The sequence below is a fragment of the Massilia orientalis genome (assembly GCF_030411975.2).
GTDB lineage: Bacteria > Pseudomonadota > Gammaproteobacteria > Burkholderiales > Burkholderiaceae_D > Telluria > Telluria orientalis.
The window spans coordinates 1-115343 of the sequence record NZ_JASNRB020000010.1 but is presented as its reverse complement, the minus strand read 5'-3'; the positions used below and the strand labels follow the sequence as shown (position 1 = coordinate 115343).

The window sequence follows — 115343 nt, the reverse complement described above, 5'->3', positions numbered from 1 at the left end:
CCGCATCGGTCCTCCTGAACCTGCAGCCGGGGCGCGCCCTCGACCAGGCGCAAGTCAGCGCCATCGTGCACCTGGTGGCGTCGTCGATCCCGGAACTGACGCCGGCCAACGTGACCGTCGTCGACCAGAACGGCACCTTGCTGTCGGACAGCGCGAACAAGAACGGCAAGCAGCTCGACCCGAACCAGCTGAAATACGTCGAAGCGCTGCAGCAGAACATCGTCAAGCAGGTCCAGTCGATCATCGCCCCGCTCGTCGGCCAGAACAACGTGCGCGCCGAAGCGACCGCCGAAGTCGACTTCGCCCAGACCGACACCGCGGCCGAGATGTACAAGCCGAATTCGCCGCCGGAACCGCAGGCGATCCGCAGCCAGCAGACGTCCGAGCAGAACGGTCCGGGCAGCACGAACCCGTCCGGCATCCCGGGCGCGCTGTCGAACCAGCCGCCGGGCGTGGCGACCGCACCGCTCGACGGCGGCGCCCAGCCCGCCCAGGCCCAGGCGTCCACCGGACCGAGCCGCAAGGATTCCACGACCAATTACGAGGTCGACAAGACCATCCGCTACGAGCAGAAACCGATGGGCGGCATCAAGCGCCTGACGGTCGGCGTGGTGGTGAACTACCGCCGCACCATCGATCCGAAGACGGGCAAGGTCGTCGTCAAGCCGCTCAGCGCCGCCGAAGTCGCGCAGATCAACGAACTGGTCAAGCAGGCGATGGGCTACAGCCAGGCGCGCGGCGACACGCTGAACGTGACGAACGCCCCGTTCGACGGCGTCGACAAGCCGGAAGAGCAGGCGCCGGACTGGTGGAAGGATCCCGCCAACCTGCCGCTGGCGAAGGACATCGCACGCTACGTCTTCATCGCCCTCGTGCTGGCTTTCCTGTGGTTCCGCTTCGTGCGGCCGCTGCTCAAGCCGGCGATCAAGAAGTTCGACGAAGCCGTGGCGATCCCGCCCGAACCGGAACCGGAAGAGCCGGAAGCGGAACCGGAGCCGGATCCGGACGAAGAAGCCCGCATCCAGCGTGAAGAGGAAGAACAGCAGAAGGTCCAGGTCTACAAGAGCAACCTGGAAATGGCAAAAGACATGGCCAAGAACGATCCGCGCATCGTGGCCAACGTGATCAAGGAATGGCTGGGGACCGAGTAATGAGCGACAAGGACAAGGACAAGGAAAGCACGACCAAGGCAGCCATCCTGATGCTGGCCCTGGGCGAATCGGAAGCGGCCGAAGTGATGAAATTCCTCGGCCCGCGCGAAGTGCTCAAGCTGGGCGCCGCCATGGCGCAGATGAAGGCCGTGCAGCACGAGGAAGTCCTGACGGTGCTGGGCGAATTCCGCGAGCGCGTCGACCTGCAGTCGACCGTCGGCCTCGATTCCGACGAATACATCCGCCAGGTGCTGACCAAGGCCCTCGGCGACGACAAGGCCGCCGTGCTGCTGAACCGCATCCTGGGCGGCAAGGACGCCTCCGGCATCGAGAGCCTGAAGTGGATGGACTCGCCGTCCGTCGCGGAACTGATCCGCAACGAGCACCCGCAGATCATCGCGACGATCCTCGTGCACCTCGAGCGCGACCAGGCCTGCGAAGTGCTGGCCCACTTCACGGACCGCCTGCGCAACGACGTCGTGCTCCGCATCGCCACGCTGGACGGCGTGCAGCCGGCCGCCCTGCGCGAGCTGAACGACGTGCTGACCAAGCTCCTGTCGGGTAACGAAAACATCAAGAAGTCGTCGCTGGGCGGCGTGCGTACCGCGGCCGAGATCCTGAACTTCATGAGCGGCGAGCAGGAAAGCTCGGTCATGGAGAACATCAAGAACTACGACAACGACATGGCGCAGAAGATCATGGACGAGATGTTCGTGTTCGACAACATCATCGATATCGACGACCGCGGCATCCAGCTGCTGTTGCGCGAAGTGCAGTCGGAAATGCTGATCATCGCGCTGAAAGGCGCGTCGCAGGACTTGCGCGATAAAATCTTCAAAAACATGTCGCAACGTGCGGCGGAAATGATGCGCGAAGACCTGGAATCGAAAGGTCCCGTGCGCCTGTCCGAAGTGGAAACCCAGCAGAAGCAGATCCTGCAAATCGTCCGGCGCCTCGCCGACGAAGGCCAGATCGTGCTGGGCGGCAAAGGTGAGGATTCGTTCGTCTGATGGCCATCTCAAAAGAGTTTCAGTCCGCATATCAACGCTGGGAAATGACGTCGTTCGGCGACGAGCGTCCCAGCGTCCGTGCCCAGCGCGAAGCGGAAGCCGCCGCTGCCGCGGCCGCCGCGCGCGCGTACGAGGCGCCGCCCCAGTCGGAGCCCATGATCCAGCTGCCGACCGCGCAAGAGCTCGAAGCGATCCGCGCCGCCGCGCGCGACGAAGGCTATGCGGAAGGTCTCGAAGCGGGCGAGGCCGAAGGCCACGCCGCCGGCTACGAGGAAGGCCTTGCGCTGGGCCGTGCCGAAGCGGCCGAGGAACTGGAACACCTGCGCCAGCTCGCCACGACGTTCGGCGATGCCGTCACGCAGGCCGACGAGGCCATCGCCAACGACGTGCTGGAACTCGCGCTGCACCTCGCGCGCGGCATGGTGCGCATGGCGTTCGACGTCAAGCCGGACCTGATCATCCCCATCGTGCGCGAAGCCATCGACTACCTGCCGAACCTGCAGCAACCGGCCCTGCTGATGCTGCATCCGGAAGACGCGCTGATTGTGCGCAGCGGCATCGGCCACGAGCTGGACAAGAACGGCTGGCGCATCGTCGAGGACGACAGCATCGCGCGTGGCGGTTGCCGCGTGGACACGGCCAGCAACCAGATCGACGCCCAGATCGGCGCGCGCTGGCAGCGCCTGACGCATGCGCTCGGCAAGGACCTGGACTGGCTGGAATGAATACGCACACGGGCCGCTGGAAGGCTTACCTGAACGACTGCGCCAACGTGGTCGATCTCGTCGAGCCGATGCAGGTGTCGGGCCGCGTCACGCGCGTGGCCGGCCTCGTGATGGAATGCGTGGGCCTGAAACTCGCGGTCGGCGCCGCCTGCATGATTCCGGTCGCGTCCGGTGCCCGCATCGAAGCGGAAGTCGTCGGCTTCGAAGGCGAACGCCTGTTCCTGATGCCGCAATCGGACGTCGAAGGCGTCGTGCCCGGCTCGCGCGTATTCCCGATCGAAGCGAGCATGCCCAGGCCCGGCACCGTGACGCATCCGCGCCGCCGTCCGATGGACCGCGCCCGCCACCTGCCCGTCGGCTGGGGCCTGCTGGGCCGCGTCGTCGACGGCGCCGGCCGCCCGCTGGACGGCAAGGGGCCCGTCTCCACGGAACACATGGGCCCGCTCAACGCGCGCCCCATCAACCCGCTCGACCGCGTACCGATCTCGGAAACGCTGGACGTGGGCGTACGCGCCATCAATTCGATGCTGACGGTGGGCCGGGGCCAGCGTCTCGGCCTGTTCGCCGGTACCGGCGTCGGTAAATCCGTGCTGCTGGGCATGATCGCGCGCTACACGACGGCGGACGTGATCGTCGTCGGCCTGATCGGCGAACGGGGCCGCGAGGTGAAGGAATTCATCGAGCAAATCCTGGGCGAGGAAGGCCTGGCCCGCTCGGCCGTCGTGGCCGCGCCGGCCGACTCGCCGCCGCTGATGCGCCTGCAGGGCGCCGCCTACGCGACCGCCATCGCCGAGCACTTCCGCGACGAGGGCCGCAACGTTCTCCTGATCATGGATTCGCTTACGCGCTACGCGATGGCGCAGCGCGAGATCGCCCTCGCCATCGGCGAACCGCCGGCGACGAAAGGCTATCCGCCGTCGGTGTTCGCGAAACTGCCCGTGCTGGTGGAGCGCGCGGGCAACGGCCAGGCGGGCGGCGGCTCGATCACGGCGTTCTATACCGTGCTGTCGGAAGGCGACGACCAGCAGGACCCGATCGCCGACGCGGCGCGCGGTATTCTCGACGGCCACATCGTGCTGAACCGCAAACTGGCCGAGGCGGGCCACTACCCCGCCATCGACATCGAACAATCGATCTCGCGCGCGATGCACGGCATCACGTCGCGCGAGCACCAGCAGGCCGCGCGCACGCTGAAGCAACTGTATTCGCGCTACGAGCGCTCGCGCGACCTGATCAGCGTGGGCGCCTACGCGCCGGGCACGGACCCCGTGCTGGACAAGGCCATCGCCTTGCACGAACGCATCGAGGCCTTCCTGTGCCAGGAAATCCACGACAACGTCGGCATGCTGCAGAGCTTGGGGGAATTGACCTCGCTGTTCGGCTGATTGGCCGGTAAAGCTCATCGGTATACTTGATCTACCATGGCCAACGCATCCGCACTCGACACCCTGATCGACCTCGCCCAGCGCGAGTCCGACGCCTGCGCGAAGCGCCTGGGCGCGGCGCTGAAGGCCGTCGACGAGGGCGAACAGAAGCTGCAGATGCTGCTCGGCTACCGCGACGACTATGCGAACCGGCTCGACGCGGCGCAAATGGCAGGCATCACGCCGTTCGCGTACCAGAATTTCGTCGCCTTCCTCGGCAAGCTGGAACAGGCGATCGACGGCCAGCGCGAAGTGCTGAAGCATGCGCATGTCAAGGCCGACATGGAAAAGAAGGGGTGGCAGGAAAGTGAGCGCAAGCGCCTGTCGTACCGGACCCTGAACGAGCGCGCGGCCGCCGAGGCTCTTGCGATCGAAAACAAGCGCGACCAGAAAATGATGGACGACCACGCGGCCCGGACAGTCCGCGCCAGGCGCTGACCGGCGCCTTTAACCTGAGCGACTAGCGACATGACCACGACTTCCTTTACCCCGCAGCTCAACACCGCCGGCGGCATCAACCAGCGCCCGCACAGCACGGGCAATGGCAATGGCGGCAGCGACGGCAGCCAGTTCAGCGCCATGCTCGCATTCGCGTCCACGCCGGCCCCGGCACCCGCGCCTGCGCCGGCCGCGAAGCAGGATGCCGCCAAGCCGGCGGAAGCCGAGAAACCCGAGCAACCCGACGACGCCGCGCCGCAGCAGGCCGCCAAGCCGGCGGACAGCAAGACGGACGCTGCCGATTCGAAGGACGATGCCGCCGCCAAGGCCGATGACGACAAGGCCGACGACGACAGCACGGCCAAGGCGGGCGACCCGGCCAGCGCCATGCTGGCGCTGATGGCCAGCCTGCACAAGCCGGGCGCGGACGCGGGCAAGACGACGACCGCGGCCCAGGCCTTCGATGCACTGTCCGGCAAGGGCAAGCGCACGGACGCCGGCCAGCTGGCCGCACTGCAGGCGGCGATGAAGTCGGTGGCCAAGGAAGCCGGCGTCGATGCGGCCGGCGCGAAGATCTTCTCGGCCACGTCGATCAAGAACCCGGCCCTCGCGGCCGCCGGTGCCGACCTCGGCGCGGACAAGGCGGCGGCCACGGCCGACCTGCGCGCCACGCTGGGCAACGTCAAGGCGGAGGTCAAGCCGCAGCTGGACGCGGCCGAATTCAGCCTGCAGCAGGCGCGCGACGCCGCGCTGCTCGCCCAGAAGGAACAGGCACCGGTGGCGACCGTCGCTGCCGCCCAGCTGCAGCCGGCCATGCTGGAAGCGGCCCAGGCCGCCGCGGCCGCCGGCGAAGAGCTGTCGGCCCACGTCGGCACGGATGCGTGGAACGACCAGGTCGGCCAGAAGGTCATCTACATGGTCGGCGTCGAGGACCAGACCGCGTCGCTGACCCTGAACCCGCCGGACCTGGGTCCGCTGCAGGTGGTGCTGTCCGTCTCCAACGGCCAGGCCGACGTGACGTTCTCGGCGAACCAGCTGGAAGTCCGCCAGGCGCTGGAAAACGCCCTGCCCCGCCTGCAGGAAATGATGAAGGAGAGCGGCATTGCGCTGGGCAATGCGACCGTCAACGCGGGCATGTCGAACGGCGGCCAGGCGCAGCAGGACCAGGCGATGGCATCGAGCGGTTTCGGCCGTGGCAACAATGGCCGTGGCAACGGCGGCAATGGCGAGAACGGCACGGCGGGCGAAGCGACCGTCCGGCCCGCCACGCGCACGGCACGGATCGGCGATCGCGGGATGGTCGATACCTTTGCGTAAATAGTTCTGGCGCCATTGACAACGCGGTGGGGCGGGCGGTGCGAGCGCATCGGTCGCCCCACGGTGCATTTGGATACAGCCTCGACAACAAATCCGTCAAGAAACAACGAGATACCCCAGGTTCCTCCCTCTTTTCGACCGTTGCCGCTGCTCACTTTTTCCCGATAATGACATAATGGCGGGACGATCCAACAGTGGGACCGAAGACTCTTGAAAGCGAATCCAAAAATCAAAGCCGATCCGAAAGCGGATGCGGCACCGGCAACCAGCGGCGGCAAAGGCAAGCTGTTCATCATGATCGGCGCGGCCGTGGTCGTGCTCGGCCTGGGCGGAGGTGCCGGCTGGTACTTCATGCACGGCAGCAGCGCGGAAGCGGCGGCCGGGCCGGCCCGGAAGGAACACTCGAGCAGCAAGAAAAGCAAAAGGGAAGAAGCGCCGCCCGAGTACGTGAACATCGACTCGTTCACGGTCAACCTGCAGCCGGAACACGGCGACCAGTATCTGCAGGTCGCGTTCACCCTGCAGGTCGAGGGACCGGAGCAGGTCGAGCTCATCAAGGCCAACATGGCCAAGGTGCGCAGCCGCGTGCTGCTGCTGTTGTCGGGCAAGAAGGCATCCGAGATCAGCACGGTGGAAGGCAAGCAGCAACTGGCCGGCGAGATCCTCGCGGCGGTCAACGAACCGTTCGTGCCGCACGGTGACGAACAGGAAGTGTCGGACGTTCTCTTCACTTCCTTTATCATCCAGTAAAGCAGAAGTCATTACGGTAAAAGCAGCAGCATCATGGCCGATAATTTTCTCTCACAGGAAGAAGTCGATGCCCTCCTAAAAGGGGTCAACGGCGATCAGGACGACGTAGCGGCGCCTGAAGACACCTCGGGAGTCCGCACCTATAACCTGGCAACGCAGGAGCGGATCGTCCGCGGCCGCATGCCGACGCTCGAGATCATCAACGAGCGTTTCGCCAGGTATCTGCGCGTCGGCCTGTTCAACTTTTTGCGCCGCTCCGCCGAAGTGTCGGTGGGGTCCGTGCGCGTGTCGAAGTACAGCGAGTTCATCCGTAACCTCGTCGTGCCGACCAACCTGAACCTCGTCCACATGAAGCCGCTGCGCGGCACGGCGCTGATGGTGTTCGATCCGGGCCTCGTGTTCCTGCTCGTGGACAACCTGTTCGGCGGCGACGGCCGCTTCCACACGCGCGTGGAAGGCCGCGATTTCACGCAGACCGAGCAGCGCATCATCATGCGCATCCTCGACATCGTGTTCGAGGCGTATGCCAAGTCGTGGGAACCGGTGTACCCGATCGAATTCGAGTACATCCGCTCGGAGATGAACACGCAGTTCGCGAACATCGCCACCCCGAATGAAGTCGTGGTATCGTGCACTTTCACCATCGAGCTCGGTTCGGTGTCGGGCCAGATCCACTTCTGCATGCCCTATTCGATGGTCGAACCGATCCGCGACGCGCTGACGTCGAGCATCCAGGGCGAGGCGCTGGAAGTCGACAAGCGCTGGATCCGCCTGCTGACGCAGCAGATCCAGGTGGCGGAAGTGGAACTGGTGGCCGTGCTGGGCCACGGCAAGGCCAATTTCGACGAAATCCTGAACATGAAGGTCGGCGACGTGATCCCGATCTCCGTTCCGGAAACGCTCCAGGCCACCGTGGACGGCGTGCCCGTCATGGACTGCAGCTACGGCGTGTTCAACGGACAATATGCACTGAAGGTCGAGAAATTGCTGGCAAACAGCGAAACCTTCAACAAGTAAGCAACACAGGAGAGAAACATGTCCGACACTCAAGACGACCAAAGCAGCCTCGACGACGATTGGGGCGCGGCGATCGCCGAACAGGCCGCCGCGGAAGCTGCCGCGCTGGCCAACCAGCAGCAGGCCGCCTCGGCCGCCGTGTTCAAGGATTTCTCGAACAAGGGTCCCCGTCCGGAGACGCCCAACGACATCGACTTCATCCTCGACATCCCCGTCCAGCTGACGGTGGAACTGGGCCGCACCAAGATCGCCATCAAGAACCTGCTGCAACTCGCGCAGGGTTCCGTGGTCGAACTGGATGGCCTGGCGGGTGAGCCGATGGACGTGCTCGTCAACGGCTGCCTGATCGCCCAGGGCGAGGTGGTGGTCGTGAACGACAAGTTCGGTATCCGCCTTACCGACATCATCACCCCGTCGGAGCGCATCCGCAAACTCAACAAATGACGGCACGCCTGCTGACCACCCTCGCCCTCGCCCTGCCGCTGGCCGCCTGCGCGGCGCCGCCGGGGCCTGGGCAGGCAGCGGGACGGTCGACCGATGCCGCGCCGGCGGCAGCTGCGCAGGCGCCTGCGCCCGTCGCGGCCGAACCTGCGGCGGCGCCGGCATCGGCACAACAGACGACCCAGCAAACGCCACCAACGACTGCGCCCACGGCCCGCGCGCAGGCACAACCGCGGGCCATGGCCGGCACCGGCGCGCCCTCCGCCGCGGCGCCCGCTTCCGTTCCTGCACAGACGCCTGCCGTCCAGCCGCAGACGCCTGCCGTCCAGCCCGACACCACCGCCCCGGCAGTGACCGCCACCCCCGACGTCGTCGCACCGCGCCCTGCCGCGCCAGGCGCCACCGTTCCGCCGGTCACGATGCCCGCCGGTTCATCGACGAACAGCCTGCTGCAGACGCTGTTCGCACTGATCCTCGTGCTGGCCGTGCTGGGCGCCCTCGCCTGGTTCCTCAAGCGCTACGGCCCGAAGGTCGGTGGCGGCAACGCGAACCTGCGCGTCGTCGGCTCGCTGAACCTCGGCGGCCGCGAGCGCATCATGGTCGTCGAAGTGGGCAATGAATGGATCGTGGTCGGTGCATCACCCGGCCGCATCAACGCGCTGGCGACAATGCCGCGCCAGGACGGGCAGAATGGCGACAACGGCGGTACGAACGCCGCGCTTGCTCCTCATGGGCCGGCCGCGCACAGCTTCGCCGACTGGCTCAAACAAACGATCGACAAACGCAAGTGATGCTCAATAAACGACTTCTGCTGGCGACGGGGCTCGTGGCCCTGCCGCTGGCGGCGGCGGTGGCGGCGCCCGCCATCCCCGCTTTCACGACGAGCCCGGCGCCGGGCGGCGGCACCGCCTATTCCCTGCCGGTGCAGACGCTGCTTTTGATGACGGCACTGACCTTCATCCCCGCGGCGCTGCTGATGATGACGAGCTTTACGCGCATCATCATCGTGCTCTCCCTGCTGCGCCAGGCGCTCGGCACGCAGACGGCGCCGCCGAACCAGGTAATGGTGGGCCTCGCCCTGTTCCTCACGCTGTTCGTGATGGGGCCCACGTTCGACCGCGTCTACACCGAAGCGTACGTGCCGCTGCAGGAAAACCGCATCCAGATGGGCGAGGCGATGGACAAGGCCGCGGCCCCGCTGAAGGGCTTCATGCTGAAGCAGACGCGCCAGTCCGACCTCGCCCTGTTCGTCAAGATCTCGCGCACGCCCGCGCTGCAGGGCCCGGAAGACGTGCCGCTGCGCGTCTTGATCCCCGCCTTCATCACGAGCGAGCTGAAGACCGCGTTCCAGATCGGCTTCGCCATTTTCATCCCGTTCCTCATCATCGACATGGTCGTCGCGTCCGTGCTGATGTCGATGGGTATGATGATGATGTCGCCGGCCGTGATCTCGCTGCCGTTCAAGCTGATGCTGTTCGTGCTCGTCGACGGCTGGCAGTTACTGCTGGGCTCGTTGTCCCAGAGTTTTTACTAGGGAGGACCATATGACTCCGGAAAGCGTCATCGCGATGGGCCGCACGGCCATGGAAGTCACGCTGATGGTGTCGGCGCCGCTGCTGCTCGTCGCGCTCGTCATCGGCCTCGTCGTCAGCATCTTCCAGGCCGCCACGCAGATCAACGAACAGACCCTGTCCTTCATCCCCAAGCTGATCGGCGTCTTCATCGCGCTCGTGCTCGCGGGGCCGTGGATGATCACGGTCATGACCGACTACATGCGCACCCTGTTCAGCGGCATCCCGCAGATGATCGGCTGACGTTGCGCGGGCGATGATATCGTTCACCACGACGGAGCTGTATGCGTGGATCGGCGGCCTCCTGTGGCCGCTGACGCGCATCCTCGGGCTCGTCGCGGTCGCGCCCGTGTTCGGCAACACGGCCGTCCCCATCCTCATCAAGACGACGCTCGGCGTGCTGCTGGCCGCGATCATCGGCCCCACGCTCCCGCCCGTTCCAGCCGTCGATCCGACGTCGTGGGCGGGCATCCTGATCGTCGCGCAGGAACTGCTCATCGGCGTGGCGATGGGTTTTGCGATGCGCCTCGTGTTCGCCGCCGTCGAATTCGCGGGCGAGGTCGCCAGCTCGACGATGGGCTTTTCGTTCGCCACGTTCTTCGATCCCAGCTCGGCCGGCCGCTCGTCGGCCATCAGCCAGTTCCTCGCCCTCGTCGCGACGATGGCGTTCCTCGCCATGAATGCGCACCTCGTGCTGATCGAGGCGCTGGCGGAGAGCTTTTTCACGCTGCCGATCTCGGCCACGCCGATGTCGCTGTCCGCGCCGCTGGAAATGGTGCGCTGGGGCAGCCGCGTGTTCTCGGCCGGCCTGCAGATCGCGATGCCGATCGTCGCCGCCATGCTCATCACCAACATCGCGCTGGCCATCCTGACGCGCGCGGCGCCGCAGCTGAACCTGTTCGGTATCGGCTTCCCGATCACGCTGGGCGCCGGCTTCCTCATCATCAGCCTCACGCTGCCGTACCTCGGCACGCCGCTGCAGAACCTGTTCAACCAGGGGATCGAGGCGGGCCGCAAGATCCCGCGCGTGGGCGGCCAACGGCCGGGGCAGCCGCCGCCACCACCCGCCCCGCGATAACAATTCGGAGTCAGAACAATTCGGGGTCAGAACAATTCGGGGTCAGAGCACACTTTTCGCGCAATTCGGGTCAGAGCACTTTTCTGTGCAATGGTTCCGAAGCTATTTGCATTCGTGGCTTCGCGTTCAATCCGTCATCGGCTTACAACATTCCGAAGAAAGCGGTCCCGCACGACGTCTGTGGTGACGACGAGCACTTACCCAAAAATGTGCTCTGACCCCGAAGTTTCCAAAAAACGGGCTCTGACCCCGAATCGGGGAAATTTACGAGATGTAGTTGAAGAGAGACAGGCCTGACATTGTCTTGAACGACACCTGGGCCGCCTGCAGCGTCTGCTGCTGCTGGGTGTACAGCGACACCGCCTTGACCATGTCCAGGTCCTGCAGGTCGCTCAGCGTGGTCTGGTACTGGATGTTGAGGTCGTCACCCGTGCTGTCCAGCGAGTCGACTTCCTTCAGGCGCGCGCCCACCGAGGCTTGCACGGTCAGCACGTTGTCCAGTGCGTTCTTCATGTTCAGGCTGGCCGTGTTCAGGTTGTTCGCCAGCGCAGCCTTGCCGTCCGAGCCGTTGGACGGGCTGCGCAGCGTCTGGATCAAATTCGTGATCGACGTGAACACCGACTGCTTCTGGCTCGGCTGCACGCTGAACTGGTCGCCGTTGGCCGGCGCGCCCTTGATGTCGAACGACATGCCGTCGAAGGCGATCGCCGCGCCCGCCGTGTAGGGCTGGTTGCTCAGCACGGCGCTCGCCGGCGACGTCGAGTTGTCCGTCACCGTGTACGTCGTCACGGCCGGCGTGCCCGCGACCTGGAAGGCGATCGCGTAATCGTGGCCCGTCAGCTTGGTCGCGTCCGTCACGGCGCCCGGGGAGATGATGCCCGCGCCCGTGTTCGTGCCGGCGGCCTGCGTGACGAAAGTGCCGTTGCCGGTGACGTTCGCTTCGAAGATGGCGCTGCCGCTTTCGCTGATCGCCATCTTGCGCGCCGACCCCACCTGCAGCATGCGCTGGCCCTGGTCACCCTGGTAAGTCGCGCCGGCCGGGGTCTGCGTGAACGGTTGCGTGGTCGTCTTGTAGCCGGAGAACAGATAGGTGCCCGTGCCGTCCGTCGTGTTGGCCGAGCCGAGCAGGTCGGCCATGCGCCCTTCCAGTTCGATGGCCAGCGCCTCGCGGTCGCTCTGCGTGTAGCCCCCGTTGCCGGCGGTGACGATCAGCGTCTGGATGTCCTGGATCTGGTTCGAGACGTCGGTGAGCGTCTTGTCGACCAGCGACAGCGACGACTTCGCGTTCGTGCGGTTGGTGCCGAACTGCGTGTTCATCGATTGCGACTGCGTCAGTTCGAGCGCCTTGGCCGAGCCGATCGGATCGTCGGCGGCCGTCAGCATGCGCTTGTTGGTCGACAGCTGCATCTGCGTCTTGGCCATCTGGCTCTGCAGCGTGTTGATCTGCGTGGTGCCGGCCTGGTAGATCGCGTTGGTGCTGATGCGTAAGGTCATGGCGTGGCTCCGTTAATCAATGGCCGATCTGCAACAGCGCGTTGAAGATCGTGTCGGCGATCTGCATCACCTTGCCCGACGCCTGGTAAGCCTGCTGGTACTTGAGCAGGTTGGCGGCCTCTTCGTCGAGATTGACGCCGGAAACGTTGTTGGCGGCAGCTTCCGCCTGTGTCAGCTGGGCCGCCGCGGCTTCCGCATTGGCCTGCACTTCGCGCGTCTTGTTGCCGATCGTGGACACCAGCGTGGCATAGGCCGACTGGTACGTGGCCTTGCCGCCGTCGAGGATGTTCTTCCCTTGCAGGTCGCCCATCAGGCCGGCATTGCGCGTGTCGCCCAGGCCCGTGTTCGGCGCGATGGTGAAGGTGTCGCCATTGCCCGGCGCACCGTTCATGGTGAAACTCATGCCGGCCACCGCGTAGCTGGCGCCGTCCTTGAAGGGCGGATTGGTACCGGCGGGATAGGTCGTCGTGGTGCCGTTCAGCGTCATGCTGACGCCTTGCCCCGCCGGGAAGCCGGACAGCGTGCCCGTCGTCTTGTCGAAGGCGAGCGTGACGCTGCTGGTCAGCGGCGAGCCCAGGTAGTTCTTGTCGACCGAACCCGCGCTGATCTTGCCCGTGCCGCTGTTGGTCAGCGGGACGCTCGTGGCGATCGGCGCGGCGGCCGCGATCTGCGCGCCGTCCGTCAGCGCCAGCTTGAAGTTGGCGGCGCCGTTCTGCGTCGGGCGCACGAGGAAGTTGTCGCCCGAATCGGCAGCGCCCTGGATGTCGAACGCGAGGCCGTCGATGACCTGCGGCTGGGTCTGCGGGTACGGCGAGATCACCGTCTTCTTGTTGTCCGACAGGCGATACACGTTGTAGTTCGTGCCGTCGTAATCGACCTTGTAGTTGCTCGTCGTGAGTTGCGTGGCGTCGACGACCGTCGCCTTGATGGCCGTCGTGCTTGTATTGTTGTTGTTGATGTTCTTGGTCACATCGGCCGGCGCGATGGTGAAGATGTCGCCGCCCGGCTTGCCGTTGCCGTCCAGGCCCAGCTTGTTCTGGTCGTTCATCGTCGTGGCCACCGCGATCGCGACGCGGCCCAGCGAGTTCTGCGCCAGGTCCAGCGACTGGCTGCGGAACTGCAGCACGGAGCCCAGTTCGCCACCCGTGAGCGCGCTCTCGGCCATCGGCATGGTCTTGCCGTGGGTGACGTAACCGATCGTCACGCGCGTCTGGTCGGTCGGCGAGTTCATGGCCGCCAGCTCGAAGGCGTTCACGCCGACGACGAGCGGCTGGCCGTTGCCGATCGACACGGTCAGGCTATAGTTATCGCCCGGCACGACGGTGGCCTTGACCTGCTTGTTCAGGTCCATGATCAGCTGGTCGCGCTTGTCCAGCAGGTCGTTCGGCGGGTTCAGGCCGCCGGCCTCCGTCAGCTGGCCGATCTTGTCGTTCAGCTGGGCGATCTGCTTGGCGTACGTGTTGATCGTCGTGACGCTCGCGGTCAGCTGGGTGTTGACGCCCTTGCGGATCTCGTCGAGGCGGCCGGTCATGCTCTGGAAGCGGGCGGCCAGCGTGTCGGCCGACGTCATGAACGAGCCGCGCGACGACACGCCCGCGCCGTCGCCCGTGAGGTTCTGCACGGCCGAAAAGAAGTCCTGCAGCGCCGGCGACAGGCCGGACGTCGTGTCGGCCAGCAGGTTGTCGATCTGCTGCACCTGGGCCTGGTAGGCGTCCAGCCCGCTGCTCGCCGCCTGGGCCGTGCGCACCTGGGCGTTGAGGAAATCGTCCGAATAGCGCTTGACCTGGGCGACCTGCGTGCCGGTGCCGATGTAACCGTTGGAGCCCCCCATCGAGATCGCGGTCGCCTGCACCACCACCTGGCGGCTGTAGCCGGCCACGTTGGCGTTGGTGATGTTGTTGCCGGTCGTCGCCAGGCCTGCCTGGGCGGCGTACAAACCGGTTTTGCCGATGCTGAGGAGGGACATGGTGGTTTTCTTTCTGCTATGTCATTGACGGCAAGTTCCGCCAAAACTTTATTCTTGTTCTTTTCTCATCACCCCATCACGCCAGCGAGTGCTTGATGATGCGCGACAGCTTGGCCGCGTATTGCGGATCGGTCGCATAGCCGGCGCGTTGCAGGCCGTGCGCGAACGCGGCCGCGTCGCCGCCGTGCGCCAGCACTTTTTCGTAGCGCGGGTTATTGCTCAGCAAGCGGGCGTAATCCTTGAACGCGTCCGCATGCGAATCGTAGGCGCGGAATTTTTCCACGCGCGTGTGCGGCTTGCCGTTGATGTATTCGGTCGTGACGGCCGTCGCCACCTTGCCCTTCCAGCCCGGGCCGGCCTTGATGCCGAACAGGTTGTTGCTCGAGGTGCCGTCCGCATTGCGGATCACGCGGCGGCCCCAGCCCGTTTCGAGCGCGGCCTGGCCCATCATGAATTTCGCGGGCACGCCCGTCGCCTGTTCCGCTTCCTCGGCGGCGTCGGCCAGTTTTTCTTGGAACGCGCGCACGTGCGCCGGCTTGTTGGCGTTGTCCGTGCCGCGCGCGGCGCCCGTCACGCCGGCCGCGCCCGTCTTGGCCACGCCGTCGGTCGGCATCGTATCCGGATCGGCCTGCATGCGCAGGGCGGCGGCGCCGCCGGCGGCACCGCCCTGTTGTCCGCCGCCGATGCCCAGCGCCTGCTTGTTCATGTCCTGCATCAGCTGCTGGCCCTTCTGCTGCACGGTCAGCTGGCGCACGAGCACGTCGGCCAGGCCGATGCCGCGCTTGGCCATCTTCTGGCTCATCTGCTGGTCCAGCATGCCGGTGAACGTCTTCGTTTCCTGGCTGTCGGTCATGCCGTCCTGAGGTGTCGCGTCACGCATGCTCTTCATCATCATGTTGACGAACATGGATTCGAACTGCGTGGCGGCCCCCTTCAGCGCTTCCGGCGAGCCGGCTTTCGCCGACTGCTTGAGGTCGCCGAGGCTGTTGGCGTCGAGCGCAAATTTACTGGACAGGTCGGAAGTGGAGCCGAGCATGATGGCCTCGCTGGTCAGATGATTTCGAGTTCGGCGCGCAGCGAACCGGCCGCCTTGAGCGCCTGCAGGATCGCGAGCAGGTCTTGCGGCGTGGCGCCGATGGCGTTCATCGCCTTGACGACTTCGGCCAGCGACGCGCCGCCGTTCAGCATGATGACCTTGCCGGCGTCCTTCTTGACGGACACCTGCGGCGTCTGCGTGACGACGGTGCGGCCCAGCGAACCCGGGTTCGGCTGGCTCACCTGCGTATCCGCGCCGATGCTGACGGACAGGTTACCGTGCGAAATCGCGCACGGGTCCAGCGTGACGGAGCGGTTCATGACGACGGAACCCGTGCGCGCGTTGACGATGATCTTGGCGGCCGCTTCGGCCGGCTTGACGTCCATGCCTTCCAGTATGCCGAGGAAGGTCACGCGCTGGTCGCTCGACGACGGCACGCGCACGCGGATCACGCGGCCGTCCAGCGCCGTGGCGATGCCCGGGCCGAACTTGTCGTTGATCGCTTCCACGACGCGGCTCGCGGTGGCGAAGTCCGTCGTGTTCAGTTCCAGCTTGACCTGGTTGTCGGCACCGAGGTTCGACGCGACGGCGCGCTCGACCGTGGCACCGCCCGAGATACGGCCGACGGCCAGTTGATTGACCTGCACCTGCGCACCGCCGCCCGACGCACCCGCGCCGCCGACGAGCACGTTGCCCTGGGCCATGCCGTACACCTGGCCGTCCGCGCCCTGCAGCGGGGTCATGAGGAGCGTGCCGCCGCGCAGGCTCTTCGCGTTACCCATCGACGAGACGGTCACGTCGATCGTCTGGCCCGGCTGCGCGAACGCGGGCAGCGAGGCGGTGACCATCACGGCCGCCACGTTCTTCAGCTGCAGCTGGGTGCCGGGCGGCAGGCTGATGCCCTTCTGCTGCAGCATCGCCGTGATCGACTGCACGGTGAACGGGGTCTGCGTCGTCTGGTCGCCGGTGCCGTCGAGACCGACGACGAGGCCGTAGCCGGACAACTGGTTCTGGCGCACGCCGCCGATGCTGGCGAGATCCTTGAGGCGCTCGGCGTGGGCGGTGGTGGCCATCAGGGGACCAAGCAGTGCGGCGCAGAGGGCGATGATTTTGAAGTTCATATTTAGTCAGTCGGGGTCAGAGCCCACCCGTGTAAACCGGGCTCTGACCCCGAATAGTTAAAATGGCAGCAACGACTGGAAAAAGCGCGACATCATCGACGTCATCTCGGCGCGGTCGATCTGGCTGTTGGTGCGGTATTCGACGCGGGCGTCGGCGACCAGGGTCGACTGCACGATATTGCCGGCCTGGATCGAATCCGGATTCACCATGCCCGAGAAGCGGATGAATTCGACGCCCTTGTTCATGGCGATCTGCTTCTCGCCCACCACGATCAGGTTACCGTTCGGCAGGACTTCGGACACCGTCACGCCGATCGTGCCCGTGAAGGCGTTCGACGCGGTCTGGGTGTCGCCGTCGGCATACTTGATGCCGCTGCTCGTGGCGAGGTTGCCGCCCAGGCGGCCCTGCAGCGGACCCGGCACGTTGAGCTCGGCGCTGCCCGACTTGTTGCCGGTGCTCGCGCCGCTCTTGTTGGCGGCCGTCTTCTCGACGATAGCGACCGTGAGCACGTCGCCGATGTGGCGCGCGCGGCGGTCTTCGAACATCGGACGGAAGGTATTGGCGTTGTAGATCGCGCCTTCCGTCGGCGTGCCGCCATCGGCCAGCATCGGGCGCACCGACGTCGGGCCCTTGACGATCGACGTCGGGGTGGCTGCGCAACCGACGAGCGCCATGGCGATCGTCGCCACGGCGGCGGTCGTCGTCCCCGCGAAGGCGGGGATCCAATTTTTAACCATTTTCATAACTGGGAAATCTTTGCCAGCATCTGGTCGGACGTGGTGATGGCCTTGCTGTTGATCTCGTACGCGCGCTGCGTCTGGATCATGTTGACCATCTCTTCGACGACGTTCACGTTGGACGTTTCGACATAGCCCTGCATCAGCACGCCGGCGCCGTTCGTGCCCGGGGTGCCGGCCTGCGCGGTGCCGGACGAGCCGGTCTCGGCATACAAGTTCTCGCCCAGCGATTCCAGGCCGGCCGGGTTGACGAAGTTCGCCACCTGGATCGAGCCGATCTGCGTGGGCGCCACGGTGCCCGGCGTCGTGACGGACACGGTGCCGTCGCGGCCGACGGTCATCGTCAGCGCGTTGCTGGGCACGGTGATGGGCGGCTGCAACACGTAGCCGCTGGAGGTGACGAGCTGGCCGTTGTTATCGGTCTGGAACGAGCCGTCGCGGGTGTAGGCCGTGGTACCGTCCGGCATCAGGACCTGGAAGAAGCCCGAGCCGTTGATCATCACGTCCTTCGAGTTGCCGGTCTGCTGGGGATTGCCCTGCGTGTGGATGCGCTCGGTGGCGACGGCGCGCACACCGGTACCGATCTGCAGGCCGGACGGCAGCTGCGTCTGCTGCGAGGATTGCGCGCCGGGCTGGCGCACGTTTTGATACAACAAATCCTCGAACACGGCACGCGACTTCTTGAAGCCGTTCGTGCTGACGTTGGCGAGGTTGTTGGTGACGACGTCGAGGTTGGTCTGCTGCGCTTCCAGGCCAGTTTTCGCGATGTAGAGCGAACGGATCATGGTGTTCTCCTTTGGCGACGGCAAACCCGTCACCCACCATGAAATTATGTCCCAGAAGAAATCAAGTCAAAGCGAGGATCTGCGTCGCTTTCGCCGCGTTATTCTCCGCGTTCTTCAACAGGCTCATTTGTGTCTCGAGAGAACGTGCCAAAGAGATCATGTTCACCATCGAGTCGACGGCGGAGACGTTACTGCCCTCCAGCGCGCCGCTCGTCACCGTCACGGCCGCGTCGGCCTGGGCCGGGGTGCCGTCCTGCTGGCGGAACAAGCCGTCGTCGCCGCGCACGAGCTGTTTCTGGTCCGGATTGACGAGTTTCAGACGGCCGACGATGGTGGACGTGGCCGGCACGGTGTCCGTCGTCAGCGACGCGATCGAGCCGTCCTTGCCGATGGAGACTGTCGTGTTCGGTGGAATCGCGATCGGACCGCCCTCGCCCATCACCGTCTGGCCGTTCGCCGTCTGCAGGATGCCGTTGGGGCTGACCTGCAGCGAGCCGTTGCGCGTATAGGCTTCGGTGCCGTCCTGCATCTGCACGGCGATCCAGCCCTGGCCCTTGATGGCCACGTCGAGATCGCGTCCCGTCACCTGCAGCGGACCCGCCGTGAAATCCGCGCCGACCGTGTTGTCGACGACGAACGCGCGCGTGGGCAAGCCTTCGCTGACGACGGGCACGGCGCGGAACGTATCGAGCTGGGCGCGGAAGCCCGTCGTGGACAGGTTGGCCAGGTTGTTCGACGTCGTGGCCTGCTGTTCCAGGATGTGCTTGGCGCCGGAGGCGGCGGTGTAGATCAGGCGGTCCATGATACCTATCCTTACCGGGGTCAGACCCCGATTTTTGGCAATTTCCTAAAACCGGGCTCTGACCCCGGTTTTGAGCTCTATCCTTAGCGCAGGTTCACCAGCGTCTGCAGCACCGAGTCCTGCGTCTTGATCGTCTGGGCATTGGCCTGGTAGACGCGCTGGGCCGTGATCATGTTGACCAGTTCGGCCGTCAGGTCCACGTTCGAGGCTTCCGTCGCCGACGATTGCAGCACGCCGAAGCCGCCCGTGCCCGCGGTGCCCAGCAGCGGCGTCCCCGAAGCCGACGTTTCGGCCCACGAATTGTTGCCGATCGGCTCCAGGCCGCCCGCGTTCGTGAAATTCGCGAGGACGACCTGGCCCAGCGCCTTGGTCTGGCCGTTGCTGTACTGGCCCAGCAAGGTGCCGTCGGCGGCGGCCGAGAAGCGCTGCAGGTGGCCCGGCTTGTAGCCGTCCTGCGTGGTCAGTTTTTCGCTGGTGTCGGAGCCGTACTGGGTGCTGCCGTTGAAGCCGAGCTTGATCGACAGGGTTTCCTTGGCGCCCGTCGCCGGATAGACCGGGAAGGTCACGGCCAGCGGCAGCGTCTGCGGCGACATCAGGGCGGCCGACAGCGCGCCATTCGAGTCGAACTTCAGCGTGCCGATCGGGACCGACGGCACGGACACGGCGGCGGCGATGTCCTTGTCGACCTGGTCAGGCGTGTAGCCGGCCGTGTTGCCCGCGTCGGTGGCGGCGGTCTGGATGGCGGTGACGGTGGCCGCGGTGGCACCGGCCGTGCCCGCGGCACCGCTGACGGCCGCGGACGCGGCGGCGGCATAGCCGGCCAGCGCGGCGGCGATGGCGGCCGGATCCTGCGGCGATGCCTTCGTGGCCGCGGTCCACGCGTCGCGCGCCGTCTGCGCCGCCGCGTTGCCCGTGGCGGCCTTGGCCACGTTGACGTTGGTGAGCTCGGTGCCGTCGGCGCCGGCATACACGTCCCAGGTGCCGGAACCCGTCTTCACGTAGAACATCGACATCGTGTGCTCGTTGCCCAGGGTGTCGTACACGCTGACCGGCACCTGCTTGTTGTACGTGGTCGCGTCGTTGGCGTTGAACGGGAAGTTGGTCGGGGCGGTCTCGCGCGAGTCCAGGTTGATCGACGTATCGACCTTGGTGGTCGCGACCGGCTTCATGTCGGCCGTGCTGATCTTCAGCGGGGCCGGCGTGCTGGCCAGGATCTGGCCGTTCGGGCTGACGCCGTAGCCCGTCACGTTGGCGCCCTGCGGCGTGACGATGTAGCCGTTCTTGTCCAGCGAGAACTGGCCGTTGCGGGTGTACTGGACGGTGCCGGAAATCTCGGTGCGGAAGAAACCGGCGCCGTTGATGGCGATGTCGAGCGGGTTGGCCGTCGTCTCGATATTACCCTGGGTGAACTGCTGGGCGATGGCCGCCACGCTCACGCCGATACCGGCCTGGGTCGCGCCCGCGCCGTTCAGCGAGCGGGCGTAGACGTCCGCGAATTGCGTGTTCGAGCCCTTGAAGCCGACGGTGCTCGAGTTGGCGATGTTGTTGCCGATGACGTCCAGCGATTTCGCTGCGCCGTTCAAGCCGCTCAGGCCTTGTTGGAAGGACATGTTGTGCTCCTGTTATTCGTTCGTTTCGCGGTACCGACCGCGCTTAGAGGACTTGCTTGATGTCGGCCAGCGTGAGCGCGCCCTTGCCGGACAGGTTCAGCTTGACGCCATCGGCGCTGTTGGTGGTGACGCTGGCGACGCTGTCGAAAGACAGGCCTTTCGCGTCGGTCAGGTCGGCGCCGCCGCGCGTCGCCACGACCTTGAACGTGTAATTGCCATCGGCCAGCGTGACCGGCTTGCCGTTGCTGTCCAGCTTTTTCGGATCGGGCACGCCGTCCCACGCGAGCGGCATGACGCCGGCCTTCTGCGCGCCCATGTCGATCGTGTCCACTTCGTTGCCCTTGGCATCGCTGATGACGATCTTGACATTGTCGGCATCGGTGGCCAGTTCGGCACCCAGGATCGCCTTGCCGCTCGACAGCGTGACACCGCTGCCTTCGACGAGCACGCCGCGGCCGATCAGCCCCGTCGCCTGCATCGCTTCCGAGCTCTTGTAGCTGGACTGCAGCGATTCCAGCGTCGTGTTCAGCTTGTTCACGCCCGTCACGGTCTGCAGCTGCGCGAGCTGGCTCGTCATCTGGGCGTTGTCCATCGGGTTCAGCGGATCCTGGTTCTGCAGCTGGGTCACCAGCAGGGTCATGAACTTGTCGGTGTCGGCGGAGACGCCGTCCGTGCTGGTCGGCTTCTTCGCGTTCATCGTCGACATCAGGTCGGTGATGGGGGTGCTGGTGGTATCGGTTACGGTCGCCATGGGAGCGTGTCAGAAAGAGTGGATCGGATTACTGGCCGATGGTCAGTGTCTTGAGCAGCATGGTCTTGGCCGCGTTCATGGTCTCGACGTTCGTCTGGTACGAGCGCGACGCCGACAGCATGTTGACCATCTCGTCGACCACGTTCACGTTGGGCATGGCCACATAGCCCTTGTCGTCGGCGAGGGGATTCTTGGGGTCGTACACCTGCTTCAGGGGCGAGGCATCCTCGACCACTTCGCGCACCTTGACGCCCGTGCCGCTGTCCATCGGGACGGCCTCGAACACGACCTGCTTGGCGCGGTAGGCTTCGCCCGTGGCGCTCGTCGCGCTGTCGGCGTTGGCGAGATTGCTGGCCGTCGTGTTCAGGCGCTGGGCCTGGGCGCTCATCGCCGAACCGGCCACGTTGAAGACATTAAACAAGGACATGATTACTGGCCTCCCTGGATGGCCGCGAGCATGTTGCGGATCTGCTGGTTGAGCATCGTGATGCCGGCTTCGTAGCGCAGCGCGTTGTCGGCGAACTGGGTGCGTTCCGTGTCCATGTCGACCGTGTTGCCGTCGACCGCGCCCTGCGTCACCGTGCGGTACAGCACGGGCGTGGCGCCGTCGCCCAGCGTCTTGCCGTCGGCGGCCGCCTGGCCGTTCGGATAATGGGCGGCGGCCGTCGTGTTCAGCGGCCCCGTGTTCGTCGCGCGGGCCAGCGCACCCTGCAGCGCGCTGGAGAAATCGATGTCGCGCGCCTTGAAGTTCGGCGTGTCCGCGTTGGCGATGTTCGAGGCGAGCAATTCCTGGCGCTGCGAGCGCAGGCTCAGCGCGGTTTCATTGAAACGCAGGTACTCGTCGAGTTTGCCGATCATGATTACTCCAGGCATGGGGTGGTGGACAGGATGGATCATACGGACCGGCGAACTCTTCCAATCGGGCAATAAAGCGACCCAAAACCCGGCTATTCGGCGATTCGATGGCGGCGTGCCGGACCTAAGATGGCACCGTCGCAAAAAACCGTATCGCTCACTTATTCATGAAACGCACGCTCATTACCGCCCTGCTCATCGGCGCCGCCGCGCTGGCGCACGCGCAGACGACGCCCGCTGGCGGCCGTCAGAACGTCAACACCCTGCGCACCGTCGTCGAGCAATTCCTGCGGACGCAGACGGCCGGCCTGCCCGGCACCGTGACGGTGAAAGTGGGCGCGATCGACGCCCGCACGGCGCTGGCCGCCTGCCCCGCGCCGGAAGCGTTCCTGCAGCCGGGCGCGCGCGCCTGGGGCAAGACGACCGTGGGCGTGCGCTGCACGGCGCCGTCGAACTGGACGCTCTTCGTGCAGGCGCAGGTGAACGTGCAGGCCGACTACGTGGCCGCCGCACTGCCGCTGGCCCAGGGCCAGCCGATCGAGCAGAGCCAGCTCGTGTTGATGAAAGGCGACATTGCCGCCATGCCGAACGGCATCATCACCGACATGGCCCAGGCGATCGGCCGCACCCCGACCGTGTCGCTGGTGGCCGGTACGCCGTTACGCCTGGACACGCTGCGCAGCCGGCCCGTCGTGCAGCAAGGCCAGGCGGTACGCTTGGTGACTAGTGGAAATGGATTTTCAGTATCAGCCGAAGGCAAGGCCATCGGCAACGCCAGCGACGGCCAGATCGTGCAGGTGCGCACGCCATCCGGCTCGGTCGTGAGCGGCACGGCGCGGAGCGGCGGGATGGTCGAAGTGGCGTTTTGATGGCAGCAAAGGAGCAGGATCGTTGAAAGTGCGGCTTGCGTCCGCACTTTCTTTGATGTCCCCTAAAGTTTTTGGCAAGGGCGCCGTTACTGAGGCAGATCCCGGGCTTTCTGCTCCGACCTGAGAAGGATGATGCTGTGAAAATCAACGATACACTCAAGAACAACGCGAGCGTCCAGGCCAACAACACGCCGGCCACGACTGCGAAGAGCAGCGACGCGGCCGCCGCGAAATCGGTCATGCCCGCAGCGACCGACACCGTGCGCCTGTCCTCGCAAGGCCAGGCCCTCGCGGCCGGCAGCACCAGTCAAGTGTTCGACAGCAAAAAGGTCGAACGCATCAAGGCGGCCATCGCGGATGGCCAGTTTCATGTGAATTCCGAGAAAGTGGCGGACGGCCTGTTGGATACGGTGCGCGATCTGCTGCATTCCCGCAAACAATAGATAACCAATGGCCATTGCATCCCCTGGCGCAACCCTGCGCGACGAACAGCAAGTGATCGGTTCCATCGTGGAGCTGATGAAAACCGAGCAACAGTTCCTGATCAGTGCGGATGCGGATGGCCTCTCGACCATCACCCCCAACAAGCTGCAGTTGGCGCAGCGTGCCGCGACCCTGTCGCGCGTGCGCCACAAGGCCCTCGGCGCCGCCGGCTTTCCCGCGGACGAATCCGGCATGGAGCCCTGGCTGGCCGTGGGCGGCAACGCCGAGTATCGCGACGCGTGGAACCGCCTGCTGGAACTCACCCGCGAAGCGAAGGAACTCAACCGCGTCAACGGCATGATCGTCAACCGCCAGCTGGGCCAGACCCAGGCGGCCTTGAGCGAATTGCGCGGTCCCGGCGGCGGCGCGGCCGGCGTCTACGGCCCGGCCGGCCAGACGATGTCGACGGGTCCGTCGCGGCGGTTCGTCGTCGGTTAATTCACCATCGCGCCGTTCGCCGTCTTCTCGGCGAACATCCGCTCGATCTGCTCCGGCCACACCGGCGGGCTGAAGTAATAGCCCTGGATTTCATCGCAGCCATTCTCGCGCAGGAACGCCGCCTGCTCGGCCGTCTCGACACCCTCCGCCACCGCTTCCAGGTTCAGCGTATGCGCCAGCGCGATGATGGCACACGCGATGGCCGCGTCGTTCGGGTCGGCCGTCACGTCGCTGACGAACGAGCGGTCGATCTTCAGCACGTCGATGGGGAAGCGCTTCAGGTAGCTGAGCGACGAATAGCCGGTGCCGAAGTCGTCGATCGACAACGCGACGCCGAGCGCCTTCAGCGAACGGAGCACGCTCGTCGCCTCGCCCGTGTCGCGCATGACCGTGGATTCCGTGATCTCGATTTCCAGGCAGGCCGGCGGCAAACTGCTGCGCTCCAGCGCGGCCTGGACGCGCTGGGCGAGACCGGCCTGCTGGAACTGACGTGCCGACAGGTTGACGGACACGCGCAGCGGCGGCAATCCCTGCGCGCGCCACGTGGCCGCGCGCGCGCAGGCTTCGTCCAGCACCCACATGTCGAGATCGTCGATCAGGCCCGTCTCCTCGGCGAGCGGAATGAAGCGTGCCGGCGGCACGAGGCCGAGTACGGGATGGCGCCAGCGCACGAGGGCTTCCACGCCGATCACGGTGCCGCTGGCCAGGTCGACGCGCGGTTGATACTGCAGCGCGAACTGGTTGCGTTCGATGCCATGGCGCAGCAGCGCTTCCAGGTCGACCCGCTCGCGGATCGCCTGCGCCATCGCGTCCGTGTGGAAGCGGTAGCGCGCGGGCCCTTCCGCGCGCGCGGCGGCCATCGCCACCTGCGCCATCTGCAGCAATCCGTGCGCGCCGCAGCCGTTTGCGGGCGGCAGTGCGATGCCGACGCTGGCGGCCAGGAACACGCGCTGGCCGTCGAGCAGGAACGGCTCGCGCATCGACTCCAGCAGCCGGGCGGCCAGCGCCGCGGCGGCGGTCTCGCCCGACTGTTTTTGCACGACGATGAATTCGTTGCCGCCCTGGCGCGCCAGCATGTCGCCGCCGGCCAGCAGGCCGGACAGGCGCACGACGCATTCGCGCAACACGTCGTCGCCGCCGCCATAGCCGTAGCCGCTGTTGATCTTGCGGAATTCGTGCAGGTCGAACACGAGCACGGCGAGCGTGCGTCCGTCCTGGCGCGCGGCGGCGATGGCCTCGTCCAGCGTCTCGAGGATGCGGTTGCGGTTCGGCAGGCCCGTCAGCGCGTCGTGGGTGAGCTGCTCGACGAGCGCGCGCTCGAGCCGGCGCCGCTCCGACAAGTCGCGCACGATCGCCACCTGCTGGCCGCTCGGCATGCCGGCGCGGCGCACCTCGGCCGGGAAGGCGGCGCCGTACAGGCGGCGGCAGTCCAGCTCGGCGTCGCCGGCGGCGGCGGGCACCAGCACGTCCAGCGGCAGGCCGGCGGCCGTCTCGCGCGCGACGCCGAACAGGCTTTCCGCGCGCGCATTCATCATCGTGATGCGCTCTTCCGCCCCGACGAGCAGGATCGCGTCCGGCGCGCATTCCATCAGGCTGCGGAAGCTGGCCTCGCTCTCGGCCAGCGACCGCTCCGACCGCTGCAGCCGCAGGTACGGCGCCTGCACGGCCGCCACCCAGATCGCGCGGTGCAGGCACAGGTAGGCGATCACCTTGTACACATGGCCGACAAAGTTCACGACGTCGTCCGGCCGGACATACAGCGTGAAACTGACGCCGCCCAGGGCCATCACGGCCGCCGTGGCGGCCAGGTAGCGGTCGGTGCGCAGGCGAGTGACGAGGGCGCGGCGCAGCAGGAACAGCGCGGCGACGGCATTCAGCACGATCAGCACCAGCTCGCAACCGATCTTGAACGTCGTCAGCCCCTGCCCCGCCACGTATGTAGCCGGCAACCCCAGCGGATCGGCCACGGCCAGCCAGAAGCCGAGCGCGACGATGCCCAGCGCCGCCAGCAGCGCCCAGCCGCGCACGCGCCGGCCGACCGTGCGCTCGCGCGGCGCGAACGCGGCGACGAGCAGCGCCGCGGCACTGACGACGCGCGCGAGCAGCCAGAATTCGATGCCGTGTCCGACCGACCCCGGCCCCGCCACGCCGGGCATGCCGTCGACCGACATCAGGTGGCCGATGTCGAGCAGGCCGACGGCCAGCGCACTCGGCGACAGCAGTGCCACGCGGATCGGCATGTCGCGGCCGATGCCGTGCCAGCCCGTGGCAAACACGAGCATCGCCACGACGACGGAAAACACTTCCATCGCCGTGTGCGCCGTCAGGTACCAGCGCGGATCCCACGGCAGCCGCGCCGCGTTGCCGAGCGCGAGCCAGGCCATGAACAGCGCCAGCAAGGTGGTGAGGATGGACAGCCGTACCGTGGACGGAATCTTGCGCGCGTGCCGCCTCATGCGGCCCTGCCCGCGGTTGGCCGGCGGTGCGTGCGAAGTCCGCTCATGCGGGATACCTGGCTGTCGTGCTCGATATTCATGTGCTGAAGCATTTGACGCCGCGGGCAAGGCCGCGCCGGCTTGGAAGGAAGATTCCCCAATGAAACTTTCATATCCAGGGAATCAATATATGATAACAGTTTAATAAATGTAGATCGAGCAATACTTACGCCAACGATCAATATGTTGCATCAATGTACCAAATTGAACGCTAACGGGACAATCTCGCGGCGATAAATACGGTGAGTTGCCGGCCAGGCCGCGCCGTAACGTACAGGGACGTCAAGGCGCGATGTGGCGAAACAGCACGGGTTCGGTGACGAGCGGCGTGGTCGCTTCGGGATGGTGGATGTCGGCCAGCGCCAGGCCGGCGTAGCGCAGTTCATACGTGTGATCGCCGGGCCGGAACGCGTAGTCGGACGTGATGTCGACCGTGTGCGTGTGGGCGGAGTGCGGCGGCAGTTCGAACCAGCCGGCGCCGCCGCGCGCGGCATTGGCGCCGACGTAGGCGATGGGCGCGCCGCCGGGATGCACGCGCACGTCGAACACGCGCCCGCCGGGCCGGGGATCATCGGTCAGCGCGCGCGGCAGCCAGACCCGGCGCTCGCCGCGGTTTTCCGCCTTGAAGGTGATCCATACCTTGTCGTGCCGCGCGTCGACGCTCAGGCTTGCGTGCAGGTTCATCCGCCCTCCTCCTTCGATCGACATTGCTGTCGCGTTGGAACGATTGTAACGCGCCCCCGTCAGGAATTGGCGCCGGACAGGATCGTGACGGCCACCCGCCGGTTGCGCGCGCGCCCGGCGGGGTCGTCGTTCGAGGCGATCGGCCGGTTCGCACCGCGTCCGACGGCGGCCAGGCGCTCCTCGGCGACGCCGTTCGCCGCGAACAGGCGCACGACGGTCGTGGCGCGCACGGCCGACAATTCCCAGTTCGACGCGAACGCCGGGCTGCCGATCGGCGTGTTGTCCGTAAAACCTTCCACTTCGATGCCGTGCGGATCGGCCTTCAGCAGGTCGGCGACGGTGCGCAGCGTCTCCTGCGCGGTGGGCGTCAGGGTGGCATCGCCCTCGTCGAACAGGGCACTCGCATTGATCTCGAGCGTGACGCCGCGCGCCGTCTGCGTGACGCGCATCTTGCCGGTGTTGACGAGGGGTTTGAGGATGCTGTCGAGTTTTTGCGCCAGCAGTTCGAGGCGCTCGCGGTCGCGCTTGGCCGCTTCCGCGCGCTTGTGGGCGAGGATCGCCGACAGCGGCAGTGCCTCGACCTCGACCATCGTGTTCGACTTGTTCGCCGCGCCGCGGCCGCCGAACGCGTCGCCCAGCGCTTCCGACAACACCGTGTACTTGCCGATATTGACCACGGACACCGCGTACATGACGACGAAGAACGCGAACAGCAAGGTGATGAAGTCGGCGTAGGAAATCAGCCAGCGTTCGTGGTTCTCGTTGTCCTGCTCGTACTTCTTGCGGCGCGCCATGGTGCCGGATCAGTGTTCGGACAGCAGGCACGCCACGCGCTCGTCGAGCACGCGCGTGTAGTCGCCGGTGGCGATGTCGTGGAAGACGTCGGCCAGGATTTCGTACTGGGCCACGCGCTCGCTGACGATGCCCTTGATCTTGTTGCCGACCGGGTAAAAGAACAGGTTCGCGAGACCCACGCCGTACACGGTCGACACGAACGCGACGGCGATGCCGGCGCCCAGCCTGGACGGGTCGGACAGGTTTTCCATCACGTGGATCAAGCCCAGCACGGCGCCGAGGATGCCGACGGTGGGTGCATAGCCGGCCGCCGATTCCCAGATGCGCGCGGCCTGGCGTTCGCGGAATTCGTAGTTGTTGATTTCCGTGTGCATCAGGCTGCGCAGCTTGTCGGGCTGGATGCCGTCGACGACGAGGCGCAGGCCTTTCTGGATGAACGGATCGGCCTTGGCCATGTACTGCTCGAGCGACAGCAGGCCGTCGCGCCGCGCGGACAGGCTCCACAAATGGATTTCGCGGGCCAGCGCATGGCGGCGGTCCGGCGGGGTGACGAACACCCAGCGCAACATGCGCACGCCGCGCACGAAGGCTTGCGACTTCGTCTGCAGCAGCACGGCGCCGAACGTGCCGACGACGACGATGGCGAAGGCGGCGGGCTGGAACAGCGAGGAAAACTTGCCGCCGTCGAGCGTGTGCCCGACGAAGATGCCGGCCAATGCCAGCAGGAGACCGAGCAGGCTGGTCAGGTCCACGAGCGCTCCCGCAGATACGTGCGCAGGCGCGCCACGGCCTGGGTGTGCAACTGCGAAACGCGCGATTCCGACACGCCCATCACGGCGCCGATTTCCTTGAGGTTGAGTTCTTCTTCGTAGTACAGGCCCATCAGCATCTTCTCGCGCGGCGGCAACGCGTCGATGGCGTCGATGACGGTCTGGCGGAAGTCCGTGTCGAGCAGGCTCTTCAGTGGATCGTCGTCGTCCACGGCATAGCGGTCGAGGAAGCCTTCGCTGCCGTCCTCGTCATGGAAGTCTTCGTAGTACACGAGCTGGTGGCCGCCGGAATCGCCCAGCAGATCCTGGTAATCGGGCAGCGACAACTTGAGCGACTTCGCGACCTCCGATTCGCTGGGCGGACGGCCCAGTTGTTGTTGCAGCGTGGCCATGGCCGACTCGACCTTGCGCATGTTGGCGCGCGTGGAGCGCGGCATCCAGTCGCTGCTGCGCAGCTCGTCCAGCATCGCGCCGCGGATGCGCAGCACCGCATAGGTCTCGAACTGCGCGCCGTGGTTCTCCTCGTAGCGGTTGATCGCATCGAGCAGGCCCATCATGCCGGCCTGTACCAGGTCATCGACTTCGACGGACGGCGGGAGCTTGGCCTTCATCTGGTGGGCGAGACGCTTCACCAACGGCATGTGCTCCGTCAGCAGAGAGTTTTTGTCCGCTTTCCCTTTGACCGTGTACATGGTTCCAGTAATTAATTATTCTTCACCGCTTCAGGCGGCCCGTCCCTGCTGCATGCCGGTGCGCGCAAAGCGCCCGGCCAGGCGGCGGAACGCCACCGAAGCGCCGGCCAGCGGGAATGCGTCGACCACGGCGCGCCCGAGGCGCGCGGCGCGGTGCAGGTACTCGTCCGCCGGTACGGAGCCCATCGAGGTCAGGGTTACCGCCAAGTAACGAGTTGCCGCAGATGACATATTATCGTATACCACCTTCGCCTCGGCTTCGGTAGCGCCCGTGACAAGGATACCGAACGGGCGGCGGCCGAGATGCTGCGACAAACGCTTGATCAGCGCATACGCGTTCGTGATCGACGCGGCGCTCGTCGACACCTGCACGACGATCTCGGACGAGGCCATGATCGGCACGGGGAACGTGCCGCCATCCGAAAATTCCGAAAATTCGCCGTCGACCATGATGATGCTGCCGGCCTGCTTGACGAGCACGTCGAACGTCTTGGCCAGGCGCCGCGCCTCGTCCGCGCTGGCGGGTGCCATACGCGCCAGCGTGGCGACCGAAAAGCCCTGCGGCACCGGGTGGATGACCTGGTTCAGCGCGCATTCCTGGCGCGCGACCTGCAGCAGGCTCGGGCCGCGGTCGACGCCGAGACGCTGGGCCACGCCGTAGTCGCGCGTGCAGGCGTCGACGATCATCACGTCATTGCCGGACTGGGCCAGCGAGGCGCCCAGGTTGACGAGCATGGCGCCCTTGTCGTCCTGGGGCGTCGCGGAGAGGAAGGTCACGATGCGCGGCTTGGGGCCGGCCAGCATCCGGCGCAGGCCCTCCGCCTGGTCGAAGTCGAAACTAGCCAACGTACACCTCGCGCAGCGAACGGTCGTTATTCAGGTTGCCCAGGCCGGCCATCATCAGCGGCAGGTCGGCGTCGGCGATCTGCGCGGCGGCATCGCGCCTGGTGCGGAAGGCGCGGTCGACCAGCATCGCACGGTCGGCCAGGTGCAGGTCTTCCGGCACGCGCTGGCCGTTGGAGATGTAGTGCAGGTTCAGCTTCTGGCGCACGAGCACGTCCAGCACGTTGCCGATCGACGCGGCTTCGTCCATCTTGGTCATGATGGCGCCCGCGAGGCCCGTGCCCTGGTAGGCACGCACGACTTCGTTCAGCGTCTCGTTGGTCGACGTCGCGTTCAGGCACAGCAGGCGCTTCACGTCGGCGCCCGACTCCGTCAGCATGGCGACCTGCTCCGTCACCATCTGGTCGCGCTGCGACATGCCGATCGTGTCGATCAGCACGGTGTGCTTGTTGCGCAGTTCCTTCAGGGCGATGCGGAGGTCGGCCTCGTCCTTCACCGAGTGCACCATCACGCCCAGGATCTTGCCGTAGATGCGCAGTTGCTCGTGGCCGCCGATACGGTAGGCGTCCGTCGTGATCAGCGCCAGCTTTTCCGGACCATGGCGCATCACGCAGCGGGCCGCCAGCTTGGCGGTCGTCGTCGTCTTGCCGACGCCGGTCGGGCCGACCAGCGCGAACACGCCGCCGCGGTCGAGGATCGCATCCTCGTCGGCCATCGTCGTGATGTTGCGCGCCAGGACCGTCTTGATCCAACGCATCGACTCGGCGGCATCCTTGCCGGCCGGCAGCTTGTCGACCAGGTAGCGCGACAGGCTCGCCGAAAAGCCGGCGGCCAGCATCTCGCGCAGCACGACGGCCTTCTGCGGCTCGCGCTGCTGGGTGGTGCCCCACGACAGCTCGGCCAGTTGCGATTCCATCATGCCGCGCATGGCGCGGATCTCGTTCATCATGCCGTGCATTTCGGCGGCGGCGGATTCTTTCGCCTGGGCGATCGCGGCCGACATCATCGCGGTCATCGCGGCCATGTCGAAGGCCGGAACGTCCGCCGCTTGCGGGGCGCGGCGGTTGGCGTAGGTCGGTGCGACGGCCGGTGCGGCGGGCTCGTCCATGTCGTACAGCGAATGCATCGGCTGGCGCGCGGCCGGGGCTTCCTGGAAAGCGCGCGGTGCCGGGCGGGCTGCCGGACGCGGTGCCGGGGCCGGCGCGGGAGCCGGCTCGAAGTCGTCGAACGTCGGTTCCTGGATGCGCAGGTTCGGGCGCGGCGCGGCCATTTCCGATTCCGGTGCCGGGGAAGCCAGCGACGCGACGTCGTCGTTGTCCAGTGCCAGGATTTCGACCACGCCATCGACCGGGCGGTTCGACAGGATGACCGCGTCCGGTCCCAGGGCCTCGCGCACTTTGCGCAGGGCTTCTCGGGAAGTCGCCGCTGTAAATTTCTTCACGTTCATCGTTGTTCTCCGCTCTTGCTGGCTTGGTTCGCTATCCGGTCATGCGGGCACAATCGCCCATTCACAGTGAGGATTATTGACGATGCCGGTAGGAAACCATCGCGGGAAAAAGACGGGGAAAGGCGCTTATTTCATTCATGCGGCGCGGCGGACACACCTGCACTGATCGCCAGAAAAGTTAATTGCCACGTAAATACAATGGTGAGAGAATTGGAACACAACAACAAGATCATCGGTACGGGCACATTCTGTCATCTATGAGACAATTCTCAAACAGTCAATTGTTCAACTTTTAATATTTGTGGCAACTTTGGCATGACAAGCGTAATAGAACAGAACGAATCAGTGTCTTGATCGCAAATTGTGTTCAAATGTAACAACGAATTTTATGGTCGTGCTAGACTGCGTAAACACCGTGTACTTGGCTTACATCGAAAGGCCAACAGATGAAACTGAGAATACCGAAGCGCCAACCCGGCACCCCCGGTGCTGAAGCCGCCCTCGTTCATGTATGCGAGATGCTGGACCGCTGTATTCCCATCTTGCGTACCGTATTTCTCATTGCAGGGGTGCTCGCCGCGGCCCTGAAGGTCGGGCGAACCGCCGACTTCCTCTTTGCCACGGGTCTGCTCTTCCAGTTTGCGATGTGGTTCAACGACTGGTGGATCCGGACACGGGCTCGCTGACACTGGTCAGGACATAAAAAAACCGCGGTCTCGATGCGAAACCGCGGTTCTTGTAATTTGGCAGCACCAAATTCTCAGCGCACTTCAATGCCAACGTCGAGGGCCTGCTCCGCCCTGTCACCGCGCCGCACCGTCCAGCGTCCACGCACGAGACGGCCATATACCGCGACATACAACACGACCTGGGCAACCACGATCGCCACGGCCGCCGGGGTCGACTGGCCGAACCAGACGCTGACTGCCACACAAGCCGCCACCGCCGGCGCCATAAAGCACGGCACCATCGCGTTGCGCTTCCAGGGACGAGCGGCGTCACGGCGCACATATTTGAAAACGAGACGGCGGAACACGAGCCCGTGCAGGTGCAATGCATCCGGCGCGCCCGGGCTGACCTTGCGGACGAACTTGCGGCGATAGATGCTGAACAGCACTTCGATGATCGGATAACCGCAGATAGCGAGAATTTGCCAGGCGCTCAGTTCCGGATGACGCACCAGCAGCAGGACCGCCATTTCCGACACCCAGAAACCGAGGAAATACGCCCCGCCATCGCCGAGGAACATTTTCCCGGATGGATAGTTCAACATCAGGAAGCCCAGCGTGGCGCCCGCGCACAGCGCACCGAGTACGGCGACGAAGCTGTCGCCGACCTGCAGTCCGACGGCGGCCAGGCCGATCGCCATGATGATGATCGTACTGCCCGACAGGCCGTTGAAGCCGTCGATGATGTTGATGGCGTTGGAACCGCCTGCCACGAACACTGCAGTGGCAACGATCGCCAGCGGCGCGATCGTCAGCAGCGCATCCAGGCCCCAGATGTCCAGTTCGCCGACAGTGGCCCCCAGTGCGAGGCTAGCCACCAATGCGCTCAGCGCGGTGGCGACAAGACGCACGCGGACCGACACGCGCTTGGTGAAGTCCTCGATCAGGCCTGCCAGGAAGGCCGGCAGGCTGGCGCCGAGCAGCAGATAAATGCGCGATGCGCGGCCGGCGCTCACCGGGCCTGGAAAGATCTGCTGGAAGAGCACGAGGCCGAGCAGGATGCCGCCTATCACGGCCAGGCCGCCGATACGCGGCACGGCAGTGGTATGAACCTTTTGCACGCCGCCCAGGTCGTGGTCGTGCGTCAGGCGTCCATGCCACTTTTGAGAACGGACGATGAGTTGGCTGATGACGAAACTCGCCACCCATGCGGTCAACCCAAGCAATACAAACTGGTATTCCGGCATCTTTTACTTCCTGTACATTCGCAGACTGTCTTTGCAGCGCGTTGGGCAAATGACGATTGAGGGGTACATGACCGATTCGGCTGGGAGAACCGGTCTACTCAGACTGATTTCTTGAGCGTGCTAAGCGTTAGAGCGCAAGGATGTTAGCATAAATCAACTCTACCAATCGACTTTCAGCACGATTGAAGATGTGATTGTTGCGCTGCGGCCTCGAAAGATTCCCAACAAATTTCTTTATCCCAATCAATTGGCGCCAACGAGGCTCGTGACACGAATTGTCTTGGATTCGGGAATTTCCGAGTGTGACAAGACCTTGAGCTGCGGCAACGCCCGACGCAGGAACCGCGACAACAGCGTGCGCAGCGGCCCCGGCACGAGGAGAACCGGGGTCAGTCCCATCGCTTCTTGTTGCTGCGCAGCATTGGCAGCCTGCTGGACGATCGTGTCGGCCAGGCCAGGCTCGATGCCCGTGCCGTCGCCGCCGGCGTTCAGGGCCTGCACGAGCAGGCGTTCGAGGCGGTTGTCCAGGGTCATCACGGACAGTTCGTTCGTGCCCGGGAACAATTGCTGCACGATGGCGCGGCCCAGCGACACACGCACCAGCGCGGTCAAGTCGTTCGGATCGTTCGTGCTGCCCGCATGCTCGGACAGCGTCTCGATGATCGTGCGCATGTCGCGGATGTGCACGCCTTCCTGCAACAGGTTCTGCAGCACTTTCTGCAACGTCGACAGCGACACGACCTTCGGCACCAGGTCTTCGACCAGTTTCGGCGCATCCTTGGCCAGGTGGTCGAGCAGCGCCTGCACTTCCATGCGGCCCAGCAGTTCCGACGCGTGCGTCGTGATCAGGTGGTTCAGGTGCGTCGCGACGACCGTGCCGGCGTCGACGACGGTATAGCCCATGCTCTGCGCGTCGTCCTTCAGCGCGGCGTCGATCCAGATGGCCGGCAGGCCGAATGCGGGGTCCGTCGTCACGAGGCCCGGCAGGGTACCGCTCGCCATGCCCGGGTTGATCGCCAGGTACTGGCCGTTCATCGCCTCGCCGCTGCCCACTTCGACGCCCTTCAGCGTGATGCGGTAGGCCGACGGTTTCAGCTCCAGGTTGTCGCGGATGTGCACCGGCGGCGCCAGGAAGCCGACTTCCTGCGCGAACTTCTTGCGGATGCCCTTGATGCGCTTCAGCAGTTCGCCGTTCTGCGTCTTGTCGACGAGCGGGATCAGGCGGTAGCCCACTTCCAGGCCGAGCGTGTCGACCGGCATGACGTCCTGCCAGGTCGCCTCTTCCTGCTCCGCGGGCGTGGTGGCCGCCGCGGCGGCGCCACCGCCGGGCGACCCTGCCGGGCCCGCACCGCCGCCCGCGCGCTGCAATTCTTCCGGCGGCATGTTCTTGCGGCGCTTTTCCAGCAGATAGGCGCCACCGAACAGCGTGCTGCCCAGCAGCAGGAACACGAGGTTCGGCATGCCCGGGATCAGGCCCATGCCGCCGATGATGCCGCCCGTGATGTACAGCACTTCCGGTTTCGCGAACAGCTGGCCGACGACTTGCGAACCCACGTCCTTGTCGCTGGCCACGCGCGACACGACCATACCGGCCGCGATCGAGATGATCAGCGACGGGATCTGCGCGACGAGGCCGTCACCGATCGCCAGCAGCGTGTAGTTCTTGACGGCGTCGCCAAAGGCCATGTCGTGCTGGACCATGCCGACGATCAGGCCGCCGACGACGTTGATCACGGTGACCAGGATGCCGGCCACGGCGTCGCCGCGCACGTATTTCGACGCACCGTCCATGGCGCCGTAGAACTCGGCTTCCATCGACACTTCGGAGCGGCGGCGCTTGGCGTCCTCTTCGCCGATCAGGCCGGCATTCAGGTCGGCGTCGATCGCCATCTGCTTGCCGGGCATCGCGTCAAGGGCAAAGCGTGCACCCACCTCGGCGATACGGCCCGCACCCTTGGTCACGACCGTGAAGTTGATGATGGTGAGAATGATGAAGACGACGAGACCGACCGTGTAGTTGCCGCCGATCAGGAAGTGGCCGAATGCCTCGATCACCTTGCCGGCCGCGGCGCCGCCCGTGTGGCCCTCGGTCAGCACGACGCGCGTGGACGCCACGTTCAGCGACAGGCGCAGCATGGTCGTCACGAGCAGCACGGCCGGGAATGCCATGAAATCGAGCGGCTTGACCGTATACAACGCGGTCAGCAGCACGATCACGGACATCGCGATGTTGAAGCTGAAGAACAGGTCGAGCGCGAATGCCGGCAACGGCAGGATCATCATTGCCAGCAGCAGGATGATCAGGATCGGCGCCGCCAGCGCGTTGCCGCGGGCACCGATCTTTTGCAGCCAGGCTGGCACTCTGAAACCGTTCATGCGTACTCCATCATTCAGGGATACGCCATTATTGCTGATGCCCCACGGAAACTATGCGGGAAGGAGACGGGGAATAACGTCGCAATTCGTGGGTGGGAGGCCCTCCACCCACGCGTGACGCACGCGATGTGCTGGCGTAATCAGTGCGGCGTACCGGGTCCGGCATCGGTACCCGGCTTCTGCGACGCGGGGTTGAACGGGTCCATTTCCGGCGGAACCGGCAGTTTCTTCGGACGGTCCGGATACTGGTCGAGCGTGCCCTTGCTGTAGGCGCGCAGCTGGAAGACATAGGCCAGCACTTCGGCCACGGCCGAGTACAGGGCTTCCGGGATCTCGTCGTCGATTTCCGTGTGCTTGTACAGCGCACGCGCCAGGGCCGGCGCCTCCAGCAGCGCGACCTTGTTTTCCTTCGCGATCTCGCGGATCTTCGCCGCGACCTCGTCGGTACCCTTGGCCACGACGCGCGGCGCGCCCCGCTGCCCGTCCGCGTACTTGAGCGCGACGGCGAAGTGGGTCGGGTTGGTCACGACCACGTCGGCGGTCGGGACGTTGGACATCATGCGCTTCTGCGCCATCTCGCGCTGCATCTGGCGGATCTTGCCCTTGATCTGCGGGTTGCCGTCCGATTCCTTCGATTCCTGGATGACTTCCTGGCGGGTCATCTTGAGCTTGTCGGCGTAATGCCACATCTGGTACGGACCGTCGAGGATGGCGATGGCGCCCAGCGCGCCGACCATGGTCAGGAATGCCTTGGCGAGGATGCTGCCCAGGTGCGGCGCGGCCGTACCGAACGGTTCGACGACGAGGCCGATCACGGCATCCTTCTGGCTCATCACGACGAACCACGCGACCGCGCCGACGAGCAGCGTCTTGGCGACGGCCTTCAGCAGCTCGACGAGCGCATTGGTCGACACCATATTGCCCAAGCCGCGCATCGGATTGAGCTTGCCGAAATTGGGCGTGAACGCCTTGGCGCTGAAATTCCAGCCGCCGATCAGCAGGGGCGCCGCCAGCATCATGAGCATGACGGCGCCCGCCAGCGGCAGGCAGGCCAGCAGCACGCGGACCACGTCGGCGAGAACGCGTTCGACCAGCACATTCGGGTTGTAGATCTGCTCGCGGTCGAGCGACAGCCCGCGCTCCAGCACGGACGACAGCGTGTTGACGAGCCCGCCGCCCAGCATCCACATGCCGGCGCCGGCCGTCATCAAAACGGTAAAAGTGGCAACTTCGCGCGAGCGGGGAATGTCGCCGTCTTCGCGCGCCTGCCTCAGTCGTTTCTCTGATGCTGGTTCGGTCCGTTCCGCGTCGCTGTCTTCCGCCATCCTGCACTCCGTTACCTTGGTTCAGGCTGGCATTATTCCAGATGTTGCCGCAGACCTAGAGAAAAAGAAGGACGGCAAACAGCCTGCATATCGTGTTTACGATGTGCATTTTTCTACGGGCATACCAATGTGAACACACAACACACTCGGTAAAAGTGATAGGAATGTGTTCCACTATCTGTCAAAATTGCAAATTGCTTATGTCGAAAAAAGATGACATTTTCGGCTGAGCTAGCCTTAAAACCGGCATTTGATGAATCAAAGCAATGTTGGCTTGCTATATAATGAGTCAAGCAACATTGCCATGCGCAGGTGCCCCGTTAATCGAACAAAGGATACGAAATGAAGAAATTTCTCGTCACGACCGCCATTCTGAGCCTGCTGTCGGCCCAGGTCCTGGCTCAAGAAGCCGCTACCGCCAACGCGGGTAACACTGCCGCTGCCGGCCAGACTGGCACCGCCTCGGGCTCCGCCGCAGGCACCGGCACCGCTGCCGGTACCGCGGGCACCGCCGCAACGGGTACGGGCTTCATGGGCACGACCGCGATCGCTGGTCTGTCGGTTGGCACCGTGGCCGCGATCGGCGCCGCTGTCGCCGCCGTGGCCGTCGCTTCGTCGGACAACGGTTCGACCACGAACCACTCGACCACGACGCACCACTGATCGCAAACGGGACGCCTGCGCGTTCCGTTGCAAACAGTCGAAAAGAAAACGGCCGCATCCGCGGCCGTTTTTTTTCCGAACATATTCCATTCACCTACACGTTATCCGCTAGCGGACCATTCGAAGCATCCAATAGCAGGCGAGAACGACATGTTATCCAAAGACTTAGAGGATCTGCTGCGTGCGGAGCACGCATCCAGCGACCTCGTCCACAATGCGGAAATCGACGACTATATCCGGAAACTCGGTGAGCGGGCGGAAATCCTGGCGCACTACGAAAACGGCTGTAACGGATTCGTTGCGTATTACTGTAACGATTACGAATCGAAGAAAGCGTTCATCACGATGGTCGTCGTCCGTCCGGCGATGCGCGGCAAAGGTATTGCGAGGGCCCTGCTGCAATCCGTGCTTGGTATCATGCGCCAACGCGGCTTTACGGCATGCTCGCTGGAAGTAGGAAAGCACAACACAGCGGCATACAGACTCTACGTCGACCTCGGCTTCCGGCCATCCCTCGAAAAGGACTCGTCGGCTATTCTTTCCATGGACCTGACGATTTGACGGCGCGGGCCCATTTCACACTCGCCCCGATCGCTTACTCAAACACGTCTACCTCGGCCAGCAACTTCGCAGCTTGGTCCTTGGCCGCCAGTTGCGGCGCAAAATCGATCGGCCAATCGATGCCGATGGACGGATCGTTCCATGCCAGGCTGCGTTCATGCTCGGGATACCAGTAATCCGTCGTCTTATACAGGAACTCGGCAGAGTGGCTCAATACCACGAAGCCATGGGCAAAACCTGGCGGTACCCATAGCTGCCGGTGATTTTCGGCGCTCAACACAGTACCCGTCCATTTTCCGAATGTCGGGGAGGCGCGGCGCAGATCGACCACGGCATCGAACACGCTGCCCTGTACAACCCGCACCAGCTTGCCCTGCGGATGCTGGATCTGATAATGCAGTCCGCGCAGAACACCCTTGGCCGACTTGCTATGGTTATCCTGCACGAACTGGGCGTCGACACCAGTAGCCTGCGCGAAATCGCGCGCATTGAAGCTTTCGAAAAAAAAGCCGCGCGCATCGCCGAACACTTTCGGCTGTAGCACCAGCACATCGGGAATAGCGGTCGGGGTAACGGTAAAGGGCATGGGCTCGATTATTTCAACAGGTTCAAGAGGTAATTGCCGTAGCCATTCTTGGCCAGTGGCGCCGCAAGCTGCTGCAGGGCGGCAGCGTCGATCCAGCCCTGGCGATAGGCGATCTCTTCCGGGCACGCCACCTGCAGGCCCTGCCGTTTCTGCAAGGTCGCGATGAAGCTGGCCGCCTCCAGCAGGCTGTCGTGCGTGCCGGTGTCGAGCCAGGCGAAGCCGCGTCCCATGATCTCGACATTCAGCTTGTCGCGTTCCAAGTACCAACGGTTCACGTCCGTGATCTCCAGTTCGCCGCGCGCGGACGGCTTGATGTCGGCAGCGACATTGCACACGTCGTTGTCGTAGAAGTAGAGGCCGGTCACGGCATACGACGACTTTGGCTGCTTCGGCTTTTCCTCGATGCTCAGGGCGCGCTGCTGCGCGTCGAACTCGACGACGCCGTAGCGCTCGGGATCCTGCACGTGATAGGCGAACACGGTGGCGCTGTCGATGCGTTCGTTGGCGCTGTACAACTGCCGGACCAGGTCATGGCCGTAGAAGATGTTGTCGCCGAGGACGAGCGCGCTCGGATCATTGCCCACGAAATCCTTGCCGATGATGAAGGCCTGGGCCAGGCCGTCCGGCGACGGCTGGACGGCGTACTGGATGTTCATGCCCCAGCGGCTGCCGTCGCCGAGAAGTTCGGCAAAACGGGGGGTGTCCTGCGGCGTGCTGATCACGAGCACGTCGCGGATGCCGCTCAGCATCAGCGTGCTGAGCGGGTAGTAGATCATCGGCTTGTCGTAGACGGGCATCAGCTGCTTGCTGACGGCCTGGGTCACCGGATACAGCCGCGTGCCGGAACCGCCGGCCAGGATGATGCCTTTACGCTGGATTTGGGACATGGCTGCCTCTCACAGGATTTGCCGGAGCACGTGGCGCACGCCTTCCTGCCACGGCGGCAGGCGCAGGTCGAACGTCGTGCGGAAGCGGGTCGTATCGAGCCGCGAATTGAGGGGACGTCTGGCCGGCGTCGGATACTGCTCGGTGGCCAGCCGCGCGACGGCATCCACACTTGCCTTGAGATGTTTACCGGCCGCCAGCGCCTCGCCGATCACGAATTGCGCATAGCCGTGCCAGCTCGTCTCGCCACCCGCCGCGACGTGATACGTGCCGTAGGGGAAGCCGGTGTCGCGCGCGCGCGCATGCTCGCGCACGAGGTGGGCGCTGAGGTCGGCCAGCAGTGCGGCCGGCGTCGGGGCGCCGAACTGGTCGGCGACGACGGTGAGCTTCTCGCGCTCGCCCGCCAGGCGCAGCATCGTCTTGGCAAAATTGCCGCCGTGCGCGCCCACGACCCAGCTCGTGCGCAGGATCAGGTGGCGCGGATTGGCGGCCGCCAGGCCCTGCTCGCCTTCCAGCTTCGTGCGGCCGTAGACGCTCTGCGGCGCCGGCACGTCGTTTTCCGTGTAGGCGCCCTGCTTCGTGCCGTCGAACACGTAGTCCGTCGAATAATGCAGCACGAGCGCGCCCAGCTTCGCGCCTTCCTCGCCCAGGATGGCCGGGGCGACGGCGTTGACGGCACGGGCCGTCGCTTCGTCGGACTCGGCCTTGTCGACGGCCGTGTACGCCGCCGGATTGACGATCACGTCCGGCGCGACGCGGCGCACCAGCGCGCGCAGCGCGTCGGCGTCGGCCAGGTTGCAATCCTGCGTGCCGACGGCGATGACTTCGCCGAGCGGCGCCAGCGCGCGCTGCAGTTCGAAGCCGAGCTGGCCGTTCTTGCCGGTCAGGAGAATCTTCATGCAGCACCGTATTGTTGGCCGACCCAGGCACGGTAGCTGCCGCTCGTCACGTGCTGCACCCATTCCTGGTTGTCGAGGTACCACTGCACCGTCTTGCGGATGCCCGTCTCGAACGTCTCGGCCGGCTTCCAGCCCAGCTCGCGCTCGAGTCTGGTGGCATCGATCGCGTAGCGGCGGTCATGGCCGGGGCGGTCCGTGACGAACGTGATCTGGGTCGCGTACGACTGGCCGTCCGCGCGCGGGCTCAGTTCGTCGAGGATCGCGCACAGCGTCTTCACGACGTCGAGGTTGGCCTTCTCGTTCCAGCCGCCGACGTTGTAGACCTCGCCCAGCTGGCCCCCGTCGAGCACGCGGCGGATGGCCGAGCAGTGGTCCTTCACGTATAGCCAGTCGCGGATCTGCTGGCCGTCGCCGTAGATCGGCAGCGGCTTGCCGGCCAGTGCATTGTGGATGCACAGCGGGATCAACTTTTCCGGGAAGTGGTAAGGACCATAGTTGTTAGAGCAATTGGTGGTCAGCACCGGCAAGCCATACGTGTGGTGATACGCGCGCACGAGGTGGTCGCTGGCCGCCTTGCTGGCGGAATACGGGCTGTTCGGTTCGTAGCGGTTCGTCTCGCGGAACGCGGGGTCGTCCTTGCCGAGCGAGCCGTAGACTTCGTCGGTCGACACGTGCAGGAAGCGGAACGCGGCCTTGCGGTCGTCCGGCAGCGCGCCCCAGTATTCGCGCACGGCTTCGAGCAGGTGGAACGTGCCGACGATGTTCGTCTGGATGAATTCGCCCGGGCCGTGGATGCTGCGGTCCACGTGGCTCTCGGCCGCGAAGTTCACGACGGCGCGCGGCTGGTGTTCCTGCAGCAGGCGCCGCACGAGGTCCACGTCGCCGATGTCGCCCTGCACGAAGATGTGCCTGGGGTTGTCGCGCAGGCTCGCCAGGTTCTCGAGGTTGCCGGCATACGTCAGCTTGTCGAGGTTGATGACCGGCTCGTCGGTCAAGGCGCACCAGTCCAGCACAAAATTACTGCCGATGAAGCCGGCGCCGCCTGTCGTCAAAATCATATAGTTACTCCCCGGTTGACAGATCCGCACGGGCCGGTCGAGCGCCAGGTTGGCCGGCCCGGATATCCGGTGCCACCGCGCGATCAAAGATTACATTTTATCAATAAGTCCCGAACCACGTCACGCTAACGGAATTCGTGCCCGGCGTCACGGCGAAGCTCGAACGCACATTGTCGCGCTGCGCCTGCCACAGCCAGCCGCCCACGGCCATGCCGAGCACGCTGCCGGCCACGACGTCGGATACCCAGTGCTGGCGTCCGGCCGTGCGGCCCAGCGAGCCGGCGGCGGCCAGGCCGTACAGCCACGGGGCATCGTATTCCTGGGCGAACGGCGTCACCGCCGCGAACGCCACGCTGGCGTGATTGGACGGGAACGATGCGTTCGACCGGTCCGCGGCCTTGCCCCACTGTCCCTTCTCGTCGATCGGCCGGGCACGTCCGGCGATATGCTTCGCCCCGATCGACAGGGCCGCGGCCCCGACGACCGATTCGAGCGAGATGATACCAATGTTCTGCATGCGCGCATCGCCAAACGCGACGGCCCCGGCCGCGGCGCCTGCCAGGACGACCGGCGTCGCCTTGCCGATATTGTTCCAGGCCCGCGCCACGCTGGAGCCCTGGTGCTTCTTCATGAACCGATCGACCGGCTTGTCGAGCAGTGCGCTGGCCAGGATCGCGCCGCCGCCGATGATGGCGCCGTTGCCCCATTGCGGCAGGGTCGGCGTCGACTTGACGGACTGTTCCACGCGCATGCGGAACAGCGGCCACGGATTCGGCAGTGCGTCGACCGGCGGATTCACGGCCGGCAGGTTCTGCTCGTCGCGCCGCTCGGCGAAGTTGCCGAGGCCGTCGAACGTGTTCATGTCGCGGCGCGGCTGCTCGACGAGGTCATACAGGTCGCCCGGGCTCGCCACCATCTGGCCGACGTCGCGCGTCCATGGCGACAGGGCCACGCCCGCGGTGGCCTGCGTGTCGGATGGCAGCATGATATTCAGCGGCACCGACAGGAAGATACCCTTGTCGTTGTAGGGGTTCGACGGCGTGCCCGGATTCGTGATGTCTTTGCCGCTCGTCTTCGTGTACCAGGCGCCGATCTCTACGCCCGACGGGAAGCGCCGCTTGAATTCCAGACGCACGCCATTGTCCTTGGCGAGGAAGCGACCGGCGCGCGCCGTCGCGGTGACGTCGTACGGCAGCTTGTAATGCAGGGCCGCGAACCCGGAGACAGTTTTATAGTCGCGCTTGTCGAACCAGCCCTTAACGCCGCGCTGCTGCAAAGCATCGACGGTGACGTCGGCGGCCCAGCGGTTGTCCTTCGGCAGGTACAGGATCTGGCCGCCAACGCCGCGGTACATTTCTTCGTACAGACCGCCGGACAGGCGCGCATAGACACGCTCGGCTGGCATCATGTACTGGTTGAGCATGAGACGGTTCAGTTTGAAACGGTGGCCTCGCTTGTAGTCGGCGATATCCGTGCGCACGTGCGGCAGCAGGCTGTTGGACGGCTGCGTCACTCCCGAGACGTTCTCGAGCGCGGTCAGCTTCAGGTCGCTGTTCAGGTACAGTCCTTGCGCCAGGCGTCGGTCGTAATTGGCCGCAGCCCACAATTCGTAGCGCAGGGCGCCGCTCGGGTCGTTGAAGAAGAACGAGAGCTTGGGAATGACCTTGAAGCGGTTCGACTCGCGATCTTCCGAAGCGATTTGCACCGTGTTGCCATCGCGGCCGACCTGCATTTGCAGCTCCGCGCCCTCGTCCTTCACCGCGGCCAGCAGGCCGCTGTGGTCCTCGCCCACCTTGTCGTCCGGACGCGCGTAACGCACAACCACGGTCTGCAGGAAGCTGTCCCGGTTGACAAGCCCGGTGAGGTAGTCTGTCAGGCGCTGAAGGTCGATGAACTCATAAGTCGCGACGGGCTGCTCCTGCCGCGTGTACGTGACCTGGATGGCACGCGTGCCCTGCGGCGCGAACGCGAGTGCCGTGCGCGCGGCGCGTCCGACGGCGCGGCCCATGTTCGCAATTCGACTGCTGGTCAGCGACAGCTTGAGCGTCCGGTCCTCGAACATCACACGGACGTTCTTGAAATCCTGTTTGACGAGCGCCTGCACCAACTCGGCGCCGTGGCTGGCTTCCTGCTGCCATTGGTCGGCGCTGACGCGCGGTGGCGCCTTCTTCGGATCGAACGGCGCCGGTTCAAACAGCTTGGGAATGTATTCGCGCTCGGAAAAAGGAATGCTCAGGTACGCGTTGGCGCTGAAGTGATCGCGGTGGCGTGCCACCTGGGCGCCGAGCCAGCCCCAGCGGTATTCGACGCCGACCGAAGGCCCCTTGCGACGCTGGTCGGCGGCCGTATCTGCCGCATGAAAATCCTTGGTGTAATCGTTGGCATCGTATTCGCCGACAACCGCGAATCCTGGCATGGAGGTCGGCGCCCAGCGGGCTCCGGCGAACACGCCGCTTGGGCGCCGCTTGCCGACGCCCACGCTGACCTCGATGTTACGGGCAGCGCCGAACGCTTTCGACGCGACGACGTAATGGCCCTTGAACAGCTCCGTCCCCTGCATATCGGTCGCACCGACGGCCACGGCCGGCAGCCATGTCGACTCGTTCCACAGACGCAACTTGGCATCGATTACCTTGTCCTTGTACCGGCCATAAGCGCTGCCGTAACCGTTTGGCTGGTTCGCGAAACCCTCGACGCCGGTGATCGACACATAACGACCGGTGATCTGCAGGAACGGTAGGACGGTGGCGGTTACCCAGAAGCTGCCATAGGGGCGGTCGTAGCCATAGCCCGTGCTCAAGGTGCCGTCCGCCTCGACGGCAGCGTTGGGCATATTGATATAGCCTGACTGGCCCTGAATGGTTGGGGTGGCGCCGAACGCATTGGCAGCACCGAGTACAAACCAACTACACCAAGAGTATTTGAAGGAGTTTTTTTTCAGAGCGGCAAACACATCAGTCCATTCGTGGGGCCAAATTCTTCGGTAAGGTTTGAAGTGGCAAAAACAGGTTTGGCAAATCCTGATAATTCTATCACTATAATCTGATACTACTAAGTCTACACGTGATCAATACAACCACGGTTGGCCATGTTGCGGCCGTACGTTTGACTTCAAGCGGTTGTACTGCAGGTTGCCCGAAATATCGACAGGACATCACACTGTGAACGATGTCCGCAAGAAGGCGAAAGCCAGTGCGGCCTTGAGAGAACGGGAAGCTCTTCTGCACGAGCACGCACGACGCAGGAAGCATCATTCAACGCCCCACGAAACGCCATAACAAACTCCCAGCAATCATACATTGCTTGAACTCGAAATGAATTCTACGATTGGGGTAAGTGCGCAATCCAAGCTGGGCCCGTCTCAGCGGCGAGTAAAAGCATCAAGTTTTCGTGTACCGGCGCTGCCTGTCTAGCAATCAAATAAGTGTGGCGAATGAATCGACTCAAAAGCACTCACGTCGGCGCCAATTCATCTGATTTTACTGAGCGCTCAGAAAGACGTTTGCCAATCTTGATGCCCGGCCGTTCGACAAATTTTTCAATAAAATACGCCAGAACATAACTACCGACAGTCACGACGCTCAAAATAATGAAGTATCTCGTGCCGTAGCCCAATGACTTAAACCAGGGTTGACGATATAAATATGCGCCTCCCATCGAAAGAAAAAAACCATGCACTAGGTACACCGAATACGACATATCGGCCAGAAATTTAGTAAATTTATTCCCCAATATTCCAATTATTTTTTTACTCCCAGGAGCTTGGACCTCTATCGCAATAATCAAGAATACACAAGCAAGCAGCAACAAGACCTGGAGCCGGTAAAATACAACCTGCACGGAAACAAACGCAATCGCAAGCGCGCACCGCCTCCATCGTTCCTTATATTCAATATTTTCGCTATAAAACGCGTCGCACAACAGTATACCGACAAGGAAAAGATGAAGCCTTAGGAAAATGAACGAAGGGTCCGGAAACAGTCCATGACTGCCATCAGGGCCTGTCATTTTCTTGAAGAGCACGATGAATACGACGGAAATCAAAGCAAGTGGAATGCAAACCTTGGTGTGACCAAATCTTCTTATTGCCAGGTAAACAATCGGAAACAGTGCATAAAACTGCATTTCGAGCCCGAGACTCCAGTCCGGCAACCCCGTGGATGACGAATATTGAGGGATCAAACCAAAAACGAAAGTGATATGGGAAATGATATTCACAATATCAAATTTTATGGATGACGGGTCATGCGCGCTCCCATGCCAGAACGACTGATTCACAGAGCGGAGCTCCGTATATCCTTGAATAAACGGAACAGAGAGCATTACCGCGGCAAAAAGAACCAGATAATAAGCAGGTGCAAGACGCCAAAAACGTCGGACATAAAACCGCAACCAGTTTGCCGGAGTCTCGAACGGTTCAGCATCTTCCCTTCGCATAGTTGTGTATGCCATAAGAAAGCCGGACATGATCATGAATATGTCGACTGCTATCTTCGGCAATGGCAAACTTATCTCGGGAACGCCCCAAATAGCACAATGGGCGGCAATCACCCAGAATGCGGAAATTCCTCGAAAGCCATCCAAGTATCTAATACCATTTCCCATTTTTTCGCGACCAAAGAATTAATATGCAGAAAGAAAAACAACAGCCTGTTTCATTAGACGATTCATACACCGACACAAGGCCATCGCATGTCCTCCGATACTGTTTTCGCTGGCTTTTACGATGAGCGGACCTAATACTCCAGACCGGTCTTTGCTTCTGGCTCCAATTGTTCTGGCGACAAGCCGCCGACCTGCGATCCAGAGCTTGTAACGTTGGCAATGGAATGAAGTACTTGCAAATATTTTTGGCTCACGATTTTTTCATCGAACTCGATTTCCATTTTGCGTCGACCCGCCGCACCCATTGCCAGACGTTGTTCTGGTGTCATGTCGAACATCTGCACCATTTTCTCAGCAAGATCACTCGGTTCCTTTACCTCGCACAACAGGCCATTGACCGCATCATCGACCGCGTCACGACAACCAACCACGTCGGTAGCAATGATCGGACGCGCCATTGCGGCAGCCTCCAAAAGTGAGCGTGGCACGCCTTCCCGATAAGAAGGCAAAACGACACAGTCGGCCTGCGCGAGAAAGGGACGCACGTCATCAGTTTTTCCGAGATAATTGACGATGCCTTCTTGCTCCCACTCTTCGATGCGATCCATCCCAATGGAGTTCGCGTTAGCAGGATCGACGAAGCCAAGCAGTTGAAACGAGATTTGAGGAAACCGCTCACGAACGATCCGAGCGGCGGCTACGAACTCCTCGACACCCTTATCCTTAAGCATGCGCCCGACCAGAAGAAAACGGAACGGCCTATTCGACAACGATGCGGGCCCTTGTGCCGGGTAATTCTTCAGATTGATACCGGACCCCGGCAGCAATGCGGCGGTTTCCTCACGCGCCAGTCCCGCTTGGACAAACAGAGCGCGATCGTCAGCGTTTTGAAAGAACACACACACCGATTTGCGCAGTGCCTGTTTATAAAGTCTGCGAACGATGTGTGTGAGATAACTGTTGCTGATGAAGGTCGAACCTAATCCGGCGATATTATTGATCACAGGGATGCCGAGCACATGAGCTGCCAGTGAACCATAAACATTCGGCTTGACCGTATATCCCAAAAATGCGTCCGGTTTCAAGCGGCGCAGCAGATTGAAATATCGAACCAACAACAGCAGATCCCGACCCGGGTGGGTACCGTTGCTGTCCATCGACAGCGGCACATATTTACATCCCAATTCCTTCAGACGGTGGGAATATTCGTCGCACGGCGCAATAGCAATGACTTCATAACCGTGATCAATCAGAGCACGAATAAGGCCTGCACGAAAATTAAATATATTCCAAGAACTGTTGATCGAAATTACAATCTTTTGCTTCATATTATGAATCTATTTCTCAATGGGCGCAGGCCGCCCATGCTCAAACAATGATAATTTAACAAGCATGGGATGGTTGGTTTTCGCGAAGACACTAGGATAACGCAACATTAAAGCCCAAGCACCCTAGTCTGCCGTGCGCCATCTCCATTCAGTGGTTTTTCTCCAACCACGATTGGAACATCAACACGTCCCAAAGATAATATTGCCAATTGCGCTTGCCTGACCGATGTTCCTCCCATTTGCGCCTGATAGATTCAGGCCGAAAGAACCCCTCGCGACGCAGTCGTCCCTCGTCGAGCAGGGACTCGGCCCATTCACGCAACGGTCCACGTAGCCAAGAGTCGATCGGTACGCCGAACCCCATTTTGGGACGTTCGATCAACGACTTGGGCACGTGCCGGTACAAAACTTGACGCAATGCCCATTTGGTCTGTCCATCGCGGACCTTCAGCGACTGCGGCAGGTGCCACGCGAACTCAACCACACGATGATCGAGGAACGGCACACGCGTTTCGAGTGATACGCCCATGGCCGCCCGATCGACCTTCACCAGTATGTCGTCAGGTAAATAGGTCAACAGATCCAAGGCCATCATGCGCTGCACATTGTCCAGTCCCGCCAGCCTTGGCGGCCTGCCATTCAACAGCGTCGGCGGCATCTCACCGTCGATGACGACGGCCGCCGGATCGCGCCAGTGCGAAACCAGTCCCCGATAGAGCGTATCGAACGACTCACTGGCCAGCACCATCGCCCCCTTGTGCAGCTTTTCGCCCAGATGCGCCTGCCTGACCGAACGGGGCAGCAAGCTGCCAAATGTTGTTGCGGCTTTATTCCAGTTCTCTTCGGAAATCAAGCGCAGGGTTCCAGCCGCGAGCTTCCGCAATGGCATAGGCAGGCTACCGACGTTATTCCAGACGTCCGCCCCCGTTTTATAGCGTGTGTAACCACAAAAGAGTTCGTCACCCGCATCGCCCGAGAGCGCGACTGTTACTTCTTTCTTGGCCAGGTGGGACACCAAGAACGTGGGAATTTGCGACGAATCCGAAAAAGGTTCATCGTATAGTATTGGCAAGCGCGGAATCACATCCATGGCCTGCTGCGCGGAGACATAGAATTCCGTGTGATCGGTACCCAGATGCGCCGCGACCGCTTTCGCATGCACCGCTTCATTATAGCCCTCCTCGTAAAAGCCGATCGAAAACGTCTTGACCGGACGGGAGGACTGGCTTTGCATCAGTGCGACGACGGTGGACGAATCTATACCACCAGAAAGGAACGCGCCGAGCGGCACGTCAGCTAGCATTTGCCGACGTACCGCGTCCTTGAGCAGGCTCTCGAGCCTATCGATGACGTCGTCGGGCCTCCCTAGATCCGGTGAAGCGACGCCTGCTTCCGCTACAGACGCAGCGGACCAGTAAGTAACGATCGTCGGCTCCTCCGCCTGCGGGGAAATACTCAGCAAACAGCCAGGCGTCAGTTTCGATATGCCGGCGTAAATCGAATACGGCGCCGGAATATAACTGTGGTGTAATTGAAGGCTGATGGCATGACGGTCAATCCGGTTTTCAAATGCCGGATGTTGGCGCAATGCTTTGAGTTCCGAACCGAACACGAACGTCCGCTTGCTGCCGCTCCCCTGCCAGCCATAATACAACGGTTTCTCGCCGATCCGGTCGCGGGTCAGAAACAGCTTTCTCGATTCACGGTCCCAGACCGCAATAGCGAACATACCAATGGTGCGCTCGACCGTACCTTGTATGCCCCAGAAATCGAAGCCGGCAAGAAGTGTTTCCGTATCGGAGTGCCCGCGCCACGCCGGCCAATAACCGCTCTGCTCCAATTCTGCGCGGATATCGAGATGATTGTAGATCTCGCCATTGAATGCGATGACGTAGCGCGAACTCGCGGACGTCATCGGCTGGTGTCCCGCCGGGGAAAGATCGAGAATCGACAAACGTCGATGCGCAAAACCTACGCCGTGTTCACCGTCATACCAGAATCCGAAATCATCCGGACCGCGCGTCAAAATCGAATCCGACATACGCTTTAACAGCGCCTGTGGCTCGGCTTCCGCAATAAATCCTTTTCCACCCAAAAAACCAGCAAGTCCACACATTCAAGTCAGCCTTTTATCTATTTCCACCCACGATCTCCGCATACAGTTTCTCGTAACGCTCTCGAGCGCGTTCTATCGTAAAGTTCTCTCTCACTCTTGCCTTTCCTTGGCAAGTCAACGCTCGGCGTTCTTCGACTGAAATTTGTATCAATTTTTCCAGTCCTACCGAAAGAGCAACAGGATCCTCCTTCGGCACGACTATTCCCACATCTCCAAGAATCGATTCCGTATCGCCAACATTCGTGGCGACGCACGGAATGCCCATTCCCATCGCTTCAATGACAACGGTCGGTAATGCCTCGCTCTTCGAACTAAGACAAAAAACATCCATCGCGGCCAAGCAATCGGGCGCGTCTGAACGTTGCCCCAGCAGGACGAAACGATCTCCAAAACCGGTTTTATCAATCCAGTCACGCAGTATTACATTATCCTGATCCAATTGGGCGCCGACCATTAAAAATCGCACATGTAAATACTTGGAGGCGATTATTCCCGCAGCTTTGACAAAATTACTATAGTCCTTTACAGGATTGAAACGACCTAGTGTCCCTATTACCAAGTCGCTATCGGCAAATCCACAGGCGCGCCTGATTTCGCCGCGCCGGAACTTGTTCGAGACTAGGCGAGACATATCAATGCCATTCGGTAGGACTACGATCCGTGGGGCAAAATAGCCTGCAGCGATATGTACCTTTCGGGACACTTCGGCAACACACAAAATCGTGTGCGGCACCCATCGAGAAACCTTTGCACAAATTTTCATTACCAGGATTGTCGCCCGAGATCCACCGGCGCGCACGTCCGTTGAATGGATCCCCCACACAACGTTTTTTTTGCCTGCCAAGCGAGCTGCCAATCCTCCCAACAGGTCAGCGTGATACATCCATGTCTGGACGACGTCCGGGGAATATTTGCGAATGAGGCCTCTCAGGCGCAATAAAACGGAAAAAGAATCGAGTCCTGATCGCATTCCCATCGAGTAGACTTGTGTACCCAGGCGCCGTATCTCGGCTCCAATACTCCCTATATCCGTAAGAGAAACGACAATATGTTCATAAGCAGGATTTTCTTTTTGGGATTCGATCAAACGCTTCAGCATCATTTCTGCGCCGCCGACGTCCAGGCAGACAATTACGTGAAGAATTTTCATCGAATTGCTCCTACCTCTTTAAACAATTCATCCCATCGCCCAAGCACAGCCCTAAGACTGAAGCGCTCGAGCACCGTTTCTTTGGCTCCTGCTCCCAGTGTGGTTCGGAACGTCTTGTCACTCATCACTTCATTCATCGCCACGCTCAAGGCCGTCTGATCGTTCAACGGGACCAGAACCGCATATTGTCCATCGCTCGACATTTCACGTGGGCCACTTGGGCAGTCAAATGCGATGCATGGGAGGCCGAGGCCCATTGCTTCCAATAGCGCATTCGGAAATCCTTCATAACGCGACGCCATGACAAACGCATCGGCTCCGGCCATGACTTTCCACGGTTCGTTCGTTCGCCCTTGCAGAACTACTCTGTTGCCGAGCCCCTTTCGAGATATTGCTCCTTCGACCTCGTTCCTCAACGGACCATCACCATAGATATGCAGATCCCAATCCGGGCAACGTTCGCAAACATTCGAAAACGCGTCGATGATCCTGTCGACCTGCTTTTCCTCCGATAGTCTGCCGAGCGAGAGGAGAATCTTGCGCGGACCGCCGGCCACATGGACATACTGAAGAACTTCGGCGGGCAAAGGGTTGGCCACGGCTCTAATTTTTTTCAGCTTTGGAAAAATTACAGCGGAGCTCTTCGCAACGGAAGCCGTCTGAACGGTGAGCATGTCGGCGAAGCGGTAGCACAGGCGACACGCCAGCTTCCACAAGAGCGTGTAGGGCTGCTGGCTTGGATCCGATCGCTCACAGATAATGACTGGGATCTTCAAACCAGCGGTCGCGAGAATCGCAGCGACATTGACATTAGGCAAAAACGACACGACTACGTCCGGGGCTCGCTCTGCGATCAATCGACGCAATATTAAAAACCTCTGTTTATATTGAGAAAGCCGGCCCAGTCCCCCCTGTACGCGGGCAGCAAGGTAAATCAATTCTACGTTGTTCGAAAGTGGATAAAAAGGCACACCTCCACCGGAATAGGTTGGAATCAGAGTAACCTGATCCCCTCGCTCGACCCAAGAATTACACAACGTCGATGCAACACGTTCGGCGCCACCGGCAGAGAGAGAACTCGTTAGCACAACTATCTTCATGTCTTTACTGGCAGAACTGATGCAGGCCGCTCTTCCGGCCGAATCCAGCGCATAGAGAAATACAACGCCATCAATATGAACATTACGGAATATTTGAAGAGAAATGGTTCTTTAATGTCCAGGGAAAATATGACCAAGGTAAACAGCAAACGGTAGAGAACCGGGAACCAGTCAAGGATATGCCAAAGGACATATAAATAAATACAATAGAGCGTGACCGCGAAAAACAGGCCCATGGAATAGTAGGTTTGCACCATGCCGGAATCGTGGCCGCTCGGATTTGCTCCATCCACGGTACTTACAAGCCCCGTCCCGAAGAATGTGTCGAGGCCTAGCGGCGGGATTGGCATCGCGGCCAACGTACTAACCGTTTCGTCCTTACCTGTAAAAAAGCCGAATGCCCATTGCTCGAAAAAATCTATCGAAAAACCGGCATCAAGCAATCCTGACAGAAACTGGTTAAGAACAGCTGCCGCGACGACGAGGAATAAGGACAGGAAAATTAGCACGCGCAGGCGCAGGCCATAAGAAATCAAGAACAAAAACAAAAATAGACAGGACAACAGCAGTCCGGTACGTCCTACGATCACACAGGACAGCGCAGACATCAGCATGCCGAACAGTACCAAATATGTTGCCTTCCCACGTATGGATATGAAGCATTCGTTTTCACGCAACAACAGCCACCCCGCGAATACACCAAACGATTGAATCACGGACAAACTGGCACCGGCTTCACTCGAAAAACCCGGAGCACGGTACAAATAACTTGCGTCGTAATTCGATCCAGACAGCACAGTAGCATCGAACCAAGTTCTATAGGTAGGACTAAAGAACGAGAAGAAAAGAAATGCGGCCTGGACGGTTGTCGCGATCAACACAGCGGAAAGAATAATCCTTGGATTTCTGCCCAGCAACGCGAGCAGGGCACCACCAAGGAACGAAAAATAAGCCAGATACATGAAGCGACTCAACTGCCCGAAGTCCGGCACGAGAAGGAACTGAAGAGCCACCGCAGGTACAGGAATGAAAAGCACCCAAGCTTTCGAGCGCATATACCGGAAAACGTTTCTCTTCTCAATGATTGCCCAACAGAACAGAAAAAGGACCGCAAGCCGTCCTAGCGCAAAAGTCTCTCGTCCAATAAAGGCGATGTTATAAAGAACAGAAAACACTGCCATTGCCAGTACGACCGTCCTGGACAACGAGTAATTGCGTTCGTTTGAAATCATGGTTCGACTGCTACCTCAAGACCGCTTGGCGCGTAAGGCCGATGCCCACAAATAACAACGCACCAGCGCTGGGAACACACGGCTTCGCGACAAGACGATATGCTTCCACGAGGCAAATTTCTCCTCGTGTCGCGTCAGCACGATTTTCTCCCGATAACGCCGTGCATCGCCCATGGTCAGGGAATCCACGGCAAATGACATTCTTCTCTTCAAACGTGCAGAGCGAACGAGATCCGGACTGGCGCCAAGTTCGACTGCGCGATCAAATGCCTCTTCATAACATTGCTCGAGCGCGGCCCTGCGAGACAGGGATTGCGAGATGCCATTCGGATGAATTCGATAACAGCCCAGCACCCGGTCATCAAAAAAGATGTTGCCTGTAGTTGCGCGCTCGATGTGCACGAAAAAGTCGACGATTTCTCGCCGTGGTACACGCTTAAAATCCGTGGCTTTTCTGTACATCACGCTGCTATGTACGAAATATGTACCCAGCATGAGAAGATCATTCAATGTCGCCTTAACCGGATAATGAGGTTTCCGGCCCAAGACTTTGGACGAGTTCATGATCTGCACGGCGTGGGCCGTAAAGGCAACATCTGGATTTTCGTCCAAGCAATCCGCTTGAGCTTGCAGTTTACCGGGGAGAGCACAGTCGTCACCGTCGAGATGCGCTACATACTCGCCTCTTGCCGCCGCGTGAACGGACAAGTAGTTCGCCGAGGGTCCGATATTTTTTTCATGCCTGATCAGGCGAACAATGTCTGGGTATCTCTGTTCAAATTCCATGACAATCTCTGCAGTGCCATCCTTCGATGCATCGTCGCCGACGATGATCTCGAAATCGAAGTTAGTCTTCTGGTCGACGAGACTCTGCAAACACTCACCAATGAAATCCTGATGATTATAACTGACGATACATACCGAAACCTTCGGCTGCATTCGAATTGCGGTTTCCTTCATTCGCTTTACCTTAAGTCTCTGTTGATCGACGGAAAAACATCAAGGGAATGCGTTCCCTCAGCCGTCCTGATGCTAGAAACGCTGACATCACCAGCACAAATCCGGTAACGACGAGAATGGCGGCAACGATGAGCCGATTCTCTGGCCACGAAATCATATTGCGCATCAAGAACCCTGCCGCCATCGAGACCAACAGCGGTCCGCCCACGTCTCGTATTAACCAAGTCCGGTGATAATTGGCATTGAACCGACGATGTACCAGCGGCACCCAAAACAGAAAATAAACCAGATTCGCTCCGAACCAGGCACTTCCGGCGCCGATGACGCCGAAGTGCGAGGTCGTATAGATCAGCGCAGGAATCAGCACTATGATGAAAAGAACGTTCCCGCGCAAATGCAGTTTAAGATCGCCCTTGGCGTATTGAAGATAGTAAGGAAACGCCCCCAGTGTTAGGATGCCATTGCCTGCCGCATACAGTGCTAGCACAGGTGCCGCGTGATGCGCAACAAGCGCGTTCCCGGTCCAGGCCCAAAGAACCTGTTCGGCAAATAATGCAAGAACAAGCGAAGTCGGGATTGTGATCGCGCCGACCAGTTGCGTAGCTTGGCTATACATTTCAAAAAGCGCTTTATCGTCGGCAGCGCCTGCGATTTTTGTCAGACGTGGCAACAAAGCTGTGCTTACCGGACCGCTCAATATGGTTACGCCGCTTGCCACGAGAACAGCCAGCGTGAAATACGCATATTCAGTCAAGGGCAGCAACTTGGACAGAACCAGCTTATCCGTTTGTGTCACCAATACCCAGACCGAACTTGTAAAAGCAATGCTCAACGAAAATTGCAGAAGCGAGCGCAACGGAGCCCAGTCCCACTTCTCGATGCTGCTCGCATTGAGGACGGGCATTAACCGATACGTTTTCGAAACCAACGCCGTTAACTCTATAGCCGCGACAACAAGTTGATAAGTAAAGAAAACGAGAGGTGTTGCGCCAACAAATATGAACAATGGGACAACAAGAACAAAACGCGCAGTTGCCAGTCCCACATTAAAGCCACCCAGCCATACCATGCGCTCAAACCCGTTAATAGCGCCTCGATATAGACCAGACATCCACCGCAATGAGATGGTGACGCCCATTAAAATGACCGCTTGCTTCACGTCGTCCAATGGGATTGCCTGCACCTTGAGCCAGTTAGTGGCGATCGTCTTCGAGGCAAAGAAGATTACGCAAGCGCCAACAAGCCCGAGGCCGACAAAGAAACACTCGAGAAGGCGTAAAAGTCGACGCAGTTCCAATGCACTGCTAGTGCCACCGTTGAAACGCGCTGTAGCACGCGCCATCGTCGGCGTCAATCCCATGTCCAGAAGTTGAAACCACGCCTGCATCATCGTGAAAAATCCGACCAGACCATAGGCCTCGGTTCCCATATGTCGAACGTAGAACGGAACCATCACGATTCCGATCAGCGTCACGTAAATTTGACTAACATAGTTAGCCAATATATTTCGTTTTAAGGACAAGGGATAATCCATCAATAACGCAAAGACGAGAACGCGTGTGCCGCGCTCACATCAACAGAAAAATATCTTTTCTTTTCCGGAAAAAGACGTTCGTTGACCGGAATAAAAGCTGATAGCAGCGACTGGTGCGCATGCCGTTTCGTTCCTTATCTGCCCGTAGATACCAGTACAGAAAAACGACGGCAAGATATTTTGCGACAACCAGAGATAGCGTCACCACTGGTCTGAATTCGCCGCGCCTGCCTGTTTTTCATTTACCGTGCCGTGGACGGCTCTATCATTTTTTTCGCAGCCTCGCGGCTGTTAAACATAAGGACATCAACGATCGACAATCCTGGCTGAAATTTTTCGGAGAACTGAGAATACGGCTCCATATGCGGCTGAATAAAATGTAATTCAACGCCACGCCGCACGAATTCCTCTTCGTGGTACAGTTCGCGCCCGCCAGGTAGATTATGATACTCATGCGCATTCTCCCTGGCACAGATATCGAGCACGCGCTCCTTGCCACCCAACGATGAGTTTCCGTACATCGTCGAACTATGCACAAATTCAGTTTCAATTCCCAGATATTTGCAGACGCTGGTCAAGCTCTCCTTTGCGATTTCACCGATCCTGTTTTCGTTTGAAAACAGAACCTCCTGAAATAAAGCATTGACTTCGGTGAAGTACGGTGCTTTCGAATATGAATGTCTCAAATTTTCCGCAAGCTTGCGTCGCCACCCGTCTCCGACCTGAACATCGATCTCGTTAATTTTCAGGAACGAACTGGCCCCGGATAGTGGAATGGTAATATATCGGACTTCCCCGGCAAGAATGAGGCGGTTCCGGTTGATCCAGCCGTTCTTGATGAAGTTGACGTCATCATATAAGACAAATTTATCCACTGCGGCGATCAGCTGATAATACCCTATGTACGGAAAAAAATAGGGTTGCATGATCGCCAACTTCACTTGCTGGTCTCCGCAATAATCTGAACAATACGCGTCGCATCATCGTCGGAAAGTTTGGGATAGATAGGCAGGCACATGATCTGTTGCGCCGCGCGCGTTGCGACCGGCAAGTTCTCCCGATGGGCGGAAGGCAGTCCGCGATACATCGGAAAATCAGAGATCAGCGGATAGAAATAGCGCCGCGCGATGATATTCTGATCCCGCAGTTTCTGGAATAGTTCATCACGCTTGAGCGGATAATCGTCTTCGACAAGTATCGGAAAATACGAATAATTGGATGCATCTTGTCCCGCATTGCCCAGACAACTGATCCCGCGGACACCGGACAGTAAGGTGCGATACAATTCATCAATATGCTTCCTGCGTGCGATTGCCTCATCGATATGATGCAGTTGGAGCACGCCGAAAGCGGCATTAATCTCGCTCATCTTTCCGTTGATACCAGGCGCAACGACCGTCACCTCATCGACGAAGCCGAAGTTTTTGAGATGGTCAATACGTGTTTTTGTTTTCGCATCCGGACAGATGATCGCGCCGCCTTCAAACGTATTGAAGACTTTGGTCGCATGAAAGCTTAGAACGGAAAGGTCGCCATGGCGCAGCACGCTACCGCCGTCGGTCTTGACCCCGAACGCGTGTGCCGCGTCGTAAATGACGCGTAAATTGTAGTTGTCGGCGATCTTTTGGATGGCCTCGACGTTACACGGATTACCGTAACAATGCACAGGCATAATCGCCGTGGTATGCGGAGTGATGGCTGCTTCGATTTTGGCCGGGTCGAGGTTGAGCGTATCCGGATCGACGTCGACGAAGACTGGTTTGATGCCGTTCCACAACAAGGAGTGCGCGGTCGCGACAAACGAATAAGGTGTCGTAATGACCTCACCGGTAATGCGCAGTGCCTGCAATGCAGTTACCAGGGCGAGCGTGCCGTTCGAGAACAGCGCTAGATGGTCTACGCCAAGGTACTCGCACAGCGCCTGCTCCAGTTGCTGGTGAAACGGACCGCCGTTCGTCAGGATCTTGTTATCCCAAATCTGCTGCAGATATGGATAAAAATCTTCGAGCGGAGGCAAATAAGGTTGTGTGACGTAAATCGGTTTTGAATTGCTCATGTCTTTTCTTTACGACGTTAGACGTTGGCGCTGTGATACGTTACCGATCAGCGGTTCGCGATATACCATGGCATCGCGGTTTTTAGGCCGTCACGGATGCGGTGTGTTGGAAGATACCCGAGCCGGTTCGTCACTTTGGTGATATCGGCTTGCGAATGGCGTACGTCACCGGCACGGAAATCGCGATAGATGCTCGGCTTCTCGTAATGGACCCCGTTCTCCGCGAGTATTGCTTTCAGCGAGGCCGCGAGCTCGTTCAACGTCGTGATATCGCCGATCGCTACGTTGTAAACCTCGCCCTTGGCATCCTCTTCTGCCGTCGCGGCCAAAAGGTTGACCTGTACGACATTATCGATGAAGCAAAAATCGCGGCTTGTCTCTCCATCGCCATTGATGAGGATATCGCCACCGCTAATCATCGCATCGATCCATTTGGGAATCACTGCCGCATAAGCGCCATGCGGGTCCTGACGTTTGCCGAATACATTAAAATAACGCAGTCCGGTTGCCTTGAAACCGTAACACCGCGCGAACACGTCCGCATACAACTCATTGACATATTTTGTGACAGCATACGGCGACAAGGGTTTTCCGATCCTGTCCTCAACCTTGGGAAGTCCGGGGTGGTCGCCGTAAGTGGAGCTCGACGCAGCATACACAAACGACCTGACACCTTCGTCTTTTGCTGCCGTCAACATATTCAGGAATCCACTGATATTGACCTCGTTCGTCGTGTTCGGATCCTTGATGGAACGTGGCACCGAACCGAGGGCAGCCTGATGCAGAACATAGTCGACGTTCTTGACGGCCTGCTGGCAGGTAGCCATATCACGGATATCTCCAGTGATCATGGTGAACCGCGCCCAACGCGTCGTTCCGACCAGTTCACGGACTTCGTCAAGATTGCGCTGATGTCCCGTCGCAAAGTTGTCGAGCCCGACAACAGTCTGGTCGAGACTGAGCAGGGATTCGAGGAGATTCGACCCGATGAAGCCGGCGCATCCGGTAATAAGCCATGTCTTCGGCTGTGCACGCAGTGCCTGCAGGACGTTTTCGAATTGATTCATGCTGAGCTGTATCCTATCTTGTACCGTACTGATCAAAGGCGAATGTCCGCATCGCCTTTCGGCAGCACGTACTTCAGATCGAACAAGATATGCTGATCCTTGCCGAAGGCGCGTAATCCGCCGGCCCCGATCTGCTTGAACTCGCTATGAGCGACGGCGATGATGATTGAGTCGTACTTGCCCTTCTCAGGTGCGCTGATCGGCGTAATTCCGTATTCGTGCTGCGCACCTTCGACACTGACCCACGGATCGTACACGTCGACGTTGACGTTGTAGTCCTTTAATTCGTTGATGATATCGACGACCTTGGTGTTGCGCAGGTCCGGGCAATTTTCCTTGAACGTCAGCCCCAGGACGAGGACATTGGCGCCGTCGACCTGGATTCGTTGCTTCAGCATCTGCTTGACGAGACGGCCGACGACATAAACGCCCATGCTGTCGTTGATGCGGCGACCGGCCAGGATAACCTGAGGGTGATAGCCAATTGCCTCAGCCTTGTGAGTCAAATAATACGGATCCACGCCGATGCAGTGGCCGCCCACAAGGCCTGGGCGAAAAGGCAGAAAGTTCCACTTTGTGCCCGCCGCTTTCAGGACGTCTTCGGTATCGATGCCCAGTTTGCCGAAAATAATCGTCAGCTCATTCATCAGTGCAATATTAAGGTCACGCTGAGTATTTTCGATCACCTTGGCGGCTTCGGCCACCTTGACCGAAGACGCTTTGTGGGTCCCGGCGACGATAATACTACCGTACAACTCGTCGACAAAATCGGCGGCCTCTGGAGTGGAACCGGACGTCACTTTGGTGATCGTCGTCAGGCGATGTTCCTTATCGCCCGGATTGATACGCTCGGGACTATAACCGATAAAAAAATCAGTGTTGAACCTCAAGCCAGATACGCGTTCGATCACAGGAACACAATATTCCTCAGTGGCCCCCGGATAAACCGTCGATTCGAAGATGGCGATATCGCCCTTCTTGATCACTTTACCCAGAGTCATCGATGCTTTTTCGAGCGGTGTGAGGTCCGGCTGCTTATATTCGTCGATGGGCGTCGGCACGGTGACGATATACACCGTAGCCGCTTTCAGGTCCTCCGGATCCGTGGTATAGGTCAGCTTTACGGCCGCGGCCAGTTCGTGCGTTTCGGTCTCGAGCGTGTTGTCGATGCCATTCCTAAGTTCTTGCACACGGCGCGTATTGATATCAAGACCGATGGTAGGGAACTTCTTGCCGAACTCAACGGCCAGCGGCAATCCAACGTATCCCAGGCCGATGACTGCAATACGCGTGTTTTCCGATAATTTCATGATAATAAATTCTACAAATTGCGAATAGCTTATTCTGCCGAGCCGATCAATCGAACTACGAACGCCGATTTCTTCATTTGCCAAGGACTTTTATATATTGCCGAGTCAACACGTACAATGAAGGAAACGTCACGGAGCAGCTTAAGGATGAAATGGACGAAGCCGTCGCTGAATACCGGCCATTCACGATGCGTCCTCAGCACATGAGTTGTCGCTCGGCCGGCGTGTTCAACGACGGGTACGAAACTGCATATAGGACTTCAGTTCTGCCCATTGAGCATTTCCCTGGGGCGATGCCAATGCTTTTTTTCTCGCTTCGATCAAAAACGCGACGGCAACTGCGCCAAATGCCGCGATGAGCGCGCTCATCAAGACGATCAGTGTACGCTTCGGCTTGGCGCGACGTTCCGGTTCGATCGCGGGGTCCAACACTTGAATTACTGAAGCATCCTTAGCCTCGTCGATACGCGCAACCTCGTATTGTTTGGCCAACAACTCATACAACATTTGCTGGTATTTCACGTCGCGCAACACTTTGACGTTCTTTAGTCCACCTTGTTGGTCGGCGGCGCTGCTATTGCCGCCTCGGCCATTTTCGAGACGCGACAGCTCCGCACGGAGACTGCTCAGTTCTTCCTCCGTGCGGCGGTAGCTTGGATTACTGGGCGTGACAAAGGCCCGCTGGGAACTCAGCTCGATTTCTTTAGCCGAAATTTGTGCTTTTAGACGGCCAACGGTTTCCAGAATGGCCCGGCTTTCCGCATCCACACTGATGACGCCGTGCGTATCCAGGTTACTCTTCAAAAGCGCTTCTGCCTTTGCAAGATTGTCCTTGGTCGTTTCGAGCTGACGCTCATAAAACATTCTTCGCTGCGAGGCCTCTGTCACGGCCAACACCTTCGTCAGGCGAAGCAATTCTGACACGTATGCATTCGCCATTGCTGCCACGCGCTTTTGATCCTTATCCTCGACCGAGATAGTAATCAAATTATCCTTACCGGAGGTAATTGTCGTATTGGCCTCAAGCACCTGACGGGCCAATTCTTCGGAATTTGTGTCGTAAGCCTTCTTCAGTTCAAACTGTTCGACCAACCGATCGGCTACCGTGCGGCTCTTGAGCATTCCAACGTACAGATCATTGGGATTTTTTAAACCTGCGGCCCCTGCCGCAGCACCGGCCACGCCGCCCAACTGCGACAGCACAGCCATTGCCGTCGATTGATTTTGCTGCGGCGGCAGCAGTTTGGTTGTGGCCTGATATACATTCGGCAAGACCAAGCTGATACCTGCAGCGAGTAGTGCCGAAGAAAAAGTGACACCAATGATCATTTTCTTGTGCTTCGCAAAAACGATCAAAATATCGAATATCCCCAGCCCATCTTCCACTCGTGATACAACCTCTTGCTTTTCCGCAGCTTGAATCTGATTCATTTTAAAATCTCTTATCACCGTGCATCGCGTAGGGCTTTCATCCCATTAATCTCGCAGCGTCTTGACCGCAGCAGCCCCCAGCCCGAAATTCGCCAAGATCTGCGTCCATTCGCGCGCACCCTGCATGAACTTGGTCCATGCAGTCTGACGATCGAATTTCTCCGGCACGACGATGGAATCGCCCGGCATGACCTCGACGCCACCAATTTTTCCGAAGAACCAACCCTGCGAATCGCTCGACACGACGGTGCCGTCGACACGCAACACGAATACGTTATCAACGTCGGCATCAACTGCTGTACCTGCCATCTTGAGGTAATCGCTCACGCGGGTATTCGGCTTCCACAGAGGCGACGCCTCGACATTGACAGCGCCGAACACATGAACGAACGCCGGCTTAGAAGGCACGACAAGACGGTCTCCATTCTTCAACGTCACTTGCGGCAGATGTGCGAAAGAGCGGTCGTAAGGATCCAAGCCGAAAGCAATGCGGCCGGTCGGCTGGAGCTTGCGAAAGCGATTGATGCGTTCCTGAGCAATTTTGCGCTCGGCCTCGAGTTGGGCAGTGGCGGCAGCGGCTTCCGTGCCACTCAGCGCCCGCAGGTTGGCCGCCTGCGTGGACTCTTCGCTGCGCATTTGCGCCTCGAGGCGGTCCGCGGCACGTTGCAAGTTTTCCTGCTGCTCCTTGCGAACTTCTTCACGGTAAAACGCGGTGCCGAACATGTACGCGCTGGAAGTGGGACCGCCCGCTTTCGCGATCAAAGTTTGCAGGGTGTCCCCTGCTGTCATCTGGTATACGCCTGGAACGTTGACTTCGCCTTCGATACGAACGAAGACTTGACGTTTATCCATCGGTACAGCCACGTCATCCTGCGAGAAGATCGTAACGGTATCGCCAGGTTGCAGAGAAAGGTTATCCGGTCCATTCGGATTGGCGAATACATTGCCGAGATTAAATGGAATTAACTGGACACTCAGATCCGTACGGTTCACGCGCTCGACGACGGCATAGTCCCAATTGACGGCATCAATCAGCCCGCCAATACGTGCGGCAATGGCATTCGCATTTTCGGTCGTATCCCGTTCATCGTTACCGATAGTAACAGCGTTGTTTTGACGTTTGATCGAGTTCCGACTAATTAGGTATTCGCGATTTGGGATCAGGTCGGTGATGCGCATGCCTTGCTTGAAAGGTGCACGTACTGGTTGGTCGACATTACCTCGCAAGATCACAGCATTCGAAAAATCCGGGGTAATCGACGTGACGTTCAATACATCACCATTTTTCAAGGAATGCTTAAGGCCATTACCATTAAGTGAGACTTCTTCTACACTGCGCGGACGGGTTTTGGTCGGATCGATGCGTTCCAGGAAAGCGCGGCGCGGATCGGCCACGACCGGTAGGCCGCCGGCATAGTCGAGCATTGACTCGACAGTCTCGTTACCATTCTTTAACTCGTAGATGGCGGACGTATTGACCTTACCCACCAGCGCCACGAAGCCATTTGCGGAGGGAATGTAGATCGTATCGCCGTCCAACAGCTTGATATCAGCCGATTTATCGCCTTTGGCGATGAACGAATAAAGGTCCAGTTCGGCCGCGACCTTGCCGTTGCGCTTGACCTGGACACGGCGCATGCTGCCCTTCGTGTTCGGACCACCGCTAGCGAACAGCGCGGTCACCAGTGTCGACAGGCTGGACATGGTATAGGTACCCGGGCGATTCGCCTGCCCCACGACGTACACCGTAATCGCTCGCAACTGACCAAAATTGACGCTGATCGTTACACCTTTGTACAACTTTGCAACTGCCGTACGGATGACGTTTTCGGCTTCGCCGGCCCGCACTCCCGCCAGCACGACAGAGCCGATGGTCGGAATATTGATTGTACCGTTCCGATCAATGGTTGCGCGGTAATCGATGTCGATCGTGCCCCAACCCCGGATCATCAACTCGTCACCTGGTCCAAGTGGGTAATCGCTGGGGACGGGAGAATTCATGATCGGAGCAAATGTGCTCGGCGAATTAGCAAAAAACTCGCTACCGAAGATCGGCAAGATCTGACCGGTATTGTCCCAAATAAATTTTTGAAATTCACTTAATTCGGGCAATTTTTCGCCCAACTGGTCTACCGAAACCCGCTGTGACACCACACCATTACCGCGCCGATCGGCGTTGCCGCGTCCATTGAGTCCGTTGAGGTTACCGCGTTCGTCGAGGTTAGGAAGACTTCGTGCTGCATTTGCGGCGGCCGCAGCCTGATCGCTTGGAGGATTGGCAATGACTATCCTCCGGGCCGGTGCAATGCCCAGGTTGGTGCTGGAAGCGCCCGGAGCGCCCACGCTGTCGTCGTTGCTGGTCTGGCTGGACTGGTCCTGGCCGAAAAGGTCGGCCCTGTTGACCGAATTCTGGGCGGACGTGGCGAACGAGGCCATGACCAACGCCACGGCCATAAAACTCTTGGTGAACTTGAACATTGATTATCGGAAGGGATGGACTGGGTACATCGCGAACAGTCTGTCATTTTACCTTAGGGCATGTGCTAATGAAAGACTTTGTTATATCGCGAACCATAGATTCTCAGCTCGCTTGGCTAGAATTCGGCATACTTGCCACAACGTTGGTTGCATTCTAGAAATAGTCTATCCAACCACACAACACATCTTTATTTTTCATCCGTTTTGCTGCCTCGTTGTGGCGTGGTTTTTCGTGAGAGTCCTGATCTGGTCGCTTTGACATAAATTGTAGGGGACGAGCGATAGGCCTTTACAGAGAAAAACGAGGTCGACGCGCTACATTTGTCCCCTATTACCGCCGTCGACGTGACATTTGTACCGACACCCATTCGTGACAAATCGGCATCAAGAGTCAGTTAGAGCCGAGCGGCCACTGGTGATCGAAGAACACGTCATTTGTCGGTCACGAAATCTTGGATTCTGTCGGGCCGGTTAATCTCCGTCAAATCTCGTATTGTCCGCTTACGGTGATTTCGCCAGATGCGGGAACTCGTAGCGGCTGCCAAGTCCCATTTGCCGAATTCATCGTCACGAAGCCCGCGACCCGAGATCCTGTCGATATGACCAAATACACGGGTCCTACAATACCAATTGCCCCTGGACCGGAGAGTGACGCCGGGATCATCAATGTCATGCCATTATTTTTTGAAGTAAAAGGCAACATCATCTGAAGTTGTCCCGTCGCTCCCAAATTTGCACTCCAGGCGACGTCGACCTGAAACATGACTCGACCTTTAGCGCGCTGGTATGAGCCGTAGACTGCATTCGTCATGAATGATCCCGCCACGGATTTTCCCGATAATATCGGTGTATATGTATTAGAAGCGGCGCCTTCAAGCACTGCCACGGTCCAGTTTGCAGCCTTTCCACTGGAAAGTCTGGCTTTGAACGACGCCGGTGCATCCGGGCTTACCATTGCCGTAATAGTTTCGGCATTCGTTCCATCAACATTCATTACGCGCAGTTGGGCGCCGTCGTAAATCCCCTCCATCGTCTGTGGCGTGATCGTGCGCAACCCCGCTGCACAACCGGCAATCACATAGGTTTGGCCGTTCTGGTGATAGTTGCCTTGCAACTCCCAATTGCTGGTATTCGCCGGATCGACAAATGGTCCCGATGTCTTGCCATTATCGGCAACCGCCTTGCTATTGCCGCTCACGTCAATACCACTCACAAGCGCGCCTGGTCCGAAGTCGACTTCGAGCGCATTTTTTTTATATTGGTAAAACACATTTGCTGTGATTCGTCCGCCTTGAGCCGCCTGAATTGAGATGCTTGAAATTCCATCTCCGATGAGATTTCCGGAGACGTCCAATCCCATTGTTTGGCCAGTATACCCACCAGATACTTTTTCCTTTGCGATCCTGATCGGATACGAGCTTGCCCCCTCCATTTCATTGTTGAGGATGGAAAGCCCGGCGACGCCAGCGGCGTAAATCTGGATACTGGCTGCGTTAAAGTTATTCCCAATGACAAGGTGAGCCCCACCGCCGTCGTCCCTCAGTCCGTATCCCGACTTTCCATTTAACTGATTCTCCTTAATCGTTATTCGATTCGTGAACCCTTTTTTTGCGCCTGCCGTGTGTTCAGGGCCATTCACCAACCAAATGCCCGCATCGTGCCAACCAGCAAATTGGTTTCGCGTAATATCGGCTATTTCCGTCTGATCAAAAATTACGCCATAGCCCCATCCGGAAAATTGCACATTACGGACGCTGATATACGATCCTCCCACGTCAACGTATCCTCCCCCAGCGTTTGCCTTGTTCGTGTTAAAGATAGCAATATCCCGCACTGTGACATATTTCGAAGTCGAACTATTGATTGGCGACACCGTCTTTAGGCCGTCACCCATATGCGTAAAGTGCAATCGCGAGGCCATGATGCCGTCACCGTCAACGATGACATTCGAAGGGATGATGAGCGCCGCCGATGCCAGGCAGGTGCCCTGTATGTGGAGCCGCCCGCCCGGCGACAGGCTGTTCAACGCGGCCTGCAGCCTAACGGTGTCGTCCGTCGTGTCGTCGCATTTGGCGCCGAAATCCTGTGGGGTTACCGCAGCACCGACAAGCCTGTTGCTGGGCCCAGACATGTTCGTCCCGTCCTTTGAGGGCAAAGCCTTCTGTAGCCCGATCGCACCGGCGCCGAGCGATACGCCAGCTAGCAAGTAAATGATGAAATATCGGATTTTTTCCATACGGGAAAATAGCTGACAAAATTGAAGTTGATGCAGTGACAGCGCCGCCGGGGCCGCACGATGTGTCACGCGAGCCGCCATTGTAGTGCAGCACTGCGGGCAACTGGTAGCCCGCCCTCCCCCGCTCAGAACGTCCCGAGCAACCCCAGCCCCACCGTGTTCTGGTAATAGTTATAGTCGATCAGGCTCTGCCCATAACCCGAGAACAGGTGAGCATACCCCTTGATGTGCCCGGCCAGCGGAAACGCCCAGCTGAGCTGGACAGCACCACGCTCGGTGGAAAAATTGCGCCGCAATAAGGCCGAGTAATCGTTGCCGTTGCTGCGGTAGGTCACGACGACATCGCCGCGCCCCATGTAGTCGACGATGTCGCGGTTGTCGTCGTTGGCAGCCGCCTCGTTGACGCGTTTCCAGACACGGCCCAGCACGGTCCACCCTGCCCGCTCCAGGCCAACCTGCGCATAGACCCGGTTCCAGCTGCGCGACAATGTCGAGGTCTGGCCGTTCGACTGGTGCACCAGACCGAGATTAAGAAACCGTGCATTCATTCCGAATACACTGAAATGCAGTGGAGTGACGGCCATCAGCTCGGGTTGATAGTTCGTCTCGCGGAAGGGGCTGGACGCCTCGTGATTGCCGGCTTGCCAGAAGCTGTTCTGCGTATAGCCGAACCACAGATCGACGGGCTTGTCTAAAGCGCTTTCGACCAGCTTCATCTTGAATCCCAGCTGAAACACGAGTTCCGAGTGCGCCAGGTCGCTCGTCAGGTCGGCGATGCGGCGAAACGGCCGGTAGGGTTCGTTGTTGGGATGCACGGTGCGGGTGAACATCAGGTAGTTCACCTGATGCGGACGGAAGTTGAAGACGCCACGCTTGTGTTCCTGGTCCAGTTCCCAATGATCGGCCAGACTGAATTGCCGCACCATGTCGGGCGAGGCGTCGACCGCCGCTGGAACGGGCGGCGCGTCAACGACCCGGGCATTGACCGCGTCCGCATTCTGGGTCGGCGGTGCCGGCGTCGGCGCTAGCGTGACGCCGGCCAGCCGGTCATAGCACGCCAGGCGGTGGGCAGCATCGGTCACGCGCGCGCAATCGGCCAGACCCGGATCGGTCTGCTGAGCCATGGCCGGATGTATTGCGAGGAAGGCAAGCAGGAGGAAGAGGCGGTGATTTCTTGCGGGCATCGGCATCGTCGGGGTTAAACAGCGACAAGAGTCGATGACGAGTGTCCCGGAAATCCGCATGGAATGTCGCACGGCAGCACGATCATGCGCGCCGCCGCGCATTACCGCATCAGTCCGGCACCAGCAAATCCAGCTGCGCCTGCTCCAGATAACACCACTCCCCTTCCTGCAAACCCAGCGACTCGAGCGTCAGCCCGCCGATCTGCGAGCGATGCAACGCGGCGCAATGGTTACCCGCCGCGGCCAGCATGCGCTTGACCTGATGGTATTTACCCTGCTCCAGCACGATCTCCAACTGATGATCGCCCCGCTGTACGCAGGACTGGGCCGCCAGCGGCGCGGGCTCATCGTGCAATTGCACGCCCGACAGGAGCTGGTCGACGAGCGCCTGGGTGACCGGCTCCTGGGTGGTCGCCTGGTACACCTTCGGGATGTGCCGCTTGGGCGACGACTGGGCGTGGATGAACGGGCCGTCGTCCGACATCAGCAGCAGGCCCGTCGTGTCATGATCGAGTCGGCCGACAGGCTGGACGTCGCGCCAGGTAAATTGTTCCGGCAACAAGGTCAGCACGCCAGGATGGTGGCTCGGCTTGCGGGAGCACTCGAAGTTGGAGGGTTTATACAAGGCGATGTAGACGTGTTCGCGATAGACCCATTCTTCGTCGAATACGGTCAGCACCAGGCCGTCCGTCTCCACGAGGGTCTTGTACTTGTCGTGGACTTCGCCATAGATGGCCACGTCGCCGTCTTCGATCAGGGCCCGGCAATATTTGCGTGTACCAAAGCCTTGCGACTGGAGCACGCGGTCAAGGGATAGTTTACTCATGGGGCGAGACTGTAGCAGAAGGATTGCAAGCGTCAAAGTTCAGCAATCCAAGGGTTTCAACTCGAAGCAAGGACTCGTTTGACACATCTCAAGAATTGACTATGTCCCGTTGATACACTGAAACCTAATTAGGAATCGACCTACAGTTACTGAGTGTAGGACTAAAGGTGGGCCGCACCATCCGGCACATCGGAATAACCCCAAACCACGAGGCAAATGTGCAGATCGAAAAAAAGCAGACCCACAGCACCCCGTCTTCATCCGCGGCCACAAGCAGCGGGACGAAGGTGGCCCAGGAATACGCCGCGATTTTCCCGACTCGGCTTGCGCTGGCGCGCTGGACGCGCGGTGGCGACATCCCGCATGTACATTGTTTTGAACACCAGCTGCCGATGCGCGCCGCATGGTATGAGCAGGCTCAGCGCCGTTTTCAGGCCTGGCTGGAGACAGGCGGCTTTCACCAGCCCGAGCCGGGCAGTCTTGATAGCGTTATCGCCGAGACATCGCAGCAAGCGGACGAGGGCGCAGTACTCAGCAGGAAGGTCGTCGTGCATGGCGGCCCGCGCTCGACGTCCCGACCGGCAGGCACATCGTTAGCAAATGTGAAATCGATTCCAGGCGCCCTCGACGACGAACGCCCAAAATGAAAACGACGGCGTACGCCGTCGTTTCCTTCCCGATTGGGACTTCCAGCTTGAGGAATTGAATTCTCTCGAAACCGCACGGATGCGGGTCTGAAGCGGTTCCAGCAACGCCAAGAACAGGCTGGTTTCTTGTCGCTCACACCGAAACAGCTACACACCAACTATAGCCCACCGTTTGTAAGTTTCAAGCCCAATATTGAGACATATCAGTTGTCCACGGCCCGCGCTCAGCGCAAGCTGGGTACGGCCCCCCGGTACATCGAATGCACCGCACCGGCGCCGACCGACGCGCCAAATTTCTTCAGCACACGCTCCGGCAAGCCCTCGTGCGCCGTGTAATCGATGATGTCTTCCGCCTTCACGACATCGCGCGCGACCGTGTCCACGGTGCCGAAGCCATCCGCGAGGCCCATCTCGACCGCCTTGGCGCCAGTCCAGTAAAGGCCGGAAAAGATTTCCGGATTTTCCTTCAGGCGCTTGCCGCGTCCGGCACGCACGACGGCAATGAATTGCTCATGGATTTCGTTGAGCATCTCGAGCGCATGCTGCTTCTGCTTGTCGGACTGCGGGCTGAACGGATCGAGGAAGCCCTTGTTCTCGCCCGCCGTCAGCAGGCGGCGCTCGATGCCGAGCTTGTCCATCAGGCCGGTGAAGCCGAAGCCGTCCATCAGGACGCCGACCGACCCGACGATACTGGCCTTGTTGACGTAGATCCTGTCGGCCGCCGCCGCGATGTAATAGCCGCCCGAGGCGCAGATCTCGTCCACGACCACATACACAGGTTTGTTCGGATACCCCTTCTTGAGGCGCTGGATTTCGTCGACGATGATGCCCGCCTGCACGGGACTGCCGCCTGGGCTGTTGATGCGCAGGACGATGGCTGCCGACCCCGGGTCGGAAAATGCCTTGTTCAGCGACGGGATGACGGTATCGGCGGCGCCGCTGCCTTCGTCCTCGATGGCGCCGTCGATCTCGATCAGCGCAGTGTGCCGGCCCAGCGCTTCGATATCCGAGCTGCCGAAGTTGAAGTCGAAATACGCCCAGATCGCGAAAAATGCCAGCAAAAGAAAGGACAGCTTGAAGAAGATGCTCCAGCGGCGCGAGGCCCGCTGCTCGCGTACGGTGGCAAACACGAGACGCTCCAGGGTCTCGCGCTCCCAGTTGCTGAAGGTCGCCGGGGCGGCCGTTCGGTTGTCGTTCGGATTGTCGTTCCTGGTGTTGTCGCTCATAGATACCTGGTGTGGTTACCTCATCTGGCTGTCGTGCAGGCCCGCTGTCGGCGGACGGACATGCTGGTCCGGTTGCCAATAAATCCGGTTATCGGCTTCCCGCACGGTAATCGGCCGCAGTTTGCCGCCACGGCAAGGGCCGCCTGCGCAGGCGCCGCTCTCGGGCAAGTAAATGGCGCCATGCGTCGAACACATGAGATAAAGCTTGCTCGATTCGAAGAATTCGCCCTTGAACCAGTCCAGTTCGACCGGCACGTGGGCGCAGCGGTTCAGGTAGGCATAGATCCTGCCGCCGAAACGCACGACGAAACCGGTCGCATCGTCACCGAACGCCAGTACGGGGAAACGGACGCCCTTGCCGCCGTCCTCGACGGCCGTGGAATCGCAGATGTAGACGTCTTCGGTATCGCTCATGCGTTCTCGACCAGCCACTGATGCAATTCGGGCACGTTCTTTGCCGTGAAAACCGGATGGCATGCCTGCAACTGCTGGACTGGATGGGCGCCATACTCGACGGCGATGCCGGCGGCGCCGGCATTATTTGCCATAAGCAAGTCATGCGTCGTGTCGCCGATCATAACGGTACGCCGCATGTCCTGGCCGAGTTCCCTTGTCAATTCTTGCAACATTGCCGGGTGCGGTTTGGAAAATGTCTCGTCGGCGCAACGGGTCGCATCGAACACGGAAAGCAGGCCCGCCGCGTTCAGGGCGCGGTTCAGGCCGACCCGGCTCTTGCCGGTCGCCACCGCGAGGAAGTAGCCTTCCTGGGAAAGCTCGTCCAGCATCGCCCGCACGCCCTGGAACAGGACCAGTTCGTGGTCTTTCGTCAGGAAGTGGTAGCGATAGCGCTCGACCATGCGCGGATACAGGGCCGGGTCGATGTTCGGCATGGCGGCCTGCATGGCTTCGCCCAGGCCGAGGCCGATCACGTGCGACGCCGCGGCGTCGCTCGGAACAGCCAGGCCCAGGTCCTTGGCTGCAGACTGTATACATTTGACGATGGTGGCGGTGCTGTCCATCAGCGTACCGTCCCAATCGAAGACAATCAGATCGAATTGCTTTCTTGCCATGTCTCCCGGCGCTCGTGGCGCCGGCTCCTCATTCCGCGTTATCGATGGGTGCTGCGTGTTTTGAGTTCCTGCGCTGGCCCCAAGCTTACCAAGAAACGCTCGCATTCCGCCGGCAACGGCGCCTTCAGGGTAAGCGGCTTGCCCGTGTCGGGGTGCTGGAACGTGATCTGGTACGCGTGCAGGAACATGCGGCGCAAGGCGCCGCGCGCATCGGTTGCCTTCTGAAGCTGCTTGTTGAGCGCAAAATCGCCGTATTTCTCGTCACCGAGGATCGGGAAGCCGCTCGAGGCCAGGTGCACGCGGATCTGGTGCGTGCGCCCCGTCTTGAGTTCCGCTTCCAGCAGCGCGAACGCCGGCCACTTGCGCAGCAGGTTGAATACCGTATGCGCTTCCTGGCCGCCCGCCTGCACGACGACGCGGCGCTCGCCGTCCGGCGTCGTGTATTTGTGCAGCGGCAGCTTCACGTGCTGGCGCGGATTGCGCCAGTCGCCGGCCACCATCGTCAGGTAGCGCTTGTCGGTCGTACCGTCGCGCATTTGCTCGTGCAGGCTAGTCAACGCGGAACGTTTCTTGGCAAGCAACAGCAAGCCGGACGTTTCACGGTCCAGGCGGTGCACCAGCTCCAGGAATTTGGCGTCCGGCCGGGCTGCGCGCAATTGCTCGATGACGCCATACGACACGCCCGAACCGCCGTGCACGGCCACGCCGGCCGGCTTGTCGATCACGAGCAGATGGCTGTCTTCGTGCACGATGGCAAATTCCGCGCCCGGCACAGGGGCGCTGCCCGCGGCCTTTTCGGCGATGCGGACAGGCGGGATGCGAACGATGTCGCCCGTTGCCAGGCGGTACAACTGGTCGATGCGGCCTTTGTTCACGCGCACTTCGCCGGAGCGGAGAATGCGGTAAATATGGCTTTTGGGGACACCCTTGCAGACGCGCAGCAGGTAATTATCGATGCGCTGGCCTGCTTCTTCCTCGGTGATTGTGACAAACTGAGCAGTGGCAGGGGGGCGGTTATCTGTCCGTGATGAAGGGGGAACACCATCGTTTTGCAAGGTCATTCGCTCTGTCTTCCCAGAAATTCTCTCTAAGTCCTTCATTTTGAATATATAATCGACAGGCGGCGGTCAAACCTCTGCAGGTGTAAGAATTAAAACGATATTTTACACAGGGGCGTCTCCATCGGCCCCGCCAAAATGCAAATTCGATGGAAAAAAACGGAATCCCCAAACCGTCGCAAGCGGCAGTAGTGTCGCGGCATCGCAGCGACAATGCGAAAGCGCAGCGGCGGATTTCAAGGATTTCTAGACGTGTACGCACATTCCTGTGCGAACCTGGGTTGCACCGCAGTTGCAATCGGGTAGCCGCACAGGATGCAGGATTGGATTGTTTGGAATTATAAGGATAAGTACCGGCAAGCCGGCCGCAGGGTCGGCTCGCCGGGTGATGGCGTCGATAACGCTTGCCGTTTCGCCCGACCCGAAGTAAGGAGCCGCTAGACCGTCGTGAGCTGTAGCAGTGTTGTTGGAGACAGTCATCCGGGAAGATCAAGCAGGTGCGCAGCACGCGCCGCGGTCTTCACGCCCCGGAGCGCCCGTTTCGGCAGCACCCTTCCGCTCCCCGGCATGCGCGCCCACTGAAGATCTGGCTGTGTCGCACCGCTTGCCTGCCCCTGTGCCGCCCCGATCGGGCCGCCCGGGCCGGCAAGGACGTTCGTGCGCGGGGCAATGTCGTTCGACGCCACTGCGCCCTGTGGCCGGCCATGCCGTGCCACACCCCGGGCATACCACCGCCAACACTCCCTTCCCCGCGTACATCCCTGTACTTTCGCCGCTCTTGCATAAAGACGGCATGAAACGGCCCACGGGTCGCGGAGTTTATAAAAATGAAACGTATGTTGTTTAACGCTACCCAGCAGGAGGAGCTGCGCGTAGCGATCGTCGATGGCCAGAAACTGATCGACATCGATATCGAGACCGCTGGTCGCGAACAGCGAAAGTCGAACATCTACAAAGGCGTCATCACCCGCATCGAACCCTCTCTTGAAGCCTGTTTCGTCAGCTACGGCGAAGAGCGCCACGGTTTCCTCCCCTTCAAAGAAGTTGCCCGGTCCTATTTCCGCGACGGCGTCGACGTCCGCAACTGCACGATCAAGGAAGCCCTGCGCGAAGGCCAGGAAATCATGGTCCAGGTCGAAAAGGAAGAACGCGGCAACAAGGGCGCGGCCCTGACCTCGTTCATTTCGCTGGCCGGCCGCTACCTGGTCCTGATGCCGAACAATCCGCGCGGCGGCGGCGTGTCGCGCCGCGTCGAAGGCGAAGAACGCCAGGAACTGCGCGAGACGATGGACAAGCTGGACCTGCCGCAAGGCATGTCGGTCATCGCCCGCACCGCCGGCATCGGCCGCAACGTCGAAGAGCTCCAGTGGGACTTGAATTACCTGATGCAGCTGTGGCGCGCGATCGAAGGCGCCGGCAAGTCGGCCCCGGGTCCGTTCCTGATCTATCAGGAGTCGTCGCTGGTCATCCGCGCGATCCGCGACTACTTCCAGCCCGACATCGGCGAAGTCCTGATCGATACCGACGAGATCTTCGACCAGGCCCAGCAGTTCATGAGCCACGTGATGCCCGACATGGCGCACCGCGTGAAGCGCTACACGGACGACGTGCCGCTGTTCTCCCGTTTCCAGATCGAACACCAGATCGAGACCGCGTACTCGCGTACCGTCCCGCTGCCGTCCGGCGGCGCGATCGTGATCGACCACACCGAAGCCCTCGTCTCCATCGACGTCAACTCGGCGCGCGCGACGCGCGGTTCGGACATCGAGACCACCGCCTTCAATACCAACTGCGAAGCGGCCGACGAAGTGGCCCGCCAGCTGCGCCTGCGCGACCTGGGCGGCCTGATCGTCATCGACTTCATCGACATGGAAGTCGCCAAGAACCAGCGCGAAGTGGAACAGCGCCTGAAGGATGCTCTGCACCATGACCGTGCACGCGTCCAGATGGGCAAGATCTCGCGCTTCGGCCTGATGGAACTGTCGCGCCAGCGCCTGCGTCCGTCGCTGTCGGAAGGTTCGCACGTGACCTGCCCGCGCTGCTCGGGCACCGGCCACATCCGCGATACCGAATCGTCCGCCCTGCAGGTGCTGCGCATCATCCAGGAAGAGGCGATGAAGGAGAACTCGGCCGCGATCCACGTCCAGGTCCCGGTCGACGTCGCCGCTTTCCTGCTGAACGAAAAGCGCGGCGAAGTCCTCAAGATCGAGACGCGTCACCGCATCACGGTCATCCTGGTCCCGAACAAGCACCTGGAAACGCCGCACTACAAGCTCGAGCGTATCAAGCACGACGATCCGCGCCTGGACGACGACGCCGCCAGCTACACGATGGCCGAGTCGGCCGACACCGACATGGCCTTCGCCAAGCGCCAGAAGGAAGAAGCCAAGCCGCGCCAGGAAGCCGTCGTCAAGACGATCACCCCGGCCCAGCCGGCACCGATGGTCGACCGCCAGCCGGCCAAGCCGGTCGAGGCACCCGCCCCGGCACCGGCCGCCGCGCCCGCCGCTGCCGCCTGGACGCCGCCGGCCCAGGAAGGTTTCTTCACCAAGCTGCGCAACTTCTTCTTCGGCCGTCCGGTCCCCGTCGCGCCGCCGCCCGCACCGGTCGCCCCGCCCAAGCCCGCTGAAGCGGCACCGGCCGCCGGCGAACGCGGCGAGCGTGGCAACCGTGGCCAGCGCAATGCCCGCGGCGGCCGCAACGGCACCGCCGGCGGCAATGGCCGCAACCGCGCCGAGCGCGAGGAACGCGATGTGAACGCCGCCGTGGAAGGCGCCAAGCCGGTCGAGCTTGACGCCAAGCCGGCGCGTCCGCCGCGCCCACCGCGTCAGCCGCGCGAAGCCCGCGAGCCGCGCGAACAGGCCGCCGTCACGGCGGATGCACAACCGCAGGCCCCGCGCGCGGAACGTGCCGAACGCGGCGAGCGTCCGGAACGTGGCGAACGTCCGGAACGCGCACCGCGCCAGCCGCGCCCGCCGCGTGAAGGTGCCGAGCGTACGGAACGCGCCGAGCGCGCCCCGGTGGAAGCCAAGACCGAGGAGCTGAACGCGGCCCAGGCCGTGGCGGCCCAGGCGGCCATCACGCTGGCCGGCGAGCCGGAGATCCCGGAAGCACTGAAGCCGGTGACGGCGAACGTGGCGGAAGCGACCGCAGGCCCGGATGGCGAGGAACTGGACACCGACGCGCACGGCGACGAGCCGCGCCGCCGTCGCCGTCGTGGCGGCCGTAACCGCAACCGTCGCGACCGCGACCAGGTCGAGGGCGCCGAGCAGGACGTCGTCGAAGGCGAAGCCCCGGCTTTCACGCCGGTCGCCGACGAAGAAGCTGCCAAGGTCCAGGCCGAAGCGAAGGCTGCGAAAGCCAAGCCTGAAGCAAAACCCGCCAAGGCCGTTGCCCTGGGTCCGTGGCCGTTCCCGACCTCGGAATCGGTCAAGGCTGCAGCCGTGAAAGCCGCGGCCGAGAAGGCCGCTGCCGAGAAGGCCGCTGCCGAGCAGGCGGAAGCTGCCCGCGTCCAGGCCGAGCAGGCCGCCGCGGCTGCGGCAGCGGCTGCGGCAGCACAGGCTGCTGCGCCGGCGGAGCCCGTCGTCGAAGCAGCGCCGGCCGCCCAGACGCCGTGGCCGTTCCCGACGACCGAGTCGGTTGCCGCTGCCGTGGCCGACAAGGCCGAGGCCGATGTTGCCGCCCAGCCGGTCGAAACGCCTGTCGAAGCCCCGGCCGCCGCTCCAGCACCGGCACCGGCACCGGCGCCGGCCGAGGTCGAACAGCCTGTCGTCGCGCAAGCGGCACCGGTTGCCCCGGCCGTCGCACCGGCCCCGGTGGCCGCCGCGCCGGCCGACCTGAACGAGCTGCTGGAACAAGCCGGCCTGACGCTGGCGTCGACGGATCCGGAAAAGCTGCGCGCCGCCCAGGAAGCGGCCGCGCAGGCGGAGCCGCCGGCACGTCCGCGCCGCACGCGCAAGCAGGCGCCGCCGCCGGTCAACGAGCCGCTGATCCAGGTGGATACGCGTCAATAAACGCGTTGCCCTGACAAGAAGGAAGCCTGCGGGCTTCCTTTTTTTATACCTGTGCTACGATGACCGCGTCGAAAAAGGCAGGACCGTTTTTGGTAAGCCCGGTCCCTTCGCGCGCCATGCGCGGAAGCTCTGTTCCATGCGTCCGCGCATGAGTACCCGCGACGAACCGTCCGGCGCCATTGCGCTTAACGGGTTCGTGCGCGCATGCCCTCAGTGGCGGATCGTTCCGTGCGAGCCCATCATCGGAGCACGTCATGCAACTGAATCACCTGGATCTTCCCGTCCCCGACGTCGCGGCCACCGCCGCCTTCTTCACCACCCATTTCGGCTTCCGCCTGGTCGACACGCGCGGCAATAACGGCTTCGCCCTGCTGCTCGGCACGGGCGGCTTCGCGCTCGTCCTCACGCGGCGCCGCACGGAAGGCGCGCAGGACTATCCAGACAACTTCCATATCGGCTTCCTCGTCGACTCCGACGCAGCCGTGCATGCCGCCCACGCGCGCCTGCAGGCGGCGGGCGTGACGGACCTGCCACCCGTGTCGTTCCAGCGCGGGGCAACGCTGTTCTACGTTCACGCGCCGGGCGGCATCCTGGTGGAAGTGAGTCACCGCTCAGCTGGATGATGCGTGTAAGATGGGCAACTCATCAACCGTTGCCCCACCGCCTTGTCCGCCCCGCCCGCTCCCGTTTCCTTCCGCACCGCCCTGCGCTACTGGCTCAAGCTGGGCTTCATCAGCTTCGGCGGCCCGGCCGGGCAGATCGCCATGATGCACGCCGAGCTCGTCGAACGACGCCGCTGGATTTCCGAGCGGCGGTTCCTGCACGCGCTGAATTACTGCATGCTGCTGCCCGGACCGGAAGCGACGCAGTTGGCGATCTACATCGGCTGGCTGCTGCACCGCGTGCCGGGCGGGATCGCGGCCGGGGTGCTGTTCGTGCTGCCGTCGCTGGTCGTCCTGATCGCGCTGTCGTGGATCTACATGGCGTGGGGCCAGGTGCCCGCCATCGCCGGGATCATGGCGGGCATCAAGCCGGCCGTCGTCGCGATCGTGCTGGCGGCCGCGTGGCGCATCGGCAGCCGGACGCTTCGCAATGGCCTACTGGTCGGCGTCGCGCTGGCCGCGTTCATCGGCATCGACCTGCTGGGCGTGCCGTTCCCCCTGATCGTACTGGGCGCGGCGGCGGTCGGACTCGTCGGCGGCCGGTTGCGGCCCGCGCTGTTCGAACCCGGCGGCGCCCACGGCACGGCAGCCGACGGGGCCCCGCATCCGGCGGCACTGATCGACGACACGACGCCGACGCCGGCCCATGCGCGCTTCTCCTGGCGGCGCCTGGCGACCGTCGGCGTGGCCGGCTGCGCGCTCGGACTGGCATGCTGGGCGGGACTGGCCCTCGTGTACGGACCGGACGGCGAACTGCCGCGCATGGGCGCGTTCTTCGGCAAGATGGCGCTGCTGACGTTCGGCGGCGCATATGCCGTGCTGCCCTACGTCGTGCAGCACGCCGTCGAACAGTATCACTGGCTCGACGCCGGCCAGATGATCGACGGCCTCGCGCTGGGCGAGACGACGCCCGGGCCGCTGATCATGATCGTCGCGTTCGTCGGCTTCGTCGGGGGCTGGACCCATGCGCTGTTCGGATCGGACGCCCGCTTCCTGGCCGGCATGGTCGCGGCTTGCGTGGTGACGTTCTTCACGTTTTTACCGTCGTTCGTGTTCATCCTCGCGGGCGGGCCGCTGGTCGAGTCCACGCGCGGCGACGTGCGGCTGACGGCGCCGCTGACGACGATCTCGGCGGCCGTCGTCGGCGTCATCGCGAGCCTGGCCGTGTTCTTCGGCGCCCACGTGTTCCTCGATCGCGGCGCGCCGCGCTGGGACGCGATCGCCATCGGCACGGCCGCCGCGGTGGCGTTATTGCGCTACAGAACCGGGACGATCAAGACCATCGTTGCCTGCGCCCTGGCCGGCCTTCTGCTATCGTATTGGCATGGCTGAAAAAATCATCATGGTGGCCGACGCGCGCGCGCCCGCGCTGGCCGTCCCCGACACGCTGGAGACACCGACCGGCCTGCTCGCCGACGCCCTCGGGCGGCCCCTGCACGACCTGCGCATCTCCGTCACGGACCGTTGCAACTTCCGCTGCGTGTACTGCATGCCGAAGGAAGTCTTCGACAAGGATTACGCCTACCTGCCCCACGCGGCGCTGCTCAATTTCGAAGAGATCGCGCGCGTGGCGCGGCTGTTCGTGGCCCACGGCGTCGAAAAGATCCGCCTGACGGGCGGCGAGCCGCTGCTGCGCAAGAACCTGGAGCGCCTGGTCGAACAGCTGCGCGCCATCGAGACGCCGTCCGGCCGTCCGCTCGACCTCACGCTCACCACCAACGGCTCGCTACTGGCGCGCAAGGCGCAGACCTTGAAGGACGCGGGCCTGGACCGCGTGACGGTCTCGCTCGACGCCATCGACGACGCGGTGTTCAAGCGCATGAACGACGTCGACTTCGCCGTGGCCGATGTCCTGGCCGGCATCGACGCCGCCCACACCGCCGGCCTGGGGCCCATCAAGGTCAACATGGTCGTCAAGGGCGGCATGAACGACGGCCAGATCCTGCCGATGGCGCGCCACTTCAAGGGCACGCCGGCGATCCTGCGCTTCATCGAATACATGGACGTGGGCGCGTCGAACGGCTGGAACATGACGGAAGTGGTGCCGTCGAGCGAAGTCGTGCGCCGCATCTCGGCCGACATGCCGCTGGAACCGATAGTCGCCAATTACGCGGGCGAGACGGCGCAGCGCTGGCGCTATGTCGACGGCGGCGGTGAAGTCGGCATGATCTCCAGTGTCACGCAAGCGTTCTGTCACGACTGCTCGCGCATCCGCCTGTCGACCGAGGGCAAGCTGTACACGTGTTTGTTCGCGACCCGCGGCCACGACCTGCGCGAACTGCTGCGCGGCGGGCGCACGGACCAGGAGATGCAGACGGCCATCGCCCGGCTCTGGCGCGCGCGCGCCGACCGCTATTCGGAAACGCGCACCGTCAACACGGCGGGCCTGTCCCCGCGGGCGGCCAGCGCACAGAAAATCGAAATGTCCTACATCGGCGGATAAAAAAACATGAACAAGGAATCCATCAGCGGCCTGATCCTGGCCGGCGGCCGCGGCACGCGCATGGGCCACGTCGACAAGGGCCTGCAGCCCTTCGGCGGCACGACCATGGCCGCGCACGTGCTGGCGCGCCTCGCACCGCAGGTGGCGACGGTCGCCATCAACGCCAACCGCAACCTCGATACGTATGCCGCGTACGGCGTACCGGTCTGGCCGGACGATACGCCGGACTACGCGGGCCCGCTCGCCGGCCTGCAGGCAGGCCTGCGCCGCTGCGCGACGACTTACCTGCTCACGGCGCCATGCGATTCGCCGTTCCTGCCGGCCGACCTCGCGGAGCGCCTGCACGAGGGCCTGCGCGCGGCGGGTGCCGATCTCGCCGTCGCGGTCACCGAAGAAAACGGGCGGCGCCAGGTGCATCCCGTGTTCTGCCTGCTGAAGGCCGGCCTGGAGCCCGTGCTGTCGGCCTACCTCGATGGCGGCGGGCGGCGCATGGACGGCTGGTACCCGCAGATCAAGGTCACCGAGGTGCTGTTCGACGCCGCCGACGCCTTCCGCAACATCAACACGCTCGACGAATTGCGCGAACTCGAACCCTTGAAAGTGCCGCGCCTGGCCGACGTGGTCAGCTGCCTGTCCGCATACGACCCGGACGCCCTGCCCGTGCGCGACGCCCAGCGCATCATCCGCGAATTCGTCACGCCCGTGCGCGCGACGGAGATGGTGGCGCTGCGCGCCGCGCTGGGCCGCGTGCTCGCGGCCGACATCGTCTCGCCGATCAACGTGCCGGCCCACGACAACTCGGCGATGGACGGCTACGCGCTGCGCGGATCGGACCTCCCGGCCGACGCGCCCGCGCGCCTGCGCGTGATCGGCACCGCGTACGCCGGCCGCGCGTTCGACGGCAGCCCGCAAGCGGGCGAATGCGTGCGCATCATGACGGGTGGCGTCATGCCGGCCGGCTGCGACAGCGTCGTGCCGCAGGAATTCGTCAGCGTCGAGGGCGACACGATGGTCATCGCACCCGGCACCATCCGCACGGGCGACAACCGCCGCCTGGCCGGCGAAGACCTGAAGGCCGGCAGCGCCGCGCTGCGCGCCGGCAAGATCGTGCGTCCGGCCGACCTCGGGCTGCTCGCGTCGCTGGGCGTGGCGGAAGTCCCGGTGCGGCGCCGCCTGCGCGTGGCATTCTTCTCGACCGGCGACGAACTGCGCTCGATCGGCCAGCCGCTGGACGAAGGCTGCGTCTACGACAGCAACCGCTACACGATCTACGGCATGCTGCAGCGCCTGGGCTGCGACCTGATCGACATGGGCGTCGTGCGCGACGATCCGCAGGCGCTCGAACAGGCGTTGCGCGACGCGTGCGAGAACGCGGACGCCATCATCACATCGGGCGGCGTCTCCGTCGGCGCGGCCGACTACACGAAGCAGATCATGGCGCGCCTGGGCGACGTGACGTTCTGGAAGATCGGCATGCGCCCGGGCCGCCCGCTGGCCTTCGGCCGCATCGCCTCGAACGGCCGCGGCGCCTTCCTGTTCGGGCTGCCGGGCAACCCGGTGGCGGTGATGGTGTCGTTCTACTTCTTCGCCCGCGAGGCGCTGCTGCGCATGATGGGCGCCGAAGCGCCTTTGGCCCTGGTGCGCGCCCGCTCGGCCGCGACGATCCGCAAGAAACCGGGCCGCACGGAATACCAGCGCGGCATCCTGGCCCGCGGCGCGGATGGCCAGCCGACCGTCACGATCACGGGGTCGCAGGGGTCGGGCATCCTGCGGTCGATGTCGGAGGCGAATTGCATGGTGGTGCTGCACGATGAGCAGGGCACGGTGCAGGCCGGCGACATGGTCGACGTGTTGTTGTTCGAGGGCCTGATTTGACTGTCACGTGCCCACGCGCGGGCGCGCCGCGATCGCATGCCCCTGGCCGGAGCGGTCCGGTACCGCCGCAGCGATACGCAGCCCGGCGACGGCACGTTCCATCGTCCTGTTGTCGCGCTGCGCAGCGTACACGGCATAGGCAGAGTGGGAGAATTCCGGTGCATCGCTGACGCGGTGCACCAGTCCAGCGTCCAGCAAGGGCTTTGCCGCGCCGATGCGGAAATAACCGGCGCCTCCGACCGTCAACAGGTAAGTCAGGGCCAGGGGTCCCAGCGACATGTAGATGGGCGGGCTATTCAATTCGGGAAAGGCAGCCTGGTGGTTCGCCGCGAAGTTGGGTCCCCAATCGACATAGATGTACTGGTCGGGATACATCCCCTGCCCGGGATCCGAGGTAATCATGATCAGCTTTTCCTCAACCAGCAATTCCGTCACCAATCCGGGACGCTGCGGCGGATTGTAAAGGAGGGCGATATCCAGTGCGCCGTCTTTCACCTGGTCGAGCAGATGCGTGGGCTGGCCCACTTCCGCGCGCAGCGCGATCTTCGGGCAGTGCCGGCGCATCCAGATCAGCCAGTCGGCAAGCAGCGGATTCCACAGGCTCAGTTCGCCGCCAACGCTGATGCCGTCTTCTCGTCCTGGTGGCAAGGCCGCCTGTTGGCGGGCGCGCTCCCAGATTTGCACCATGTTCGTGGCATGGCGTATGAAATGCTCGCCGGCCAGCGTCAGCCGGGTACCGGCCTTGCTGCGTGCGAACAGGCGTCGTCCCAGTTGCTGCTCCAGCGTACGGATGCGCGCGCTGATCGCGGTCTGTGACACGTGCATGCGTTCGGCTGCAGCGATGAAACTTCCACTTTCCGCAGCTGCGAGAAACGTGCGGGCAAGATTGATGTCCATGTTGACGTCTACGCTAGATGTTCGACCGGCGTCGCAATCGGCGCGGCAGGGCGAGGCGGATCGACATCGCTTATTGGTTGCTTGTGCAGGCCCCTGACCAGGTTGGCCTGCGTGATCATGCCGGCGAACTTGCCGGCGGCATCGATGACGGGAAGGTGATGGTGCCCGAAACTGGCGAACATTGGAACGAGGTCGGCCACCAGCTGGGACGCGCGCACCGTCTTGACGGGGGCGCTCATGATGTCGCCGACCTGCCGGGCATCGGTGTTGTCCATGAAAGGCGGAAGCGCTCCGTGGCGTATGAAGTCCATTTGCGTGACGATGCCCACCACCGAGCGCTCGTCGTCGAGCACCGGCAGCGCCTTGATCTTGTGGTGCACGAGTATCGCCCATGCGCTGCAGACGCTGACGGTCGGCGCCACGGCCAGGACGCCGGTCGTCATGACACGCGCGCAGTCGAGTTTGTCCATCCGGCGGCGATAAGCCCGCACTTCGACGTCGCCGAGGACCGCCTCGAGGTCGCCGACATCGATGTCCAGCATTTCGTTGCGCGCCATGAGCACCGCTTCGAGGTCTGCGCGTGTAAACGGCGCCTTCTCGTCGTTCGTCGGCGCGCGCCTGGCCCGTGCCCGGTGCGGATAACGATGCCCGGTCATGCGGTGGTAGACGATCGCGCTTGCAAGCAGGACCAGGGAGTTCAGGCCGATCGGCAGCACCGCGAACCGGTAACCGAGGGCGTGGATCGCCGGGCCGCCCAACACGGCCGTCAGCGCGACCGCGCCGGATGGCGGGTGAAAACAGCGCAGGGGAAACATCAGGGCGATCGAGAGTCCCACGGCCAGCGCGGACGCCGCCAGAGGCATGTCGATCCAGCGCGCGCATGTCACGCCCAACAGCGCCGCGATCAGGTTCCCGCCGACCAGCGACCAGGGCTGGGCCAGTGGACTGGCAGGCATGCCGAAGAGCAGGACCGCGGAGGCGCCCATGGGCGCCACGAGCAGTGGCAAATCGGACGATGAATGCCCCAACGCCAGGCTGGTGACGGCGCCGGTGATCAGGATGCCGATCAGGGCGCCGAGACAGCTGCGCAGGCGTTCGCGCGCACTGATCTGGTTGGAGGAAGGCAGAAAGTTGTAAAAAAAATGAGTCAATCTTGGCAAAATCATGATCTATCGCGGGCGGGTTGGCAAGTGCGGCGCGAGGCGTCAGCTGACACGCGAATAGCCGCCGGGCACGCCTTCCTTCGACAATACCCATTGCCAGAGCTGCAGGTCGCGCGCGCGGAATGCGCCAGCGCACGATAGCAGGTAATAACGCCACATCCGATAGAACCGCTGGCCCAGCCGGTCGGCGAAACGCGGCCATGCCGTTTCGAAGTTCTCATGCCAGGCCATCAGCGTCCTGTCGTAGTCCGCGCCGAAGTTATGCACGTCCTCGGCGATGAAGAGGCCCTCGATGGCATCGCTGATGTGTCCCAGCGACGGCAGTTCGCCGTTCGGGAAGATATATTTGTCGACCCACGGATCCGAGATGCCGTGACGGTGGTTGCGGCCTATCGTGTGAAGCAGGAACAGGCCCCCGTCGTTCAGGCACCGGTGTGCCACCTCCATGTAGGTACGGTAGTTCTTGTGTCCCACGTGCTCGAACATCCCGATACTGACGATGCGGTCGAAGCGCTCGTTCACCGTGCGGTAATCCTGCAGTCTGAAGTCGAGTTTGGCGTCGGGGTAGCGCTCCCGTGCATAGTTCGCCTGTTCCGCCGAAATCGTCACGCCGACGCATTCCACCTTGTAACGTTCGGTCGCGTAGCGCATGAAGCTGCCCCAGCCGCAGCCAATATCGAGGACCCGCATGCCCGGTTCCAGTTGCAGCTTCCTGCAGACGAGTTCCAGTTTCGCTTCCTGGGCGTCGGCCAGACTGAGCGCGTCCTTCCAGTAGCCGCAGGTGTACGTCATGCGCGGGTCCAGCATGGCAGCATAGAAGTCGTTGCCCAGATCATAATGAACTTCGCCTACCTGCCAGGCGCGGCGCAATGTCTGCCGATTGAACAGGCCGGCGACAACACGGTTGAGCGTCAGGCCGACCGGATTAACGTCGTCTTCCACGCGCGCCGCAAGCAGGCGGTAAAAAAATTCGTCGAGCTGTTCGGCATCCCAGTCGCCGTCCATGTATGCTTCGCCCAACCCCAGGTTGCCGCGCAAAAAAGCGCGCCTGAAGACGTCGGAACGATGAATCCGCATGTCCCATGGCGCGCTGCCGTCGAGGCGCACATTGGCCTTCGCAAGAAGAGACTTCGCACGGGGGTAAAAGAAGGAATGACGGTTTGCCGCGATGGAAGAAGAAAGATAGGCGTCTGCAGTTCTATTCATTGTGCAAGTAACCAGGTCAAGAAGCCAACAGTATGGCGCCCGATTGAGCATATGAATAACGAATAATAATTTGATTAACAGCAAAAATTTTGCAGTCAGGTTGACTGCGAGGCGGCCGACGTTGGCTTTGTCAATGGGCTCGATGAATCGATCGGGCCTTGAAGAAGCCCGATCCTGCGGCGCGGACCTTCGCCGGCGCGGGAGGCCGATCGAAGACGCACGTTGGCACGTGATCGATGCCCCCGGCATCGATCACTCACCCGACGGCACCGTTCAATCAATCGTCGGCGTCGACGTTCGACGGCCCCAGCATCAGCTGCGCCGCCTCGCTCGGCAACGCCTCCACGGACTTGAGCTTGCGCGCCATCTGGCGGCTGCGCACCTCGGCGCTTTCGATGTTCTTCGCGGCGCGTTCCAGGGTCAGCTTGGTCTGCGCCAGCACGTCGCCGAACTTGCCGAATTCCGTCTTCACGGCGCCCAGCACCTGCCACACTTCCGACGAGCGCTTTTCCAGCGCCAGCGTGCGGAAGCCCATTTGGAGGCTGTTGAGCAGCGCCGCCAACGTCGACGGCCCCGCGATCGTCACGCGCAAGGTGCGCTGCAGGTCGTCGGCCAGGCCCGGCCGGCGCATCACTTCGGCGTACAGGCCCTCGGTCGGCAGGAACAGGATGGCGAAATCCGTCGTCGCCGGCGGGGCCACGTATTTTTCGCAGATGGTCTTCGCCTCGCCGCGCACGGCGCGTTCCAGTTCCGCGCCCGCGCGCGCGACGCCGTCGGCATCGCCCTGCTCGGCCGCTTCCAGCAGGCGTTCGTACTGCTCTTTCGGGAACTTGGCGTCGATGGGCAGCCACAGCGGGGGGCCGCCGTCGATTGAGCCCGGCAGCTTGATCGCGAACTCCACGCGCGCGTTCGAGCCGCGCACGGTCTCGACGTTCTTGGCGTACTGGTCGACGGTCAGGATCTGCTCGAGCAGCATCTCCAGTTGCACCTCGCCCCACGTGCCGCGCGTCTTCACGTTGACGAGCACGCGTTTCAGGTCGCCCACGCCGATGGCCAGCTGCTGCATCTCGCCCAGGCCCTGGTGCACTTTTTCCAGCCGGTCGGACACCTGGCGGAACGATTCCGTCAGGCGCGTCTCCAGCGTCGCGTGCAGCTTTTCGTCGACGGTCTGGCGCATCTCCTCCAGGCGCTTGGCGTTATCGTCCTGCAGGTCGCGGATCTTGGCTTCGAGCGTCGCGCGGATCTCCAGCATGCGCTGCGCGTTCGATTCGGTCAGGTTCGCGAGCGCGCCGTTGATGGTGTCGGAAAAGCGCTTGAGCGCGCGCGCCTGTTCCTCGCGGCCGCCCTGCGAATTCAACTGGATCTGCTGGCGCATGCTGTCCAGCTGCTGCACGGTGGCGGCCTGGTTCTGCGCGAGATGCGCGGCCAGTTCCTGGCGCGTGGACTGGGCGCTGGTCTGCAATTCCTGGCGCAGCTCGCGCTCCAGGCGTTCGAAGGCGTGGCGCTCGTCGCCGCCGCGGCGCGCCCGGGTCAGCAGGACGAGCTGCAGGCCGAGCACGGCCAGCAGCGCCAGCGCGAGCACGATGAATTCAAGCGTAGGCATATTAATGCGGACGGTTCCGCATCCAGTCGGCCGTCTGATAAAACGATTGCATCAGCGCGAGGCGCAACTCGTAGTCGTAGCCGAGATCTTCCAGCGCCATCGCCATGCAGCGCAGCCACTGGTCGCGCTCGGACGTGCCGATGGCGAACGGCAGGTGGCGCGCGCGCAGCATCGGATGGCCGTGGCGTTCGATGAAGAGGTTCGGCCCGCCCATCCAGCCGGACAGGAACATGAACAGCTTCTCGCGCGAGCTGTCGTTGGGGACGGGGTGCATCGCGTGGATGCCGGCGAAATCCGGCTCCAGTTGCATCAGGTCGTAGAAACGGTCGACCAGTTCACGCAGGCGGCTTTCGCCGCCGATGATTTCGTAGAGGCTGCGCGTCTCTTCCTGCGCGTCCTGGGACTCTTGGGGTGCGTTGGTATCGGACATCCGTCCATGATAGCGCAACGCACGCACCACTGGAACGTCAAGCCTCCCTGAGTGTCTGCAACGGTGGCTGCCGCAACACATTGCGCAGGCCGAGCCAGCCGCCGACGAGCGCACACACGGCGCCCACGACCAGTCCCGCGACCCACACGGTCGGATCGAACGTCCACGGGAACTTGAACTGGTACCTGGCCAACGCCCAGCCCAGCGCCGCCGCGCCCGATGCCGCCAGCAACCCGGACAGGCCGCCGACCAGCATGAACTCGATGCGCTGCGCCTGCGCCAACTGGCCGCGCGTGGCGCCCAGCGCGCGCAGCAGGCCCGCTTCGCGCGTGCGCTCCGCCTGGGATCCCATCAGCGCCGCGTACAGCACCAGCACGCCCGACGCGAGCGTGAACATGAACAGGAATTCCACCGCCACGACGACCTGGTCCAGCACTTCCTGCACCTGCCGGATGATGCCGCTGACGTCGATGACGGTGAGATTCGGCCACGCGCGCGTCAGCGTGTTGGCCAGGCCGATGCCGCGCGCGGCCAGGTGGAACGCGGTCATGTACGTCGTCGGCGCATCCTTCATCGCGGCCGGGTTGATGATGACGAAGAAGTTCGCCCGCATCGATCCCCATTCCAGCTTGCGCAGGCTCGTGATCTGCGCGTCGACGATCTGGCCGCCCATGTCGAAGCGCATCGTGTCGCCCAGTTTCAGGCGCAGCGTGTTCGCGAGGCCCTGCTCGACCGAGGCCTCCGCCACGCCCGGCGCGTCGCGGTACCAGCGGCCCGCCACGATCTCGTTCGTGGCCGGCAGGTCCGCCGTCGAGGACAGGTTGAATTCGCGCTCGGCGAGCCCTTTCGCCCGCTCGTCCGTGTACGTCGTCGCGGTCACCGCGTTGCCGTTCACCGCGACGAGGCGGCCGCGGATCATCGGATACAAGGTCGGGTCGGGCACGCCGGCCGCGCGGATCGTGCGGGCGACGCCGTCGCGCTGGTCGGGCTGGATGTTGATGATGAAGCGGTTCGGCGCATCGGGCGGCGTCGCCGTGCGCCACGCGGACATCAGGTCGCCGCGCACGACGGTCAGCACGAGCAGCGCCATCAGGCCCAGCGACAGCGACACGATCTGCACGACCGTCGCGCCGGGCCGCCGCTGCAGCGACGTGATGGCGAAGCGCCACGCCTGGTGGCGGAACGCGCCGCGCAGGCGGCGCAGGGACAGCAGCGCGAGCCAGCCGACGAGTGCGAACAGGGCGAACGCGCCGACGAAGCCGCCGGCCGTGAGCAGCGCGAGCTGCAGGTCGCCGGCCTGCCACAGCAGCAGCCCGACGAAGACGGCCGCGCCGAAGCCGTACGTGACCAGCGCGAGCGGCTTCGGTGCCGCCTGCTCGCGCCGGATCACGCGGTTGTGCGGCACGTTGCGCAGCTGGAGCACGGGCGGCAGCGCGAAACCCACGAGCAGCAGCATGCCGGTCGCGATGCCCTGCAGCGCGGGCAGCAGCGACACGGGCGGCAGCTCGGTGGAAATCAGCCCTTTCACCATCTCGAGCAGCACGAAGTGGGCGCCGAAGCCGACCAGCACCCCGAGCACGCTGCCCGCGAGGCCGACGATGACGAATTCGATGAGGAACAGCGCCCCGACCTCGTTCTGCGTCATGCCGAGGCAGCGCAGCATCGCGCAGGCGTCGAGGTGGCGCTGCATGAAGCGGCGCGCGGCCATGGCGACGGCCACCGCGGCCAGCATCGCGGACAGCAAACCGACGAGCGACAGGAAGCGCTCGGCGCGGTCGATCGTCGAGCGCATCTCGGGGCGGCCGTTTTCCAGCGTCTCGATGCGCACGCCGCGCACGTTGTCGGCCGCGATCCGGCCGCGCAGCCAGCGCTCGTAGCCGGCGATCGCGGCCTGGTCGTTGGGCGACTTCGCCGCCACCTGCATGCGGTACGTGACGCGCGCATAGTTGTCGACGAGGCCAGTCGCTTTCAGGTCGGACAGCGCCAGCATCACGCGCGGCGCGAAGTTGGCGAACGAGGCGCCGCGGTCCGGCTCCGACGCGATCAGGCGCGCGACCTTGAAAGGCTTGTCGCCGAGCTGGATCGTCGAGCCGACCTTGATCCGCAGCGGCGGCAGCAGGTTGACGTCGACCCACACCGTGCCCGGCGCGGGCGTGTCGTGCGTGATGTCGCCGAGGGCTTCGCTCGCATCGAGCGTGCTCGTCGTCACGCGCATGGCGCCGCGCAGCGGATAGGTCGTCGACACGGCCTTCACGGACGCCAGCAGCGCCTGCGACGCGTCGCCCTGCCCGGCCTGCGCCATGCTGGGGAACGTCACCGTGTCGGCCAGCAGCAGGCCGCGCCGCGCCGCCTCGTCGCGCCAGTCCTGGCGCAGCGGCTGGTCGGCGTTGACGAGCAGGTCGGCGCCCAGCAGCTGGCGCGCGTCGCGGTTCAGGCCCGAGCGCATGCGGTCGACGAAGAAGCCGACGGCCGCCAGCGCCGACACGGCGACCACCAGCGCCACCAGCAGGAACCGCAGTTCGCCGGCACGCCAGTCGCGCGCGGTCATGCGCAGGGATTGGATCAGCATGGCGGTTACGCGGCCCGTGCGGCGTCGAAGAAGGCGTCGACTTCGGCCAGCCAGGCGCGCTTGCGCTCGGGCTCGAGGAAGGCGGCGGCGAAGCTGTTCCTCGCGAGTTGGCGCGCGTGATTCACGTCGAGCGGCAGCGCGTCGAACGCGGCCAGGTAGTTGTCGTTGACGTAGCCGCCGAAATAGGCCGGATCGTCGGAATTCACGGTGGCGGCGAGGCCTGCGTCGAGCAGGCGGCGCAGGTTGCTGTCGCCCATCACGTCGAAGACGCGCAGCTTGATGTTCGACAGCGGGCACACGGTCAGCGCCATCTGCTCGCGCACCAGGCGCGCCGTCAGGTCGGGATCCTCGAGGCAGCGCACGCCGTGGTCGATGCGTTCCACGTTGAGGACATCGAGCGCGCTCTCGATGTACGCCGGCGGTCCTTCCTCGCCGGCGTGCGCGACGAGGTGCAGGCCGAGGTTGCGGGCGCGCTCGAACACGCGCGCGAATTTTTCCGGCGGGTGCCCGACCTCGGACGAGTCGAGGCCCACGCCGATGATCTTGTCGCGGAACGGCAGCGCTTCTTCCAGCGTGGCAATGGCTTCTTCCTCGGACAGGTGGCGCAGGAAACACATGATCAGGGTGGCGCTGATCGGCCCGTCCTGGCAGGCGCGCCAGATGCCGTCGACCACGGTCTGGAACGGCACGCCGCGCGCCGTGTGGGTCTGCGGGTCGAAGAAGATCTCCGCATGGCGGACGTTGTCCGCTGCAGCCCGCTGCAGGTACGCCATCGTCATGTCATAAAAGTCCCGCTCAGTCAGCAGAACACTTGCGCCTGCGTAATATATATCCAGGAACGACTGTAGATCGGTGAAAGCGTACGCTTGACGCAACGCTTCAACCGATGCATACGGGAGAGACACACCATTTCTTTGCGCGAGCTCAAAAATCAGCTCGGGCTCGAGCGAGCCTTCGATGTGGATGTGCAATTCTGCTTTCGGCATCGCCTGCAACATATGGCGCAGCTGTTCGTTCAGCATGGGATCTCCGCGTTGAATCGGTGGAATGGAATCAGGCAGCCAGTGTAGCGCATCGATGCAAGCCTCTCATTTCACTGAAGAATTCCTGATATGTCCGTACACGATACGCGTGCGCCACTGCTTAGCAAGATGGTGCACTATTTACTTAACGATTAATAAACATGATCGTGGCTGACGGGATCAAAAGTCTTGGTTGGAAACCATGTCCGAAATACCAAAAAAGGGGTAAAGGCGTGGTTCGCAATGATCTTAAAAAAGGTTATTTCCTTATTCGTTACAAGGACTTGGAAAGGCCGGATACACGTGCACGACACTGTTTTGACTTCGAGAACTAATAGGCAGATAATAAATTTCATAAGCGTAAGAAGACGCTCTCAGCGGGCGCTAACAAACCGGCGAGGGGCCTCGCCACCCGCCTGGATCCACAAAGGCGGGTTCCACGAGGCCCCGGTTAAAACCGGATGAGAACAAGAACATCGCCCTTCGTTTTGTGTCAGATCTTCTGACCTCCAAATCCAGACGGCGACCCCAACAAGAACGCTTTGGGGGATCTCGAAAACCGTCGCGAGCGGCAGCAGTTTTGTTCGAGAAGCGCAGCTGTACGCTGGTACAGCGAGCATCGCAGGACAAAAATGCAACGCGCAGCAGGTTTTCGACGTCCCACCTGCCAAGACCGGGCTTGGGCGGCAGTCTCAGTCAGCCGCCAGACGTGATCAGTGTTAGCACATTAGAGGACATTCACATGACCATTTTTGATAACTACGCAGCCCGCTATGAGCGTACCCGGGAAGAGGAATACTCCCTGTCTGAGTACCTTCAGCTTTGCAAAAAAGATCCCCTGACTTACGCCAGCGCTCCCGAGCGCATGCTGGCCGCAATCGGCGAACCCACCCTGGTCGACACCCGCCTCGACCCGCGCCTGTCGCGCATCTTCGCCAACAAGGTCATCAAGGTATATCCCGCATTCCGCGAGTTCTACGGCATGGAGGAAGTGATCGAACAGGTCGTTTCCTATTTCCGCCATGCGGCCCAGGGCCTGGAAGAGCGCAAGCAGATTCTTTATCTGCTGGGACCGGTCGGTGGCGGTAAATCGTCGATCGCGGAAAAACTCAAGCACCTGATGGAACAGGTGCCGTTCTTCGCGCTGAAAGGCTCGCCGGTGAACGAATCGCCGCTCGGCCTGTTCAACGAGGACGAGGACGGCGCCATCCTCGAAGAAGACTACGGCATCCCGCGCCGCTTCCTGCGTGCCGTGCCGAGCCCGTGGGCAGTCAAGCGGCTGCATGAATACGGCGGCGACATCAGCAAGTTCCGCGTTGTCAAACGCTATCCGTCCATCCTGAAGCAGATCGCGATCTCGAAGACGGAACCGGGCGACGAAAACAACCAGGATATTTCCTCGCTGGTCGGCAAGGTCGACATCCGCAAGCTGGAAGACTATGCCCAGGACGATCCGGACGCCTACAGCTACTCCGGCGGCCTGTGCCTGGCGAACCAGGGCCTGATGGAATTCGTCGAGATGTTCAAGGCGCCCATCAAGGTCCTGCACCCGCTGCTGACGGCCACGCAGGAAGGCAACTACAAGGGCACCGAGGGCTTCGGCGCGATCCCGTTCGAAGGCATCATCCTGGCGCACTCGAACGAATCGGAGTGGAAGACCTTCCGCAACAACCGCAACAACGAGGCATTCCTCGACCGTATCTATATCGTCAAGGTGCCGTACTGCCTGCGCGTGTCGGACGAGGTCAAGATCTACGACAAGCTGCTGCGCAATTCCTCGCTCGACAAGGCCCCCTGCGCCCCGGGCACCTTGCGCATGATGGCCCAGTTCGCGATCCTGTCGCGCCTGAAGGATCCCGAAAACTCGAGCGTCTATTCGAAGATGCTGGTGTACGACGGCGAGAACCTGAAGGACACCGATCCGAAGGCGAAGTCGCTGCACGAATACGTCGACTATGCCGGCGTGGACGAAGGCATGAACGGCCTGTCGACCCGCTTCGCGTTCAAGATCCTGTCCAAGGTCTTCAACTTCGACAACACCGAAGTGGCGGCGAATCCCGTGCACCTGCTGTACGTGCTGGAACAGCAGATCGAGCGCGAGCAGTTCCCGGGCGAGACCGAGCAGCGCTATATGTCGTACATCAAGGAGCACCTGGCGAACCGCTACGTCGACTTCATCGGCAAGGAGATCCAGACGGCCTACCTGGAAAGCTATTCCGAGTACGGCCAGAACATCTTCGACCGCTACGTCACGTTCGCGGACTTCTGGATCCAGGACCAGGAATTCCGCGATCCGGACACGGGCGAAAGCTTCGACCGCGAAACGTTGAACGCCGAGCTCGAGAAGATCGAGAAACCGGCCGGCATTTCGAACCCGAAGGATTTCCGCAACGAGATCGTCAACTTCGCGCTGCGCGCGCGGGCGACGAACGGCGGCAAGAATCCTGCGTGGACCAGCTATGAGAAGTTCCGCACCGTGATCGAGAAGAAAATGTTCTCGAATACCGAGGAACTGCTCCCGGTGATTTCGTTCAACGCGAAAGCCAGCGCGGAAGATGCCACCAAGCATGCCGACTTCGTGGCCCGTATGGTCGAAAAAGGCTATACGCCGAAGCAGGTCCGCCTGCTGTGCGAGTGGTACCTTCGTGTAAGGAAGTCCTCGTAAAGGCCATCGCAAAACCAGGAGCGTGGGGCGGGCGGTGGAGCGCCCGCCGGGCAGGACCGGTCGACCGGCACGCAGCCGGTCACCGGAATCCGCGACGCCAACCACGTGACGACGCGGCGCGTTATATTATGTAAGGACCGGGAAGGAATCCGGCCCGCCGCGACTTTCAGCAGGAGGCCTGTTTTGACTTACCTCATCGACCGACGCTTGCAGGGCAAGAACAAGTCTGCGGTCAACCGCGAACGCTTCTTGCGCCGCTATAAGGCGCAAATCAAGGATGCGGTGGGCCGGGCGATCAAGGGTCGCTCGATCACCGACGTGGAGAATGGCGAGAAGGTCTCGATTCCCGTCAAGGACGTGAGCGAGCCGCATTTCGGACACGCCCATGGCGGCGTGTGGGAGACCGTCAACCCCGGCAACACGGAATACCAGAAAGGCGACACGATCAACCGTCCCCGCGGCGGCGGCGGCGGCGCCGGACGCGGCCGTGCGGGCAACAGCGAACAGACGACCGAAGACGATTTCATCTTCGAGCTGTCCCGCGAAGAATTCATGAATTACTTCTTCGAAGACCTCGAGCTGCCGAACATGGTCAAGACGCAGCTGACCCAGGTCGTCGAATACAAGAACCAGCGCGCCGGCTACAATATTTCCGGCACACCGTCGAACATCCACGTGCTGCGCTCCCTGCGCGGCGCGCTCGGCCGGCGCATCGCCGTGGGCGGCCCCTCACGCAAGCAGCTGACCGCCCTCGAGCACCAGTTGCGCGACCTGCGCGAACAGGGTGTGGAAGAGGACGACCCGCAGGTGATCGAACTGAAGCACAAGATCCACCACCTGCACACGCGCCTGCTGGCGATCCCGTTCATCGACCCGATCGACCTGCGCTACAGCAACCGCATCAAGATCCCGAAGCCGTCCACGGCAGCCGTCATGTTCTGCATCATGGACGTGTCCGGATCGATGGATGAAAGCCGCAAGGACACCGCCAAGCGCTTCTTCATCCTGCTGTACCTGTTCCTCAAGCGGGTCTACGAACACATCGACGTCGTCTTCATCCGCCACCACACGGCGGCGGCCGAGGTCGACGAAAACGAGTTCTTCCACTCGCGCGAATCGGGCGGCACGGTCGTGTCGTCGGCGCTGCACCTGCTGAACAAGGTCATCACCGAACGCTACAGCAACGGCGACTGGAACAGCTACGTGGCCCAGGCCTCGGACGGCGACAACTGGGACAACGACTCCGTGCTGTGCAAGCAGATCCTGACCAACGCGATCATGCCCATGGTCCAGTACTACACGTATGTCGAGATCACCGACGGCCCGCCCCAGAACCTGTGGGAGCAGTACGCCGAGGTGGCGGCCGATCACCAGAACTTCGCCATGCAGAAGATCGTGACGCCGGCGGACATCTATCCGGTGTTCCGCGAATTGTTCAAGAAGCAGCCCAAGTAGCGAGGCCCGCTATGCCAAGAGATCCCAACAACCCGCGCGCCCTGCCCGAACAGTCGGAATGGACGTTCGACCTGATCGAACAGGCGCACGAGGAAATCCGCCGGGTGGCCAGGAAGTTCGGCCTGGACACCTATCCCAACCAGCTCGAGATCATCACGGCCGAACAGATGATGGACGCGTACACGTCCGTCGGCATGCCCGTCTCGTACAACCACTGGTCGTTCGGCAAGCATTTCCTGACGACGGAAAAGAGTTACAAACGGGGCCAGATGGGCCTCGCCTACGAAATCGTCATCAACTCGAATCCATGCATCGCCTATCTGATGGAGGAAAACAGCCTGACGATGCAGGCGCTCGTGATCGCGCACGCGGCCTACGGCCACAATTCCTTCTTTAAAGGCAATTATCTGTTCCGGACCTGGACCGATGCCGACGCCATCGTCGATTACATGGTCTTTGCGAAGAACTATATTGCCGAGTGCGAACAGCGGCATGGCATCGACGCCGTCGAGGAATTGCTCGATTCCTGCCACGCGATCCAGAACTATGGCGTGGACCGGTACAAACGGCCGGCCAAGCTGTCGGTCGCTCAGGAAGCGGCGCGCCAGAAAGAGCGCGAGGAATACATGCAGTCGCAGGTCAACGAGCTGTGGCGCACCTTGCCGCGGCGCGAGGAACAGATCAAGGACCAGCCGCCGCCGCGCTTCCCGCCCGAGCCCGAGGAAAACCTGCTCTACTTTATCGAGAAGTACGCCCCGCTGCTCGAACCCTGGCAGCGCGAACTCGTACGGATCACGCGCAAGATCTCGCAGTATTTCTATCCGCAGCGCCAGACCCAGGTCATGAACGAAGGCTGGGCGACCTTCTGGCACTACACGATCCTGCAGGAGCTCTATAAAGAAGGGATCGTCGGCGACGGGTTCATGCTGGAATTCCTGCAGAGCCATACGAACGTCGTCTACCAGCCGCCGGCCACGAGCCCCTATTACAATGGCATTAATCCGTATGCCCTCGGGTTTGCGATGATGACGGACATCAAACGCATCTGCGAAGAGCCGACGGATGAGGACAAGGCCTGGTTCCCGGACATCGCGGGCAGCGACTGGCTCAAGACGCTCGACTTTGCGATGCGCAATTTCAAGGACGAGAGCTTCATCGCCCAGTACCTGTCGCCCAAGCTGATCCGGGAATTCCACTTCTTCGCCGTGCTGGACGACGACCGCAGCGACAAGCTGACGATTTCGGCCATCCACGACGAGGCCGGATACCGCTACGTCCGCCAGCAGCTTGCCGATCAATATAATATCGGTAACCGCGAGCCGAACATCCAGGTCTGGCAAGTCAACACCCGGGACGACCGCGCGCTCACGCTGCGTCACACCCAGTTCCAGCGCCGCCCCCTGAACCAGCAGGCGCATGAGGTCCTGAAGCACGTCGCACGGCTGTGGGGCTTCGATGTGCGCCTCGAGACCGTTGACCCATCCGGGCGTGTCGTGAGCAGCCTGGAGTGCCGTCGCGAGAAGCGTGCGCGTTACTGACCTTCCGGCCCGCGCTACTCGGCGCGGGCATTTTTTTCTTCCATCCTGTTGACACCATCTTCCCCTTGTGATGTAGTTCAACTAACATCTGACGTGGTAAATGAGCCATATCAAGTGCCTGTATCGACATAAGGACTTGTTATGACTGGCCCCTTTTATTCAGGGTCAAAACCGCTTCAACAGTACGCCCTCTCACTCGGAACTTCGATATAGTTGGCAGAAACGCCATGATTCTTTCTTATGATATTTGCTGATCTGCAAAATAGACATGGAAAATTCGGCGTTTTGGGGGCGGCAGCCTTATCTTCCACACATTATGAAAGGGGTCCGCTCGACATTGCAAAACAACTAACTTCCACCTCCATCGGCATACCCGCGACCGTTCTTTATTGATCACTTTCTTTGCCTGTTTTTACAGACAAATAGGCGCTCTTTAAGGGTGTAAAAATGTATGTGCAAAAAAGAATTCGTAGGTATAATTCGCCGATGTCCCGGATGCGGCTCTTAGCTTTTTGTCGTGTTTTGTGGGTTTAGTAGCAACAAAAAAAGGTTGGTATTGGAGAAAGCAGGATGAATTTTTCGCATGAGAAGAACCCCGGGAAGAATTTGACTGGTATCGCCGTTGTCATCGTCTTGCACCTGGTCGTTGCTTACGGGATCGTCACCGGTCTCGGCAAACGGATGGTCAGCAAGATGGCCGAGGCAGTGGAGACCAAGATCATTGAAGACGTAAAACCGCCGCCACCTCCGGAGACGCCGCCCCCGCCGCCGCCGCCGGAAATGAAGGCGCCGCCTCCGCCGTTCATCCCGCCGGTGGAAGTGCAAGTGCAAACCCCGCCGCCGCAGCAGAATGTGATCGCTAACACGACGCAGGCAAAACCGGCGACGAACGAGATCGTGAAGGCACCGCCGGCGCCTCCGACACCGGCACCGGTAGCCAAGCCGGCCGGCCCGGCCCGCACCCCGGCAGTCGCAGACTTCAATACGTGCTCGAAGCCGGAATATCCGAAGTCGTCGCTGCGTAACGAAGAAACGGGTGTATCGACCATCTCGTTCCTGATTGGTTCGGACGGTGGTGTGAAGGATTCCAAGGTCACGAAGTCCAGCGGCTTCCGCGACCTGGATAAGGCTGCTCAGGTGGCACTGGGCAAGTGCCGGTTCAAGCCGGCAACTGAGAACGGCCAGGCCATCGAGTCCTGGCAGCCGGTTCAGTACGTCTGGACGCTGGAATAACCAGAGACAGCGTATCGTCTCAAAAGCATGATTTTCGTTGTTATTAGTTCAGCGAACTGTTCATTTTAAATTTTTGGAGGAAGCATGTTTAAGAATACCCGTTTGTCCGCTACCGTAGCGGCTCTCCTGTTCTCGGTCACTGCGGCATCGGCACTGGTGTCCGCTCCGGCCTTCGCCGACGCTCCGGCCTCGGCAGCAGCGAGCGCACCGGCAGCGGCACCGGCGGCTGACGCAGCAGCACCGGCAGCCGACGCTGCCGCTTCGGCACCGGCAGCGGCTCCGGCAGCTGGCGGCGAAGCCAAGAAAGAAGAAGTCGAGAACCCGTTCGGTATCCAGGCTGTGTGGGAAGGCGGCGTCGTCTCGCGTATGACCCTGATCATCCTGGCCATCATGTCGATGGGTTCCTGGTACATCATCGTCACCAAGCTGCTGGACCAGATGAAGATCTTCAAGCAGTCGAAGGAAACCAACCAGAAGTTCTGGAAAGCACCGTCGATCGCTGCCGGCTCGGCTCAACTGACCGAAGGCTCGCCGTTCCGCTTCATCGCTGAAACCGGCACCAAGGCAACCCAGCACCACGACGGCGCCCTGCTCGAGCAGATCGACCTGTCGACCTGGGTGACCATGCAGATCCAGCGCGCCGTGGACAAAGTCCAGTCGCGCCTGCAGGATGGCCTGTCGTTCCTGGCAACCGTCGGCTCGACCTCGCCGTTCATCGGTCTGTTCGGTACCGTCTGGGGTATCTACAACGCACTGACCAACATCGGTATGACCGGTAACGCGTCGATCGACAAAGTGGCAGGTCCGGTGGGTGAAGCACTGATCATGACCGCATTCGGTCTGTTCGTTGCAGTTCCGGCCGTTCTGGGCTACAACTGGCTGGTCCGTCGCAACAAGACCGCAATGGAAGATGTCCGTTCGTTCAGCGCAGACGTGCACTCGGTCCTGATCTCGGGCGCAATGCACACCTCGGAAGCCGCACGTGCACAGGGCGCCGCTGCTAAAAAGGTTGGCTAAACCATGGGCATGAGTGTTGGCTCCGATAGCGGAGATGAAGATGCAGTGATGTCAGAGATCAACACCACGCCCCTCGTGGACGTGATGCTGGTTCTCCTGATCATCTTCCTGATCACCAGCCCGGTTGTCCTCCACCTGCAGAAGATTAACCTGCCGATCGAGACCAACCAGGTTGTCAAAACCACGCCGGAAGACGTGAACATCGTCGTCAACAAAGATGGCGAGATGTACTGGAACCAGAAGCACCTGGCCAACACCGACGAACTGTTCGATTTCCTGGCCAAGGAATCGGTGAAAGTGCCTCAGCCGGAAGTGAAGATTCGTGGCGACCAGCAAACGCGCTACGAATTCATCGGCAAGGTGTTGTACACGGCCCAGCGTGCCGGGATTCAGAAGGTCGGTTTCATCACCGAACCGCCTGATAAGGGCTGATCCACCAGGACGCAACCCGCCAGCGTGATCGCGGCTTCGACCGCTGTCACGCTGGTTTCCCAAGATTTGAAAGGAAACACCATGGGTATGAACGTTGGTTCGTCCGGAGCTAAAGGAGCAGATCCGGAACCGATGATGGAAATGAACATGACGCCGCTGATCGACGTCATGCTGGTGCTGATCATCATGATGATCATCACCATTCCAAAGCAAAACCATTCGGTTAACTTGAACATGCCGGTTGGCAACCCGCCGCCGCCGACCAAGGAACCGGTAGTGATCACGATCGACGTGGACTTCGACGGTACCGTCCTCTGGGACAACCAGCCCGTCCCGGATCGTGCCACCCTGGAAGCGAAGCTGGCCAATGTGGCAGCCCAAGCTGATCAGCCGGAAGTGCACCTGCGTCCGAACAAGCTGGTCGAGTACAAGGTTGTCGCCGGTGTGATGGCATCGGCCCAGCGTCTTGGTGTCACCAAGATCGGTATGGTCGGTAACGAACAGTTCCAGTAATCGCTTTGGCTATAATGAACACGGCAGGGTTTCCCTGCCGTGTCTATTTTGAATGAGAGAATTTCGATAATGGCTAAATTCCGCCTCGCACACCTCGGCCTCGTAGTGGCCGCCCTCGGATTCACCGCCGCCGCTCCGGTGGTCGGCCTGGCCCCGGTCTACGCCGCGGAGGTCCTCCGTCCCGAAATCGGCAAACCGCTGCAGGAAGCCGCGCAGCTGATGAAGTCGGGCAAAAATAAGGAAGCCCTGGCCAAGCTGCGCGACCTCGACAAGGTCGGTGGCAAGTCGGCCAACGAAACCTACCTGATCGAACGCACCCGTGCCGGTGCAGCTTCGGCCGCCGGCGATTACGACACGGCCGCCAAGTCCTTCGAATACCTGATCGGTTCCGGCAAGCTGAACGCGACCGAAAAAGCCCAGTTCTCGGAAGGCCTGATCGGCATCTACATGCGCGCGGGCGACCTGGGCAAGGCCAACGCCGCCATCGAACGCCAGCTGAAGGAGCGCGACGATCCGAAGCTGCGCGCCTACCTGATGCAGAATTATTACAAGCAGGGCAACATCCAGGCACTGGAGAATGAACTGCGCACGGCCGAGAAGAGCGGCCGCCTGAGCGAAGACCAGCTGGGCATGCTGGCCAACATCCAGCTCAAGAAGAACGACAAGGCCGGCTACGTCAACACCATCGAGAAACTGGCTGCCAACTATCCGAAGGCCCAGTACTGGACCGACCTGCTGAACCGCGTGCAGACCAAGCCGGGTTTCTCGGGCCGCCTCTCGGTGGACATCTACCGCCTGAAGCTGGCCAACGGCCTGCTGAAGAAGCCGAGCGAGTACATGGAAATGGCCCAGCTCGTGCTGCAGGCCGGCGCACCGGCTGAAGCCCTGAAGGTCATCGACAAAGGCTACAAGGCGGGCGCACTGGGCACCGGCCCGGACGCCGCACGTCACCAGCGCCTGAAGGACCTGGCCGAGAAGACCCTGGCCGACCAGAACAAGACCCTGGCCGCCACCGAAGCGCAGCTGATCAAGGACAGCGACAACGACGGCCTGGCATCGCTGGGTTACGCCCTGGTCCAGTCCGGCCAGGCCGACAAGGGCCTGAAGATGCTGGAAGAAGCGTCGAAAGCCAAGGACCTGAAGCATCCGGAAGACGTCAAGCTGCACCTGGGCGAAGCCTATGCCGTCGCCGGCAAGAAGTCGCAAGCCATCAGCACGCTCAAGGCCGTCCGCGGTACCGATGGCACGGCGGAAGTGGCCCGTTACTTCATCATGGCGATCAACAAGCCGATCTCCGGCTGATCTCCCTGCCCCGGGCTGGACAAAAAGCGCAGTCTGCGTCATGCAGGCTGCGCTTTTTTTATTGGGGGCAACGCTAGCTCATCCGTCGCGGCAAAGGCGTTGCGCTGTGCAACATGCCCTTTGCCGTATAATCTGGTATTTCGCCTAGAAGCACGAACCATCCAATGAAGGTATTTCGCGGACTTCCCAACGACAGGGCACGCGCGCCCTGCGCGCTCACGATCGGCAACTTCGACGGTGTCCACCGCGGGCACCAGGCGCTGTTGGCTCACGTGACCGCGAGCGCCCGCAAGCTCGGCCTGGAAGCCGCCGTGATGACGTTCGAGCCCCATCCCCGCGAATATTTTGCGCAGCGCAGCGGCGACTTGTCGAAGGCGCCGGCCCGCATCGCCAACCTGCGCGACAAGCTGGAATCGCTGGAACACGCCGGCGTCGACCGCGTCATCGTCGAACACTTCAACGAGCACTTCGCCTCGATGTCGCCGGACGAATTCACGCAGCGCGTGCTGGTCGACGGCCTGCACGTGAAATGGCTGATGGTCGGCGACGACTTTTGCTACGGCGCCCGCCGCGCCGGCAACGTCGCCTTGCTGGCCGAAGCCGGCCAGCGCTACGGCTTCGAAGTGCACAGCCTGCCGGCCGTGCTGCACGACTCGACCCGGATCTCGTCCTCCGCCGTGCGCGCCGCGCTCGCGGCCGCCGATTTCGACGCCACGCGCGCCCTGCTGGGCCACCCGTATTCGATGTCCGGCCACGTGATCCACGGCCAGAAACTGGGCCGCACTTTGGGCTTCCCCACCTTGAACCTGCGCGTCGCCCACCGCCCTGCCCTGGCCGGCATCTTCGTCGTGCAGGTGCACGGCCTGGCCGACCAGCCGCTGCCGGCCGTCGCCAGCCTCGGCGTGCGCCCGACCGTCGAGGACGCGGGCCGCATGCTGCTGGAAGTCCATGTCTTCGACTGGAACCAGCCCTGCTACGGCAAGCTCGTGCGTGTGGAATTCCTCACCAAGCTGCGCGACGAAGAAAAATACGTCGACCTCCCCACACTGACGGTCGCCATCGAGCGCGACGCCCAGCAGGCACGCGCCTGGTTCGCCCAGCGCGCCGGCGCCCTCACGGCCACCGACCGAATTTGACCGGGACTTTTGCAGTCCCGACGACCCCAAGGACGGCGTAACAGCGGCCGTCCCGTCATCACGAATAACAGCAGTCCACTTTAGAAATCACCATGTCCGATACCAAGCAAGGCCAAAAAGGCCAACAAGGCAACAAGAAGCCGGAGAGCAAATACCCGGTCAACATGACCGACACCCCCTTCCCGATGCGCGGCGACCTCGCCAAGCGCGAGCCGGGCTGGGTCAAGCAATGGCAGGACAAGAAGATCTACGAACGCGTCCGCAAGGCGGCCGCCGGCCGTCCTCGATTCGTCCTGCACGACGGTCCGCCGTACGCGAATGGCGACATCCACCTGGGCCACTCCGTCAACAAGATCCTCAAGGACATGGTCGTCAAATCGCGCACCATCGCCGGCTTCGACGCGCCGTACGTGCCGGGCTGGGACTGCCATGGCATGCCGATCGAGATCCAGATCGAAAAACAGTTCGGCAAGAACCTGCCGACGGCCGAGGTGCTGCAAAAGGCACGCGCCTATGCGCTCGAGCAGGTCGACCGCCAGCGCGCCGGCTTCATCCGCCTGGGCGTGCTGGGCGAGTGGGACAACCCGTACCTGACGATGAACTTCAGTAACGAGGCCGACGAACTGCGCGCCCTCGGCACGATGCTCGACAAGGGTTATGTGTACCGCGGCCTGAAGCCCGTGAACTGGTGCTTCGACTGCGGCTCGGCGCTGGCCGAGGCGGAAGTGGAATACCAGGACAAGCGCGACCCCGCGATCGACGTCGGCTTCCCGTTCGCGGAACCGGACAAGGTCGCGCAGGCGTTCGGCCTGGACGCGCTGCCCGCGGGCGACGGTTTCATCGTGATCTGGACCACGACCCCGTGGACGATCCCGTCGAACCAGGCGCTGAACGTGCATCCGGAAGTGACGTACGCACTCGTCAAGGCTGACCGCAACGGCGCACCGGTCCTGCTGATCGTCGCGAAGGACCTGGCCGAAAGCGTCCTGCAGCGCTATAAACTGGAAGGCGAGATCGTCGCCACGACGACCGGCGACAAGCTGGGTGGCCTCCGCTTCAAGCACCCGCTGCACGCGGCCGATCCGTTCTACGACCGCACGTCGCCCGTCTACCTGGCCGACTACGTGACGACCGACAGCGGCACCGGTGTCGTCCACTCGGCACCGGCCTACGGCCTGGAAGACTTCCAGTCGTGCAAGGCGCATGGCATGAAGGACGACGAGATCCTGAAGCCCGTGATGGGCGACGGCCGCTTCGCGAGCACCTTGCCGCTGTTCGGCGGCATGACGATCTGGGAAGCATCGAAGCCGATCTGCAATGCGCTCTCCGAAGCCGGCGCGCTGTTCGAACTGAAGATGTTCGACCACAGCTACATGCACTGCTGGCGCCACAAGACCCCGATCGTCTACCGCGCGACGAGCCAGTGGTTCGCCGGCATGGACGTCAAGCCGAAGGACGGCGGCCCCACGCTGCGCGAATCCGCGCTGGCCGGCATCGCCGAGACGCAGTTCTTCCCCGACTGGGGCCAGGCGCGCCTGCAGGGCATGATCGCCAACCGTCCGGACTGGACCCTGTCGCGCCAGCGCCAGTGGGGCGTCCCGATGGCCTTCTTCCTGCACAAGGAGACGGGCGACCTGCATCCGCGCACGCCGGAACTGCTGGAGCAGGTGGCCAGGCTGATCGAGCAGGGCGGCATCGACGCCTGGCACAAGCTCGACCCGCGCGACCTGCTGGGCGAGGAAGCCGCGCTGTACGAAAAGAACCGCGACACGCTGGACGTGTGGTTCGACTCGGGCACGACGCACCAGACCGTGCTGCGCGGCTCGCACGCGGCGCAGTCGCACTTCCCGGCCGACCTGTACCTCGAAGGCTCGGACCAGCACCGCGGCTGGTTCCACTCGTCGCTGCTGACGTCGTCGATGCTGAACGGCCGTCCGCCGTACAAGGCGCTGCTCACGCACGGCTTCACCGTGGACGAGCATGGCCGCAAGATGTCGAAATCGCTCGGCAACGTGCTGTCGCCGCAAAAGATCAGCGACACGCTGGGCGCCGACATCCTGCGCCTGTGGGTCGCGTCGACCGACTATACGGGCGAACTGGCGCTGTCCGAAGAGATCCTGAAGCGCGTGACGGAGGCATATCGCCGCATCCGCAACACGCTGCGCTTCCTGCTCGCGAACACGTCGGACTTCGATCCGGTCAAGAACGCCGTGCCGGTGGCCGAGCTGCTCGAGATCGACCGCTACGCGCTGGCCGAGACGGCGCGCCTGCAGGATGACGTGGCGAAGCATTTCGAACGCTACGAATTCCACCCGGTCGTCGCGCGCCTGCAGAACTTCTGCTCGGAAGACCTGGGCGGCTTCTACCTCGACATCCTGAAGGACCGCCTGTACACGACGGGCGTGAACTCGCACGCGCGCCGCTCCGCGCAGACGGCGCTGTGGCACATCGCGCACGCGCTGCTGCGCATCATGGCGCCGATCCTGTCGTTCACCGCGGAGGAAGCGTGGGCCGTGTTCGCCGGCGAGCAGGCCTACAAGGACAGCGACGAAACCATCTTCACCCAGACCTTGTGGACCTTCCCGGCGATCGCGGACGGCACCGCGCTGCTGGACAAGTACGCGCTGCTGCGCGCCGTCCGTGCCGACGTGACCAAGCAGCTGGAAGAAGTGCGTGCATCCGGCGCGATCGGCTCGTCGCTGCAGGCGGAACTGGCGCTCAAGGCGGCCGGCGACAAGTACGCGACGCTGGCCAGCCTGGACGACGACCTGAAGTTCGTGTTCATCACGTCGCAGGCGACCGTCGAACAGGTCGCCGACGCTGCGAAGGAAGCCGTCGGCGTGACGCCGTCCGACGCCGCCAAGTGCGAGCGCTGCTGGCACTACCGCCGCGACGTGGGCCATGACCACGCGCATCCGGGCCTGTGCGGCCGCTGCACGAGCAACCTGTTCGGCAGCGGGGAACAGCGCCGCTTCGCCTGATGTACCAGCGCCCCGGGCCGCGTGCCCGGGGTTTTACCTTTACGACCATCGACATGGCCAGCAAAAAAAAACCAACATTCTCCGCCGTCTCGTCGCGCTCGGGCGGCAGCCTGACCCCGTGGCTCGGCATCGCCTTCATCGTCATCCTGCTCGACCAGATCAGCAAGATCACCATCACGCGCACCTTCATGCACGGCGAAGAGAAGCCCATCACCGGCTTCTTCAACCTGGTCCTCGCGTATAACAAGGGCGCCGCATTCAGCTTCCTGTCCGACCAGGGCGGCTGGCAGCGCTACCTGTTCGCCGGCATCGCCATCGCGGCCGTCGGCTTCATCATCTACCTGCTGCGCAAGCACGCGGGCCAGCGCATGTTCTGCTGGGCCCTCGCGCTGATCATGGGCGGCGCCCTCGGCAACCTCGTCGACCGCGTCGCCTACGGCCACGTGATCGACTTCCTCGACTTTTACTGGCGCGGCGTCGGCCACTTCCCGGCCTTTAACATCGCGGATACCGCGATCACGATCGGCGCCTTCCTGTTCATCATCGATGAACTGCGCCGCGTGAACAAACACTGAGCACGGAGGAACCATGAGCATGGACCTGAAGGGCAAGAAGATCGTCCTCGGCCTGTCCGGCGGCGTGGCCTGCTACAAGGCCGCGGAACTGTGCCGCGCCCTCACCAGGCAGGGCGCGCACGTGCAGGTCGTGATGACCGAAGCGGCCACCCATTTCATCGGCACCGTGACGATGCAGGCGCTGTCCGGCCGCGGCGTTTTCACGGACCAGTGGGATGGCCGCATCCCCAACAACATGGCGCACATCGACCTCACGCGCGATGCCGACGCCATCCTCGTCGCGCCCTGCTCGGCCGACTTCCTGTTCAAGCTCGCGCACGGCGCCACCGACGACCTGCTGTCGACGCTGTGCCTCGCGCGCCCGCACCACGTGCCGCTGCTCGTCGCGCCGGCGATGAACGTCGAGATGTGGGAAAAGGCGCCCACGCAGCGCAACGTCGCGCAGCTGCGCGACGACGGCGTCTGCATCCTCGGCCCGGCCGCCGGTTCGCAGGCCTGCGGCGAGACGGGCATGGGCCGCATGCTCGAACCGGACGAACTGCTCGAAGAACTCGTCGCGTCGTTCCAGCCGAAGCTCCTGGCGGGCAAGCGCGTGCTGATCACGGCCGGTCCGACGTATGAAGCGATCGATCCCGTGCGCGGCATCACGAACCTGTCGTCCGGGAAGATGGGCTATGCGATCGCGCGCGCCGCGCGCGAGGCCGGCGCGGACGTCACGCTCGTCTCCGGACCGACGTCGCTGCCCACGCCGCATGGCGTGCGCCGCATCGACGTGCAGAGCGCGCGCCAGATGCTGGACGCCGTCATGGCCGCCGTCTCCGGCCAGCACATCTTCGTGGGCGTGGCGGCCGTCGCCGACTGGCGCGTGGACAACGCCAGCGCCCAGAAGATCAAGAAGGACGGCAGCGGCGACGCCCCGCAGCTGCACTTCGCGCAGAACCCGGACATCCTCGCGACCGTCGCCGCGACCACGTCGCTGAACGGCTGGCCGTATTGCGTCGGCTTCGCGGCCGAATCGGAAAACCTGATCGAATACGGCGCCGTCAAACGCGAGAAAAAAGGCATTCCTCTGCTCGTGGGCAATATCGGCCCGCAGACATTCGGGCAGGATGAGAATGCGATCGTGCTGTTCGACGAAAGCGGCCACACGGTGCTCCCGCGCGCGACCAAGCTGGAACTGGCGCGCCAGCTCGTTTCCGAAATTGCCAAGCGCCTGGAACAGCGTTCGCTGCTGGCCTGATTCACCCGTACTCACCAAGCACTCCATGAAGAATATCGACCTGAAAATCATCGACCCGCGCATGAAGGACTTCCTGCCGGCCTACGCCACCGCCGGCAGCGCCGGCCTCGACCTGCGCGCCTGCATCGAGGCGCCCATGACCGTCGAGCCCGGCCAGACCGTGCTGGTGCCGACCGGCCTCGCCATCCACATCGGCGATCCGGGCTATGCGGCGATGATCCTGCCCCGTAGTGGACTCGGCCATAAGAACGGCATTGTTCTGGGTAATCTGGTAGGCTTGATCGACTCCGATTACCAGGGCCAGCTGATGGTCTCGACCTGGAATCGCGGCCAGGCCACCTTCACCCTGCAGCCGATGGACCGCCTGGCGCAGCTGATCGTGGTGCCTGTCATGCAGGTGGGCTTCAACGTCGTGGAGGATTTCGCAACGAGCGACCGGGGCGCCGGAGGATTCGGCTCCACCGGCAAACAATAAACTATGAGGAGCACATGACCGGACATCTTCGTCAGCGCCCTGCGGGTTTCAGGACGACCGCGCTGGGCATCACCGCAGCCCTGCTGCTGTCGGCCTGCGCCACGCAGGCACCGCGTCAACCGTCGGCCACGCCGCGCGTCACCGAACGCCCCGTCGAAGCCCCGGCCCTGAGCCCGCAGATGTCTGCCGCCGCCGACACCCTGACGAAGATGGCGGCCCTGCAGGAGCGCCTGTACAAGGTCGCGGCGCCCCTGCTGATCCATAACGCCGAATTGTGCAAGGGCCAGGCGCGCAACCTCCTCGGCTTCACGGCGAAGAACCGCTGGTCCTATCCGGGCGAATACAACGAAGCCGCGCACGTCGCCTTCGGCATGGACGAACGCCTGCAGGTGACCGACGTGCTGGCCGGCAGCGGCGCCGCGCGCGCCGGCTTGCAGGAGGGCGACGTGCTGCTCGCCGCCGCCGGCAAGCCGCTGCCGGCCGGCGAGCATGCGCTGTCCCAGGCGGGCGCGATGTTCGGCAAGATCCTGGCATCGCAGGCGAGCCTGCCGATGACGATCGAGCGCCGCCGCAGCGAGCGCCAGCTGACCATTCCCGTCACCCGCGCCTGCGCCTTCGCGATCGAACTGGGCAACGCGGACAACGTCAACGCGTACGGCGACGGCAGCCGCGTACTCGTCACGCGCGGCATGATCAACTTCACGCGCGACGACGACGAACTGGCCTTCGTGCTGGCCAAGACGATGGCGCACAACATGCTGGGCCACCCGTCCTCGCAACGCAACAGCGCGACGATCGGCAGCATCATCGACAACCTGAAAAGCATCACGCCCGACACGTCGATGCTGATCGGCAGCGGCGGCATCAAGGCCATGCCGGCCGACGCGGACGCCGCCGCCGACCGCCTCGGCATCTACCTGGCTGCGCGCGCCGGCTACGACGTCAAGGACGCGCCCGCGTTCTGGAACCGCCTGGCCGAGAGCTATCCGCCCAGCGTGTTGAACGGCTATACGGCGAATCATCCGGCGCTGCCGCAGCGCTTGTCCGCGGTGGAGAAAGCGATCGCGGACGTCAAGGCGAAACGGGCCGCGAAGAAGCCGCTCGTGCCGTGAGCGAACGCGGAGACGCATGATCGACAAGGGCCGCGGTTGCGGCCCTTTTTCATGGCGCTCCGGCAGGGTTCCCGGCCTTTTTGTATCATTACCGATTCCCTGCCCCCGTCGCGCAATTCAAGCGCAAGAAACGGGGCGGCAGGGAAAGCCCCTGCGCCTACCATCCCGGGAACCATGAACACTGCCAACCTGCTGCGCCTCATCGTGCTTGCCTCCATCTGGGGCGGCTCCTTCCTCTTCATGCGCATCAGCGCGCCGACGCTCGGCCCCGCGGTGCTCATCGAATTCCGCGTGCTGTTCGCGGCGCTGTTCCTCGCCATCGTCGGCGTCGTCCTCAGGAAGCGCCTCGACATGCGCGCGCACTGGAAGCATTACTTCATCCTCGGCTTCTTCAACTCCGCCTTCCCGTTCCTGCTGTTCGCGTTCGCGGCGCGCACCTTGCCGGCGTCCGTGCTGGCCGTGCTGAACGCCACCGCGCCGATGTGGGGCGCGCTGCTCGGCGCCGTGTGGGGACGCCAGCCGATCCGCGCACGCACGGCGCTGGGCCTCGTGCTGGGCACCGTCGGCGTCGCGCTGCTCGTCGGCTTCGACCACGCGACGAGCCGCCCCGGCGCCGGTATCGCCGTCGCCGCCGCGCTGGTGGCCGCGTTGAGCTACAGCGTCGCGAGCCTGTATGCGCGCACGGCGAAAAGCGTGGAGCCGTTCGCCAACGCGCACGGCACGATGTGGACGTCCGCGCTGATGGTGCTGCCCGCCCTGCCCCTGTTCCCGCCCGCCGGCGCACCGACGGTGGGCATCGTCGGCGCCGTGATCGCACTGGGCGTGCTGTGCAGCGGCATCGCGTACATCCTGTATTTCAAATTGATCGAGGATGTCGGCACGACGTCCGCCCTGACCGTCACGTTCCTGAGCCCCGTCTTCGGCATCCTGTGGGGCGCGCTGTTCCTCGGCGAGGCGATCGGCTGGTACACGATCGCGGGCTCGGCCATCACGCTGGTCGGCACCGCGTTCGTCACGGGTTTTGTCCCACGCTTCGGCCGCGCCGCGCCCGTGCCGGTGTCCACCAACATGAGCAGCAAATGAGCCGCCACGCGATCCCGCTGCCGGCCGGCTATCGCCACGCGGACGCGTACACGTTCCACGGCCGCGATGCCGATGCGCTGGCCGAAGTCGTCGATGCGCAGGCGGGACGCATCCGCAAGGGCGTGCTGCTGGACGGCGTGCCGACGCTGCTCGACATCACGCTGCACGCGGACCGCGCCGAGTGCAGCGTCGACAGCGACGGCACCGCCTCGGAGGCCGCGGTCCAGGACGCCCTCGTGAACATGCTGGGCCTGCGCATCGACCCCGCGCCGTTCGAGGATGCGGTGCGCGACGATCCATTGTTCGGCCCCGTCGTCGCGCGCCAGCCGGGCCTGCGCGTGATCCAGTCCGCCACCGTGTTCGAGGCGCTGACGTGGGCCATCATCGGCCAGCAGATCAACCTGCCGTTCGCCATTTCCCTGCGCCGCACGTTCATCGGCCTCGCGGGACGCGCGCATTCGAGCGGCCTCTGGTGTTATCCGGAAGCGGCCGACGTGGCCGGTCTCGACATCGAGCAACTGACCAGTCGAAAATTTTCCGGCGCAAAGGCGGAGACGCTGCTGCGCTTCGCCCGTCTCGTGGCCGACGGCACGCTGCCGCTGGACCGCACCGACGACCCGGCCGGCGTGAGCGAGCGCCTGCTCGCGGTCAAGGGCATCGGCCCGTGGACCGTCAACTATGCGCTGCTGCGCGGCTGGGGCTACGCGGATTGCTCGCTGCACGGCGACGTGGCCGTGCGCAACGCGATCGGCCGGCTGACGGGCGGCGCGCGGCCCGGCATGCGCGAGGCCGAAGCGTTTCTCGAAGCCTACCGCCCGCACCGCACGATGGCCGCGGCCTACCTCTGGGCCAGCCTGAACCAGCCCACCGGCTGACGCCGCTTTGTGCCGCCACAAGGCGCGGCCGCTCCGCTTGTCCAGACTGCTCGTAGCCTGACACAAGCGGAGCGCATCATGAAACCACGGACATGCATGGCGGCGGTGCTGCTGGTCCACGCCGCCCTGGCCCACGCCGGCACCCTGGATCCCGACGACCGCGGCGCCTATCTGTCGCTGGCATTCGGCAACGGCCGCATCTACGGCGGCAACGCGACCGACTACCAGTGGATGCGCGGACGCACGTTCGAAGTCCGCGCCGGACGCGAGCAGGGTGCCATGCGGATCGACTTCGTCCATTACAACGAAGGCCATCCGGACAACAACCACCGCGACGGGTTCGCGCTGCAATGGCTGGCCGCCCACCGCTTTTCCCACGCGTGGACGGGCGAGCTGGGCGCGGGACCGTATCTCAGCATGAACACGACGGAGATCGCCGGCCGCCAGATCGACGACGCCCGCCTCGGCGTGCTCCTCAGCGCCGGCCTGCGCCTCGCCGTGCCCGGGCCGCCCGGCACCCATCTGCGTCTCGGCTACAACCATGTGGCCATGCGCCATGTGCACCGGTCGGACGCGCTCGTGCTCGGCGTGGGACGCCAGTTCGGCCCGGCCGAGCCGGCGCCCGACGTGGTGCCGGACGGGCATCTGTGGATCGGCGGCACGTTCGGCACGTCGATCACGAACATGTCCGGTACGCATGGCGCGCACGCGGGTGTGATCGAGGCCAGGCGGTATGCGGACCGCTGGGGCATCGGCACCAAATTCCTGTTCGAAGGCGACGATGGCGCGCGGGTCGACCGGCGCGGGGCCGCGGCGCAGCTGTGGTACGAGCAGCCCGTGACGCCGCGCTTCTCGATGAGCGCCGGCCTCGGCCCCTATTTCGCCGCGAACCGGCGCGACGGCAATCGCACGGCCACGAATCTGCTGATCAGTTTCCAGGCCGAGCGCGCGCTGTCCGCGCGCACGCGCGCCATCGTCAACTTCAACCGCATCAAGACGTTCCGCAAGACGAATGACCGCGACCTGTTCCAGGTCGGCCTGCTGCGGCGATTCTAGGTGCTAGTGACAGTCCTGCCAGCGCGGCAGCCCGTCGAACTGCTGCGCGCCCTCGCCCGCGAACCGGATCAGTTCGGGCAGGGGCACCATGGCCAGGTTGTCACGCCCGTAGTGTCCGCCCAGCGCACGGGGTATCTTCAGACAATACTTGCGCCCGGCCGTCAGCGGGCCCAGGGTCGTCTCGGCCAGGCGCACCTGTTCGGGCATGTACCAGCCGTCGAGGAATTCCTGGTTGTACGAGAGGGCGTCGAGGGCGGCGCGGTCCTCGGCCACCGGTACGCAGCGCAGGTCTTGCGGCGACAGGCGCCAGTACATGCCGTCCTCGTCGCTGACGATCAGATTGCCGAAGGCGTTCTCGCCCAGCACCTCGACGGCGTTCAGGCCGGTCCAGCCCCACGCCTCGTTGATGTCTTCCACAGTAATCATTCGTTGGCTCCGCTTTCAACGCACACGGAGGTTTCGACCGGGCCGGGCGGCGGGCGTTGCGGGAATGACGGGAATCGTTGAGACGGGTCGAGCAGGCAATCCAAAACGAAAAAGCCGCTGATCCGGAACAGGATCAGCGGCTTTGGAATCTGGTTGCGGGGACAGGATTTGAACCTGTGACCTTCGGGTTATGAGCCCGACGAGCTGCCAGACTGCTCCACCCCGCGTCTGATGATTCGTATTATACGCACCTTCCACACTTTAGGCAATCGAAGTTCTCCGGCTCGCCCGGATCGCAGCATAAGCCGCCTCCGCCGAGGGGCGCATCGCGGGCGGATTGCGGCCCAGTCGCTCCCAATACAGTGGTAAAGTAAGGGCAACTTAATTTATCTGCTTCCTATGAAATTCTGCTCCGAGTGCGCCCACCCGGTCACGGTGGCCATCCCCGAAGGCGACAACCGTCCGCGTTACGTGTGCACCCATTGCGGCACGATCCACTACCAGAACCCGAAGATGGTGATCGGCTCGATCCCCGTGTGGGAACAGGACGGCGAACTCAAGGTCCTGCTGTGCAAGCGCGCCATCGAGCCGCGCTACGGCTACTGGACGCTGCCGGCCGGTTTCATGGAGAACGGCGAGACCACGAGCGCGGCCGCCGCGCGCGAGACGGAAGAGGAAGCGGGCGCCAACATCGAACTGGGCAACCTGTTCACGCTGCTGAATGTCGTGCACGTGCACCAGGTTCATATGTTCTACCTGGCGCGCCTCGTCGACCTCGATTTTGCACCGGGCATCGAAAGCCTGGACGTGCAATTGTTCAGCGAAGCCGAGATCCCGTGGAGCGACCTGGCCTTCCCCACGATCCGCACGACGCTCGAACTGTTCTTCGCCGACCGCGCGCAGATGCGCGAGGCCGGCGGCACCTATGGATTCCACACCCGCGACATCGCGGGTCCGATGCGGGCGCCCGTCCAACCCGACTGACAGGGCGTACGACGATGATTCCCTGGCTCGAGGCCCATACGCCGTTCCCCGACGTGTCCGAAGCGTTGACGACCGACGCGCCGGGCCTGCTCGCGGCCGGCGCGGACCTCTCGCCGCAACGCCTGCTGCAGGCGTACCGGAACGGCATCTTCCCCTGGTTTTCGGAGGGCCAGCCGATCCTCTGGTGGAGCACCGACCCGCGCATGGTGCTGTACACCGAGCGTTTCAAGGTCAGCGACAGCCTGAAAAAAACACTGCGCAGGATAGAGCGCAGCCGCCAGGCCGGCGGGCCATGGGTCGTGCGCTTCGACGGCGCGTTCGAAGCGGTGATGCGTGCGTGCGCCGCGCCCCGCAAGGACGGGCCGGGCACGTGGATCTCGGAAGACATCATCGCCGGCTACACGGGCCTGCACCGCATGGGGTATGCGCACTCGTCCGAGGTCTGGCTGGACGGCGAACTGGTCGGCGGCGCCTATGGCGTGTGCATCGGCCGCATGTTCTATGGCGAATCGATGTTCGCGCGCGTGTCGGATGCGTCGAAGGTCGCGCTCGCGTACCTCGTCGCCTTCCTGCGCAGCCACGGCGTGAACATGGTCGACTGCCAGCAGGAGACGGGCCACCTGGCCTCGCTGGGCGCGGTGCCGATCCCGCGCCGGGATTTCCTGCAGCACCTGCGCCAGGCGATCCAGGAACCGCCGATCGAACGTTGGGAAGTCGCGCCACCGTTGACGACCTAACGGTGCGCGGCGCCGTCTTTGGCTACAATGGGTTCAACACACGTCGTTCCGAGAGCTTTGCATGACGCACCTGAATGATCTGCCATTTTCCACGCTGCAGTTCTATACGACGGCACCGTATCCTTGCAGCTACCTCGACGCACGCCAGGCCCGCTCGCAGGTCGCCACGCCGTCGCACCTGATCAATGCGGACGTGTATTCGGAACTCGTGCGCAACGGTTTCCGCCGCAGCGGCATCTTCACCTACCGTCCCTATTGCGACGGCTGCCGGGCCTGCATCCCGGTGCGCGTCGCCGCCGAGCGCTTCACACCCAACCGCAGCCAGCGGCGCGCATGGAAGCGCCACGAGGACCTGACGGCGATGGTGGCCAACCTGTCGTTCTCCGACGAGCACTATGCGCTGTACCTGCGCTACCAGACCACGCGCCACGTGGGCGGCGGCATGGACCAGGACAGCCGCGACCAGTACGCGCAATTCCTGCTGCAGAGCCGCGTCAACACGCGCCTCGTGGAGTTCCGCGAGCCCGACGGGACCTTGCGCATGGTGTCGATCATCGACGTGCTGTCGGACGGCCTGTCGTCCGTCTACACGTTCTTCGACCCGGACGTGGCCGGCGCGTCGTTCGGCACGTACAACGTGATGTGGCAGATCGGCCAGGCACGCGAACTGGGCCTGCCCTACGTCTACCTCGGTTACTGGATCGAGCAGAGCCCGAAGATGGCTTACAAGATCAATTTCAGGCCGCTGGAAGCCCGTATTGACGGTGTATGGGGTGTTCTGGATCGTTGAAGCCCCGAAGGACATGCGGTATTGCTGCCACACAAGGTAAAATGTCGCGAATTCTCGATAGCCGACCATGTCCGATAAACTCCTGTACGCCCTCGCCCGCCCGCTGCTGTTCTCCCTCGACCCCGAAACGGCCCACAACGTCACGCTCCCCGCCCTGCGCCGCGCCGCCGCGCTGGGGTTGACGGGCATTGTCCGCAAACCGAAGCCCGATCCGCGCACGGTCATGGGCATCACGTTCCCGAACCCGGTCGGCCTGGCCGCCGGCCTGGACAAGGACGGCGCCTACATCGACGGCCTGGCCGCGCTCGGCTTCGGCTCCATCGAGATCGGCACCGTGACGCCGCGCGCCCAGCCCGGCAACCCGCGCCCGCGCATGTTCCGCCTGCCGGCCGCGCGCGGCATCATCAACCGCATGGGCTTCAACAACGGCGGCGTCGACGCCTTCGTCGCCAACGTCCAGGCGTCGCGCTTCTACCAGGAACGCCAGGGCGTGCTGGGCCTGAACATCGGCAAGAACGCCGACACGCCCATCGAGCGCGCGGCCGACGATTACGTCGCATGCCTGCAGAAGGTGTATCCGTACGCCAGCTATGTCACCGTCAACATCTCGTCGCCGAACACGAAGAACCTGCGCCAGTTGCAGGGCGCGTCCGAACTAGATGCCCTGCTGTCGCAGCTGAAGGAAGAACAGTCGCGCCTGGCCGACAAGTACGGCCACTACGTGCCGCTGGCGCTGAAGATCGCACCGGACGTCGATGGCGATCAGATCCGCAACATCGGCGGCGCCCTCGTTCGCCACGGCATCGACGGTGTGATCGCGACCAACACCACGCTGGCCCGCCGCGACGTGGAAGGCATGCGCCATTCGGCCGAACAGGGCGGCCTGTCGGGCGCGCCCGTGTTCGAACAGTCGACCATCGTGATCCGTGCGCTGAAGGCGGAAGTCGGCAACGCCGTGCCGATCATCGGCGTGGGCGGCATCCTGAGCGGACGCGATGCGAAGGCCAAGATCGATGCGGGCGCCCAGCTCGTGCAGTTGTACAGCGGCCTGATCTACCGCGGACCCGCGCTCGTGCGCGAGTGCGCGGACGCGTTGCGCGCGCAACGCTGACAAGAGCGTTTGCCCCGGCACGTCGTCCCCGCGGAAGCGGGGACCCAAGTATGAGGATTAGCCCATAAACCGTCATTCCCGCGGAAGCGGGAATCCATACTGAGTCGATATGCTGGCTCTGCCTGGATTCCCGCCTGCGCGGGAATGACGTTGTTTTATATAGCGGCTGTTTTTAATCCGCTACAGCCGGACATACTGAGTCGATATGCTGGCTCTGCCTGGATTCCCGCCTGCGCGGGAATGACG

General features: G+C 62.4%; 101 protein-coding genes and 1 tRNA gene (1 of these 102 running past the window's edge). 46 read left to right on the top strand and 56 right to left on the bottom strand.

Annotated elements, in window-relative coordinates; translation table 11 throughout:
* From fliF to fliR, 13 genes are all read left to right on the top strand, one after another.
* Positions 1–1151, top strand: partial view of a flagellar basal-body MS-ring/collar protein FliF gene (fliF, locus tag QPK29_RS17685; protein WP_371770169.1) — the 3' portion only. The gene continues 535 nt to the left of window position 1, outside the view; only the last 1151 of its 1686 coding nucleotides appear in the window; its start codon lies off the left edge, out of view; the stop codon is at positions 1149–1151.
* The gene (gene fliG / locus QPK29_RS17680; RefSeq protein ID WP_056136288.1) at positions 1151–2161 is read left to right on the top strand and encodes a flagellar motor switch protein FliG; all 1011 of its coding nucleotides are present in this window, start codon (positions 1151–1153) and stop codon (positions 2159–2161) included. The genes fliF and fliG overlap by 1 nt, the downstream gene beginning before the upstream one ends.
* Before the next feature lie 44 nt (positions 2162–2205).
* Entirely contained in the window at positions 2206–2886 is a 681-nt protein-coding gene (locus QPK29_RS17675) for a flagellar assembly protein FliH (RefSeq protein WP_400189790.1), read from the top strand.
* Positions 2883–4271 (top strand): flagellar protein export ATPase FliI, encoded by a 1389-nt coding sequence (gene fliI, locus QPK29_RS17670; RefSeq protein WP_371770171.1) that lies wholly within the window; start codon positions 2883–2885, stop codon positions 4269–4271. The genes QPK29_RS17675 and fliI overlap by 4 nt, the downstream gene beginning before the upstream one ends.
* Positions 4272–4307: 36 nt before the next feature.
* On the top strand, positions 4308–4748 hold the full coding sequence (gene fliJ, locus QPK29_RS17665; protein WP_371767775.1) for a flagellar export protein FliJ: 441 nt from the start codon (positions 4308–4310) through the stop codon (positions 4746–4748).
* A gap of 30 nt (positions 4749–4778) precedes the next feature.
* Entirely contained in the window at positions 4779–6065 is a 1287-nt protein-coding gene (locus QPK29_RS17660) for a flagellar hook-length control protein FliK (protein WP_371770172.1), read from the top strand.
* A 210-nt stretch (positions 6066–6275) separates the two neighbouring features.
* The gene (gene fliL, locus QPK29_RS17655) at positions 6276–6815 is read left to right on the top strand and encodes a flagellar basal body-associated protein FliL (RefSeq protein WP_371770173.1); all 540 of its coding nucleotides are present in this window, start codon (positions 6276–6278) and stop codon (positions 6813–6815) included.
* A 33-nt stretch (positions 6816–6848) separates the two neighbouring features.
* Positions 6849–7832, top strand: coding sequence for a flagellar motor switch protein FliM (gene fliM, locus QPK29_RS17650; RefSeq protein ID WP_056136276.1), 984 nt, complete (start codon positions 6849–6851; stop codon positions 7830–7832).
* A gap of 18 nt (positions 7833–7850) precedes the next feature.
* Positions 7851–8276, top strand: a complete 426-nt coding sequence (gene fliN, locus QPK29_RS17645; RefSeq protein WP_036233790.1) for a flagellar motor switch protein FliN — start codon at positions 7851–7853, stop codon at positions 8274–8276.
* Complete coding sequence (gene fliO / locus QPK29_RS17640) at positions 8273–9064, top strand: flagellar biosynthetic protein FliO (RefSeq protein ID WP_371770174.1); 792 nt, start codon at positions 8273–8275, stop codon at positions 9062–9064. Before fliN ends, fliO begins: the two co-directional genes overlap by 4 nt.
* Entirely contained in the window at positions 9064–9807 is a 744-nt protein-coding gene (gene fliP / locus QPK29_RS17635) for a flagellar type III secretion system pore protein FliP (protein ID WP_056136272.1), read from the top strand. The genes fliO and fliP overlap by 1 nt, the downstream gene beginning before the upstream one ends.
* A gap of 10 nt (positions 9808–9817) precedes the next feature.
* A complete protein-coding gene (gene fliQ / locus QPK29_RS17630) occupies positions 9818–10087 on the top strand; it encodes a flagellar biosynthesis protein FliQ (protein ID WP_056136270.1) in 270 nt (89 codons plus the stop codon).
* 13 nt (positions 10088–10100) lie between these two features.
* Positions 10101–10922, top strand: coding sequence for a flagellar biosynthetic protein FliR (fliR, locus tag QPK29_RS17625; protein ID WP_371770175.1), 822 nt, complete (start codon positions 10101–10103; stop codon positions 10920–10922).
* A gap of 264 nt (positions 10923–11186) precedes the next feature.
* Here fliR and flgL read toward each other — a convergent pair whose 3' ends face one another.
* From flgL to flgB, 11 genes are all read right to left on the bottom strand, one after another.
* Entirely contained in the window at positions 11187–12416 is a 1230-nt protein-coding gene (gene flgL / locus QPK29_RS17620) for a flagellar hook-associated protein FlgL (RefSeq protein ID WP_371770176.1), read from the bottom strand.
* A 16-nt stretch (positions 12417–12432) separates the two neighbouring features.
* Entirely contained in the window at positions 12433–14382 is a 1950-nt protein-coding gene (gene flgK / locus QPK29_RS17615; protein WP_056136264.1) for a flagellar hook-associated protein FlgK, read from the bottom strand.
* 76 nt (positions 14383–14458) lie between these two features.
* Entirely contained in the window at positions 14459–15418 is a 960-nt protein-coding gene (gene flgJ / locus QPK29_RS17610) for a flagellar assembly peptidoglycan hydrolase FlgJ (protein WP_160410180.1), read from the bottom strand.
* A gap of 14 nt (positions 15419–15432) precedes the next feature.
* Entirely contained in the window at positions 15433–16539 is a 1107-nt protein-coding gene (locus tag QPK29_RS17605) for a flagellar basal body P-ring protein FlgI (protein WP_056136260.1), read from the bottom strand.
* Between the two features lie 57 nt (positions 16540–16596).
* Entirely contained in the window at positions 16597–17277 is a 681-nt protein-coding gene (locus tag QPK29_RS17600) for a flagellar basal body L-ring protein FlgH (protein WP_160410323.1), read from the bottom strand.
* Positions 17278–17279: 2 nt separating this feature from the next.
* Positions 17280–18062: a flagellar basal-body rod protein FlgG gene (flgG, locus tag QPK29_RS17595; protein WP_056136257.1), complete on the bottom strand. Its 783-nt coding sequence runs from the start codon at positions 18060–18062 to the stop codon at positions 17280–17282.
* Between the two features lie 61 nt (positions 18063–18123).
* Positions 18124–18864 (bottom strand): flagellar basal-body rod protein FlgF, encoded by a 741-nt coding sequence (gene flgF / locus QPK29_RS17590; protein WP_371770177.1) that lies wholly within the window; start codon positions 18862–18864, stop codon positions 18124–18126.
* A gap of 83 nt (positions 18865–18947) precedes the next feature.
* Positions 18948–20474 (bottom strand): flagellar hook protein FlgE, encoded by a 1527-nt coding sequence (locus QPK29_RS17585; protein WP_371770178.1) that lies wholly within the window; start codon positions 20472–20474, stop codon positions 18948–18950.
* A gap of 43 nt (positions 20475–20517) precedes the next feature.
* On the bottom strand, positions 20518–21225 hold the full coding sequence (locus tag QPK29_RS17580; protein ID WP_371770179.1) for a flagellar hook assembly protein FlgD: 708 nt from the start codon (positions 21223–21225) through the stop codon (positions 20518–20520).
* A 28-nt stretch (positions 21226–21253) separates the two neighbouring features.
* Positions 21254–21652: a flagellar basal body rod protein FlgC gene (gene flgC, locus QPK29_RS17575; RefSeq protein ID WP_371770180.1), complete on the bottom strand. Its 399-nt coding sequence runs from the start codon at positions 21650–21652 to the stop codon at positions 21254–21256.
* Positions 21653–21654: 2 nt separating this feature from the next.
* Complete coding sequence (gene flgB, locus QPK29_RS17570; RefSeq protein ID WP_371770181.1) at positions 21655–22083, bottom strand: flagellar basal body rod protein FlgB; 429 nt, start codon at positions 22081–22083, stop codon at positions 21655–21657.
* A 164-nt stretch (positions 22084–22247) separates the two neighbouring features.
* On the opposite strand from flgB, the gene flgA reads away from it, so the two are divergent.
* The 3 genes from flgA to QPK29_RS17555 all read left to right on the top strand — a co-directional run bounded on the left by flgA (position 22248) and on the right by QPK29_RS17555 (position 23870).
* A complete protein-coding gene (gene flgA, locus QPK29_RS17565; RefSeq protein ID WP_056136247.1) occupies positions 22248–22949 on the top strand; it encodes a flagellar basal body P-ring formation chaperone FlgA in 702 nt (233 codons plus the stop codon).
* Positions 22950–23086: 137 nt separating this feature from the next.
* Positions 23087–23392, top strand: coding sequence for a flagellar biosynthesis anti-sigma factor FlgM (gene flgM, locus QPK29_RS17560; RefSeq protein ID WP_056136244.1), 306 nt, complete (start codon positions 23087–23089; stop codon positions 23390–23392).
* Positions 23393–23399: 7 nt separating this feature from the next.
* Positions 23400–23870, top strand: coding sequence for a flagella synthesis protein FlgN (locus QPK29_RS17555; RefSeq protein WP_056136242.1), 471 nt, complete (start codon positions 23400–23402; stop codon positions 23868–23870).
* Here QPK29_RS17555 and QPK29_RS17550 read toward each other — a convergent pair.
* From QPK29_RS17550 to flhF, 7 genes are all read right to left on the bottom strand, one after another.
* A complete protein-coding gene (locus tag QPK29_RS17550) occupies positions 23867–26326 on the bottom strand; it encodes a putative bifunctional diguanylate cyclase/phosphodiesterase (RefSeq protein ID WP_371770182.1) in 2460 nt (819 codons plus the stop codon). The two genes, QPK29_RS17555 and QPK29_RS17550, sit on opposite strands and share 4 nt — an antisense overlap.
* 321 nt (positions 26327–26647) lie before the next feature.
* A complete protein-coding gene (locus QPK29_RS17545; RefSeq protein WP_056136239.1) occupies positions 26648–27049 on the bottom strand; it encodes a hypothetical protein in 402 nt (133 codons plus the stop codon).
* Positions 27050–27108: 59 nt separating this feature from the next.
* A complete protein-coding gene (gene motD, locus QPK29_RS17540) occupies positions 27109–27843 on the bottom strand; it encodes a flagellar motor protein MotD (protein WP_056136237.1) in 735 nt (244 codons plus the stop codon).
* 9 nt (positions 27844–27852) lie between these two features.
* Positions 27853–28596 (bottom strand): flagellar motor protein, encoded by a 744-nt coding sequence (locus tag QPK29_RS17535; RefSeq protein WP_056136235.1) that lies wholly within the window; start codon positions 28594–28596, stop codon positions 27853–27855.
* The gene (locus QPK29_RS17530) at positions 28587–29306 is read right to left on the bottom strand and encodes an RNA polymerase sigma factor FliA (protein ID WP_056136233.1); all 720 of its coding nucleotides are present in this window, start codon (positions 29304–29306) and stop codon (positions 28587–28589) included. The genes QPK29_RS17535 and QPK29_RS17530 overlap by 10 nt, the downstream gene beginning before the upstream one ends.
* Before the next feature lie 30 nt (positions 29307–29336).
* Positions 29337–30152 (bottom strand): MinD/ParA family ATP-binding protein, encoded by an 816-nt coding sequence (locus QPK29_RS17525; RefSeq protein ID WP_371770183.1) that lies wholly within the window; start codon positions 30150–30152, stop codon positions 29337–29339.
* Positions 30145–31596: a flagellar biosynthesis protein FlhF gene (gene flhF, locus QPK29_RS17520; protein ID WP_371770184.1), complete on the bottom strand. Its 1452-nt coding sequence runs from the start codon at positions 31594–31596 to the stop codon at positions 30145–30147. The genes QPK29_RS17525 and flhF overlap by 8 nt, the downstream gene beginning before the upstream one ends.
* A gap of 446 nt (positions 31597–32042) precedes the next feature.
* Between flhF and QPK29_RS17515 the strand changes: the two genes are divergently transcribed.
* Positions 32043–32282 carry a hypothetical protein gene (locus tag QPK29_RS17515; RefSeq protein ID WP_371770185.1) on the top strand — a complete coding sequence of 80 codons (240 nt, stop codon included), beginning with the start codon at positions 32043–32045 and terminating at the stop codon, positions 32280–32282.
* Positions 32283–32356: 74 nt separating this feature from the next.
* Here the strand turns inward: QPK29_RS17515 and QPK29_RS17510 are convergent, their stop codons facing one another.
* The 3 genes from QPK29_RS17510 to flhB all read right to left on the bottom strand — a co-directional run bounded on the left by QPK29_RS17510 (position 32357) and on the right by flhB (position 37212).
* Positions 32357–33511, bottom strand: a complete 1155-nt coding sequence (locus QPK29_RS17510) for an MraY family glycosyltransferase (protein WP_371770186.1) — start codon at positions 33509–33511, stop codon at positions 32357–32359.
* A gap of 243 nt (positions 33512–33754) precedes the next feature.
* The gene (gene flhA / locus QPK29_RS17505; protein WP_056328481.1) at positions 33755–35887 is read right to left on the bottom strand and encodes a flagellar biosynthesis protein FlhA; all 2133 of its coding nucleotides are present in this window, start codon (positions 35885–35887) and stop codon (positions 33755–33757) included.
* Between the two features lie 140 nt (positions 35888–36027).
* The gene (gene flhB, locus QPK29_RS17500; protein WP_371770187.1) at positions 36028–37212 is read right to left on the bottom strand and encodes a flagellar biosynthesis protein FlhB; all 1185 of its coding nucleotides are present in this window, start codon (positions 37210–37212) and stop codon (positions 36028–36030) included.
* Between the two features lie 342 nt (positions 37213–37554).
* Between flhB and QPK29_RS17495 the strand changes: the two genes are divergently transcribed.
* Positions 37555–37875, top strand: a complete 321-nt coding sequence (locus QPK29_RS17495; RefSeq protein ID WP_056328475.1) for a hypothetical protein — start codon at positions 37555–37557, stop codon at positions 37873–37875.
* 150 nt (positions 37876–38025) lie between these two features.
* The gene (locus tag QPK29_RS17490) at positions 38026–38436 is read left to right on the top strand and encodes a GNAT family N-acetyltransferase (RefSeq protein WP_400189789.1); all 411 of its coding nucleotides are present in this window, start codon (positions 38026–38028) and stop codon (positions 38434–38436) included.
* Positions 38437–38470: 34 nt separating this feature from the next.
* On the opposite strand, the gene rfbC is transcribed toward QPK29_RS17490, so the two are convergent.
* From rfbC to QPK29_RS17380, 22 genes are all read right to left on the bottom strand, one after another.
* Entirely contained in the window at positions 38471–39022 is a 552-nt protein-coding gene (gene rfbC / locus QPK29_RS17485; RefSeq protein WP_371770189.1) for a dTDP-4-dehydrorhamnose 3,5-epimerase, read from the bottom strand.
* 8 nt (positions 39023–39030) lie between these two features.
* Positions 39031–39900 (bottom strand): glucose-1-phosphate thymidylyltransferase RfbA, encoded by an 870-nt coding sequence (gene rfbA / locus QPK29_RS17480; protein ID WP_371770228.1) that lies wholly within the window; start codon positions 39898–39900, stop codon positions 39031–39033.
* Between the two features lie 18 nt (positions 39901–39918).
* Positions 39919–40806 (bottom strand): dTDP-4-dehydrorhamnose reductase, encoded by an 888-nt coding sequence (gene rfbD, locus QPK29_RS17475; protein ID WP_371770190.1) that lies wholly within the window; start codon positions 40804–40806, stop codon positions 39919–39921.
* Entirely contained in the window at positions 40803–41864 is a 1062-nt protein-coding gene (gene rfbB, locus QPK29_RS17470) for a dTDP-glucose 4,6-dehydratase (protein WP_056328465.1), read from the bottom strand. The genes rfbD and rfbB overlap by 4 nt, the downstream gene beginning before the upstream one ends.
* A gap of 100 nt (positions 41865–41964) precedes the next feature.
* Positions 41965–44817, bottom strand: a complete 2853-nt coding sequence (locus QPK29_RS17465) for a YjbH domain-containing protein (protein ID WP_371770191.1) — start codon at positions 44815–44817, stop codon at positions 41965–41967.
* Between the two features lie 500 nt (positions 44818–45317).
* The gene (locus QPK29_RS17460; protein ID WP_371770192.1) at positions 45318–46469 is read right to left on the bottom strand and encodes an acyltransferase family protein; all 1152 of its coding nucleotides are present in this window, start codon (positions 46467–46469) and stop codon (positions 45318–45320) included.
* A gap of 131 nt (positions 46470–46600) precedes the next feature.
* A complete protein-coding gene (locus QPK29_RS17455; protein WP_371770193.1) occupies positions 46601–47797 on the bottom strand; it encodes a glycosyltransferase family 4 protein in 1197 nt (398 codons plus the stop codon).
* A 148-nt stretch (positions 47798–47945) separates the two neighbouring features.
* On the bottom strand, positions 47946–49913 hold the full coding sequence (gene asnB / locus QPK29_RS17450) for an asparagine synthase (glutamine-hydrolyzing) (protein WP_371770194.1): 1968 nt from the start codon (positions 49911–49913) through the stop codon (positions 47946–47948).
* A gap of 13 nt (positions 49914–49926) precedes the next feature.
* Complete coding sequence (locus QPK29_RS17445) at positions 49927–51063, bottom strand: glycosyltransferase family 4 protein (RefSeq protein WP_371770195.1); 1137 nt, start codon at positions 51061–51063, stop codon at positions 49927–49929.
* A complete protein-coding gene (locus tag QPK29_RS17440; protein ID WP_371770196.1) occupies positions 51060–52163 on the bottom strand; it encodes a glycosyltransferase family 4 protein in 1104 nt (367 codons plus the stop codon). Before QPK29_RS17440 ends, QPK29_RS17445 begins: the two co-directional genes overlap by 4 nt.
* Positions 52160–53395 carry a hypothetical protein gene (locus QPK29_RS17435; RefSeq protein ID WP_371770197.1) on the bottom strand — a complete coding sequence of 412 codons (1236 nt, stop codon included), beginning with the start codon at positions 53393–53395 and terminating at the stop codon, positions 52160–52162. Before QPK29_RS17435 ends, QPK29_RS17440 begins: the two co-directional genes overlap by 4 nt.
* A 15-nt stretch (positions 53396–53410) precedes the next feature.
* The gene (locus QPK29_RS17430; protein WP_371770198.1) at positions 53411–54355 is read right to left on the bottom strand and encodes a glycosyltransferase family 2 protein; all 945 of its coding nucleotides are present in this window, start codon (positions 54353–54355) and stop codon (positions 53411–53413) included.
* A 10-nt stretch (positions 54356–54365) separates the two neighbouring features.
* Positions 54366–55889: an oligosaccharide flippase family protein gene (locus QPK29_RS17425; RefSeq protein ID WP_371770199.1), complete on the bottom strand. Its 1524-nt coding sequence runs from the start codon at positions 55887–55889 to the stop codon at positions 54366–54368.
* Positions 55890–56131: 242 nt separating this feature from the next.
* Positions 56132–56830 (bottom strand): WbqC family protein, encoded by a 699-nt coding sequence (locus QPK29_RS17420; RefSeq protein WP_371770200.1) that lies wholly within the window; start codon positions 56828–56830, stop codon positions 56132–56134.
* Positions 56827–57945: a DegT/DnrJ/EryC1/StrS family aminotransferase gene (locus tag QPK29_RS17415; protein WP_371770201.1), complete on the bottom strand. Its 1119-nt coding sequence runs from the start codon at positions 57943–57945 to the stop codon at positions 56827–56829. Before QPK29_RS17415 ends, QPK29_RS17420 begins: the two co-directional genes overlap by 4 nt.
* Before the next feature lie 47 nt (positions 57946–57992).
* The gene (locus QPK29_RS17410) at positions 57993–59012 is read right to left on the bottom strand and encodes an NAD-dependent epimerase/dehydratase family protein (protein ID WP_371770202.1); all 1020 of its coding nucleotides are present in this window, start codon (positions 59010–59012) and stop codon (positions 57993–57995) included.
* Positions 59013–59044: 32 nt separating this feature from the next.
* The gene (gene tviB / locus QPK29_RS17405; protein WP_371770229.1) at positions 59045–60322 is read right to left on the bottom strand and encodes a Vi polysaccharide biosynthesis UDP-N-acetylglucosamine C-6 dehydrogenase TviB; all 1278 of its coding nucleotides are present in this window, start codon (positions 60320–60322) and stop codon (positions 59045–59047) included.
* Between the two features lie 228 nt (positions 60323–60550).
* Entirely contained in the window at positions 60551–61753 is a 1203-nt protein-coding gene (locus tag QPK29_RS17400; RefSeq protein WP_371770203.1) for a GumC family protein, read from the bottom strand.
* Between the two features lie 45 nt (positions 61754–61798).
* Positions 61799–64231 (bottom strand): polysaccharide biosynthesis/export family protein, encoded by a 2433-nt coding sequence (locus QPK29_RS17395; RefSeq protein ID WP_371770204.1) that lies wholly within the window; start codon positions 64229–64231, stop codon positions 61799–61801.
* 481 nt (positions 64232–64712) lie between these two features.
* A complete protein-coding gene (locus tag QPK29_RS17390) occupies positions 64713–66536 on the bottom strand; it encodes a right-handed parallel beta-helix repeat-containing protein (RefSeq protein WP_371770205.1) in 1824 nt (607 codons plus the stop codon).
* Between the two features lie 56 nt (positions 66537–66592).
* Positions 66593–67591, bottom strand: a complete 999-nt coding sequence (locus QPK29_RS17385; RefSeq protein WP_371770206.1) for a phospholipase A — start codon at positions 67589–67591, stop codon at positions 66593–66595.
* A gap of 169 nt (positions 67592–67760) precedes the next feature.
* Complete coding sequence (locus QPK29_RS17380) at positions 67761–68477, bottom strand: pseudouridine synthase (RefSeq protein WP_371770207.1); 717 nt, start codon at positions 68475–68477, stop codon at positions 67761–67763.
* Positions 68478–68644: 167 nt separating this feature from the next.
* Between QPK29_RS17380 and QPK29_RS17375 the strand changes: the two genes are divergently transcribed.
* Positions 68645–69124, top strand: a complete 480-nt coding sequence (locus tag QPK29_RS17375; RefSeq protein WP_160410152.1) for a hypothetical protein — start codon at positions 68645–68647, stop codon at positions 69122–69124.
* Positions 69125–69348: 224 nt separating this feature from the next.
* On the opposite strand, the gene QPK29_RS17370 is transcribed toward QPK29_RS17375, so the two are convergent.
* The 4 genes from QPK29_RS17370 to QPK29_RS17355 are packed head-to-tail and all read right to left on the bottom strand — an operon-like array spanning position 69349 to position 72481.
* Positions 69349–70350 carry a S49 family peptidase gene (locus QPK29_RS17370; protein WP_371770208.1) on the bottom strand — a complete coding sequence of 334 codons (1002 nt, stop codon included), beginning with the start codon at positions 70348–70350 and terminating at the stop codon, positions 69349–69351.
* A 15-nt stretch (positions 70351–70365) separates the two neighbouring features.
* On the bottom strand, positions 70366–70764 hold the full coding sequence (locus tag QPK29_RS17365; protein ID WP_371770209.1) for a Rieske (2Fe-2S) protein: 399 nt from the start codon (positions 70762–70764) through the stop codon (positions 70366–70368).
* Entirely contained in the window at positions 70761–71420 is a 660-nt protein-coding gene (locus QPK29_RS17360; RefSeq protein WP_056328438.1) for an HAD-IIIA family hydrolase, read from the bottom strand. Before QPK29_RS17360 ends, QPK29_RS17365 begins: the two co-directional genes overlap by 4 nt.
* A 38-nt stretch (positions 71421–71458) precedes the next feature.
* Positions 71459–72481, bottom strand: a complete 1023-nt coding sequence (locus QPK29_RS17355; RefSeq protein ID WP_371770230.1) for an RluA family pseudouridine synthase — start codon at positions 72479–72481, stop codon at positions 71459–71461.
* 824 nt (positions 72482–73305) lie between these two features.
* Between QPK29_RS17355 and QPK29_RS17350 the strand changes: the two genes are divergently transcribed.
* The 5 genes from QPK29_RS17350 to moeA all read left to right on the top strand — a co-directional run bounded on the left by QPK29_RS17350 (position 73306) and on the right by moeA (position 81471).
* A complete protein-coding gene (locus QPK29_RS17350; protein ID WP_371770210.1) occupies positions 73306–76491 on the top strand; it encodes an Rne/Rng family ribonuclease in 3186 nt (1061 codons plus the stop codon).
* Between the two features lie 254 nt (positions 76492–76745).
* On the top strand, positions 76746–77114 hold the full coding sequence (locus QPK29_RS17345; protein ID WP_371770211.1) for a VOC family protein: 369 nt from the start codon (positions 76746–76748) through the stop codon (positions 77112–77114).
* 42 nt (positions 77115–77156) lie between these two features.
* Positions 77157–78485, top strand: coding sequence for a chromate efflux transporter (gene chrA / locus QPK29_RS17340; protein WP_371770212.1), 1329 nt, complete (start codon positions 77157–77159; stop codon positions 78483–78485).
* Positions 78478–79596, top strand: coding sequence for a GTP 3',8-cyclase MoaA (gene moaA, locus QPK29_RS17335; protein ID WP_371770213.1), 1119 nt, complete (start codon positions 78478–78480; stop codon positions 79594–79596). The genes chrA and moaA overlap by 8 nt, the downstream gene beginning before the upstream one ends.
* Before the next feature lie 6 nt (positions 79597–79602).
* The gene (moeA, locus tag QPK29_RS17330) at positions 79603–81471 is read left to right on the top strand and encodes a molybdopterin molybdotransferase MoeA (RefSeq protein WP_371770214.1); all 1869 of its coding nucleotides are present in this window, start codon (positions 79603–79605) and stop codon (positions 81469–81471) included.
* Positions 81472–81474: 3 nt separating this feature from the next.
* Here moeA and QPK29_RS17325 read toward each other — a convergent pair whose 3' ends face one another.
* From QPK29_RS17325 to QPK29_RS17295, 7 genes are all read right to left on the bottom strand, one after another.
* On the bottom strand, positions 81475–82368 hold the full coding sequence (locus tag QPK29_RS17325) for a LysR family transcriptional regulator (protein WP_056136173.1): 894 nt from the start codon (positions 82366–82368) through the stop codon (positions 81475–81477).
* 8 nt (positions 82369–82376) lie between these two features.
* Positions 82377–83534, bottom strand: a complete 1158-nt coding sequence (locus QPK29_RS17320) for an HPP family protein (RefSeq protein WP_371770215.1) — start codon at positions 83532–83534, stop codon at positions 82377–82379.
* A 39-nt stretch (positions 83535–83573) separates the two neighbouring features.
* Entirely contained in the window at positions 83574–84737 is a 1164-nt protein-coding gene (gene cfa / locus QPK29_RS17315; RefSeq protein ID WP_371770216.1) for a cyclopropane fatty acyl phospholipid synthase, read from the bottom strand.
* Positions 84738–85014: 277 nt separating this feature from the next.
* Entirely contained in the window at positions 85015–86340 is a 1326-nt protein-coding gene (locus QPK29_RS17310; RefSeq protein WP_371770217.1) for a DNA recombination protein RmuC, read from the bottom strand.
* 1 nt (position 86341) lies between these two features.
* Positions 86342–86770 carry a group II truncated hemoglobin gene (locus QPK29_RS17305; RefSeq protein ID WP_056136165.1) on the bottom strand — a complete coding sequence of 143 codons (429 nt, stop codon included), beginning with the start codon at positions 86768–86770 and terminating at the stop codon, positions 86342–86344.
* A gap of 37 nt (positions 86771–86807) precedes the next feature.
* Positions 86808–89339 carry an ABC transporter permease gene (locus QPK29_RS17300; RefSeq protein ID WP_371770218.1) on the bottom strand — a complete coding sequence of 844 codons (2532 nt, stop codon included), beginning with the start codon at positions 89337–89339 and terminating at the stop codon, positions 86808–86810.
* Positions 89340–89344: 5 nt separating this feature from the next.
* Positions 89345–90361: an adenosine deaminase gene (locus QPK29_RS17295; RefSeq protein WP_371770219.1), complete on the bottom strand. Its 1017-nt coding sequence runs from the start codon at positions 90359–90361 to the stop codon at positions 89345–89347.
* Positions 90362–91103: 742 nt separating this feature from the next.
* Between QPK29_RS17295 and QPK29_RS17290 the strand changes: the two genes are divergently transcribed.
* From QPK29_RS17290 to QPK29_RS17210, 17 genes are all read left to right on the top strand, one after another.
* Positions 91104–93026 (top strand): PrkA family serine protein kinase, encoded by a 1923-nt coding sequence (locus tag QPK29_RS17290; RefSeq protein WP_056136158.1) that lies wholly within the window; start codon positions 91104–91106, stop codon positions 93024–93026.
* Positions 93027–93209: 183 nt separating this feature from the next.
* Positions 93210–94481, top strand: a complete 1272-nt coding sequence (locus QPK29_RS17285; protein ID WP_056136156.1) for a YeaH/YhbH family protein — start codon at positions 93210–93212, stop codon at positions 94479–94481.
* Positions 94482–94492: 11 nt separating this feature from the next.
* On the top strand, positions 94493–96019 hold the full coding sequence (locus QPK29_RS17280; RefSeq protein ID WP_025511494.1) for a SpoVR family protein: 1527 nt from the start codon (positions 94493–94495) through the stop codon (positions 96017–96019).
* 570 nt (positions 96020–96589) lie between these two features.
* Positions 96590–97252, top strand: a complete 663-nt coding sequence (locus QPK29_RS17275; protein WP_056136155.1) for an energy transducer TonB — start codon at positions 96590–96592, stop codon at positions 97250–97252.
* Between the two features lie 84 nt (positions 97253–97336).
* Positions 97337–98269, top strand: a complete 933-nt coding sequence (locus QPK29_RS17270; protein WP_200948780.1) for a MotA/TolQ/ExbB proton channel family protein — start codon at positions 97337–97339, stop codon at positions 98267–98269.
* A 3-nt stretch (positions 98270–98272) separates the two neighbouring features.
* The gene (locus tag QPK29_RS17265; RefSeq protein WP_371767846.1) at positions 98273–98701 is read left to right on the top strand and encodes an ExbD/TolR family protein; all 429 of its coding nucleotides are present in this window, start codon (positions 98273–98275) and stop codon (positions 98699–98701) included.
* A gap of 81 nt (positions 98702–98782) precedes the next feature.
* Entirely contained in the window at positions 98783–99214 is a 432-nt protein-coding gene (locus QPK29_RS17260) for an ExbD/TolR family protein (protein ID WP_200948779.1), read from the top strand.
* A 69-nt stretch (positions 99215–99283) separates the two neighbouring features.
* The gene (locus QPK29_RS17255; RefSeq protein ID WP_056136149.1) at positions 99284–100516 is read left to right on the top strand and encodes a tetratricopeptide repeat protein; all 1233 of its coding nucleotides are present in this window, start codon (positions 99284–99286) and stop codon (positions 100514–100516) included.
* A gap of 164 nt (positions 100517–100680) precedes the next feature.
* Positions 100681–101652, top strand: coding sequence for a bifunctional riboflavin kinase/FAD synthetase (locus QPK29_RS17250; protein ID WP_371770220.1), 972 nt, complete (start codon positions 100681–100683; stop codon positions 101650–101652).
* Positions 101653–101744: 92 nt separating this feature from the next.
* Positions 101745–104633, top strand: a complete 2889-nt coding sequence (gene ileS, locus QPK29_RS17245; protein ID WP_371770221.1) for an isoleucine--tRNA ligase — start codon at positions 101745–101747, stop codon at positions 104631–104633.
* A gap of 53 nt (positions 104634–104686) precedes the next feature.
* A complete protein-coding gene (gene lspA, locus QPK29_RS17240) occupies positions 104687–105208 on the top strand; it encodes a signal peptidase II (RefSeq protein WP_056136144.1) in 522 nt (173 codons plus the stop codon).
* Between the two features lie 19 nt (positions 105209–105227).
* A complete protein-coding gene (gene coaBC / locus QPK29_RS17235; protein ID WP_160409486.1) occupies positions 105228–106448 on the top strand; it encodes a bifunctional phosphopantothenoylcysteine decarboxylase/phosphopantothenate--cysteine ligase CoaBC in 1221 nt (406 codons plus the stop codon).
* 25 nt (positions 106449–106473) lie between these two features.
* Positions 106474–106923: a dUTP diphosphatase gene (gene dut, locus QPK29_RS17230; RefSeq protein WP_056136142.1), complete on the top strand. Its 450-nt coding sequence runs from the start codon at positions 106474–106476 to the stop codon at positions 106921–106923.
* Positions 106924–106937: 14 nt separating this feature from the next.
* Positions 106938–108035 (top strand): M48 family metalloprotease, encoded by a 1098-nt coding sequence (locus QPK29_RS17225; protein ID WP_371770222.1) that lies wholly within the window; start codon positions 106938–106940, stop codon positions 108033–108035.
* A 174-nt stretch (positions 108036–108209) separates the two neighbouring features.
* Positions 108210–109118: a DMT family transporter gene (locus QPK29_RS17220; RefSeq protein ID WP_371770223.1), complete on the top strand. Its 909-nt coding sequence runs from the start codon at positions 108210–108212 to the stop codon at positions 109116–109118.
* The gene (locus tag QPK29_RS17215; RefSeq protein ID WP_371770224.1) at positions 109115–109993 is read left to right on the top strand and encodes a DNA-3-methyladenine glycosylase family protein; all 879 of its coding nucleotides are present in this window, start codon (positions 109115–109117) and stop codon (positions 109991–109993) included. The genes QPK29_RS17220 and QPK29_RS17215 overlap by 4 nt, the downstream gene beginning before the upstream one ends.
* Positions 109994–110071: 78 nt before the next feature.
* Positions 110072–111049 carry a hypothetical protein gene (locus QPK29_RS17210; protein ID WP_371770225.1) on the top strand — a complete coding sequence of 326 codons (978 nt, stop codon included), beginning with the start codon at positions 110072–110074 and terminating at the stop codon, positions 111047–111049.
* A 3-nt stretch (positions 111050–111052) separates the two neighbouring features.
* Here the strand turns inward: QPK29_RS17210 and QPK29_RS17205 are convergent, their stop codons facing one another.
* Entirely contained in the window at positions 111053–111475 is a 423-nt protein-coding gene (locus QPK29_RS17205; RefSeq protein ID WP_371770226.1) for a T6SS immunity protein Tdi1 domain-containing protein, read from the bottom strand.
* A gap of 150 nt (positions 111476–111625) precedes the next feature.
* Positions 111626–111702: transfer RNA gene (locus QPK29_RS17200), tRNA-Met, on the bottom strand.
* A gap of 172 nt (positions 111703–111874) precedes the next feature.
* Here QPK29_RS17200 and QPK29_RS17195 point away from each other — a divergent pair.
* The 4 genes from QPK29_RS17195 (at position 111875) to QPK29_RS17180 (ending at position 115097) form a co-directional block, all read left to right on the top strand.
* Positions 111875–112459 (top strand): NUDIX hydrolase, encoded by a 585-nt coding sequence (locus QPK29_RS17195; RefSeq protein WP_056136131.1) that lies wholly within the window; start codon positions 111875–111877, stop codon positions 112457–112459.
* A gap of 14 nt (positions 112460–112473) precedes the next feature.
* Complete coding sequence (aat, locus tag QPK29_RS17190) at positions 112474–113196, top strand: leucyl/phenylalanyl-tRNA--protein transferase (RefSeq protein WP_056136129.1); 723 nt, start codon at positions 112474–112476, stop codon at positions 113194–113196.
* 61 nt (positions 113197–113257) lie between these two features.
* A complete protein-coding gene (locus QPK29_RS17185; RefSeq protein WP_056136127.1) occupies positions 113258–113986 on the top strand; it encodes an arginyltransferase in 729 nt (242 codons plus the stop codon).
* Positions 113987–114053: 67 nt separating this feature from the next.
* A complete protein-coding gene (locus tag QPK29_RS17180; RefSeq protein WP_056136125.1) occupies positions 114054–115097 on the top strand; it encodes a quinone-dependent dihydroorotate dehydrogenase in 1044 nt (347 codons plus the stop codon).
* Positions 115098–115343: the final 246 nt, after the last annotated feature.

Bases quoted from the DNA above. Each gene is read 5' to 3' on its own strand.
- QPK29_RS17430 (WP_371770198.1), bottom strand. From the start codon at position 54,355: ATGAAGGAAACCGCAATTCGAATGCAGCCGAAGGTTTCGGTATGTATC.
- ileS (WP_371770221.1), top strand. From the start codon at position 101,745: ATGTCCGATACCAAGCAAGGCCAAAAAGGCCAACAAGGCAACAAGAAG.
- QPK29_RS17585 (WP_371770178.1), bottom strand. From the start codon at position 20,474: ATGTCCTTCCAACAAGGCCTGAGCGGCTTGAACGGCGCAGCGAAATCG.
- flgJ (WP_160410180.1), bottom strand. From the start codon at position 15,418: ATGCTCGGCTCCACTTCCGACCTGTCCAGTAAATTTGCGCTCGACGCC.
- moeA (WP_371770214.1), top strand. From the start codon at position 79,603: ATGAACAAGGAATCCATCAGCGGCCTGATCCTGGCCGGCGGCCGCGGC.
- fliN (WP_036233790.1), top strand. From the start codon at position 7,851: ATGTCCGACACTCAAGACGACCAAAGCAGCCTCGACGACGATTGGGGC.
- QPK29_RS17455 (WP_371770193.1), bottom strand. From the start codon at position 47,797: ATGAAGCAAAAGATTGTAATTTCGATCAACAGTTCTTGGAATATATTT.
- QPK29_RS17365 (WP_371770209.1), bottom strand. From the start codon at position 70,764: ATGAGCGATACCGAAGACGTCTACATCTGCGATTCCACGGCCGTCGAG.
- coaBC (WP_160409486.1), top strand. From the start codon at position 105,228: ATGGACCTGAAGGGCAAGAAGATCGTCCTCGGCCTGTCCGGCGGCGTG.
- QPK29_RS17345 (WP_371770211.1), top strand. From the start codon at position 76,746: ATGCAACTGAATCACCTGGATCTTCCCGTCCCCGACGTCGCGGCCACC.
- QPK29_RS17555 (WP_056136242.1), top strand. From the start codon at position 23,400: ATGGCCATTGCATCCCCTGGCGCAACCCTGCGCGACGAACAGCAAGTG.
- flhB (WP_371770187.1), bottom strand. From the start codon at position 37,212: ATGGCGGAAGACAGCGACGCGGAACGGACCGAACCAGCATCAGAGAAA.
- flgC (WP_371770180.1), bottom strand. From the start codon at position 21,652: ATGTCCTTGTTTAATGTCTTCAACGTGGCCGGTTCGGCGATGAGCGCC.
- QPK29_RS17490 (WP_400189789.1), top strand. From the start codon at position 38,026: ATGTTATCCAAAGACTTAGAGGATCTGCTGCGTGCGGAGCACGCATCC.
- fliO (WP_371770174.1), top strand. From the start codon at position 8,273: ATGACGGCACGCCTGCTGACCACCCTCGCCCTCGCCCTGCCGCTGGCC.
- QPK29_RS17415 (WP_371770201.1), bottom strand. From the start codon at position 57,945: ATGAGCAATTCAAAACCGATTTACGTCACACAACCTTATTTGCCTCCG.
- QPK29_RS17210 (WP_371770225.1), top strand. From the start codon at position 110,072: ATGAAACCACGGACATGCATGGCGGCGGTGCTGCTGGTCCACGCCGCC.
- QPK29_RS17675 (WP_400189790.1), top strand. From the start codon at position 2,206: ATGACGTCGTTCGGCGACGAGCGTCCCAGCGTCCGTGCCCAGCGCGAA.
- QPK29_RS17510 (WP_371770186.1), bottom strand. From the start codon at position 33,511: ATGCCGGAATACCAGTTTGTATTGCTTGGGTTGACCGCATGGGTGGCG.
- aat (WP_056136129.1), top strand. From the start codon at position 112,474: ATGATTCCCTGGCTCGAGGCCCATACGCCGTTCCCCGACGTGTCCGAA.
- QPK29_RS17410 (WP_371770202.1), bottom strand. From the start codon at position 59,012: ATGAATCAATTCGAAAACGTCCTGCAGGCACTGCGTGCACAGCCGAAG.
- QPK29_RS17515 (WP_371770185.1), top strand. From the start codon at position 32,043: ATGAAACTGAGAATACCGAAGCGCCAACCCGGCACCCCCGGTGCTGAA.
- QPK29_RS17370 (WP_371770208.1), bottom strand. From the start codon at position 70,350: ATGAGCGACAACACCAGGAACGACAATCCGAACGACAACCGAACGGCC.
- QPK29_RS17530 (WP_056136233.1), bottom strand. From the start codon at position 29,306: ATGTACACGGTCAAAGGGAAAGCGGACAAAAACTCTCTGCTGACGGAG.
- QPK29_RS17580 (WP_371770179.1), bottom strand. From the start codon at position 21,225: ATGGCGACCGTAACCGATACCACCAGCACCCCCATCACCGACCTGATG.
- QPK29_RS17295 (WP_371770219.1), bottom strand. From the start codon at position 90,361: ATGCTGAACGAACAGCTGCGCCATATGTTGCAGGCGATGCCGAAAGCA.
- flgG (WP_056136257.1), bottom strand. From the start codon at position 18,062: ATGATCCGTTCGCTCTACATCGCGAAAACTGGCCTGGAAGCGCAGCAG.
- QPK29_RS17205 (WP_371770226.1), bottom strand. From the start codon at position 111,475: ATGATTACTGTGGAAGACATCAACGAGGCGTGGGGCTGGACCGGCCTG.
- flgB (WP_371770181.1), bottom strand. From the start codon at position 22,083: ATGATCGGCAAACTCGACGAGTACCTGCGTTTCAATGAAACCGCGCTG.
- QPK29_RS17380 (WP_371770207.1), bottom strand. From the start codon at position 68,477: ATGAGTAAACTATCCCTTGACCGCGTGCTCCAGTCGCAAGGCTTTGGT.
- QPK29_RS17310 (WP_371770217.1), bottom strand. From the start codon at position 86,340: ATGCCTACGCTTGAATTCATCGTGCTCGCGCTGGCGCTGCTGGCCGTG.
- QPK29_RS17400 (WP_371770203.1), bottom strand. From the start codon at position 61,753: ATGAATCAGATTCAAGCTGCGGAAAAGCAAGAGGTTGTATCACGAGTG.
- QPK29_RS17215 (WP_371770224.1), top strand. From the start codon at position 109,115: ATGAGCCGCCACGCGATCCCGCTGCCGGCCGGCTATCGCCACGCGGAC.
- QPK29_RS17440 (WP_371770196.1), bottom strand. From the start codon at position 52,163: ATGAAGATAGTTGTGCTAACGAGTTCTCTCTCTGCCGGTGGCGCCGAA.
- QPK29_RS17395 (WP_371770204.1), bottom strand. From the start codon at position 64,231: ATGTTCAAGTTCACCAAGAGTTTTATGGCCGTGGCGTTGGTCATGGCC.
- QPK29_RS17195 (WP_056136131.1), top strand. From the start codon at position 111,875: ATGAAATTCTGCTCCGAGTGCGCCCACCCGGTCACGGTGGCCATCCCC.
- fliG (WP_056136288.1), top strand. From the start codon at position 1,151: ATGAGCGACAAGGACAAGGACAAGGAAAGCACGACCAAGGCAGCCATC.
- QPK29_RS17660 (WP_371770172.1), top strand. From the start codon at position 4,779: ATGACCACGACTTCCTTTACCCCGCAGCTCAACACCGCCGGCGGCATC.
- flgA (WP_056136247.1), top strand. From the start codon at position 22,248: ATGAAACGCACGCTCATTACCGCCCTGCTCATCGGCGCCGCCGCGCTG.
- flgL (WP_371770176.1), bottom strand. From the start codon at position 12,416: ATGACCTTACGCATCAGCACCAACGCGATCTACCAGGCCGGCACCACG.
- QPK29_RS17220 (WP_371770223.1), top strand. From the start codon at position 108,210: ATGAACACTGCCAACCTGCTGCGCCTCATCGTGCTTGCCTCCATCTGG.
- fliQ (WP_056136270.1), top strand. From the start codon at position 9,818: ATGACTCCGGAAAGCGTCATCGCGATGGGCCGCACGGCCATGGAAGTC.
- QPK29_RS17360 (WP_056328438.1), bottom strand. From the start codon at position 71,420: ATGGCAAGAAAGCAATTCGATCTGATTGTCTTCGATTGGGACGGTACG.
- rfbB (WP_056328465.1), bottom strand. From the start codon at position 41,864: ATGATTTTGACGACAGGCGGCGCCGGCTTCATCGGCAGTAATTTTGTG.
- flgF (WP_371770177.1), bottom strand. From the start codon at position 18,864: ATGGACCGCCTGATCTACACCGCCGCCTCCGGCGCCAAGCACATCCTG.
- rfbD (WP_371770190.1), bottom strand. From the start codon at position 40,806: ATGAAGATTCTCCTGACCGGCAAGAACGGCCAGCTCGGCTTCGAACTG.
- asnB (WP_371770194.1), bottom strand. From the start codon at position 49,913: ATGTGTGGACTTGCTGGTTTTTTGGGTGGAAAAGGATTTATTGCGGAA.
- QPK29_RS17460 (WP_371770192.1), bottom strand. From the start codon at position 46,469: ATGGGAAATGGTATTAGATACTTGGATGGCTTTCGAGGAATTTCCGCA.
- QPK29_RS17290 (WP_056136158.1), top strand. From the start codon at position 91,104: ATGACCATTTTTGATAACTACGCAGCCCGCTATGAGCGTACCCGGGAA.
- QPK29_RS17305 (WP_056136165.1), bottom strand. From the start codon at position 86,770: ATGTCCGATACCAACGCACCCCAAGAGTCCCAGGACGCGCAGGAAGAG.
- QPK29_RS17425 (WP_371770199.1), bottom strand. From the start codon at position 55,889: ATGGATTATCCCTTGTCCTTAAAACGAAATATATTGGCTAACTATGTT.
- fliP (WP_056136272.1), top strand. From the start codon at position 9,064: ATGCTCAATAAACGACTTCTGCTGGCGACGGGGCTCGTGGCCCTGCCG.
- QPK29_RS17255 (WP_056136149.1), top strand. From the start codon at position 99,284: ATGGCTAAATTCCGCCTCGCACACCTCGGCCTCGTAGTGGCCGCCCTC.
- QPK29_RS17545 (WP_056136239.1), bottom strand. From the start codon at position 27,049: ATGAACCTGCACGCAAGCCTGAGCGTCGACGCGCGGCACGACAAGGTA.
- tviB (WP_371770229.1), bottom strand. From the start codon at position 60,322: ATGAAATTATCGGAAAACACGCGTATTGCAGTCATCGGCCTGGGATAC.
- flgK (WP_056136264.1), bottom strand. From the start codon at position 14,382: ATGTCCCTCCTCAGCATCGGCAAAACCGGTTTGTACGCCGCCCAGGCA.
- QPK29_RS17185 (WP_056136127.1), top strand. From the start codon at position 113,258: ATGACGCACCTGAATGATCTGCCATTTTCCACGCTGCAGTTCTATACG.
- fliR (WP_371770175.1), top strand. From the start codon at position 10,101: ATGATATCGTTCACCACGACGGAGCTGTATGCGTGGATCGGCGGCCTC.
- QPK29_RS17435 (WP_371770197.1), bottom strand. From the start codon at position 53,395: ATGATTTCAAACGAACGCAATTACTCGTTGTCCAGGACGGTCGTACTG.
- QPK29_RS17320 (WP_371770215.1), bottom strand. From the start codon at position 83,534: ATGATTTTGCCAAGATTGACTCATTTTTTTTACAACTTTCTGCCTTCC.
- fliJ (WP_371767775.1), top strand. From the start codon at position 4,308: ATGGCCAACGCATCCGCACTCGACACCCTGATCGACCTCGCCCAGCGC.
- moaA (WP_371770213.1), top strand. From the start codon at position 78,478: ATGGCTGAAAAAATCATCATGGTGGCCGACGCGCGCGCGCCCGCGCTG.
- QPK29_RS17260 (WP_200948779.1), top strand. From the start codon at position 98,783: ATGGGTATGAACGTTGGTTCGTCCGGAGCTAAAGGAGCAGATCCGGAA.
- QPK29_RS17355 (WP_371770230.1), bottom strand. From the start codon at position 72,481: ATGACCTTGCAAAACGATGGTGTTCCCCCTTCATCACGGACAGATAAC.
- flhF (WP_371770184.1), bottom strand. From the start codon at position 31,596: ATGAACGTGAAGAAATTTACAGCGGCGACTTCCCGAGAAGCCCTGCGC.
- QPK29_RS17325 (WP_056136173.1), bottom strand. From the start codon at position 82,368: ATGGACATCAATCTTGCCCGCACGTTTCTCGCAGCTGCGGAAAGTGGA.
- QPK29_RS17250 (WP_371770220.1), top strand. From the start codon at position 100,681: ATGAAGGTATTTCGCGGACTTCCCAACGACAGGGCACGCGCGCCCTGC.
- QPK29_RS17550 (WP_371770182.1), bottom strand. From the start codon at position 26,326: ATGAGGCGGCACGCGCGCAAGATTCCGTCCACGGTACGGCTGTCCATC.
- fliM (WP_056136276.1), top strand. From the start codon at position 6,849: ATGGCCGATAATTTTCTCTCACAGGAAGAAGTCGATGCCCTCCTAAAA.
- QPK29_RS17495 (WP_056328475.1), top strand. From the start codon at position 37,555: ATGAAGAAATTTCTCGTCACGACCGCCATTCTGAGCCTGCTGTCGGCC.
- lspA (WP_056136144.1), top strand. From the start codon at position 104,687: ATGGCCAGCAAAAAAAAACCAACATTCTCCGCCGTCTCGTCGCGCTCG.
- QPK29_RS17270 (WP_200948780.1), top strand. From the start codon at position 97,337: ATGTTTAAGAATACCCGTTTGTCCGCTACCGTAGCGGCTCTCCTGTTC.
- QPK29_RS17280 (WP_025511494.1), top strand. From the start codon at position 94,493: ATGCCAAGAGATCCCAACAACCCGCGCGCCCTGCCCGAACAGTCGGAA.
- QPK29_RS17275 (WP_056136155.1), top strand. From the start codon at position 96,590: ATGAATTTTTCGCATGAGAAGAACCCCGGGAAGAATTTGACTGGTATC.
- QPK29_RS17600 (WP_160410323.1), bottom strand. From the start codon at position 17,277: ATGGTTAAAAATTGGATCCCCGCCTTCGCGGGGACGACGACCGCCGCC.
- QPK29_RS17445 (WP_371770195.1), bottom strand. From the start codon at position 51,063: ATGAAAATTCTTCACGTAATTGTCTGCCTGGACGTCGGCGGCGCAGAA.
- rfbC (WP_371770189.1), bottom strand. From the start codon at position 39,022: ATGCCCTTTACCGTTACCCCGACCGCTATTCCCGATGTGCTGGTGCTA.
- cfa (WP_371770216.1), bottom strand. From the start codon at position 84,737: ATGAATAGAACTGCAGACGCCTATCTTTCTTCTTCCATCGCGGCAAAC.
- QPK29_RS17350 (WP_371770210.1), top strand. From the start codon at position 73,306: ATGAAACGTATGTTGTTTAACGCTACCCAGCAGGAGGAGCTGCGCGTA.
- QPK29_RS17265 (WP_371767846.1), top strand. From the start codon at position 98,273: ATGGGCATGAGTGTTGGCTCCGATAGCGGAGATGAAGATGCAGTGATG.
- QPK29_RS17180 (WP_056136125.1), top strand. From the start codon at position 114,054: ATGTCCGATAAACTCCTGTACGCCCTCGCCCGCCCGCTGCTGTTCTCC.
- QPK29_RS17385 (WP_371770206.1), bottom strand. From the start codon at position 67,591: ATGGCTCAGCAGACCGATCCGGGTCTGGCCGATTGCGCGCGCGTGACC.
- QPK29_RS17300 (WP_371770218.1), bottom strand. From the start codon at position 89,339: ATGCTGATCCAATCCCTGCGCATGACCGCGCGCGACTGGCGTGCCGGC.
- fliI (WP_371770171.1), top strand. From the start codon at position 2,883: ATGAATACGCACACGGGCCGCTGGAAGGCTTACCTGAACGACTGCGCC.
- flhA (WP_056328481.1), bottom strand. From the start codon at position 35,887: ATGAACGGTTTCAGAGTGCCAGCCTGGCTGCAAAAGATCGGTGCCCGC.
- motD (WP_056136237.1), bottom strand. From the start codon at position 27,843: ATGGCGCGCCGCAAGAAGTACGAGCAGGACAACGAGAACCACGAACGC.
- QPK29_RS17225 (WP_371770222.1), top strand. From the start codon at position 106,938: ATGACCGGACATCTTCGTCAGCGCCCTGCGGGTTTCAGGACGACCGCG.
- dut (WP_056136142.1), top strand. From the start codon at position 106,474: ATGAAGAATATCGACCTGAAAATCATCGACCCGCGCATGAAGGACTTC.
- QPK29_RS17605 (WP_056136260.1), bottom strand. From the start codon at position 16,539: ATGAACTTCAAAATCATCGCCCTCTGCGCCGCACTGCTTGGTCCCCTG.